The organism is Clostridium sp. AM27-28 (assembly GCF_003480955.1).
In the GTDB taxonomy this organism is placed as follows: Bacteria; Bacillota; Clostridia; order Lachnospirales; family Lachnospiraceae; genus Otoolea; species Otoolea fessa.
The window spans coordinates 1-115,343 of sequence record NZ_QUJT01000002.1 but is presented as its reverse complement, the minus strand read 5'-3'; the positions used below and the strand labels follow the sequence as shown (position 1 = coordinate 115,343).

Here is a 115,343-nt window from a genome sequence, read left to right as displayed (position 1 = left end):
GCCTACCATCGGCGGAACCAGCATAGATGCTACAGAACTGATTCGTTTAACACCACCCATAACTACAACTGCCATAGCCAGTGCGATAACCAGAGCCGTAATCCACATCGGAATACCTAAAGCGTTCTTAAATCCATCGCAGATTGTATAGGTAGCTGCTGCCGGCATGAATAATACAACGCCCAGTCCGAAGAATGCTGCATAGAAGGTACCATAAGCTTTCCAGCCAAGACCTCTCTCAGCACAGTAAGCGCCGCCGCTTCGATACTGACCATCGATACGGTTCTTATAAAGTACGGATAATGTACACTCAGTAAAGCAAACAGCAGAGTTTGTCATACCAGCGATGATCATCCAGAAGAGTGCGCCAGGTCCGCCCATGTAAAGAGCTACGGCTACACCGGCTACGTTACCGGTACCAACACGCATCGCCATGGTTGTACAGAAGGATGCGAATGAAGAAATACCGGATTCAGACTCCGACTTGTCAATGATTCGGCTCCACATATCTTTAAAATGAACAAACTGGAAAAAGCCGAGACGGATTGTAAAGTATAAACCACTACCAACAATCAGAACTAACATTCCAACGCCCCAAATGGGTCCGTTCAACATACTGACGATGTTGTTAATTGCTTCCATATAAAGTTCCCCCTTTATTTGATGTAGTGCCGCGCGCTGGCTAAGCAAGTTTTTCAATTCGCTCAAAAAACTTCTTGCTTTTGAAAAAATTATATCACTAAAGTGAAATTTGTTCAACAAAATTATTTGAATTTATTATGCAGAGTTTTCATGATATAGCATAGAATCATGAATCCCTCTGTTTTTTTCATGAAATAAATTGCACTTTTTCGAGCGTCAATTAGTATAAATGCACAAGATATCATGATATTTTGTCTACAACTGCGCCATTTTCCGTTAGACTCCCGTTCAGAATTTTGTCCATTTTCTTTCGGAGTTTCATGAATTTTGTTTACCATTTGTTTATTTTTTAACTTTTTGTGTGTTTCATTTAGATGAATTTTTTATGTTGTATTTGAGATCGTAGGCATATTTCTATCTTTTTCTCCCATTTCTTTCACGAATATGATATACTAGGGACACTTGGCAGAGCCATCGGAATGAATGTCCGCCGCACACGCACCCATGTAATCCGCCCGGATATTCCGTATGAATCAGATTCGTATTCTACATAATTCTTACAAATCTTCTCATCCTCCTTTGGTATCTGTCAGCTCTGTACATTTTATGAATCAGACCGAACGCTTATTACGAAAATGGAGGGAGTATTTTTTGGATCTCAAAGATATGCGGCTTTTTTTAGCCATTGCAGAAGAAAATAACCTGACGCGTGCCGCCCAGAAAAACGGTTACACGCAGTCGGCGGCAAGCCATATGCTGCGAAATATTGAAACAGAACTCGGGTTTTCCCTGTTTTCGCGTTCCCAGAGAGGACTTGCCCTGACGCGGAACGGCGAGGCTCTGCTTTCCCCGATCCGGCGGACGCTGGCGGCGGCGGAATATTTTGATCAGACAGCTGCCTCCATCCGGGGTGTCCAGACCGGGCACATCCGGATCGGCGCTTACTTAAGCGCTTCCGTCCAATGGCTGCCGCCCGCCCTCAAAAAGTTTCTTACCGATTACCCGGATATGACCGTTGAAGTGCTGGAGGGGTGTTCACAGGAGATTGAAGGATGGCTGGAAAATAGCTCCATCGATTTCGGCATCGTCGGCCCCCACCCGGACGGAAAGATGGACTGGCTTCCCCTGAAAAAAGAACCCTACCTGGCTGTCTGCGCGAACGATTCCCCTTATGCTGAATATGAGCGCTTTGACTTAAAGGATCTCCCCAAGGTTTCTTATATAGAAGAAAAAGGTGAAAATGACCTGCTGCGCCAGTTCCAGCAGCTCGGCATCACACCGCCAAAGCCGTCGTTTACCTCGCAGAACACCTACTCCATGCTCGCGATGGTCAGCCACAACCTGGGCGTCTGCATCCTGCCGGAGCTGGTCGTCCGTGATATTTCTAAAAATGTTGTCCGGCTGCCGCTCAATCCGCCGATGGAGCGCGTGCTCGGTGTCCGGATTCCGTCAGCCAAAAAAGCGTCCCCAGCTGCCAGCCTGCTGATCGCGCAGCTGCAGCGGACAGTGTTTGAGTTAGAAGGGCCACTTTTATAGTCAGATGCTTTTTAGAAACTTAAGATGAAAGTTTTGGGAAAAGAGGAGTCATTCGAATATGAATTTTCAATCAATGGAATATTTTGCCGCGGTTGCGAAAAACCGCAGCTTCACTAGGGCCGCCGATGCGCTGCATATTACCCAGCAGACATTAAGCGCCCATATCGCCGGAATCGAGCGGGAGCTTGGATGTCCGCTCCTAATCCGTCACATCCCGCTGGAGCTTACCTATGCGGGGGAGGTATTTCTGCGCTATGCAACGGAATTTAATACAAAATATGACTGTATGCTTCACGAATTTGGCGATATTTTAAATAACCAGACAGGAAAACTGCGGATCGGCATCGCATTCACGCGCGGACACGCCATCATGCCGGAGCTGATCGCCGCCTTTCAAAAGGAATATCCCGGCGTGGATGTGGAACTCGTCGAATCTTCCAACGATGTGCTGCAAAAATACCTGCTGGACGGCACAATTGATCTGGCGATCGCCAATTTTTCAGTTCGCATTCCCGGCATCATTCTGCGGGATTTCTATGAGGAAGAGATGGTTCTCATCGTCTCCACTGCCCTGCTGCAGAACATTTACGGCAAACAGACCGAAGCCATTATCCAGGAAGTCAGCCGCCATCACCGCTACTCCCTTCTGGCTCCATGTCCGTTTCTCCTAAACCGTGAACATGATCTAGTCGGACGCATCGGGCGGAATATCCTCGCGACAGACAACTTCGTCCCCTCGGTTCATGCCTGCTCTGACAACATCGCTACCCTGCTTGCCCTCTGCGCGATGGGAAAAGGTGCCTGCATCAGCCCAAAAAACCTCGCATTTTCTATTCTCAGCAAGGAACAGCTGGATACACTCCATGTCTTTACGCTCGGGGAAGAAGCGCGGTACCCGATCAAATTTGCGTGGCTGGAACAGAGCTATGAGTGGAATATGATTTCACGGTTTATTGAATCGTCGCTGAAATGCACTCATTAAAAACAGGGGAGACAGCCTCACACACACCGCTGTCTCCCCTGTTTATTCCCCAAATGGTCCCTGTGCGCCTCGGCGCACGCCTCTTATTCATCTACCAATGTAATCTGTACCCGTTTCCCCATCGCCGCTGCGATCTTTACCATAAAATCCAGCGACGGATTGTAGCTGCCGCTCTCGAAGCGGGTGATATTCGGCTGGGAAATCCCCGCCTTTCTGCCAAGCTCCGTCTGTGTCATGCCGTTTAACTTACGATTCTGCTTAAATCCCTCGATCGTCGCCTCCCGCGCCTCCTGCTGCCAGCGCTCCATCCACTGTCTGTATTCCGCATCCGTCTGAAACGTCTCCGGAATCCTGTTTGCGTTTTTCATTGTGCTACCTTCTCCTTTTCGAATCTGCTCTGCCGCGGCGCCACCCTCCCAAAGCCCGCCGCTGCCGTCCTCTATAGAATACCATCTTTCCACCCTATAAATCAAGGTATTTCCCTGTAACGGTTCACCGGCAGTTACTTTAGATCGCCTTTTCCCCTAAAACATACGATTCGCGCGCTCTGCCACTTGAAAGCAATGCCTCTCTTCTGGTATAATAGATGGACTTATGCAAACATCTGCCTGACCGCTTCCAATCGGCGGACTTCTAGATATTTGCGGCAAATCTTATATAATGTTTGAGGAGTTACAATTTCATGGAAAAAAGAGAATCTTTCAACAGTAAGTGGGGCTTCATCCTCGCCTGTATCGGCTCGGCGGTCGGTATGGGAAATCTCTGGATGTTTCCCACCCGCGTCTCCCTGTACGGCGGTGGCTCGTTCCTGATCCCGTACTTTATCTTCGTCGCCCTGATCGGCTCCACGGGTGTCATCGGGGAAATGTGCCTGGGACGCGGCACCCGCTCCGGTCCAATCGACGCGTTCGGCGCTGCCTGCGAGACACGCGGCAGGCGCAAACTGGGTGACGCGCTCGGTTTCATCCCGGCAGCCGGTTCCCTCGCGATGGCGATCGGCTATACCGTCGTCATGGGCTGGATCCTAAAATATGCCATCGGAGCCTTTACCGGTGCCACGCTTGCCCCGGCCGACACAGACGGTTTTGCCTCTGCTTTCGGCTCGATGGCGTCCGCATTTGGAAACAATGGCTGGCAGCTTGCCGCCCTCTTCTTCTGCATTCTGATTCTGATGTTCGGCGTCGGAAGCGGAATCGAGAACGCCAACAAGCTGATGATGCCGGTATTCTTCATCCTGTTTGTCTTTTTAGGCATCTACGTAGCATTCCAGCCGGGTGCGATGCAGGGTTACCGCTACATTTTCCGCATCGATCCTGAGATCCTCGCAGACCCAAAAACATGGATTTTCGCACTGGGGCAGGCATTTTTCTCCCTGTCCGTCGCCGGAAATGGAACCTTAATCTACGGTTCCTACCTCTCCGATGAGGAAAACATCCCGGCATCCGCCGCGCGGGTTGCCCTGTTTGATACGATCGCCGCGATTCTCGCCGCCCTCGTCATCATCCCGGCAATGGCAACCACCGGCGCAAAACTTGATCAGGGTGGTCCGGGACTTCTCTTCATCTACCTCCCGAACCTCATCCGCTCAATGCCGGGCGGTACGTTGATCGCGATTATTTTCTTCGTAGCCGTTCTCTTCGCCGGGATGACCTCCCTGCTCAATCTCTACGAAGCACCGATCGCCACCGTCCAGGAAAAACTCCACCTCGGCCGCGTCCCTGCCTGCGCAGTTATCGGTATCATCGGAGCTGCCGTCTCCCTGTTAATCCAGGGCATCGTCTCCGACTGGATGGACGTTCTCTCCATCTACATCTGCCCTCTCGGTGCCGGACTCGCCGGAATCATGTTCTTCTGGGTATTCGGAAAAGACTATGCAGAAACGCAGGTCAACAAAGGTCGCGAAAAGAAATTTTCAAAATGGTTTGTACCGGTGTGCCGCTATATTTATATTCCGGTATGTGTGCTGGTATTAATATTAGGCATCGCATTGGGCGGTATTGGATGATATGAAAAAGAATGTGCCTTGGCACATTCTCGCGGAGCGTTTTTTATTTCTTAGGACGCAATTTCCTATGAAATAAAAAAATGATTGACAAATCTCATTTCCGCGCTATAATAAGAACTATCATTTAAAACCCACAAAACAAGTAGGAAATATATTTTTATAATCGTTTATGAATTTTAAGGAAAGGAGGAAACCATCATGAGAACATCTTATTCAGTTATGTCTGCTATGTGTTGTTGTATGGAGTGTATGTGCTGCTGTTGCTGTGACACTCTTACTTTTGTTGTGCAGACAGATAACTGGATGATATCTTCATGAGGTTTTTCTCATCTTGCTTTCACTGGAAAGTGATAGATACAATCCAATTTAGGAGGTCTGGACAACCAGACCTCCTTTTTTGTACCCATTTATATTTCAGTATGCAAAATTAAATATTTATATTGCATTTAGATATATCATTCGTATAAAAAACGCGACACATACAGAAGTCATTTTTCAGGAATTATCCCTTAAAAATGTGCTTCCCCAGATAAACAAAGTTAAAGGAGACCAGAAATGATTCGATTTGAACATTTAAGTAAAACATTCCAGACGAAAGACGGTGCATTTGAAGCACTGAAGGATGTGTCCTTCGAAATCGAAAAGGGCGATATCTACGGCGTCATCGGTTATAGCGGTGCCGGAAAATCCACCCTGATCCGAATGGTAAACGCCCTGGAAAGACCGACTTCCGGAAAGATTTTCGTCGAAGATAAGGACATTGGAAGCCTGAGTGCAAAAGAGCTTCGCAGCCTCCGAAAGGGAATCGGAATGATTTTCCAGCAGTTCAACCTCCTGGAATCCAAGACAATTTACGACAACGTCGCGATTGCCCTGAAACTAAACGGCACCCCCAAAAAAGACATCGAAGCGCGTGTGAATGAGCTGCTGGAGTTCGTCGAACTTTCCGATAAGAAGTCCTACTATCCGGGACAGCTCTCCGGCGGACAGAAACAGCGCGTCGGTATCGCAAGGGCACTTGCAAATAATCCGTCGATTCTTCTCTGCGATGAGGCGACCAGCGCCCTCGACCCGAAAACGACCGATTCCATTCTCGATTTGCTAAAGAAGATTAATGAAACTCTTCATATTACAATTGTGATTATCACACATGAGATGAATGTCATCCAGAAAATCTGTAATAAAGTCGCCGTCATGGATTTCGGTAAAGTCGTAGAAACGGGCTCTGTCATTCAGGTTTTCTCAGACCCGCAGTCCGATATCGCCAAACGGTTTGTCGGCAATCTCATCCACGACGTTATTCCGGAACCGCTCGTCGAGAGCATCCGCCGAGAAACGCGGAACAGCCGCCTGCTCCGCATCAAGCTGGAAAATACAGACAGCACCGAGCCGCTTCTCTGGGATATCAATCGGCGGTTTGAGGTGGAAACCAACATTCTCTACTCCACCATCAACGTTATTCAGGGCATAGTTGTCGGCATCATGCTCGTTCTCTTCATCGGAAGCGACGAGGAAATCAAAAAAGCCGAGCGCTACATTCTCGAATCAAACGAAGAATATAAGGAGGTTGTATTACCATGATTCAGCAGTATTTAGGCATTTCGCCGGACAAACTCATCAAGGCCGGTTGGGAAACCCTGTATATGGTCGGTTTTTCCCTGATTATCGGTTCCATCGTCGGATTTTTCATCGCCATTGTCTTATGGCTGACCCGCAAAGGCGGGCTCAAGGAAAATCCATTGCTTTACACGATTTTAAACGGTTTCATCAACATCATCCGAAGCACACCGTTTATCATCCTTCTGGTATGTGTAATGCCCTTTACGAAAATCATCGTCGGCACCCGGATCGGTACCAGGGCGGCTATCGTGCCATTAGTTATCTATACCGCCCCATTTTTAGCAAGACTTCTTGAGACATCGCTTCTGGAAGTCGGCGGCGGCATCATCGAGGCAGCCCAGTCGATGGGAGCGACCACGTTCCAGATTATCGTTCATTTTGTGCTTCCAGAAGCATTTGCTTCGGTTATCCTGGCTCTGACAACCGGCACCATCGCCCTCATCGGAGCAACTGCGATGGCCGGCTACATCGGAGGCGGCGGCATCGGAAACATCGCCCTGACCTACGGCTATCAGACCTTTAACTTCCCGCTGATGTTTGCGACCGTTTTCATCCTGATTGCATTTGTCTGGATCATCCAGAGTCTGGGAAACCGGCTGTCACAGAAGAGACGGACACATCAGTAAACCAAATCATATCATAAAAGCTATTAAATTATTTTATATCCAAAATAACAAAACGAAAAAAGGAGAACCCCATTATGAAAAACGTAAAAGCCTATGTAAGAACCACCCTGACCGCCGGTCTGATCCTCGCAGCTGCTGTTCTGGGAGGCTGCTCAAAGAGTGATGCTGGAAGCTCCGCTGCTGATACTGCCGCTGCTTCTTCCGGCACCGAATCTGCTGCTTCCGCCGATGCTTCCAATTCTAATAAGAAGGAGCTCAAATACGGAAAAGCTGCCGGTCCGTACACTGTCTTATTTGAGGATGCCATCAAACCAATTCTGGAAAAAGAGGGCTATACACTCACCGAGGTTGATTTCTCTGACCTTCTCCAGAATGACCTTGCTTTAAATGACGGCGAGATCGATTTCAATGTAGAGCAGCATACCGCTTATGCCGAAAATTTCAACGAAGCCCAGAAGGGTAACCTGGTCCCGATTTCCCCGATTCCGACCGTTCCGGCTGCCATCTTTTCTGCCACCGAAACCTCTCTGGACGCCATTCAAGACGGTGCCAAAGTAGCCGTTCCGGACGATGCCGCCAACACAGCCCGCGCTTATGTACTCTTACAGAAAGCCGGATGGATCACTTTAAACCCGGATGTAGATCTCTCCACTGTCACCCAGGCAGATATCACGGAAAACCCGTACAACATCGAATTTACCGAAATGAACTCCACTAATATTCCAGCTGTTTTAGATGACTTTGATTATGCGGTTATCACCGGAAGTATTGTATACAATGCAGGAATCGATCCATCCACTGCCCTTCTTCAGGAAGACATTCTGCCGCATCTGATTCTGCAGGTCGTTGTAAAAGAGGAAAATAAAGATGCTCAGTGGGCAAAAGATATCGTTGCTGCTTACCACTCCGATGAATTCAAAGAATATTTAGACAAGAATAACAATGGTTTATGGTTTGTTCCGGAGGAACTGTTTAACTAATAGGAAACAGCATCGGAAGGCACCAGCAGGAAACAGGAGGATTTCACATGGCTCTCATTTTAGATAAAACCGAACAGAAAATTGTCGATATCATCGACGCACACCGCAACGAGATCATTGCATTCGCCAAAGATATCTACACCCATGCAGAGCTGGGTTATAAAGAATACAGAACTGCAGAAAAATTTGCTTCTTTCATGAAAAATCTGGGGCTTGAGACAACGGAAGGATTGGCTGTCACCGGTGTCAAAGCCTACTTAAATGAAGAAGAGAAAAAGAATGTAAGTCTGGCCCTCATCGGGGAACTGGATGCGCTCCGCATCCCGGAACATAAATATGCCAATCCGGAGACTCAGGGAGCTCACTGCTGCGGACATCATGCCCAGCTGGCCGGTGTCATCGGTGCAGCCCTGGCTCTGACCAATGAAGATGTTAAAAAAGAGCTGGACGGACAGGTTGTATTCTTCGCCGTACCGGCAGAGGAATATGGTGAGATTGAATTCAAGAACTCCCTGACCGCCCAGGGAAAAATCAAATATGGCGGCGGAAAATGTGAACTCATCCGCATCGGTGCTTTTGATGATATCGACCTGGATATCGTCCACCACACCGGTGACAAGGATATCAGTGTGGGTTCCCACTCCAACAATGGTTTCGTCTCCAAGGTCATTCGTTATAAAGGACTGGCTGCCCACGCAGCCGGTACCCCGCATCTGGGAGTCAATGCATTAAATGCAGCTTCCCTCGGACTTTCTGCCCTGGCTTACCAGCGCGAAACCTTCCGGGATGATGACCATGTCCGAATCCATCCCATTATCACAAAAGGCGGAAATCTCGTCAATGTAGTACCGGATGAGGTGGTAATCGAAACTCTGGTACGTGCCGCCAACAAGGATGCCATCGCCGATGCTGCTGCCAAAACAGACCGTGCCTTCAAGGCAGGTGCCATCGCCGTCGGTGCTTCCTGCGAAATCACCACTATGCCCGGATACCTTCCGGCTCTGAGTGAAAAAGCCGATGAATCAGTCCTGGCAGCCGCTGAGATTGCCGCACAAACCAGTGAAAAAGATTACCAGATCGTCCAGGAAGATACCCACGCCTACAGCGGCGGCTCCACCGATGTGGGGGATGTACAGCATCTGCAGCCGGTCCTTACCTTCAACACCGGCGGTAAGGTAAGCGGTCTCCACTCCGTTGATTTCGATATCGTAGACGATGAGCTTGCCTATGTGGTCACTGCAAAAATCTTCGCCCTCTCCGCTTACCGCCTGCTTCGGGACGGGGCTGTGAAAGCAAAAGAGATTGTAGCGAATTATCAGCCCATCTTTACCAAAGAGGAGTATATCAAATATATGGATTCCTTTATCAAGACGGAAACGTATTCATAATGGATTTCATTATTTGCTAAATTTCTAATATTTTATAGAAAAGACAGGAGATATTGTTTATTGCAACACGTCCTGTCTTTTCCTCCCTCACAAAATATCCTTTTCTTCTAGTATTTCTGGATATAAATCCAATATTTTATATGTAAATAGCAACCTTTCTACAATATCTGCCGTATAGTTTGAAATTCCTGATAAGTCATTAAATTTTCTTAATCTATATTCCATTGTATTTCGATGAATTCCCAATTTCTGTGCAGCTGCTGTTACACTAGCAAGTTCTAAAGCAATTCTTTTAGAATATGCGAATGAAGTACCATATTTGTGGTCATATCTAAATACCTCTAGTAATTCAGGCATACAAAAGTATTGGATATGTCCTTCCCTTCCAATCTTCTTTATAGCACAATACATAATATAATCTTGATAATGAATCAGGCTTTTATTAAAATGCAGACTTTTTTCAAGTCCTATAACCATTAATAGTTGATTAAGAATATATGCAAAATCTGTAATTTTATGGAATTGATTGCTGCATACTGCTAGCAAATCATATTTTTCCAGAAATGCTTCCAACACATTCAAGCATATTCCAACCTCTTTTGTATCAAAAAATAAAATCAGTTTTCTATTGACTTCAAGAATAATGGCTTCAGGGAAAATCAGCGACAAATGATTTCTATATGACATCATCATTCGTGACTCTGCCTTTCTGGTTTTATCAGAAATAGCAATTATATAGTAATGATCATGAAGCATCCACGAAAAACCTTCTGCCCGTTTTTTGAACTCTGCTTCTGAGTATTTTGCATCCTGAATTAATTCTTGCAATAGATTTTCACTTCGTGTTGTATTAGGTAAAATATTTTCTTTTTCAAGAAATAGTTGAAGTGCTCCACACAAAAAATTCATAATTTCGATATCACTATCTTTGAACGGATGATTATAAGCCACCGTTAAAAACCAGCCAAAATATCTTCGATTTACAATCAATCGGCAAATTAAACGTTCTCTTTTTTTGGGTGATTTCAAAAGAAACGTCTGCGGTGTATTTTTTATTTGCTCCAGAACGTTAGCGTAATCGTATTTTTGAAATAGTTCACTTGTCACATATCCCATTCGAAATACACTATTTAATATCTCGTCATCTGCAGCCATTACTTCATTTGCCGAATGTACCAATAATCTTGTTGTAAAATCTTGTAATAAAATAGGATTTCCAAGGATACTAGCAGCAACATCCAATAAATCCTTTATAGACGTACAATCAAACAAAGCACGACTGATCGCCAATTCTGCCTCCAAGATACGACTTTCCAAATTTAATTTCGATAAAAGTGCTGTAAACACTTCTCCCGGAGCATCACTCTGATATATTATATAATTCTCTGGTTTCTGCATATCAATAAAATCATTCAAATTTCCTAAAAGAATAAATATAGATGGGGCTTCCAGACAGCCATCTCCTACCTCTAACAATACCGGAGCTGTTACCACATAAATAATATTTTTTGTGAATGCTACAGACGTCAATGAAAGATTACAGACTTGGCAAATGTTCTGAGACTTATCTTTTATGTGAATTTCTTCTATATTCTCAGCTGATAATGCCTCTATCAAAACGGAAAGCTTCATATTTTCTCACCTACTTCTACAATTAGCAAAGAGGCACTACAAGCGCAGCACCTCTCTAGTTCCAGTTTTAATTGTCTTTATCTTAAACCATTTCTCCTGATTTGTATACCTGAATCAAGCAATCCGTATATGCTTTCAAATTAGTATATGGATTTTCTCCCAAAAGCACTAAATCAGCAATCTTACCTGGCTCAATCGTTCCAATTTCTTCTGACATCCCTAATACTTCTGCCGATGTTAACGTTGCAGAAGAAATAATCTTTTCTGGAGGCATTCCATAATCCTGCATAACTAGCATTTCCTTAAATGCAGATGGCTGTGAACCAAAACACGGAGAACCCGCATCCGTTCCTAATGCAATCTTCACCCCTTTTTCCATTGCTCTCGCAAAAGTGCTTTTCTGCTGTCTTGTTACAAGAGCAGAACGTTCCACCATAAAATCACTTAACACACCCTTGTTTTCCGATAATATTTTATAAATAGCCAATGTTGGAACCAAAGTTAGTCCTTTTTCTTTCATCATGTCTAAATACTCATCCGGAATGTCCGGTCCATGTTCAATCGTATCAATTCCTGCCTTGATACATTCAATAATTCCTTCCTGCGAAACTGCATGAACAGCAACCTTCATATGAAGACGATGTGCTTCATGAACAATAAATTTAAGCTGATCTAAATCGTACATGCTTGGTCCAACATCTTCCAGTCCAGCTGCACCACCAGTATCCATAATTTTAATCCACTGGCAACGGATTCCTTTTTTTACAAACAAAGTCTTTTTTTCCCGTATTGCATACAAAAGTTCATCTTTCGTATTTGCAATCGTTCCAATTGATGGAACATGTCCATATATACTCTGAATTGCAGAACCGCATGGAATAACTCTCGAACCTTTAATCCATCCCTTTTCAACTGCAAACGCCGTTTCAATTGATAAATCCTTAGGACTTCCTACTTCTCGTATGGTTGTAACTCCCTTTTTTAAAGAATTTTCAACATTATGTACACTTCTCAAAAAAGCTTGATATGGACCGTACATTTCATCCATATCTTCTGAAATAGCGCTTCCGTCCCATGTACTATGCACATGCATATCAATAATTCCTGGTGATAAATATTTTCCTTCACCGTCTACCACCTGATCCGCAGAACTCTTAATATCTCTTCCTATTTTCTCTATTCTTTCATTTTTGATCCAAACATCCACATCTGAAAGTATCTGCTGATTTCGAACATCAACTACATTCACATGTTTAAATAATAAAGTGCTCATAAATCCTTCACCTCCATTTTTATTCCTGTTTTATAATACCTGTTTTATACATGAATCTGGCAATAATAATTGTAAGCGCTATTCCTCCTAACAATACCCACTGAAGATCAATTTTTAATACTAGTATTCCTAATAAACAAAGAACAACTGAAACAACTGAAACCTTGAATTCTTTTAAAAGCCATAGTCCAGCTAAAGCACCAAATATTGCAGGAACGACATTACTAAATGCCGGAGCAAGAACTGCAGAATTTAACACTGGGGTCAATGGCTGCATCAAAACGATTCCCAATGCAATAATTACCGTTGTCGTGATACTGGATACTGCCACTGCCACAACTGATACAGCATTTGCTTTTTCACTTCCAGCTTCTATACCAGCTATACTCATTGCTGACAACGCACAAGGAATTTTCTGATTCTGCAGATTTCCGGTAATATAAGTCAAATAAAGGCTTCCTGGTCCTAAAATAGGTGGAAAAGCAATCATTTCACTTAAAACATACGAAGCCATCAAAATCCACATTGTTAAAACTCCTGGCCATATTATTTTAAAATCCGGCCATATTCCAGAACGTACTGAAGCAAAAAACGGAAATGCGCAGATTGCAATCAACATTGCCCATCCATATAATCTTCCATCATGATGCATTTTCTTTTCAAAATCAGTCATTAGACTTCACTCCTTTCCTAATTATGCTAAGAGCGGTGTTATAATCATTGATAATACTAATCCAAATAAAATTGTTAACGGAAAAGCATAATCTTTCAACCATTTTAGTGCTGGATTTTTCGCTGCCAAATTACATACATATGAAAACAGAAAACATCCAATAATAACCAGACTCGGAACAATTCCTTTCTTTCCACTATTAATTGCAAACGCAGCAATTACTGTAACTAATGCACAAAGACTGAAAATACCAATCCAACGGCTATCCTTTTTTCGGAAAACATCATAGGTTTTACAAACTGGTTTTAAAACCACTAAGACAATTGGCAATGCAACTGAACATCCTAATGTCATCGACCATGCAGCATTAATCCATGCCTCGATCGTCATTGTCGTCGATGTAAACTCAACTCCCATTGCTTCTGCTGCCATTGTTGCTGAAATTAATTCATTATTTGCTGAGCCTATAACAGAAGTCCTAAGCCACGGCAATGCTACACCAAGAACTGGAACCATTACGATTACGCTAAGCACAATCGGGATAGATGGAACCAAACTGATTCCAATGCAATTAATAACAATTTTTTTTAGCTCTTCCTTGCTTACTCCCAACCTTTCTGCTTCTTTCCAACCATTTTTCAAAAAAATGATACAGACAATGGTAACTAAAACCAAAACAACGGCAACAAAGATTGTAAAACTAGCATTGTTTACAAATTTCTGATAATCCATTCCCATTCCTCCTTGCTGTAAATATTTTCTTGTTGCAATTATTTTATAAAACCTTGTATTATTTTTCATTGTGCTCAGTGTACAAATCTATAATCGCATTTTTGTCTGTATGTTTAATGTATTTGTCGTTTTTAACAAGATTTTCAGTCTTTTCCGGCATCATATGACTAAAATAAGGCGAGAAGTGCTTCTCGTCACTGCACTTCTCGCCTCATTTACAATTGTATATTCAAAAACACCTTAAGCATTTTTCTATTCATTCACCGTTGATTTTTACAGCACCTTCCGTCCATTTACTGTCAGCTTAAAGGTCGTTCCCAGTATCTCCGCCGACTTCCGGCAAAGCATCATTCTTCCCAGGAAAATCTCAAAATAATCATACATGGAACATATCTTTTCATCTACCTGAAGATTCAGGGCAATAACTGAACGATCCTTTTCAATCTTAAGTTTGGACTCTGTTACCGCATAATTCACACGGTCGTGGATATCAAAAGTGGCTCTCTCTTTTTCACGAACACGGCTTCTTCGTACATCCGTCTTATCAGCGATAATCAGAGCTGCGGATATTACATCCTCCGGACTTCCGATGTGCGGCAGTCTCACCGTAGACACCGGCTCCGTGGGAACAGAAGACCGAGCCGCTTGGGTTTGCCAAATCCGCATCCGGATCATAACCGGCTGCTTCGATGACCTCTTCCTCATTATGGCAGGGTCCATATCCATCCAGGGTACAGACAAGCTGTCCTAAGCCGCTGGTATAAACCGTTACTTCTGTCTGATATCCATCCAAGGATGAAGCCGGTGCACGACCGGTAAGTATCGCCTGTCCATCCTCCAGAACCGGTCCTTCAAAAACCGCAAACCGGCGTTCCAGATCCGTCATTGCACGTCCTACCATCTTGTCCGGTATCGTCAGATGAAATGCATAAAATGGCTCCAAAAGCATCGAATGTGCCTGCATCAGGCCATGACGGATAGCCCGGTAAACCGACTGACGGAAATCCCCGCCATTCAAGATATTCACAGGCAATTTTACTACCTGTTATGATACCATGAATGGCGGGGATTGTAAAATTTTATCATCGGTTGATGAAATTCAGTACCACCACAAGCAGCAGCATATGAACCGGATAAAATGCATAACAAAGATACTGGAATGGTCTACTGTGGTAGCCCTGTCTGCCGCGGTACAGCCAGATGGGGATCAATGCCAGAAGCGCAAGCCCCTGCTGGCACAGTTCAAATTCCATGCCAAATAGCTGAACCGGATACATCAGACCGCCCAGCAGTTCCACATTCAGCCAGTATAGGGCAGCCAGCTGTCCCAAGAAGCACCACCATTTCCGCCCATGGAGGAAATAGAACACAAATACCGTCAGAACACCGACTCCGTAGTAATCCACCATGCAAAGAGTTCCCAGTACCAGACCTGCCAGCACAACCAAAACGCACACCAGCAGATACATCCAGGTTTTTCCTTTTTTCCGTACCTGTTCCATAAGCCAGATACCTAAAAGGCCCAACAGGAATGTCCAGAGGACATTCTGGTGAACCGGATAAAACCAGGTACCGCCGTACATCAAATCAAAGGGAATTTCTGAAAGCACTGCAAACAGCAGCATCCGAAGGATGTACTTTTTAAAGCTTCTGGTGTGGAAGTACCCCTCCACCGCCATAAAAGCGAAGATAGGAAATGCCACTCTTCCGGCACAGGTAAGCCACTCCCTAGCAGGAAGAAGCGTCGCCCAAAGGTGATCCATCAGCATAAGCGTCATGGCGATGATATGCAGTGCCGCCGCACTGATATCAAAACGTTTCAAGGTGGATTCATTGATTCTGTTTGTCAACACAAATTTACTCCTTTGGGTCTATTTTTATGATAAAACGATATTTCTAAGCTTATCTAAGTCATCCTTATCCGGATGTGAAAGCGCCCGTTCAAAATTTTCAATCAGAACATCCAGATTCGCCGGATACTCCGGCTGTTCCTTCAGCTTTACATAGTGATCTCTCACTGCCATCGGCATTTTACCCTGGCACATATATTCACCAATTACCGTGTTACTGGAATCTATCGACTGTTTCACATTTGTAAGGATCCTCCGGTAATAGGCCTCATCGACACCAAAACCAGCAGTTCCAAACAGGAAAATCTTTTTATTTCTCAAGGACGCAAGGAGTTTAAGGGAATCTCCGTCTGCATTTCCCTTATCGGTCCAGAAGCCAACATAAAGAACCTCCGAAGATGGTTCCTCCCCCTTCGCTTCTCCAAAATAATCACATGTTTCCGCTGGCAGCACCTCGTGAATCTGATCGGCCAGCTTTCTTGTATTTCCAGTTAAACTGCTGAATATAATTGAATATCTTTTTTCCATATCTTGTCTCCTGCCGTATGTATTTCTATTTCACCACGTTAAGGAGTTACCTTACCCTATCTTTATATCAAAACATGCCCGGCAGTTTCGCCGCCAGGAATAATCCAGCACCAAATGAGATCAGATTGGCCACAAAGGAATACAGGATATAATATGCATCCTCCTTTTTCTTTTCTGATATCCTCTTAAGAATTGTGCAATACAACACTGCCTCCAGAGCAAATACAATCAGCTCAAAAAGTACATAGAAAAATGTAAATGCAAGAGGGCCGGAATTATAATTAATCACATTGAGCAGCACATTTAAGATAATCTGCGTAATAATGTTGACAACAGCCAGAATCAACAGCTGTTTTTTCTGTCTGAAACCAAACAGCAGCGCCACCAGCATTTCGATTAAAATAGTAAGGACGATCCTTGCTCCAAGAGCCAGCATCTCCTGCCGGTAATTATACGAACGGTAGGCCTCAATCCGCTCATTGGTACTCAAATCATCATTGTATTCCACCGAACCGATATCCACACCATCCATATCCACTGTATAATACGTATCAAATGCATAACGAGCATAAATTCCACTGGATACAAAGGTTTCCGTTTCCGGATAATACAGAAGAATCTTAAAATCACCCGGCGGATAATAGGTCCATGCAAGCTCTTTGCTTTCACTTACCTTCCAGCTCCGCTGCAGAAAATAGTATCCATCCGGATCCTTGTAATTCACAAAGATCTCCCAGATACCAGGATCCATGTACTCTTTCTGGGCACTCTCCGTTCTTCCATCCCAGGCACTTGCCGGACCAGTAGATTTCTCCTTCGACAGCAAAGTTCCATAACAGAGCTCATCCCCCATATGCTCAAACTGAATCCGAACAGAGGCCTTTGGTCCCATATCGGCATTGACTGTCATCGGAAATGCTGAAACTGCCATTATCATACACAAAAGCATTATAAAAACAAGACTGTATTTTCTATTTTTCATACCAAAAGCCTCCCTTCAGATATTTTTATTCTGGTGAAGAATCTCATCGGCATTCTTGCTGCAAAATACTACATCCGATGGGAATCATCTTCCATCTTGTAAACAAACAGGCGGTTCATCCCCTCCTGCCATGGGTATTCAAATTCCAGACGATTCCCAATTCATCACATATTCTTTTTCTCTTGTGAATTCGTCCATCTCTTCACTCTGAATAGTAAATCCTTCTCGTTGATAAAAAGACATTGCCCTGACATTCTTCTGATATACCTTTAACTGTAATTTGTCTTTTTTATCCTTGATGTAATCCAACAACATTTTACCTATGCCACATGACTGCATTTCGTCAGAAACAAAAATACCTTCTATGTATTCATCACTTACTCCTATAAAGCCTTGAATCATTTTATCATCTTCATACACATAAACTTCCGCCTGTGGCAGCATTTCCTTCACGAATTCATAATTACTTATCCAGTATTGTTCAGGAATAAAAAAATGTGCTTTCAGATTAGTTTTCAACCATATATCAGCGACTCTATTTATATCTACCTTCTGCAACTTTCTAATCATAACGATTATTCTCCATCCAACCTGATTATAACACGATTAACTCATTACGATTTACCTATCTGTACTCAACAATTTCTTCGAAAGGTTTCCTTGGTCTTTTAGCCGGAGCTTCATTGGCAAATCCAATCGCAACAATTCCTGTCAATTGGCTGTCTGTTCCGATAAAATCCATCAGCTCATTATAGGCAAAACAAGTATTGGCAATCCATAAGGTACCCAATCCATATCCCGTTGCTGTCAGAATCATATTTTCAATCGCCGCACCTATGGACAGTGAATCACATATTTCAACAATTCGCTTTTCATTTTCAATGCTTGCAAATGGAGTATGCTGGTTGGTATTAAGCACTGCTATAAGGCATGGGGCCTCCTGCATGATTCTAACGGTATTCTCAGCATCCGGTATGGCAAATGCCCATTCCGGCATAAGTTCATGGGTCATTTTTTCTGAATTTATACCATGACGCATGACATCAACCAGTTTATCTTTTTCTTTCCCCTGATATACAATAAATTTCCAAGGCTGTCTGTTTTTAGCAGATGGTGCAAGGGAAGCACTGTATATGATCTCGTCAATTAACTTCCTTTCGATCTCATCTGGCTTATATTTTCTTATACTTCTTCTATTCTCAATTTCACGTATCATAGATTTCTCTCTCCTTTAGAACCTTGCCCTCAAGACTCATCTTCTCCTATGATTTCCAACCTATCCATCCCAACATGACATTTCAGGAAAAGCACCTCAACACCTGCTGCCTTTGCCTCGTGAAGTGCAGCGCCAAATTCGGGATGCGTTTCCGTATTCGGCCTGACTTCACTAATGCCTTCCATTTGAATCACAAATGCTATCAAACATTTATATCCTTGTCCGCACGCAGCTGCAAGTTCCTTTAAATGCTTAACTCCTCTTTCCGTCGGGGCATCTGGAAAATATCCAACTCCGTCTATCTCAAGGGTGCAGCCTTTGACTTCCATTAGATATTTTTGCTTTCCTTTTTCCATATAGAAATCCAGCCGGCTATTTCCAAAGGTATACTCTGGTTTAATAGAATCATACCCCTGTGTCATCAGCCATTCTTTTACCACTTTATTCGGTGCCTGAGAATCAATGTTAACCCATATCTTATTCTTCTTAACTGCAATCAAATCATAGCGAGTCTTTCGATTTGGATTCTTTTCTATGCAATCTTCCAAAATCACTTCCGCCCCCCGCAGCAGTAATTCACGACAACGTCCCGTATTCTTTACATGAACCGATTCTACCGCTTCCGAGCCATCAATCTTTACCCGCGCAATAAAACGATTGGGACGTTCTATGAAAATTGCTTTCACTATCTTATCATATTTCATGTGACGTTTCCTATTATATGTACTGAAACATTCATTTTACACGATTGGATTCACTGGCAGCGGCCTGTGCTTTGCAGTATAATAATCACAATCAATTCGAATAAAACTAAAAGCGGAGGCATCGCTTCCATGTTTGTCGGAACCTTTGCTACGATTGCCTGGGAAGTTATGGGACATCCGTTCGGTCTGGCAACCATCCTGGTTGCAGTTCCGGTTTCTTTCCTTACCCTGATCGTTGTCTCCTTACTGACCCAGAAAGAAAATCAGGCGGCTGCCTAAAAGATGGCCTTTACTGATAGAAAAGAATTTTATAGTAAAACCGATTGGTTCAGATGGGCTGCCGTGCCAATGTACGGCAGCCCATCTGGCATCATTCTATCAGCCCTTTCGCTACCTCTTTCAGTTTCTTAGCCGACTCCACCAGCTTCTCCGCCTCTTCCTCACTCAATGCAATCGGCACATGCGTCTCCACACCCCCGATTCCCACGATCGCCGGCATACTCAGAGTGATATCTTCGATGCCGTACTCCCCGTGCATCATCGCAGACACCGGCAGAATCGAGCGCTCATTGCGGACGATACACTCGCAGATGCGTTTTACCGACATTGCAATTCCGTAATACGTCGCCTGTTTTTTCGAAATAATTTCGTACGCACTGTTTTTGACCTTCTCCGCGATCGCGTCCATCGCCGCATCGTGGTTAAAATGTCCGCGCATCTCGCAGAAATCGTTCAGCGGAATGCCCGATACATTCGTACTGCTCCACGCCGCGATCTCGCTGTCCCCGTGCTCACCGATGATAAACGAATGTACACTCCGGCTGTCCACGCCCAGGTGTTCGCCCAGCGCATATTTAAGCCGTGCCGTGTCAAGCACCGTACCCGAACCGAGCACCCGGTTCTCCGGCAGCCCGCTCAGTTTCAATGCCACATACGTCAAAATATCTACCGGATTCGATACGATCAGCAGAATCCCGCCAAAATCGCGTTTTACAATCTCCGGGATGATACTCTGATAAATTGCCGTATTCTTCTGCACCAGATCAAGCCGCGTCTCCCCCGGCTTCTGGTTCGCCCCCGCTGTGATAATGATGATCGCCGCGTCCGCCGCGTCGTCATACGTGCCCGCGTAGATCTTCATCTGCCCTGCAAACGGAATCCCGTGCGCGATATCCTTCGCCTCGCCGTCCGCCTTTTCCATATTTACATCTAACAGAACCAGCTCGGAAAATAACCGGCTCTGCATCAGTGTAAATGCCGTTGCTGAACCCACAAATCCGCACCCGATGACTGCCGCTTTTCTTGGATTTACCTCTCTGCTCATACGCTCATTTCTCCTTTTTTCTCCGGCTTATACTACATGTCCATGTTTCTAGCATCCGCTCTCTGCATATGGACAAGCATACCTCTAGTCTCTCCTGCCATTCATATGTATTGTGCCGCTTACAAGAAGGAGTATACATGCTTTGGGACATTTTTTCAGTTGTTTAAACAACGAAAATAGAAACTACAACACTTTCTGATCATCCGACGACAATGTGAGCTACCAGCAAAGAGGAGTTCCCATCATGTATTTTTCCGTACAGTCCCGCTGCTTCGATCCTGCCGAAATCTATTTATGGTCCGCAAAAAGGCGCTTCCAGGGAAGATATCGTAAACATGGATCGCTGGATGCAGGCCTCCGCCCGGAAGAATCTGAGCGATACGGTGGAACAGGTGATGCGGGTGGTTCGGCGGTTTTCGTAAAAATCGGAAACAAAGAATGTGCTGATATAAGAAAAACCGGAGAGGAACTTTGATCATTCATTCTCTCCGATTTTTTTCAACTTTCCTTGTATATTAGCTATTATACATTCACTTTTTTTGAAATCATTTCCATATATTTTCGAATATGCATCCTTCTAATTTTTATTTAGAGAGCGCCTTCTCCGCCGCATCCAGCCCCTCATATCCATACGCCTTCACTTCCGCCTCCATCGTCAGAAGTGCCAGACTCTTTCCTTCCTTTTTCAGTTCATTGATAAACTGCCAGTACGTATGCAGAGTGCTGTCCGAGTAAGTCCGCAGTTCTCCAAGCAGGTACGTCTGGAAGGAAGTATCATACAGCGTATCTTCAGAACTGTAGAGAAGCCGGTTTCCAGACGCCAGCACCGGATATTTCGCCTGGTACTCTTCCATCCAGGCAAGCTGCTGTTTCACGATCGCATCACTCCACTGTTCGCCCGCCAGCGTCGGATCAATCAGAAAATGATGCAGTTTCTTAAACTGCTCCGGTGCGGTGCTCGCCATCATCCACGCATATTTCTCCATTACCAGATTGCGCCCCTGCTCATGGGCGCGGTCCATATCCGCCTGCACGCAGTCTATGAGTTCCTCTGTCCACGGTGCAAAATGGCTTCGTCGCATGATAAAAAATGTCTCCGGATCGTCCTGACAAGAAGCACGTCCGCCCTCGTTATTGACTTTCTGAAAATCTTCCCACTCCATCTGAATCAGTTTCTCTATTTTCTCCTGTTTCGTCATACGCTGTCCTCCCTTTCGCTTGCCAGATCCCTTCCAAATCAATTTCCTGCATCTTTTCTTTCAGTTACAGTCCATGCGCGTTCCCATTTTGATGTGTCTATCCGCGGCTTATCCTTCCATCACATGACATTTTTTCAGCTCCGGATCCTGAATCCGTTTCATGATCTCCCACGTATGCGCTTCCAGAAATGCATCCCGGCTGTCAGTCAGTCCCTGTTTTCGCAGTTCCTCAACCACCGCCTGACAGATTTCCTCGATCCGACCCACACGCGGATCTAACTGGTTTACATAAGGATTCCATCCCGGGGGAAACGGCGGCTTCCACATCTCGCTCGTATCTCCCATCACCGAAAGCTCCCGGATTTTTTCCGCCACCTCCGGCAGAATCTGAAAGTTTTCCATTCCCCGGAACATCCACTTATAGTAAGGCATATACGTCCGGTTTAGTAAATAGACCATCGAAATCGCCTGCCGCACAAATTCATCGAGCGCCAGCATCGCCGCAACCGTATCGCCCCGCCGCATACAGCGGCCATAATTATACTGTCCCGACTGCGCCATTTTCGCTGCCCGCGCCGCGATCTTCTTGATCCGGACATCCTCCGGATAATACTTCCGGATCGCCTCGCGGATCGCAGAAAATTCTCCCAGTCCATCCTCAAATACTGCCCCGCCCACGACTGCCGCCAGCTTATCTTCCGGCAGATGCAGCCAGCGCATCAGGCTCTTTGGCGGCTGTTCCATCCCGATAAAACGGCTGTAAAATGCCTCTATCTCAAACACACCGACACGTCCGCCGCCCCGCGCACTTGTGAGGCGTGCCGGAACACCTGCAAACTCCCCTGGCAAACGGTCATAGGCATCCTGAAGCGCATTTCCGTACTGGTTATAATCTTCCGCCGAAAACCACAGACAGAAACCCGCCCCGAAATCGTGATCCTGCGATATCGCATCGTCAAATCCCAGACATTCCGAACCTTCGCCCACCAGTCCCGCCGCCAATCGCGGCAGAAGCTCTGGAAAATCCCGCTCCAGCATCGGACGCCCGACTTCTTCATAATATCGTTTTGCCAGTTCTAGTCCCTGCATCTAATCCCCCTACCTGATTTTATGGTTTTTTCTATTTCTACGTTTTCTCTATTTTCAGTATCTTTTTTTCATGCGCGTTTCTTGCACGCTTTTTATCAAATCTTCCATCTGAAAACTTTTCAAAAAACGCTTTTTTCTTGTCCTGTCTCAGAATTTCGCATCCTTGAACTGACAGCTCGCACAGTGGCTCGGGTTTCCGCCCTTGTCTTCCTTCTTGTCTGCAGCTCCGGTAATGCCTTTTTCTTCCTTTTCTTTTTTGATCATCTCCAGATTCTGGCGGATCACCGCGCACGCATCGCTCTCGCCAAACCGGGACTGCGTTACCATCAGCGCTTTTTCCAGCAGCCCGATCGCCTGATCATAATTGCCGCGCCGCCATGCCAGCTCCCCGGCTGCTGCCAGCGCCGAACCAAAGTGTCCCGACTGCACGCCCTCCGGGGACGCATAAAAGGTCAGGCTTTCCTTTAACTCCTCGTCTGCCTCATCCAGCCGTCCCAGCGCCATCAAGGATAGCGCCCGGTTGACATGGGTCGTTGCCACCTCCGCCTCGCTGTTCTCCATCTTTTTAATTAGTTCCAGCGCCTTATCCAGCGATTCCAGCGCCTTTTCATGTTCCTCCTGTTCCTGATAAATCTGGCTGATATTATTGTAGAGACTTGCCATCTCATAGCCATCCGTTTTTCCAAGATTCTTAAAAATCGCTTCCGCCTCCCGGTACTGGGAAAGCGCTTTCTCCACATCTCCTGCCATCCGGCGCGCGGTTGCCGCATTTAAAAGTGTCGTTCCATGGTGGATCGAACCATCCAGTCCCATCCCCGCAATCAGGGACAGCGCCATATCCGCCATATCGACTGCCTGTGCAACCCGTCCGGTATTCCGGTAGAGTCCTTCCATCTCATTGCACATCATCAGGCAAAGGCTTTTGTTCCCTGAATCCAGCCCTTCCTTCATCCAGCCCATCATTTTCTCTTCCGCTTCGTCCAGTTTTCCCTGCGCATAAAGGCGATCCAGTTCCTGAAACATCTGCTGTGTATCCATTTTTATCCCTCTTTCTTTCCCTTCTTTATTCTTGTTTCTGTTATTTTTTTCATTAATGTGCCTTGGCACCTTTGACACAAAAAGAGATACCGCAAAACCTTTTTCCCATCCCTCTGCTCCCCATCTTCTTATTTCTGACAGGTCAGTGCACGGATTCTGTGGTTTTGCGGTATCCACTATCTGTTCTCAAACCTTGTAAAATCTATCTCTTTCTCAATAATGCTTTCTATGCCGCCATGCAGCACCCGCATTCGGATCGCGTTTCATTTCAACGATCCGGCTTTTACAAATCCTGTATTCATCAAACGAAGCAACTTCCGATCGCCGCATCACCCCATCGGCGAATATCCAAACGTATTTACCAGCGCATCAATCTTCTTTCCTGCCTTGCAGAGCGGGCAGTCACGGTAATCTGAATACGTATAATCCGGTAAATCCTTCTTGCCAAAGACTGACTTGATCGGCACACCATCCAGCGAATCCATCGCACTGAAAATCGCCGATGCGCCCTGTAAGATACCACCGTAATACTGGATGCTCTCAACTGCCTTATTTAAGGTACGTCCCGTCGTCACGGATGCCATCAGGATCATCACATGTTTATCGCGGATCATCGGAATCAGGTTGTCACGGAAAATGATCTGGCTGTTGTTGTTAAACTCCGGGCTGATTACATAGATAGATTTGTGCGCGTTCGTCGAGAGAAAACCGCCCTTTGCCAGCTCCTCCGCCAGAAAAGCACCGATAACTTCCGTGCCCTCCATGCAGACAATCGTGTCGATCACGGTGTCATACAGATACATGCCAACCAGCGCCTGTGCAACTTCCTCCGCCTCTTTCGTTCTCGCTTTCAGGGTCGTCACATCAATGTAATAATTGATATGTGCATGGTTTGTTGCGAAATGTCCTGGCCGAATCTTTAACGGTACTGTCGCTCCAGTTGTGTAGATCTTTGTATAACTTTTCTCCATAAAAACGCCCCCTTCTCCATCTAAATAGGTGTTCATAAATGTTTGAAACTGCTTCTAAAAGTTCCATGTTCACAGTCACTTCCATCCATGGATTGATACCCTTATTATACTAGAAAATGTGGCGTTTAACAAGATAAAATCTGTCATCATATGTATATTTTTTTATTTTTCTGTCTTTTCTCCAGGCATTTTTTTCTCACAAACAGAACACACACCCGATACTAAGACTGTGAACTACTCGGTAACTAAGTTACCAGAGCATCTGAAATCTGGCGGGATACCGCCTTTTTTCAGGGTGCGTCCATGACACCACTACTGCTTACCTTTCGGCTATACAGCTACTTTTATTATTTCTGGATTCTTTAGTCCGGTTACGGACAGTTCTTTCTGTTTTCCGGATACGGAAAGATATTTACGCAGGATATTAAATGCTCCTACTGCATCCGCATTATATCTTACTCCATCCGTTATATACATGCCACGCTCTTTTCTGTTTGATGCTTCTGCATATCTTTTTGATAGTTCTGGTGAAAACGGGCTGCACTGGCTGGTATAGCTTTCTTCCTGTTTTGTCAGTGATATTCCATACAGTTTTAGTTTATATTCCAACATGATATAAAGTTTATTATACGGCAGTCCGTGAAACTTCTGGTTTGTCTTGTGCCCTATATCTTTTCCTTTACGGATATTTCGGATATCTCCTATGATTACACAGCTTATCCTTTCTTTTTTACAGTATTCTGCAAGCCATCTGGTCACCTTATGAAGGTAATCCTTTACTGCGTTCTGTTTTTTCCGATAAATCCTTTTGATGTGTTTCGATGATCGGGGATATTTTATGCCGTTTTCCACCTGCTGTGCATACCATATTGATTGAACCCTACTGATTTCTTTGTGAAAGTATCTTTCCAGCGAAAGATATTTTCTTCCTAGAATAAAACTCCTTCCATTTCCGGAATCATAACAGGTCATCAGATTATGAATTCCAAGATCAATTGATAAATAATGACCATTCAGGGAAAGCGGTTCTGGCTCTTTGATCTCATAAATAACGATAAGGTCACATTTTCCATCTTCCGGTGGATAGATCCGCAGCTGTTTTATGTGATCCATGTTCCTGAAAATCTTATTTTCAAGATATAGAAATTTTTCATGAATCCCGTAAGTTTCTTCCATATAGCTTTTCAGATCCTTTGACAGAGACAGCCGTAATTGGTCGGAACCTTTCTCGTGCCGGATTCCCATCTGCATGTAAGTGATTGGTATATTGTCCTGTTTAAATCGCGGCGGATTTGGATCTTTGATCCCACCGGTCTTTTTAAGGGCATAAAATGATTTCCAGGCTTTATCCAGCTGCTTGCAGGTCTCCTGCGCTGTCTGGGATGGAAGCTGTCTATACCACAGATCTCCTTTATGCGCTTTCTTCTGATAATACCAGTCAGGATACTTCTCCAGCCCCAATTCTTTATATCGACGACGTTCATAGTTGCAGACATTCCAGAGCTTGGAAGCAGCGTAACACATATGCCCTATAATATTAGAATATTCCGGCCGGATATTAACCGATGTTCTGTGAGACAACAGCATTCTCCTCCCCCCTTCAGACAGCCATGCATATGAATATTTACAATTCACATTGAATTAATACGACTTGCTCTGATGTTCAATATAACGGCGAATATTTTCCTCAGATACGGATCCGATCGTTTCCACATAATAGGAATGGTTCCACAGTTCTCCCTTCCACAACTGGTTTCTTATTTCCGGAAAACGTTCGAATAATTTCCTGCCTGTGATCCCCTTCAGATACTTGATAATGGCTGTTATTGACAGCTTTGGTGGAGCTGATACAAAACAGTGAACATGATCACCTTCACCACATTCAAATAAATGAACGGTAAAACCTTTATCGTCAGCTATCTGCTGCACGAGTTCCTGTAGGTATTTCTCAACTTCTGGGGTTAATATCTTCCGTCTGTATTTCACCGACCAAACCATATGGTAGTTAATATTACACACACAAGTCCTATAATGTATAAGATTTTCTTTCATACATATAGTATATCATATCGAAATGTAATGCGCAACCATTATTCGAACGTATTTTCGTTTTTATTGTATGCCGGTTACGGCATTACTATCAAAGGATGAGAATTATTATACTATTTGCATTGTGCAGATATGCACACTACTGCGCTTTCATCTCGGTAATTGAATTGCCGAGGATTCCCGCTTATTGTCCTAAGAACTTCCGCACGCACTCCAGAAACCGTTCTCCATATTTTTCAAACTTATACGCACCCACGCCGGACACCTCCAGCATCTCCGCTTTCGTGACCGGTTTTAAAATACACATATGCGTCAGCGTCTTATCAGAAAATACGATATACGGCGGCACTTTTCCCTCGGATGCGATCTCGCGGCGCAGCGCGCGGAGTGCCTCGAAGAGCGTCTCTTCCTTCTCCGTAAATTCGTCTGCCCCGGCTGGAAGTTTCGCGCCCCGGCGGCTCTTTTTGCTGCTTCCAGCTGTCTGTTTCTCCCGCTCCTTCGCCATCTTCATCTCGATTGGTTCCGGTGCTTCCAGGAAAGCAGCACCTTTTTCCGTCAATTTGACAATCGAATACTCATCCGTCGTGACAAACAGATACTCCTCCACCTGGAGGAAGTTAAACATCTGGCGCAGATGCACGACGCTCTCCTTCGCCAGCTCCCCATAATGCGGATTCTCATCCATCCGGTAATTGCGGATCTTAACCGTATTCGCCCCGTGCACCGTGTCGAGAATCACCGTTGTTCCATAGCGCTGTCCGCACGACTGCACACAGCCTAAGAGACTCTCTGCCGCCGCCTGAATGTCGATCGTGTCAAATTGCGTCATACAATTCGAACAGTTTCCGCAGTAATTACTTCCATATTCGCCGAAATACCGCAGGATATAATCACGCAGGCACTCATTCGTAAAACAATAAAACGTCATCTTTTTCAGGCGTTCCCGGTCACGTTCCAGCACCACCTGCCGCGTATAGTCGTCAAGCTCCTGATTGTCCTGGTTCCGCTCAATAAAGAGCTGGTTCGTCACCACATCCCGCCCGCTATAATACAGGATGCACTCCGCCGGTTCGCCGTCACGCCCGGCACGTCCTGCCTCCTGATAGTAGGCTTCCAGGTTCTTCGGCATCCCGCAGTGCAGGACAAACCGTACATCCGACCGGTCGATTCCCATGCCGAACGCATTGGTCGCCACCATCACCGGAACCCGGTCATAGATAAAATCATCCTGATTCTTCTGCCGCTCTGCATCGGAAAGTCCCGCATGGTAACGCGTCACTGAAAATCCATCCCGGATCAGCTTCTCACAGATCTCCTCAACATTCCTGCGGGTCAGACAGTAAATAATCCCTCCCTGCCCCGGGTGCGCCTCCAGATATGCCCGGATCGCCGCATAGCGGTCCTTCGGCGTCTCCACTGCAAAATACAAGTTTTTCCGGTCAAATCCCGTCGTCAGCATCACCGGGTTCTGTAACTGCAAAATGTCGATGATATCGTCCCGGACCTCCTTGGTCGCGGTCGCCGTAAAAGCACTGACCACCGGACGCCTCGGCAGCTTCTCGATAAAATCAACAATCTTCAAATAACTCGGTCTGAAATCCTGTCCCCACTGGGAAATGCAGTGCGCCTCATCGATCGCCAGCATCGCAATATCCACGTGCATCGCAAAATCAAGAAATGCCTCCGTCATCAGACGCTCCGGCGCCACATAAATGATTGGATAACGCCCCTCGCGCGCATACCCAAGCGCCTTATAATACTGTGCCGTCGTCAGCGAACTGTTCAGATACGCCGCGTGGACGCCCGCCTGATTGAGTGCCGTGACTTGATCCTTCATCAGAGAAATCAGCGGTGACACCACCAGCGTGATTCCCGGAAGAATCAATGCCGGAACCTGATAACACAGTGATTTTCCGCTGCCCGTCGGCATGATTCCCAGCACATCACGCCCATCAAGAATCCCATCAATCAGCATTTCCTGTCCTTCTCGGAAACTGTCATATCCGAAATACCGCTTGAGAACTTCATATTTTTCCGATTTCTCATAATTCATATATCTTTATCCAACACCCTTTCATTCTAGTTCTGTCTCAACTATCCACAATCTTGAGCATTTCCAGTCTCAGACATCCACCAGTTCAATCTTTCCTGAAACCTCTCTCCACAGGATGTTTCTCTGAACTCCACACATCCACACAAATTTCACTCTTTATACATATATATCAAACACCAAACCATTTCTTCCTTACAAAAGCCCCAGCTCTTCCATCGCCCGGTAAATCCCATCTTCCTCCACGGTCTTCGCCGTAAACGTCGCATACGGCTCCAACCCGGCATCGTGTTTTCCCATGACAACCGCATTCGGCACATACTGGAACATCGACAGATCGTTCATGCTGTCTCCAAAGACCCACGCGTCCTCCAGCGCGATCCCATATTGCTTCAAAATCCACTCGATCGCACTCGCCTTAGAATGCCCCATCGGCACACACTCATAGAAGCCGCCGCCCCGGTCAATCACCTCAAAATCCCGAAGTGTCTCAAAAAATCCCGCCGGATCACTGTCTGCTCCGACCGCCACGCAAAATTTACTGATCGAAAAGGACGGATCCGACCAGTTCTTCGCCGAAACCGAGCCGCTCTGGTCGAGAATCGAGCGGATCGCCCGCATCGTTTCGGTCTGCACCCCATCTGGCCGGAAAAAGCAGGCGTCCACGCCCTCCATCACTGTATCCATCCGGAACCGCAGAATATCCTCTTTCAGTTTCTCCGCCCGTTCCGGCGAAATTCTCTGGTCATAGAGTGTCTTTCCATCCACGGAAATATAGGTACCACAGCCGCAGAGCAGCCCGTTTACCGGCGCTTCCTCCCGGATTTTGGACGTCTGGCACCAGGTCCGCCCCGTATTAATAAATGTCAAATTTCCCTTTTCCATTGTTTTTTTTAAGGCAAGCACCGCGCTTTGCGGTACCTGCCTTAATTTTTCACTAAACAATGTTCCATCAATATCAAAAAACAATGCTTTTTTATTTATCTTCATTTCTGAATACGATCTCCCCAGTCTCTGCATTCATGCTGTCTACGATCGCCAGTGACTCAACGCGGATGCCCTTATCACGGATGCGTTTGCCGCCGTCCTGAAAACCTTTTTCAATGACAATGCCCGCACCAACTAATTCTGCTCCCGAATCCTGAATCAAAGTGGTCAGACCGTCTAATGCCTTGCCCTTTGCCAGAAAATCATCGATAACCAGAACCTTATCGCCTTTTCCAAGGAACTCCTTGGACACAATAATATCATATACAGTGCCATGGGTAAACGATTCAACTTTCGTTGTATACACTTCTCCGGCAATATTTTTCGTCTTTGTTTTCTTGGCAAATACAACCGGAACATCAAAATATTCGGCTACGATACAGGCAATACCAATACCCGACGCCTCGATCGTCAGGATCTTGTTGATCTCCTCACCCTCAAAACGGCGTTTAAACTCCTTGCCGATCTCCTGGAACAGATGAATATCCATCTGGTGATTCAGGAAACGATCCACTTTCAATACATTTCCTGCTCTTACGATTCCATCTTTACGGATTCTGTCGTATAAAATCTGCATATGTCTATCCCCTTATCTGTATTTTTATGAGACGCTTTCTACTCCGCCTCGTCCTCGGCTGCTTCTGTATTCAGCGCCGCATTGTTCTCCTCAGTGCTGACGGTGATCTTGGCATTTTCTACCAGAAAATCAAGTGTCTTCTGCATTAGTGCCGTATCGTCCACCATCTTCTGATCGATGTTATCGTTCTGAAGCATCGTCTCCAGGCTCTCGTAGCCGTAGCGTTTCGCCAGTGCTTCCTTGTCCGAATCGTCGATCGTGATATTTTCCTGCTTCGCAATCTCATTTAAAACGAGGGACTGTTTCGCCATTTCCTTGGCTTCCTGGCGGATCTCCTGCTTGAAGCTGTCCTCGTCGCTTCCAATCATGCCCGCATAGGTCGCCAGATCGACGCCGTAGGAGGAAAGCATGTTGGTGTATGCCTTTAACTGTGTATCATATGCCTCGTCGATCGATGCAGTCGAGCATACAACTTCTGAATTGTCCACGACCGCATTCAGAATATCCGTATCTCTCTGATTGTCAATCGAGAGCTGTTTCTGCTCTAAGAGGTTCTCACGGGTGGATTCACGGTATTTCTCCACAGTTCCATCATCCGGTGATACGGAAGCAACGAACTCATCCGTCAGTTCCGGAACGGAGCGCTCCTTGACCGCATTGACCGTTACCTCAAATACAACCGCCTTACCTGCCAGATCCGGGTTTTTCGGATACGGATCCGGGAAGGTCAGGTTTAAGTCTTTCTGATCACCCTTCACAGCGCCGACCAGCCCATCCTCGAATCCATCGATAAAGCTGCCGGATCCCAGTGTCAGGTCATATCCCTCGGCGGTACCGCCCTCAAATGCCTCACCGTCTAAAAGTCCCTTATAGTCAATGTTGACCTGATCGCCCGTCTGGGCTGCCCGATCTACCTCGCGGTACTCGGCCTTTGAATTCAACACCTGCTGAATCTGGTTTTCTACTTCCTCGTCCGTCACGGATGCCTCGGTCACGGTCACAGCGATGCCTTTGTACTCGCCCAGCTTCACGCTGCTCTCTGCGACATACTCCTCTGTCTCTGCAGCCGTGCTCTCTGCTGCGGTCGTCTCAGTCCCTGTCTTTTTTCCGCATCCAGATGCCGCTGCTGCTACCGCAACCGCCAGACAGATGCCTGCTATTTTCCATTTCTTCATTTAGTCGTCCTCTATCTCTCAATTTCCTGCCTGCGCCATCCGGCACCTGGCTTTCAAACGCACATATGATATATCTGCACGTATGTCTTACCAATCATCATACCACAAACCAGCCTGTCGCAAAAGCGATTTTTCAATATTTTATATTTTCAGCAACTCTTTTTTCATAGTTCATCACTTTTCCCAATTTAAGGAAACCGGATATGAATTATTTGATAAAAAATTCCGCCAGAAAAAAACGTTTTGTCTTTCCTGACGGAATTTTCTGGCTATTTTTTAGCTGCAAAATGCTGCAAATGCCAGATATGTGTTATAGATATCCAGTTTCGATGCCAGCTCAAATGGGGCATGCATGGATAAAATCGGAACACCCATATCCACAACGTCTACATCCATGCCAGCCACAAACAGGGCAACCGTGCCGCCGCCGCCGACGTCTACTGCGCCCAGCTCGCCGATCTGCCAGTATACGCCTGCCTCATCCATGATCTGGATCACTTTCGCCATCGTCTCCGCGCTCGCGTCGTTGCTGCCGGATTTGCCACGCGCACCCGTATATTTCGTCAAAACGACACCCTTATTCAGATAGCAGGAGTTTTTTTCTTCAAATACACTCGCAAACGTCGGGTCATACGCCGCATTGACATCCGCCGACAGGCACAGAGAATGCCTCAGCACTTTGCGGACATCCACATTTCCTGCCTTGCACAGTCCCTCGATATAATGCAGGGTAAAATCGGAATTTAAGCCAGTATTTCCAACGGAACCGATCTCCTCTTTATCTGCCAGAATCGTAACAGTCGTATATTCCGGGGACTTGGCTTTCATCTCTGCGGTCAGTGCCGTGTACGCGCACACCTTGTCATCCTGTCCGTAAGCACCGACCAGGCTGCGGTCCAGACCAACATCTGTTGCCTTTACTGCCGGCACAAACTCGATCTCTGCACGCAGGAAATCCTTCTCCGTCATGCCAAAGCGCTCATTTAAGAGCGACAGCGCCAGCAGCTTGACCGGCTCCTTGATCGAGTCTTCTTCCTCGCACGGATACGGCAGGGATCCAACGATGATATTTAATTCCTCGCCCTTGATGCCGTCCTTCAGTTTCCGCTCATTCTGTTGTGCGGCAAGATGCGGAAGCAGATCGGTCACGCAGAAGACCGGATCACCCTCTTTTTCGCCGATGCAAATATCCATCGATGTGCCGTCCTTTAAAATCACAACACCGTGCATCGCCAGCGGGATCGTCGCCCACTGGTATTTGCGGATACCGCCGTAATAATGGGTCTTGAAATATGCCGCCTCTGCCTTCTCATACAGCGGGTTCGGTTTCAGATCCAGGCGCGGGGAATCGATGTGAGCCACGTTAATGCGGACGCCGTCCTCCAGCGGACGTTTTCCGAACGTGCTCATCAGAAGCGCTTTCTTGCGGTTGATCTGGTATACCTTGTCGCCCGGCTGATAGATTTTTCCTTCTTCGAACTCCTCATAACCAGCCTCTTTCAGGCGGAGCACCGCCTCGCGCACAAATTCGCGCTCGGTCTTTGCCGCATTTAAAAACTCCTTATATCCCTCGCAATACGCAAATGCCTTTTCCTCCTGCTCCGGGGCTTTCTTTCCAATATTAGGAAATTCCCAGATCAGTTTTTCTCTCTGTTCTTTCGCTACTGACATATCCTTCCTCCTTTTGCAAATCATTTCTTTTTCACTATCGTATCACTATCCAGCAGAATCGTAAATGGTCCATCGTTTAAAAGCTCGACCTTCATATCTGCCCCGAAAATACCGTGCTCGACCTTCCGCACCTGTCCGGCGCAGCGCGCCAGCGCGTGTTCGTAGAGATGGTTCGCCAGTTCCGGATTTCCCGCACCCGTAAAGCCCGGGCGGTTTCCGTGGCTGCAGTCCGCGTACAAAGTAAACTGGCTGATCAGCAGGATCTCGCCATCCACATCCGCCAGCGAACAGTTCGTCTTGCCGTTCTCATCCTCAAAAATACGCAACTTGCACATTTTATCCACCATTTTGTCGGTGATTTCCTCCGTGTCGGTGTCGCTGACGCCCATCAGCACCATATATCCACGGCCGATCGAGCCGATCAGCTCGCCGTCTACCTTTACACTCGCGTGTTTGACTCTCTGTAGTACAAATCTCATGTTTTTCTCCTGATTTTTATTTTTCCTGTAATCTTTCTTTACCGCAGCAGCGCCCTCAGCCGCGCCAGCAGATTCTCCGCATTTTCCTCGCCCAGAATGACTTCCCGCGCCAGGATCGGCCGGTCGGTGATGATGTTATCGACGCCGATCATCTTCATTCGCTCCAGTTCACTCTTTTTATTGACCGTCCAGACATGAACCTCCTTACCACAGGCATGGACGCGCTCGACCAGCTTCCGGTTCGCTGAACTGGAGATCAGGCTGATAAAATCGATCGCATCATCCTCGTAATAGCTTCCATATGCTGCCGACAGGATATAGCCCGTATAAATATCCGAATCCGCCGCCTTCACCCGCTTTAAATAAGAAAGACTCGTCGATGTCACGACGCACTGTTCCACGAAATCATTCTCCCGGATACAGTCCACGACCTTTTCCGGCAGATCGCTGGACGCGCCGGCATATTTGATCTCGATGTTCAGCATCATCCGTCCCCTGACATATTCGATAACGTCCTCCAGCTTCGGAATCCGCGTCCCGCTGTACTGCTCCGAATACCAGCCACCGGCATCTACCTGCTGCAGCTCATCCCAGGAAAGCGATCGGATCGTCCGCCGCGTCCCGTCGATCCGCTCCAGAGTGCTGTCATGGAACAATACCAGCACACCATCCCGCGTCTCCTGCACATCCAGCTCTGCAAAATCCGCCATCTGATCGACCGCTGCCTCCATCGCAGGCATCGTGTTCTCCGGTGCGCTCGTCGATGCGCCCCGATGCGCTGTGAGCTGCACTTCCCTCAGCTGATCCGCCGCCAGCACATTGCCCCGGTAAAAAGCGTCGTACATTGCTCCGGCGCTCAATGCCGTCAGAAGTGCCAGCGCCGCCATCCGATTGCGGCGGCTCATCCACGGAAGACCCGCATGTTCGCCAGCTTCAAACTTCCAGCGCTCTTTGTTCTGACGTTTCCGGTCCAGCTGCACATATAACACCGTCAATGCGCCATAATTGACCGACATCAGCGCGATGCTCATGAGCGGCATCAAAACCATCTCGATCCGGTCGCGCGCCTCTAAAACCAGAATCAATTCCAGACGCCGGTCCGCAAACCAGACAGCAAACACCGCCACAATCACAACCGCAATCAGATAGAGCACCACCGTTACCGCCGTAACTGCCAGATTGCACAAAACAAGCGTCCCAACTACCTGTACCCGATTACCGCGCAGCAGCTCCCTGCTTCGCAGAAATCCGCCCCGAAACGACCGCTGCTCCAGCATACAGCCAAAACAGATAAAAATCGTCGGAAGTGAAATCACAACCGCGCCAACAATCACGCCAACCAGTAAAAGCCGCCCCCAGTTCTCCGCCAGAAGCGCTGGAAGGATAAATTTGACCGCCTTCACATGACATAACATCCGGTAAATCAAAAATGAATGAAGCACCAGGCCGTGAACCGCCAGCACCAGAAACAACCTCAGATTCCGCTTTCGGATCTCTGATACCGTCAGACGGATGCCCGCCGCAAACATCGAAAAAGCGCTCATTTTCCGCGAGAGTGCCGCCGCCTGATATGCCGCCAGAAGTCCCGCCGCCTCGATGGAAACTCCCACCAGTAGGATCGCTGCCATCAAAACCAGAATCGCGATCGTAACCGGCCGCAGCAGGTAGGAAACCAGATTGCTGACCGTCACATAACTGTAGCCAGACGCGCGCACCGACAGCCGGAACAGCGCCGCCACTGCCTGCAAAAGAAGCGGCAGCGTGAGCAAACGGAAAGCCAGCTCAAACAGCAGAATATTCCCCCCATTTACCTGAACAATCTGCTTTGTCTCACCCATCCGCCTGCGTATCTTCATTTTCTTCGTCTCTTACTCTCCGGCTTCTTTCCGGTTCCCGGACGCAGATTCCCCGCTCCGTTTCCCGTCTTTCGGCTCCTGCTCGTTCCCCGCGGGCACATCCTCCCGCTCTGCTTTCTTCATTTCCTCCGCCACTTTCGCAGCTTCCTTCTCCTTCGCCTGTTCCTCCGCAATCTTCGTGATCGCCTGATTCAGGGAAAACATCTTATTATCCAGCATATCCGCCATATCCGCGCAGGCTTTCAGTTCCTGCTCCAGATAATCCGGCGCATTTCCTTCAAATTTATAATAAATCTTGTGTTCCAGACTTGCCCAGAAATCCATCGCTATCGTCCGTATCTGGATCTCCACCTTCGTATCCACCGGACCATCGCTTAGATAAATCGGGATCGTCACAACCATATGGTAACTCTTGTAGCCGTTCGGCTTCGGATTCTTGATATAATCCTTCACCACCAGCACTGTCACATCCGACTGACGCGCGATCATCTCCGCGATCCGGTAAATATCCGGGCTGAACGAGCAGATAATACGGATGCCCGCAATATCGCTCAGATGCTCAATCATGTTCGGGATCGTCACCTCATGTCCACCGCGTTTAAGCTTCTTGACGATACTCTCCGGTGTTTTCAGGCGCGATTTGATGTGCTCAATCGGATTGTAATTATATAAATGAATAAACTCGTTATTTAGAATTTCAATTTTCGTGTTAATCGCTTTCAGGGCAGAATTGTACAGAAACATGACTGTCGTCCACTGGTCAAGCTGATTATACGTCTCAGGGATATTCAATTTTCCCTCTCCTTTACTGCTATTTAGTCAAATTTAAAGCCCTTTAACAGCTCAGCAAACCCGGTTGTCGCCTCGCCTGACTCATGATAATTAAATACTTCCTCTTCCGGCGCTTCGTCCGGCTCTACCTCTTTCATGCTAAGGCTTAGTTTGCCATTTGCGGTAGACAGGATTTTCACCGTCACTTTCTGTCCCACCTTTACGACTGCACCCGGATTCTCCACGCGCTTTTTACTCATCTGGGAAACGTGTACCAGTCCGCTTAAGCCATTTTCCAGCAGGACAAACGCGCCGTATGGCTTGATTGTCTCGACCGTTCCTTCCATGATCGCGCCGGTCTCACAACGCGCAATCCGGCTCTTCTTCTCCGCATCCTGTTTTTCTCTCGCCAACTCTCTGCCGGACAGGACGAGACGTTTCTTCTCCTCATCCGCCTCAATCACCAGCACCGGAATCTTCTTTCCATTCCAGCTGTCCAGATCCTCGACATACGCTGCATCCAGTCTCGACGCCGGTATAAAGCCGCGCACGCCTTCCACCATCGCAACCGCACCGCCGTTTACGACCTCGGAAATAGTAACCTCAAGCGGTGTGCGCTCATCGAGCAGCTGACGGAAATGTTCCCACGTCATCCTGTCATTCGCCTCCTTGCGGGATAAAACGACATTGCCCTCGCCGTCGTCGGTCTGAATTACCGTTGCCGTGAGCAGGTCGCCCGGCTGAATCTCTTCTTTCATATTAAAATCCGGATCATTGCTCAGATTCTCACGGTCAATCACGCCCTGAGCAAAATATTTCAAATCCACCAGCACCTGGTCGTCCGTCACTGCAACAACCGTGCCAGTCACAATATCGCCCTCATGCAGACGCTTGAAAGACGCCTCCAGCTCCTCGGCATAGTCCTCCATTGTCTCTACCAACTCTTTATTCTCATCCATCCTGGTATTTCTCCTTTCCGTTCCTTCTACACTCTTTTGGGTGGCAAAACTCTATTGACTATTTAACCATATTCCACCCGATATTTCCAGAGTGAATTTGTGAAAATTATCTTAAAATCGATTCGCTACCGCCCGATTCACAGCCTCTGGTTTGCAAACATCCCACCGGAAACAAAAAACATACCTTGCTGAAACCGCCCGAAGTTTCCTATGCCACAAAAGACCGCACATGCCTGCGCCTGTGCGGTCTACGTTTACACACACTTCACATCACAGTTTACACGTTATGTAAACTGCAATGCAAATTCATTCATCCAACACCCGTCTCCGCATCTTTCTCCAATCCATGGTTCTTCTGCCAGAATGTCACACCGCCAACCAACACAAGTCCCAGAAGATCCGTCCATGCGCCCGGATCCATCATGCACAGACCGCCCACGATCAAAACCAGCCGCTCTACAACGGATAGCCATCCAAACAGAAAACCGTTAAGCGCCGCCGCAATCCCGAAGATACCGAGCAGCGAGGTGATGCAGATCTGCACAACCTGCAGTGCATTCGTGTCGATGAATACCATCGCCGGGTTAAATGCCAGAATATACGGCACGATAAAAGCGGCAACCGCCAGCCGCGTCGCATTGAGCGCCGTTTTCATCGGAGGCGCTTTCGCGATCGCGGAACCCGCATAAGCTGCCAATGCCACCGGCGGTGTGATATCCGCCACGATTCCGAAATAGAAAACAAAGAAATGCGCGCAGACCAGATTGATCCCGATCTCCGGTGCAATCAGAATCGGCGCACAGGTCGCCGCCATAATACAGTAATTTGCCGTCGTCGGAACGCCCATGCCAAGCACGATACAGCATAACATCGTCAGGAACAGCGCGATCAGCGGTTTTCCCTGGGAAACTGCCACAATTGCCGTGATCAGCTTCGATGCCAGACCGGTCGATGTGATACATCCAGCCACCAGCCCCGCCATCGCACAGGCAACCGCCACCGTGATCGTGCCGCGTCCGCCTGCCTCCAGCGCATCCACAATCTTTTTCAGCGTGATCCGGTTATTCCGGTTCAGAGCACCGACCGCAATCGCGGCAAAGATCGCTACCGACGCAGAAAACTGCATCGTAAATGTATTTGTCGATACCAGCACCACCAGCACAATCAACGGTGCCAGCAGATAGATCTGTTTCATCAGCACCCGCATCTGCGGCAGTTCCTCCCGCGGAATTCCACGAAGTCCCAGTTTCTGTGCCTCCAGATGCACTGCGATATAAATACCCGCAAAATACAGCACTGCCGGAAGAATCGCTTTCAGCGCCACTGTCGCATACGGCACGCCCATATATTCTGCCATCAGGAATGCTGCCGCGCCCATGATTGGCGGCATGATCTGCCCGCCGGTCGAAGCAGCCGCCTCCACTGCTCCGGCAAATTCCGGGCGGTAACCACATTTTTTCATCATCGGGATCGTGACCGAACCCGTTGTGACAGTATTTCCAACCGAAGATCCCGATACCATCCCGCAGAGCGCCGAGGAGATAACCGCCACCTTCGCCGGACCGCCCGCCGAGGAACCGCAGAGACAGTTCGCCAGGTCGATAAAAAAATTCGAGATCCCCGTCCGTTCCAGAAACGCCCCGAAAATGATAAAGACCACAATATATTTTGCACAGACATTGATCGGCGTATTCATAACGCCGCTCGTCGTGTAAAATAAATCATAAATAACCTTTCCAAAACGCACCGTCGCAAATGTATATACAAGCAGTGCACCGACCACACAGAGAATCGGGATTCCCACACAACGCCTGCAAAGTTCCATCAGCGAGAGCACCGCCAGAATCGCCATCAGCACCATAACCGGATTCTTCGTGACCCGCGTCGCCAGCTTAATGATCGCATGCGCGTTCGCCGCAAAATAGAAAAATGGAACCGCCCCCACTGCCATCAGAACCCAGTCGTACCACGGCATATGGTTGATGCGTCCGTCTCCCTTCTGAATCGGATAATGCAGATACCCGAGAATCAGAATCATTCCCAGAAACATCGACAACCGGATTTCCGGCAAGGCGGTACTGAAAAGCGTCACATAAATGCTGTAAACGGAAAATAATACCGACAGCCACCGGATGATCGATGCTGGTTTCCCCTGCCAGACGCGCGTGTTGGACTCGCGGTCATATTTTTTCATGACTAACTCAACATCCGCAGCTGTCCCTGTGTCCGAATCGCCCTTTTTCAGGCTTTCACGTTCCAGGTATTTTAGATCTGGTGCCCTGTTTTTCTTTTCCTTCCATTCACCCATTCGTATAACCCCCTTTCATACTTCATTTCTGGGTTTCCCCCTTATTTCACCGGCACCTCCATCCCTTTCTCTGCGAAATAATCCGCTGCTCCCGGATGATACGGAACCGCTGTGACCGAAGTGGCAAATTCAAGGTTCAGCTCCGCTCCCTTCGCATGCGCCGCCTTGATGGAATCCATATTTTCAAAGACGCCATAGCAGAAGTTATAGATATCCTCTGCCGGAACGTCATCGCGCGCCACTACTACCGCACCGACAGCCACCGTCCTGATATCCTCATCCGTTCCATACGCGGACGCTGGGATCGTGTTTTTGCTGTAATATGGCGATTCTTTAATCAGCTGATCCATATGCTCATCGTCCAGGCTGACGAGATACACATCCTTCGTCGCTGCCAGGGAGGTGATTGCGGTCGTCGGTGCACCCGCTACGACAAATGCCGCATCAATCTTGCCATCCTGCAACGCCTCTGCGCTGTCCCCAAAGGATTGATACGTCGGATTTATATCTTTTTCGATATCCAATCCATATGCTCCCAGCACATCCACCGCATTATAATAGACGCCTGACCCCGCCGCGCCGACCGAAACATTTTTGCCTTCCAGATCGGCTACCGACTGAATCGACGGATCCAGCGTAACAATCTGCACCTGCTCCATATAGAGCGCCGCCACGGTCGAGAAATCAGCAACTTTTCCATATTCTTCAAAGAGATTCGTACCATTGTAGGCATATGCCATGACATCCGACTGCACAAATCCCAAATCCGCGTCATGTGCATCCAGCGCCTCGATATTTGCCTGTGAACCGCCCGATGTGATCGCCGTCACCGAAGTGCTGGTCGATTCCCCTATCTTTCCTGCAAGCACGCCGCCAAATCCATAATATGTACCCTGATCGCCTCCCGTCGTGAAAATGAGGCTGGTTCCGCCATCCTTTCCGCCCTTTTTCGTGTCTGTCACCTGCGCAGCGCCAGCCCCACTCTGACTTTCTTCCTGTCCGCCTGCTGTGTTACCGGCAGTATTCCTCCCGGCTTCATTTTTACCTCCCGCAGATGTCTCTGCCGATACTCCTGTCGTTCCGGTACTGCCGCATCCCGTCAGCGCCAGCCCTGCCGCCATCGCCATGGAAATTGCTACTGCCATGTGTCCCTGCATTCTCATTTTTTTCGTCTTTTTTGTTCTTCTCATTCTCTCATTCTCCTCCCTGCTTGAACATTTACGTCTTAGATAGACTGTCAAAAATTACCATTACTATTTTATGTGTGGGAGGGAAGAATTATTCCTTGGCACGTTAGTGCCTTTTTGCGTAATAGGGAATTCCAAGGAATTTCCTATTACGCAAAAAAGACCGCTGATCCGGACTTCCTGTCACCAGGTTGTCCGAATCAGCAGTTCTTTTATGTAACTGCGTTATGCAATTATATTACTTATACATTCACTCCATATGGTATGGGGAACTACTGACTACCAGCAGATACCCTGAGCCATCATAGCGTCAGCAACTTTCTGGAAACCAACGATGTTAGCACCAGCTACCAGGTTGTAGCCTAAGCCGTATTTCTCAGCTGCTGCTGCGGAACCATCATGGATACCAGTCATAATCTGATGAAGTTTGGAATCAACTTCCTCTGCTGTCCAGCTGTATCTCTCGCTGTTCTGGCTCATCTCAAGACCAGATACAAGAACGCCACCTGCGTTAACAGCCTTGGACGGAGCTACTACCATGTTCTTCTGATCCATTAAGAATCTCAGAGCTTCGTTGGTAGTTGGCATGTTAGCTACCTCGATGTAGTACTTGATGCCGTTAGCAGCGATCTTCTTAGCCTCTTCCATACGAACATCGTTCTGAGTAGCAGCCGGCATAATGATGTCAGCCTTAACGCCGAACGGTTTCTCACCTGGGAAGAACTGTACGCCGAACTTGTCTGCGTAATCCTGAACTTTGTTACGTCCAGAAGCTCTCATCTCCAGCATGTAGTTGATCTTCTCTTCAGTTACAACACCATCTGGATCGTAGATGTATCCATCCGGACCAGACAGGGTAACAGCCTTAGCACCCAGCTCAGCCAGTTTCTTGCAGATACCCCAAGCAACGTTACCGAAACCAGATACAACAACGCTCTTGCCTTCGATTGTATCGTTCTCATGTTTCATAACAGCTTCTACATAGTAAACAGCGCCGTAACCAGTTGCTTCCGGACGAACCAGAGAACCACCGAAGGACATTCCCTTACCTGTGATAGTACCGTTCTCGAATGCACCGCGAAGTTTTCTGTACTGACCATACAGATAACCAATCTCACGTCCGCCTACACCAAGGTCACCAGCCGGGATATCTACGTCCGGTCCGATGTGACGATATAACTCAGTCATGAAGGACTGGCAGAATCTCATGATCTCGTTGTCGCTTCTGCCGTTCGGATCGAAGTCAGAACCACCTTTAGCGCCGCCCATCGGCAGAGTTGTTAAGCTGTTTTTGAATGTCTGCTCGAAGCCTAAGAACTTCATGATAGACAGGTTTACAGAAGGAGCGAAACGTAAGCCTCCTTTGTACGGTCCAATAGCGCCGTTGAACTGTACACGATAGCCACGGTTTACATGAACAGCACCGTTGTCATCAACCCACGGAACACGGAACTCGATTGTTCTCTCCGGCTCAACCATTCTCTCAAGAAGAGCTACCTTCTCGTACTCCGGATGTGCATCTACAACCGGACCCAGAGTAGATAATACTTCCTCTGCAGTCTGAAGGAATTCCGGCTCATGTGCGTTTTTCTCTTTGAGTTCTGCAAGAACTCTGTCAACATACTTGCTCATTAGATAATACCTCCTGATATGTATATAAGTTTGAATAGCTCACTCAACTATGGTTACCACTAATACTCGATGATATATTCATCTATCTTGTACAATTTTCCCTCTGGTTCCAAATCGTTTTTGTGAACTTTTCTGTTTCTGTAATGTATTATATATCATCTCTTCGGCAAAATCAAATAAAAATAGTCTTATAGATGTTATTATCATTTGCTTATGGAGTTATATTGTTCTTGATTATAACTCGGGGATGGACAACGAATGTGTCCTGGCACATTCGGGCGTCTCGCGCGGCCGCTTGCGACAACCTGCATCTTCGCGCGAGTACGTATCATTGGCACATTCGTTCCTTTTTGTGTGATAGAAAATTCCAAGAAATTTCCTATTACGCAAAAAAAGAGGCCTGCCCAAAAGCAGACCTCTTGAAATTCGCATCTATTAGCCCAGGAAGCTGATGAATCCTGTCAGGATAGTTGCGTTTACAAAGTCGATGAATAAGGAACCTACCAGCGGAACTACCATGAATGCAGTCGGAGCCGGACCATATACGCCGGTGATTGCCTGCATGTTTGCCATAGCGTTCGGGGTAGCACCCATACCGAATCCACAGAAACCACTGGTCATAACAGCAGCATCGTAGGATTTGCCAAGTACGTTGAATACAACGAAGTTTGCATAGAAGAACATAAGTACTGTCTGTGCAAGAAGCATAACTACCATCGGTACAGCCAGCTCAGCTAACTGCCACAGCTTCATATCGATCATAGCCAGACCCAGGAATACGGAAAGGGAAGCACCGCCCAGTGTACTGATCTCTTCCATCGGGATCTCTTTGTTCTGAACATCCATGATGTTACGGATGATAGCACCAACTAACATTGCGCCGATGTAGAACGGGAATGTCATAAACTTGCCAAGGAACATGGATACGATAGTACCAGCACCGATAGCAACGATTAAGTACAGAAGACCGTCAAGGATTCTAGCGGAATCGATTGCACCAGTCTCATCTGTCTCTACAGTCTCAGTCTTAGTAGCTGCCTCAGCAACTGCGGACAGTTTGTACTTACGGATCTTAGCAGTTGCGATAGGACCACCGATTACGCAGCCTGCAACCAGACCATAAGTAGCGGAAGCGATAGCTACAACGCTCGCATTTGCTACGCCTAATTCCTCAAGTAACGGTCCGAAGGAACCAGCAGTACCGTGACCACCTACCATCGGGATGGAACCGGTTGCCAGACCCAGACGAGGATCCAGACCAAATACGCTTGCCAGACCAGCCCCCAGAACGTTCTGAAGAATTACCATAACAGCTGACAGAGCCAGGAATACAACTGTCTGAACGCCGCCCTTCTTCAGCATACGGAAGGATGCTGTGAAACCTACGCTACAGAAGAAAGCTACCATGAATACGTTTTTAAGTGTCATGTCGCAGGAAATTTCCAGAATGCCCATGCCTCTTACGATGGTATGAACAATTGCATAAAGGAAACCACCAACTACAGGTGCCGGAATACAATACCGACGAAGAATAGAAATTTTAGCTACCAGAACACGTCCCAGTAACAGTACAAGTGCCGCAACTGCGGTTGCCTGATACATATCAAGCTCGATTGTCTTCATACAACTACCTCCAACCTATTTTTTTTTCTTGCTCGCAGGTGTATAATACTGTAGCCCCGACAAAAAACTACAAGATCCATCATAAAAACATAAAATTTTTATAACATTTTTTTAACTTATGATAAATAAATTGGAAAGTTTTGTAAATCTACCCGTTATACCTCACGATCTACCGCCAGCATCAGGCTGTCGATGAACTTTTTGATGCTGACTTTGCCGCCGTAACGGCGTTTACCGCGGATGTGATCCATCTCTGCCCGGATTTCCTCGAATGGGAACAGGGTGCTGGAGTATGCAGTAAAGGTTTCATTCATGAAATCCTCAATACCCAAATGTGCCAGGTTCGACATGCCGACCGCGATCGCACGGCGGACACGCTGCTCCATGTTCTTCGGCGCATCGCTCAAAAGCTCGCAGAGCTGACCGATGCTGACCTGGGAGATCGGGCGTCCGTTGTTGTGCAGATACTCGCAGATCCGAAGGATATCGTCGCCGCCCTTCTCGCCGGACATGCCGAGACGGTTTAAAATGTAAAGCACCTTTCTGCCGTAACCGTCATCTTTTTTCTTCTCCTTCGGCATATCCGCGATCTCTGCCATGAACATTTTCTTAATATTCGTCAGTGTTTTCTCATTCTTGATCTGCTCATCCACATTACGGATGACCGATTTTACCTCAATGATATTGATTGGCTTGCTGATGAAGAACTCAATGCCCGCATCGTATGCCTTGCCGATCAATTCTTTTGCCGCCACCTGGGAAATCATGATGCATTTTGCCTTGCAGCCTCTTTCCCGCAGTTCGCGCATGACCTGAACACCGTCCTTTTCCGGCATCAGGAAATCAATCAGAACCATATCCGGATTCTTTGCCAGGATATCATCCACATCCGCCGGCTGTCCCTCTGAAGTACCGCAGACAATTCCCAGATCATTATCTTCAATAATATCCTGCAGGACGCTGATCACTGACATATCATCTTCAACAATATAAATCTCCATTTACTCTATTTCCTCCAATTTCGCTATCGGTATCTCAATATGGAATTTCGTTCCTCTTCCCTCTTCCGAATCCACTGAAATACTACCTTCAAACTGCTCCTCTACCGCGTTTTTCACACCGCAGAGCCCGACGCCTCTATATATATTGCCGGTTTTTTCATCAAACTTCGTTGAATATCCCATATTGAAAATCCGTGGGAGATGTTTTTCTGAAATTCCCGGTCCGTCGTCCGCTACTTCAAACACATAATTACCATCTTTTTTGTACTCCCGAATCCAGATCATCCCACTTTTTTTCGTCGATTCGATCGCTTCCACCGCATTTCCTACCAAATTTTTGAGAATCGTCATAAGCTGGTAGTGTTCCTGCGTCATAAAATTGTCCCGGCAGTCAAACATCAGACGGATATCCAGCTTTTTCTCCGCCATGGTCCGGTAGGTGGATGATTCCAGAATCCGAAGAAGATCCTGCAGGCTCATCGTTTCCTCGTTCGACTCTTCCTCGATCGCCTCCTCAATGCCCTGAATGATGCGGATGTAATCTTTCTTGATCTCATGGACATCCCGCGCTATCTCAAGTCCCATCTGCTGCATTTCCCGTGGAAGATCCTTTTCCAGAATCTGCTCATAGAGCTTGTATGCATTGCTCATGACGCGCTCGATCTCCTCGGTGTTCTTATGCATCAGGTAAATCTCAGTCTTGAGTCCCGTTGTCATAAGAAATAACCGCTGATAACGGCTCTCATGATCCGCTTTCGTAAGAAGAAGCCGGTACTGCTGTTCTCCGATCAGTGCCAGTGCCACAAAAAGTGTGCGGACTGCAGCGATCATAAAAAGCTTTTGAATTATATCCGGTCCCGGCATCGCATTGTTTTTAAGAAGCGCCGCCAGGAAGTTTTCGAATATATTCGAGCATAAGTCACAGAAAAATGCCGCCGCAATCACATTTTCCAGATTCGCGATATGTTTATTCCGGATCTGCAGCTTGAACATCATGCCGTACACGATATAAAAGAATGCTCCGGGCATCGCAAGCTGTACCAGCATCTCGGATGGCATTCCCTGCAGATAATATATCACAATTCGGAACAAAAAAACAATGATCGACGTCACCGTACAGATCGTCATCGTGTGAATCTGGCTTCCGACTGTCATAATCAGCACCGGAAGCAGGATAACCGACGCTGACACACGGAAATTGTTGACAAATACGTTCCAATACAGCTGCGAAGTTATCGCTATGATAAAGCCTATCGCTAATGTTCGTCTCCAGGATTTCATTTCTGCCTTTCTCCCTCTTTAAACGGTTCGATTTCACATGGTCTTTAGCCTGAGTAAAACAGTTTTTACATATTCATATAGTATACTTAGTTTCATGAAATCTGTAAAGAATTTTATAACAGATGTGAAACTCTTGTTACTGTTCACACACGTGTGCCCAGCAACGGGATTTTGCCGATGCTACGCATTCCAAATCGGCAAAATCTGCTGCCGGAACTGTATCGTACGGAATTTTCAGTTCAAAAAATTCCTACCTGTGAACAGTTACAAACTCTCCCAGTGACGCTGCCCTGCTTATAACCCCTCTTTACCTATATAATAGCGTCTCCCGGATTCTCTCCGCAAACGCATTCATCCGATCCTCAATCCCCGGCAGCTGCATCGCTGCCCCGGCATTGTTTGCCGTCTCCATCATCGCAAACTGCCCCGGCAGATAGAAGGTTTTGTTCATATTTAACGCCGCGATAAGCTGTTCCGCCACGATATCGCTTCCGGAATAGCCCGACACAACCACCGCAAACAGCGCTTTGTCATAAAACCGCGTCGTCCGGAACAGCGAAGTCAGGCGGTTGATGAACGCAGTCAGGTTTGCCGACAGCGCATCGTTGTAGTTTGGACAGAGCATCACGATCGCATCCGCCTCGCGGACTGCCGGATAGACGTCCTCGACCATCACTCCACCGTAGAAGCAGCTTCCCTGCTCGCCAAAATGCAGGCACATCTTGTACGGGCATCCGGCGCAGTCGGAAAGCGTACCGTTTCGAAGCCCTATCTCCCGGATCTCCATCTCCGGGAGCTGTTCTTTCACCCGGTTCCAGATCGCGTAGGTGTTGGAGGTCTTGTGGCTTGACGCGTGCAATACCAATACTTTCGGACATTTTTTCCTGACGCAATCCGTTCCCAGTACTTCTTTGACCAGCCCCGCCGCGCTCTCGCGGTATGCCCCCATCAGATCGGTTCCAAGATTATTGGAAACGATCGTGTAATTGGAAAGTGTCCGCGTGCCTTCGACGAGCGGACGCCCCACGAACGCGCAGCCCGCGCAGTTAGCGGCAAACACCAGATCCTTCGCCGCCGATTTGGAATAGAGGTCATTTTCACTGTCCACCAAAAGCCCGCCGACAAAACCGTTCAGAAAATCCGGATGTTCCCGCAGAAAGCGAATCAGGCGGTAAAGCTCCAGGTTGATACCAGATGTGCCAAGCGGCACGGCAAACAGGATACGTCCCTGGACTGGATTTTTTCGATTCTGTGTCTTTTTCAGGCGCCTCCATCGGTTTACATAATCTTCAAACGTGCTGATTTCCGTCGCTGTCTCATAGACGTAGCCGTCCAGCGCATAGGATAACACCTCCGAAAGGCGCGCATCCGCACCTTTTTCCTCCTCGCGCAGATGGACGAGGAGGAGTGGCATTTCTTCTATATAAATATCTCCTTCTGAATTTGAATGAATCACTTGTTTTCGCTTCCTTCCTGCGATAAGACTCATTGATCAGACAATCCTTTTCAGATTTTCCTCCGCCGTCACAATCCGCTCATACAGCGCATCCGGCAATGGCAGAATTTCTGTTTCCAGACCATATTCGGTATAACGGTTTTTCACGCCCATGAAGATACCGCCCATGAAGACGGAACCGCAGTGCCATTCGCCGCGCATCATCAGAATCAGGGAGATTGCGCCGGAGGAATATGCCGGTGCGATAAACGGCTTGAAACCGATCGCGCGCATATGCAGGTTTGCCGTTACCGTCAGCTGGGTCAGTTCTTTTGAAAGCTCGTCGTTGTAATTCTCAATGGAATCTGCGATGACGAGATCCTGTCCATGCGGTCCGAAGGAACGCCCCTCAGTCAAAAACTGTGAAAACCGCCCGTCGCGCTTCGCATAATAAGCCGCACGCGCATTCATAACGCCCAGTCCGAAGCCCTGTACCTGTTCCGGGCGGAGTCCCTTTAAATCAAGGATGCCGTTTTCGTCCTTGTTGCTCTCCAGCCATGCCGTCTTTGCCAGCGGGTCAACCGGATCGGAGACAACGGCAAATAAGCCCTTGAAATGCTCGGCTCTCGCCTGTCTTGCATACTGCGCAACGATCTTGGAGTTATTTTCAAACTGGTACATCCGCACATCCTTGACACCGGAACCAACCGGCGGGATTCCCTTGGAAGCAACAAATACAAACACATCGCACTTAAAGAGGTCTTCCGGTTTTACCACATCGACCTCCGGCAGCGCGTCATATGCCCACGGGTACGCGATCTGGTTTTCCTCAAATTCCCAGCGTGCGGTCACTTTATCGGAAATATCACAGATGCCGATCGAACTGATGCAGTCGCCGCCCAGAAGATGAAGCCCGGTCAACAGCGTACTTCCGACGTCGCCGATCGCCAGCACATGGACTCTTTTCTTCGTTTTCTGCGGTTTTTCTGCCAAAATAGCCTCAAAATCCGGATGCAGGCGGTTGACTGCGCGCATCACGCCCTGAATGATCGCAGCTTTGACTGCCTCGTCAAGTTCGCAATTCACCTTTTCTGCCGCGCCACTCTCAGATGCACCGCTGCCTGCCGCTTTTTCCGTCGATTCTTCCAGCTTTTTCTTCATCGTCTCCGCCTGCGCTTCCAGCTTCCGGCTGCTTAACCAGGAAACATTCTCTGCCTCCTGGAATAAAAGCAGCGGCGAGTTTACCTTAAAAGAATCTCTTCCGGTTCCCGGCTCGCGTTCGAATAAGAATGTGAGCGGTGTGCCCGGGTGCGGCATTTCTGCCTTTTCGTATGATAAATTTCCATTGAAGGAACAGCAGATTTTATCTCCAATTTTATAATAGTACATATTGCATACCCCCTGCTCTTTTTTGATATCTTATATAATATTATTTTGCATTATTTGACATAATTTCTCACTTCCGCGTCCGATACAGCATCTCCAAATCATTTTCCAGATACACCGACGCTGCCAGATTCGGATCGTAGCTGACACACTCGCCTTTATCCGGGCAGAGCGGCAGGATGACCGCTTCAGACAAGCGGCTTAACGTCAGGTTTCTCGCAAACAGCGCCCGGTACTCGGATTCGAGCACCAGAAGGATGTTGCGCGCATTGCGGATGCAGCACGCAGAGAACTCAAACGCGGCTTCCGGCGTACTTCCCTGTACCGGCGGTGCGGCATACGGCAGGATCATATTGATCGACGGCGTCAGTCCCGCCACCTTCACGGTATCGCGGCGCACCGTATCTCCTCCAATGAACGGGTACAGTGTGGACTCGACAAACCAGTTCCGCAGGTTCGGAATATAATAAATACTGTCTACCGGCACGCCCTTCGTCGCCATCGTGTCGCGCCCATAGCCTGAAATCATACCTAACACCAATTTTTTGATTTCCACGCCCTCTTCACGCAGCATCGGCTCCAAGGCCTCGAAACGTCCGCCGTGATGCAGCAGATCATCCACCAGAATCACCGGGCGGTCAAAGGACTTGATAGCCTTGATCTGGCTTCGCAACGGCGAATAGTACGGGAACGCTTCGATCGACTTCTCTTTCAGCTCCGGATCGTACACTTTATCTGTATGCAGCGTCTTCGTCACCGTATTCGGAATAACTTTTCCTCGCAGGATCTTGCCGAAGGGCACGCACATCGCCCCGCCGAGGCGTCTCGGCGTCACTGGGTCACGCGGCACACCATTTAACGCCGTGATCCGTTCCACCAGACGGTGGTAAATCACGCTCGCCGACATCGAAAGAACCAGCTGTCCCGGATAGAAGCGCGTCATCGCCATCTGCAATTCCCGATGCGCCTTGTAGATCGCATCCAGAACGCGCGGATTGCTGGAAAATGGTTCTTTTAACGTTGTTTCCAGATTCTGCACTAATACAAGCGGCGCATGCATATCGACCAGATAGAGCGGCGCGTCTTCCGGGGATTCCGGCGCCTTCACAAAGCCCTGGCGGACCACCGCCGACAGCACGCGCTCCGGGCAGTAACCGTCTGCCGGGAAGAAAAGTGCATAGCCGCATTTATACTCAAAGGACCGTGCGATCGCCTCGGTTAAAAGCAGCTGTTCCGCGTCGTAGATCATCGGATCGCGCTCGACATAGATACCCGAAATCAGAAGAATCTCACCGTAGGTATGGCGGCGCACCTGATCTGCCAGACTGACCTGTCCCAGAACGGCAAACAGCTCATCCGGCGCCAGATAACGAAGCCGTGCCACTCCGACCAGCCGGTTTTCCTGCACGGTATTCCTAAGAAGCAGCAGCCGGTCGCCCGACTCCTTCATCGAATTCAACAGGTTCTCGCGATCTTCTTCGTCCCGCAGAACGAAATTCGAAATTTCCGCCAGAAGCATTTCATCCGGCATCTCCACCTCCTCATAGGAGATCGCACGCGCGCGGATATATGGTTTATATTCCGGCTCGCGCAGATACAGACCATTGTAATAGATATATTCCTGCACAGACGGGTCGATCAGGTTCGAAATATCCCGGTTCAGATCGACATTTTCACGGATTCTCGTCGAACTGATGTCCTCCAGATGCTCCGGAAGCTCCAGTTCCACGACCTTGCCGCTAATCTGATCCATCATCTGACGGTTGTATTTATTGTCCGCCTTGACATCCCCCACGCGGCGGAACGCGATGTGGTTCATCGAATGAATCGAATTTTTGACCGGTTTCTTCTTATAAGAAGAGGCATTGGCAATGACATCGCTGCCGACCACGATATACAGCTCTTTTCCGGAAAATACCTCTCTCAGGCGTTTCAGATCCGCCGGATTGGCAATATTGACCGGAATCTCATCCGGGAACAGATTCACATGGAACTCATCCGCCACCGACATACTCACGATCTGACGGCGGATCAGATGCGGCTGCGCCTTTTTTGACCAGGAAAATTCATCGACCGCCAGAAAAACCTCATAGCCGCGATCGCGAATCTCGCGGACAATCTCCTTGTGTGACAGCGTAAACGGGTCAAATGTGCCTGGGAAGAATGCCACCTGGTTCCGCTCCTTGATCTCTAAATTGCCCTCGGTCATATGATACTGCGTGATGAACCGGTAAATATTAGAAAGGGACGCCGCACGATAAAATGCCGTCAGCTCATTTCCCTTATTTTCATTGAATAAGAACAGCATCTTGCGGAAGGACAGGGCGAACAGCTCTTTTTTCTCCCGGCACTCCATCCAGGATGAGCCGAAGACGGTCTGCCCCAGCACCAGCATCGCCTCCTGGCGCACCGACTCGCGGTAATTCGCCAGACCGCTGAGCAGGATGCCAAGCAGACGTCCGCGCCGTTCCTCGCATACCTCTTTTTCCTCCGCAAAGCGCTCTGGGTAGCACGAATACCGTTCCAGCAGCACGCCGACCGTATCAAGCGCAACCGAGACTATCTGGTCGTTTGCATTTGCCATCATGCCATGCAGGTAGGAAACGATCTCCTCCAGCTGTTCCGGCGGCAGCCACAGCGCCGCCTGCCCCAGATACTGCGGAATATATTTGGAAAATTCGTACTCACCGACTTCCAGCCCCTTCATCAGCTCAACCACGATCTCATTTCTCTGATCCGGTGTCAGAAGCCCGATGATGCGAAGCAGGGCGGTTCCGGCATCATGGCGCACGATCACGTGCTCGCTGACTTTTACAAGGTTTGAGAGATGCGCTGCGATATGCAGCATATGTTCCTGTTTACCATGCGCAATCTGATCGACAAGCAGCTTGATATTGGCCGACTTGATGACCCACGGCGTCGCTGTTTTGAGGTTATCCAGGAAAATATCGGAGACAACGTCGCGGTCATACAAAAGTTCCTGTTCTCTCGCCGTGTCCTCTCCGAGGTTACTTAACACGCGGTATTTGAGGAAGGTCATCGTGATATTGTCCTCAACCTGCGCCGCCTTCACGCACACGCCGATCTCGGCACAGCACGGATGATCCGGCTGGTACGCCGTCAGAAGCTTGAAGGCGCGCCACGATGCGATCCGCACATCCGGTTCCCCACTCTGCGACTCAATCAGGGCAAATTTTGCGATTTTCCCCAGTTCCTCTTCACTCAGCTTATCAAACGGCATGAAATGCACCGTATCCAGCAAAGAAAATGCCTCGCCCGGATCCAGCTCATCCGCCCGATCATACCAAACCAGAAATGCCTCCAGAAATTCCCGCAGATCGCCCGGCGTCGCATGATCAACCACCGATGCCAACACATTTTTCAGGTGATAACGGATGCGCCGTTTCTGCTGCAGCATCAGCTTGTGATCCGGCCGGATGATCATTTCCAGATATTGCTTCCAGATCTCCATCACCCGCTCCTCGGCAATATCCGGCATACCCGCCGGGCGCTCCTTGCGGTAACCGGCGTTGAACTGCGCGATCACATGTCCGAGCAGCCTCGCCGCCTGCGCGCGGATGTCGCCCTCGCGGTGCATCAGAAGCTCATATAAAAAGCCCAGCGTCTGCTCTTTCTGCTTGTCGTTTGTATATGTAAAATATTCACGGAAAATGTTTAAGTACGCGCGGACACTCTTCCAATCCTTCTCGCTGCGCGCCGCCTCGAGGAGATTGCCAAACTGGCGTTCCGCCCCCATCTGATGCATGACGCGGATATTATGCTCAATACCCATAAAAATGAGGGACTGCACCGTCTGCTCTGCGTTCCGAAGGGAAATATCCGGCAGCACCTCCGGCTTTTTCGGGTGTCCATTCAAATCCACATCCACACCGAGAGACCGCATATAATCCTCAAAATCATGCAGTTTGGAATAAACAAAGCGGTAACGGTTTAATTTGACCTCGTCCACGTTGTCGAGTTTCGAGAGGATGACGTTGAACGCCTCATCCAGATTGGAAATGTAGGTAATCTCACGCCCGTCGTCGCCGCGGCTCTGTTTTACACGGAAATCGGCATAGATCAGCACCAGGGATTCAACCGACAGGTTTTCCGGTTCCAGATCCCAGGTCGAATGGTTCGCCGCGATATGACCGATGTATTCCATCGAATGATTGTTAAACCACTGGTTTGTATAATAGTAATGAAGATACGGAACCCGCTCATTCGGCTTGCAGCCGAATTTGCCGAGATCATGACCTGCAGCCGCGCCCGAGGTCAGCGTCAGATCGATCGGAACACCCGCCTCGTAAAGCCCGCGTGCCACCGTCATCGCGACGTAATGCACGCCCGCGATGTGTTCCAGCGTCCGAAACGGCGTCACCTCCGCATTGAGGCGCATCATCTCATAGATGTATTCCTGTGCGAAAAACTTCTTGAAACGGCTGTATTCTGCCGCGCACTCAAAGCTTGAAGCTTCCTCATCACCCAAAAATGCAAAGTCCTCCATCGGTTTGTACGGAAGCACCGCCCGCTCGCGGTCAAACACGAACTGAAGCACTGCCAGATAGAACTCCGCACCGGCGGAAAAAGCGGCATTTTCCTTCTTAAACTCCGCATCCGGGTAGAGAATATGGCACACATACTGGTAGGTAAACTTCATCCAGCCCTCTTCCGGCTCATGCCCTAAAAGGCTTAACGGTTCCTCACAGATCTCGTAGACCGCCCGGCAGGAAATCCGCTTTTTGATCGGGAAAATATGGGCAAACTGCTCCTCCCAGTGTTCCTTGTTCATGAGCATCATGACATTTTTCCGGCTCAGTCCCGACCGGTCTAAAAAGTCTTTTTCACAAAGGCGCTCGGTCAGTTCCGCAGCCGCCTGACGTACCTCTTTTTTACTCATCCACATCCCTCACATTCTCTGGATCTCTCAGAGGCTTCTTTGCTGTGCAAAAACCATCTGAGTCATTGCAAATATTCTTTTCATATCAAATTTTATAATACTTGAATTATACCACCAGGTGGGGAAGTGCGCCATACAAAATAACGGATAATTCATCGCCATACGGCACAGTAAAACCACAAAAGACGCCTGCAAAAATGCAGATAGCTCATCTATCTCCCATTTCTGCAAACGTCTTTGTTTTTACAAGTCAATCGTTTTATGGCTGCTCTTTCCGAATCTCCGGAATCTCAACCCCCAGCTGTTTCGCCATCGCATCCGCGATCACCTGATGATCGTCCCAGTGTTCCATGCCGGATACCATCACATAGGCAAAAGGACGGCTTCCATCTCTCATGAAAACCGGAATGCAACCGCCGCACACGAAGAAGTTCTCCTCGCGCACCTTCCAGGATGCTTCCAGTTCTCCGGCTCTCGATGCCGTCAGTGCCCGCAGCGAGCTCATCCCCGTGAGCCGCGATGCTGCCAGCTTGTTGGTCATCCACCAGTCTGCTTCCAGCGTCGCTCCCTCCATCTTGTAGGCAAAGACGGTCGTCTCGTCCTCCACGATGCGGACAGCGACCGAACCGTAATATTTTTTCTCCGTGACCTCTGCAATCAAAAGCCCCAGCTCAAGCGCCTGTTTCCGGGTAAATGTGTCGTAGCAAAGTACGGATTCCTGCTGTTTCAGAATCTCATTCCATTGTTCTTCGGTGTAGAAATTCTTCATGTGTTCCCCCTCCTGTGTCGGTTTGTTTTCCCCTTGTGAATCAGGTTATGATCCCCCGGGGTTCATTATATCATACGTATTCTCACCCGTCCACTCACGAACCCGCGCTATCGCGCTCCACCGCCCTGCTTCGCATGGCTGTTCGTTCGTTAATGGCGCAAGAAAAGAATATGTCTGCTTCGCAGCCGCATTCTTTTCTCCTGCGCTCATTATATTTTTTCATGAATACAGCTGTAAACACATTGGAATTTCATTTTGACTCGGCTTCATAAGGGATTTAGATAGAAGCCGCAATCAGTCAAACTTCGACCTAAATGTTCTTTTTACTGTCTGTCTTTCCCATCCCACACACCATTTTCATCTACATAGTAGCCGTCCGGTGTCAGACGTCCAACATACAGGATGCCTTTTCTTCCGTCTGAGGTCGGGTGGAAATAGCACCATTTGCCGTCAATCAAGACCCAGCCGATCTGCATGCCGTGTTCCGGATCGAGGTAGAACCAGCCGTTGTAGTCTTCGTCGCGCATCCAGCCGGTCTTGATATAGCCGCTTTCATCGAACGCCCACCAGTTGCCGTTTACCTGCTCCCATGCATATGCAATGCCCGATGTGCCGCGTTTTTCTGCCTTCGGGTAGCTGCCGTCTGCGAAGCGGAGCCACCATCCGTGTTCATCCTGCATCCAGTGGCTCTTTCCGTCATTGGCCGTACTGTTGGCAGTTCCTGTGAGAATACCTATGCTGCTGTTGATTCTTCCCTTCACCGGATCCTGCCTGGTCGCTCCGCTGCCGGAAGACTTGTCACGTCCGGAGGAAGCGCTCTGGCTGCCTGATTGGTCTGGCTTATCGGAGTTATCTGGCTTATCCTCTGTCGGTGGAGCTGCCTTGCTGATTTCAAATGTAAGGGATGCCGGAGCCGGTGTGTTGTATCTGGATTCCCACGTATCAAATTCACCAAAATCAAACTCGGCTTTGATTGTGTGGGTGCCTACAAATGATTCTCCCGGCTTCGTCCAGTTGAGTATGGCTGTTCCATCTTCCCCAACCGGAACTATATCTGCATCCGGGGTTTCATTATCATAGAAACGAACATAACCCTGCAGCTTGTCCTGGTAAACTCCCTGCACTCTGGCAATGATGTCGAAATCTTCTTTCTCTGTTCCGAGAATTCCTTTCGCAAGCTGTACTCCGGTCGTCCGGTTCACAGCTGTTAAGGTAAGAGTGGGGGTTCCTTTTTCAATGGTTATGGTTTTCTCTGCCGATGTGCTTGTACCGAGATAATTCGTTCCCTCTGCCATGGTGATGCTTACCTTTGCAGAACCGACACCTTTGATGGTCACCTGTCCCTGTGCGTCCACGGTGAGAACCTTTTCATCCGAGCTTGTATAGTTCAGAACTCCATCTCCCACTTTCTTCACACCTGTCAGTGGAAAGCTGTCGTCTCCATAGGTTTTTTCTCCGGTCCATGCTTGCCGATCGATCGAAACCGAACCCTGTATCTGATGGATCGTTCCGGTCTGGGCTGGATATATGATACGGTAATTCTGCAGATTCACTGCACTCTCGCCTGTCTCAACCTTTGCCTCTGAGGAATCAATGGTTACCGTCTTACCGGTTCCGGCATTGGCATCTTCAAAGTTTCCTTTCAGACCGCGGATGGTATAGATTGGGCCCGGAGTTCCTATCGCTACCGTCGCCGCTAATGCGATGTCGGTATTTCCGTCATAAGGCTTTTCAATAGGTGTCGTAACAACTGCGGTCAACTCTTTCGGAGATATCTCCGGAATCACACTTCTTTTCAAACTATTTCCATACTGCCCTTCCGACGCTCCATCCGGTATAAATTCTGCCTGATATGCAGTGGTTCCCGTTACCTCCGGATAAATGGAGGAAGCGGACTTTCCGCTCTGATCCGCACTGAACTTCCATGTTCCTAAAACCGGTGATCTATTATAATTAACAACCTGAAATCCTTCTGCCAGCCGTACCGGAATCTCTGAAAGTGCCTGTCCATAGGTTCCATTCGCTTCAAAGGATACGTCGCCAGCGGGACCTTTGAACTGTAAGATATCCGGCGTTGTCACAGATAAGCGATCAGCCGACTTCGATGCAAAACTGTTGTCTGTTGCTTTCACGCGAAGGGTTATATAATAGGTGTTAGCCGGCTTCGGTGACGTAAACGTCTTCTCCGTCCGCCATTGAAGCTCACCAGACTCAGATTCAGCAATTCCATACTCATACTTGGCATCAGTCGGCTCGACAATTTTGATAGAGTTGCTGGTTTTCGTTATCTTTGTTATCTTATCCGGTTTTGCCGGTCTTACCGGAATCGTTATTGCGGCTGCTTCACCTGCTGTGGAACCTGCGGCTGCCTTTCGCACATACAGGGTAATCTCTCTCGCATTCTCCGGCTGATTGTCCAGAATTTTCGTCAGAGAAGCTTCGCCTCCTGCCCGGATCTTCGTCCAAGTTGCAGAATTCTCGGATTCCGCATATTCGAGCTCATACAGAGCCGTATTTTTCAGGACTTCCCTTTGATAATCAATAGAAGTCTGTTCACGCTCCAATACATTCTCATCTTTACCTGCCTCAACCTTTCCGGTAAATTCCACACCGCCAAAGGAGGCTTTCACTGCCTCCGAAGCCGGAAGGTACATATAGAGCTTTCCGCTGGAATCTGTCCGGACATCCTTAAAGCCGTAGGAGCTTTCTTCAATACTTGCATCTCCAACCAGTGTATTATTATCATAGATACCGGTCAGATCCGCTGTGGTGTAATAAACCGGGGTACCGTTCCCATCTTTTATTGTATTATTCTTCTGCCACGTTTTGTCTACCTGCTCCCAGCCATAAATGATCGGTCGCGGTATATATCTATCCGCCTCCTTCAAACAGATCGTTCCACCCGTAATCGTCACATCAGTTTGTACCTGTGTATTACTACTTTCTCCCATCCCAATATGTGCTACTTTCCTATACCCTGTCGTTTTTTTATCCAGACATATGGTACCACCGTCAATCAGCACCTTCGACGAACTATCCAAACCACTTCCGATGCAGGCTCCCCGTTCAGAATAAGCTGTAATCATTCCGCCATGAATCTCAATCTCTGCAGTTATCGCCGGTTTACTACGGGCATATCCAATACCACTTCCAATTCCGGCACCGTTCTCCGAGCTTGCATTCACCGTTCCGCCTTCTATCACGATTTTACCGGTTCTTTTCTGGCCATTAGCACTTCCTGTTCCGATTCCGGCACCACCACTACTTTTTGCAGTTACATCTCCTCCGCTAATCTGTATTTCTTTTACACTTTTACTTGCCGAAGCACCGATAGCCGCTCCGTTAGAAGCGGAAGTTGCAATTACAGTTCCCCCCTTGATGTGAATGATTCCTGCATCCTCCCCTCCATTTCCTCCAATTGCTGCACCAGTCTTGTTTACATTTGTCTTATTGAGCACCTCTATGGAGCCCTGCCGTTCCGGTTCCTTGTCAATCGTAAGCTTTGCACCTTTCGCTACACTAATGCCGGCAGGTGAAGAAAACTTCTCTGATTTATTAATCGAAATCATGTTTTCCCCTTCCAGATAGGTGATCACCTGGGACGCTCCGTTTATCTGAATCGGTGCGATAGCCTGTGCCGGTGTAATCGTAAGGTTATTTAATACGAGCTTTAGTTCACTGGAAGCTGGTGTATTCACGGAAAGATGATAATTCTTCACATTATTCCCAGATGAAGTGATCCGATAGCATTTAGCATAGGACTGGTCTATTAACTTCTCACTAACCACCTGATCAGAATCGGCTGCTTTTTTAGAATAGGAAATCGCCAACTGACCATTATCCACGTAAAAAGATATATCTCCAAGGGAAAGATCCAATTCTCCCTCCAGCGTCTCTGCCGCATTTAATACAATAATATCCGTTCCGGCAGCCTCTGCCTTTACCGTTTTGTTGTCCAGAGTAAATCTTCCGCCGGAGCTGCCTAAACCTGCAATACCTGTATTTATCACAAACTGGTAATTTCCGGCCGGAATATATGCCAGAGCATATGCATGATTGCCTGCTGCTGCATCGATTGTCAGCTTCCCGTCAAAGGCAAACTGACCTTCATTCTGCCTTAATTCCACCAGAGCTTCTGAAGCAGCTCCAGTCAGCCGTCCGGCTGTCAGGGATACATTCTCTGCCGCCTGCACCATGGATGAGTAGAAGTGGAACCGGACAGGATACAGGGGTTCTCCAATGGTGAGAGAAAGATTCTTTTCCTCCTCTGAGTTCATCGTGAGGGTTCCTGTTACTGTAAAGCTATTACTTTCTCCTTCCCCTCCTTCTTCCTGTACCTGAACCGATACCGGAACCACTCCGGACAGAGGCGTATACCAGCTGACTTTACCAGTCTTTATCTGATAACCGGAAGCTTTTTGAGATAAATAGGTTACTACATCCGGTGCAGCGCCGCCTTCACTTGCTTCTTCCCCGATCCGAGCCGTCAGTGTATAATTCTTATCGTCCCTCAAACGACCATCATGGATGGTCAGATCCATTGTCTTCTGGTAAGCGGCTTTTCCCAGCGTGACGGAGATGGTTTCATCCTTTCCTTTGTTTAGAACAACACTTCCCTCCATCGTCTTACCTGCCCCGCCACTGGAAGACTTCAGATCTACAACCATCTGCATATTCCCGGAATAGCCCATCCACCGGATTATATCCGGTATCGTTCCCCTGAATTCTGAGACAGTCATCTGAGTGCTTGTTTTATAAACCGGAGTTGTTCTTTTTGTATCATCCTCCCGATACAGGGATATGTCAGCCTGATAGGTTCCATCAGCTAGCTGGTTATCATACGCGGTGATCCGGAATGTTTTTTTCCCGTAGATACATTCTCCCCTGGGAGCAATGGAGCTTTCAACCGGCAGCTCTAACTGCACCTCCTCGGAAATAGTGATACTGCCGCCTTCCATGCCATTTCCATTAAGAGGCCTTAACACTCCATAACCAATATTTCCTCCCGTTACCTCCACAGATCCACTTAATATCCGGATATCGCCACAGGATAATATTAAACCACTCACTCCATTCCATCCGCTGCCGATGGCAGCTCCCATGTATCCCTTCGTACTATCCTTATAAGAAGATACGGTTATATCGGGAGCTTCGCCTTTCGTCCCGCCGATCACGATCGTGTCTACCCTTCCACTCATTCCGCCTCCGATTCCGGCTCCTGTCTGCTTTCCTCCTTCTGCGGTTATCGTTCCACCCAGTATTTTAATGGTTCCGCCGATTCCATAGCGACCGGTTCCGATTCCGGCTCCTCCATAATAATCCTGCGTTTTGGGAATCTGATAAGCTCCACCTTCAGCTGTAATGCTTCCGCCCTTGATTATAATCGTTCCTGTCCTACAGTTCTTATCTGCACCTTCGTCACTTGTTGTTCCTTTTCCTCCGATACCGGCGGCCCCATAGGCACCTCCCACTGCCTTCAGTCTTCCGGTACTATTCTCCGTAATAACCAGTTTTGCTCCTTTTCCCACCTCAATTCCGGCTCCCTCATCCAGTCCCACAAGTGTATTGGTTCCTTCTAAGGTCAGATTCAGCTGGGCATTGCCTTTCAGGTAAATACCGGCCAGATTCCATCCCCTGACTCCATCAGATTGGATCGTTACATTTTTAATAGTCAGATCGACCGTAACATTATCAATTATGATGCCGCCCTTAATGTCTTGAGAATTATACGGCCGCGTGGTAGGGCAATATCTGCCGGTAATGGTTATTCCGTTAAACTTATTTTGGTTAGCACTATTAATGCGCAGCGGCTCATTATTCAGATCATACTCCCCGCCTGCCAGAGTCATCAGCTGCATCTCTCCTACGAGAACGCAGATTTCCGGAAGCTCTGCTTCCTCTCCCAGTGAATATTCCTCCGGCAGAACCGGTGTGTAGACATAGGCACAACCGTTGTAGTCCTGGTTTGCCTCATAATAGCCATTCCAAGTCTTATCGGAGGTTTCGATAGGCTCTCCGTCCTCGTCAAATTCTTCGAAATAGTCTTTTTCGGAAATGCCGCCGTGAAACTCCGGGAGGTCACTCTGCTCTTCGTCCAGTTTCCAGGTTATGCCGGAAATCTGACAGACTGCCGTTTCCGCATCTGTATCTTTCTCTGTGCCCTTATCTACTGCTTCCACCAGATGCACGTTCTGGCTGTCTTCCGCCAGCGTTTCATCCGCCTCTTCCACCTCAACCTCCAGTGTATCCGGAAGGATGATATCGCTTTCTTTGGCACCCAGAGGGAGCTTCTGCACCGCAACTGCCTCATCTAACTCCGAAAATCCGATGATTGCCGGACCTTTTTCTTCTGGAAGCACCGTCACCTCGATGCTTGGCAAAAAGCCGGTATCCAGTTCATAGCGGCTGCTTTTCAATTCCGCATCAAACACATAGATACCCGGTGTTTTTCCATCGTATGTATCTTTCTCACTAAATGTCTCATCCAGCACCCAGCGGACCTTGACTTCCTTCCAGTTTTTATCGGTTTTCGTCCCGTCCGCATCGGATGGGGATGCTTTCTGCCCAGTGTCATCCACCCCTATTTCCGATTTTTCTATAACATCTGCCTCAGATGGGGACGCTTTCCGAACTGTACCATCTGTTTCAGATGAAGAAAGTGTCTGAGACCTTTTTTCTGTTTCCACTTCACCGTCTCCGCTTTGAAGCTCCGACGGCGTAGCAATCTTTTCCGCACCGTCTTTATCTTCTGAACCATCTTCTTCATCCGATGCTTCTTCTGCCAAAACCCGCACTTTCAGCTTGCCCGGCAGCTCCAGATCCTTATATTTCGTTCCATACGGAACCTCCTGATGCAGGATTTCATCCGAAAGCTCCTTCACTTCCTCGATATACTGCACCGAACTGCCTGCCAGCACCTGCGGGTGCCAGTCACACGTATTCCATATCATTACCGCCGCCAGCGCCGCTGCCAGGGCACGCTTATATTTCTTTTTCATGCTGTTTTCCCTCCATCTATTCTGAACAAATTTGTCTATTTCAGTCTGTTTTCCACCTAAACAAAATACTCTTTCTTCCGATCCAGCAGGCTTTCGCTGCACGCCGCCAGAAGTTCTTCTAATTCTTCTTTTTTCGTCGGAAATACCTCAAATGCGGTCACATGGAGCCGCCAGGATTCAAGGGCATTGTCCCGGCCGGAAAGCCAGATTAAGGATGCCGCCGGGTTATTTTCCCGAATTTTTTCTACGATTTCCACTCCCTGTCTGCCCTGCACGGACGCCAGCATAATGAGGTAGGGATTCCCCTTTACAAAGTGCAGATATGCGTCCAGATCGCTGATATACGTGTGAATCATCGGCCATCTGCGGTTTTCAGTCAAAATTTCACACAACATTTTTTCCAGACCTTCAATGTCGGTCAGTTTTTCTCCATACATCACTACCCGTACCATATCCCACCTGCCTTTTTTGATTTGTTACTTTTCACACACAGCTACTTTGATTTTTCTGTAACGATATTTCATTTACATTTCGGGTCATAACTTTTATACTATAAACATACCAAATGAGCGATTTACTGAAAACCACATCGACGCAAACGGTCAAACCTCGACCTAAATGGTCACGGTTTTGAATAAAGGAGGCGGTTGAGCTTTGATGCATTTTGCGATTGTTGAAGATTTGAAGATAGATCAGAATCATCTGATTCATTTGATACAGGAGAACTTGGAGAAGCACGGGGAAACGGCGCACTTTGACTGCTACGAGAGCGGCGAGGCATTTCTGGAAGCGTTCCGTCCGGGACTTTTTAATGCGGTTTTTATGGATATTATGCTGGACCGGAACGGGCGCAATGGCATTGACACGGCGCTGGAGCTTCGCAAGCGCGAAAAACGTCTCCCCATCGTTTTCACCACATCGGAACGCGATTATTCGCTGCAAGGCTACCGTGCCCATCCCCTTGATTATCTCTTAAAACCGGTTGAGGAAAAGGCGCTTGCCTGGTGTCTCGATGAGATCCGGACATTTCTTGCCGCGCCTGCCTACATCGAAATTCAGGCGGCGCTCGGACGGGGACAGTCATCCACGCAGCGGATTCTGCTTGATGATTTTCTGTATGCGGAGACGCAGAACCACCGGCTGATCATCCACACCAGTTCCGGTGACACCGCCACACGGATTTCTTTTTCGGAGCTAATGTCGCTGCTCCCGAAGGGCAGACGTTTTTACATGAGCGGACGCGGGCTACTTATCAATTTTTCACAGGTTGCCTCGGTGGACGAGGACGGTTCTGTCCATCTGAAAAACGGCAGCTGCTTTTTCTGCAGCCGCCGGAAGAAAAAAGAGACAAAAGAAGCATTTGCAACCTACTTGTTTGACACATTGCGGAAGGGAGGTACTCTATGAACTGGTCTGTGTTTGGCAAGGCATTTCTCGTTGAAACCGTCTATTCCATTCCTTTTTTTATTTTATCGATTCTGCCATTTAAAAAGCAGCTTCGATTTCCGATTAAAATCCTGATTCTGTTCATTTTTATCGGTCAGCTGCTCCAGTCCTCCCTGTATACCTACCTGATCAGCCACGGTAAACCGACCCGGGTCACCGACACGGTATTTGCCTTCGTTTCCCTGGCGATCTATTTTTTATGTGTGAAGGCTAATTTCTGGAAACTTCTGTTTCTGGGAAACTTCATCCTGAATTATTTTGTCACAGTCCGGGGCATCTGTTTCTTTCTGGAAAGCCGTCTGTTCTACGATCCCAGCATTACCTATTATTCACTCCGCGATCAAAGCCTGCTGCTCATCTCGATTCTTCTGTTTCTGACGCTCCCTCTCGGGCTCAAATTTATGAAAAATGCCACGGAACGCGTTTTTCAGGTAGACAGCTCCGCATTCTGGCAGAAAGTCTGGTTTATTCCATTTTCATGTACCCTGATTATCTGCGCTTATAACTTTGATTTAAACATTGATACCGTCCGCAAGTTCCGTTTTATCCTCACGCGGCTCTGGCTCTTTGCCATGACAATTCTTATCTACTATGTCCTTTTGGAAGCGCTCAATGCAGTCCGCCAGCAGGCGCAGCTGGAAGAACGCGCGGCGCAGCAGGACACGCTCCTGGCGATGCAGTACACACAGTATCAGCAGCTTTCCCGCCACATCGAAGAGGTGCGGGAGGCGCGCCACGACCTGCGCCAGCACTTAAATCTCATCGAGCATTACCTGCAAAGCGGGAAAACGGAGGATCTGAATACCTACATCGAACAATACCGTATGACGCTTCCGCCGGACACTGCGCGGACCTGGTGTGAAAATTATGCGGTCAACACGATTATCAGCTATTACGGCGAGGAGGCGCGCAAGGCGTCAGTCGATTTTTCGGTCCGCATCCAGCTTCCGCCCTCTCTCCCGCTGGGTGAGCCACAGCTCTGCTCGATCTTCGGCAATCTTCTGGAAAATGCCCTCGACGCCTGTCGGGAATGTACAGACAGCGCGCCGTTTATCCGCATCTGCGCCCAGGAGGATGCCGGTCACATCGTGATCGCCGTTGACAACACCTGCTGCCATCCGCCGATCGAGGAAAATGGGCGGTTCCGCTCGACCAAACATGACGGGTTCGGCACGGGAACCGCCTCCATCCGTTCGATCGCCGAGCGGTACCAGGGTCTGGTGGATTTCCGGTATGAGGACGGGATCTTTTATGCATCGGTGATGTTGAAATTTGACTCTAAAATTTCTCACGGAAATCTTTGAAAAAAGATTGACTTTCATCGCGTCAGGACGCATAATATAAATAATAATCATTATCAATATTATTTAGAAGGATTGGAGTGTCGCTTATGAAAACCTTAAAATACAGCCGTCAGCGCGAATCGATCAAAGCCTGCCTGATGAGCCGGAAGGATCATCCGACCGCCGACGCCCTTTACACCAGCATCCGGGAACAGTTTCCGAATATCAGCCTTGGAACCGTTTACCGCAATTTAAACCTGTTAGTTGAGCTGGGCGAGATCCGGAAGCTGTCCTGCGGCGACGGCACGGATCATTTCGATTATGATACATCCCCACATTACCACTACGTCTGCCGCCAGTGCGGACGGGTCATGGATATTCCGATGGAAGCAACCAAGGAGCTGGAGACAGCCGCCAAAGAATTTGTGCCGGGAACGATCGACGACCATACCGTGTTTTTCTATGGGATATGCGATGAGTGTATGAAAGGGGAAAAGCACTAATATAGAAGCGGCTGATTTTGTATCGGAACAGACGGGACCAAATGAGCCGCTTCCCGATTTCTGCCATGCGCTGACCGGGTATGAATACATCACCAGTGAAAAAGTTCTGAGAATATCCAGGTTATCGATAAAAATGAAAAAAATAAGAATTATTTCTATTTTTTCATTGACAAACACAGGAATCTATGATATCTTAATATCAGTAATCATTACTGATTTCATTTAAGCCAAATAAACGATTTCGTTTTAAAAGCTCCTATGAAACAGAATGGTTGCAAGCAACTTTACTATCTATTTATTGTTTCTATAAAACACGAAATTAAAAATTTATTTTAGAAAAGGAGAATTGACTATGAAGAAATTTGTCTGTACAGTATGTGGTTACGTATACGAGGGTGAGGCTGCTCCGGAGAAATGTCCAGTATGCGGCGCTCCGGCTTCCAAGTTCAAAGAGCAGTCCGGCGAGATGACCTGGGCAGCTGAGCACGTAGTTGGTGTGGCACAGGGTGTCAGCGAGGATATTCTCGAAGATTTAAGAGCTAACTATGAAGGCGAGTGCAGAGAAGTTGGTATGTACCTGGCGATGGCACGTGTGGCTCACAGAGAGGGCTATCCGGAAATCGGTCTGTACTGGGAGAAGGCAGCTTACGAAGAGGCTGAGCACGCTGCTAAGTTTGCAGAGCTTCTGGGTGAGGTTGTAACAGATTCCACCAAGAAGAACCTGGAGATGCGTGTAGAGGCTGAGCACGGCGCAACCGAAGGCAAATTTGACCTTGCAAAACGTGCGAAAGCTGCTAACCTGGATGCAATCCATGACACCGTTCATGAGATGGCTCGTGACGAGGCTAGACATGGCAAGGCATTTGAGGGTCTGTTAAAGAGATACTTCAACTAATCTGAGTGAATGAATGGACAGCGCATTACGGCGCTGGTGAATAAAAGAGAACTGATGAGGGCGTATGAAAATGGAAAATTCCTTTTTCATACGCCCTGTTTATTTTATGCAGATTTGTTTTATGTCTCTGTTCAAAAAGACGCCAAAATCTTATCTACCGTCTCCTTCTCCATCTCCCCAATCGGAATCATCTCCGCCGGTACGTCCTCATATGGCAGCAGCGCTTTCTCATACCAGGTAACATCGTGCCATTTTCCGCTCTTATAACCGGTATTTTTGCACACGCCCATCGTCCGGAATCCGCATCCGTTATGCATCGCATCGCTCTTCACATTCGGACTTGTCACCAGACTGTAGACGGTGTGGATGCCCTGTGCCTTTAAAAGCTCTAAAAGCACCAGAAGCATCCGTTTGCCGATGCCCTTCGACGTCACCCGACTGTCCAGATATTCAGAAAGTTCCGCATTCCAACGGTACGCCGCGCGCTCAAGCTGCTTATGCCCATATGCATAGCCAATGATTCTGCCCGTTTCATCCTCGCAGACAATCCACGGATATTCTGCCGTGATCGCCCGGATGCGCCCCTCAAATTCCTCCAGGGACGGCAGCTCCGTCTCAAACGTGATCGGCGTGTCCATATATTGTGCATAAATTTCCAATATCGCAGGTGCATCGGCGATAGCAGCCAGACGCAGGCGGCAGGATGTATGGTCCATAAACTGGTTCCTCCCTATCATTTTCGGTCATTTTTCCTTTACAGGCAACTATATATGAATCTTCCCGTTTCGTCAACTATTCGCAACCAGATTCATGCCTGCCCGTGAACCCCCTCAATCCACCAGCTCATTCTGATGCCTCGATAAATGCTCATATGGCAGAATCAGCCGCCCCCGGTACAGCCCGCAGCCGTCATTGACTAGGTCATTGTTGATCGCCGAAAACATATTGACATCCACTTCAGCTAAATTGAGCGATACCAGGCGCTGACAGCGTTCATATGCTTCATCAAAATAAATACATGCACCTTCCGGTATCTCATCCCGCCTGGCCCGCTCGCCCTCCTGGCGCTTTTCATAGCTTAAATGATTGGCCACGCCGATCTCCGCGATATCGTCCATGTGCTTCGTGCGAAGCTGTACCTCCACATAGCTTCTGGAACAATTATCGTAAAACGTAATATGCAGAGACTGGTAATCATCCGAACTATTTCCGCAGACATAATCACGGTAGTACGGCCTTACCTCCTCATCCATCAACGGGGAGGTACTCTCCTTCACCCCGTAAGCCGGTTCCGCCGTAAACCCGCGTTCCTCCAGAAATCCCGGAAGTTCATTCGCAATCTGGTAGAGGTACCGGATATCTGCCTCCTGCTGCGATTCCCCCGGTTTCAGGTAACACTTCGGCAGTGAAATCACGATCCGGTACGCGATCAGGTCGCGGAAACAGCTCAATCTCCGCTTCAAATCGGAGATCGACGGAAATGCCTTATGTTCCGTATAACAGTCATAAATATATTCAACGATATATCCATTAAATTTCGCCTCCGAGCGGATCAGCGACTTGATTCTTCCCTTAAAATTAAATGCCAGAAGCGGATATTCCTTTGCCATATGAATATAAAATTCCCGGATCTTCTGTGACTGGGTCGTCAGGAAATCGTTGTGTTCTAAAAGTTCCCGGATCTGAATCAGGAAATTTGCATGTATCAGGTCTATCTCATTGTTTGTCTGTTTTGCCTCTGTTTTCAAATCCCGGCTGTAATTCTTTAAAATCTTAAACATCGTATCGCCGGAATACAGATAATCGTTTAAGGTCACCATGAGCCTCACCTCCCTGCTTCAGCAAAAAAGGGACGGTGCGTAGGATAACAATGCCCCAGATGCACCAGCCCCCTTATTTATAAAATAGAGCTATTTATTTTCCGTAAACCTTCTTGATCCGCTCCATTGCCTCTTTTGTATTCGCAGTCGTACCAAATGCAGTCAGACGGAAGAATCCTTCTCCATTCTTACCAAATCCGCTGCCCGGTGTGCCGACCACATTTGCCTTGGCAAGCAGATCGTCGAAAAACTCCCAGGATTTCATGCCGTTCGGGCACTGCATCCAGATGTACGGTGAATTTTCGCCGCCGATGTGCCAGATGCCAAGCTCTTTTAAGGTCTCGGTCATGATCTTCGCATTGGTGCGGTATACGTCCAGGTGCTCGCGGCACTGTGCCATGCCCTCCGGTGAAAGAGCTGCCTCTGCGGCGCGCTGTACCGGGTAGGAAACGCCGTTAAACTTGGTTGTCTGGCGGCGCAGCCACATCTTGCGGATGGAAGAACCACCGCGCTCTAATTCAGACGGAACCACGGTATAGCCACAGCGGGTTCCGGTAAAGCTTGCCAGCTTCGAAAGGGAGCAGAACTCGATCGCGCAGGTCTTGGCGCCCTCAATCTCAAAAATACTTCTCGGAAGCGCCGGATCTGCTACGAAGGACTCATACGCCGCATCAAATAAAAGAATCGCATCCTGCTCGTTCGCATAGTCAACCCACTCTTTTAACTGCTCACGGTTGTACACACCGCCAGTCGGGTTGTTCGGGGAGCAGAGATAAATAATATCCGCTTTCTGTCCCTTCGGAGGCATCGGAAGAAAGCCATTTTCCACATTGGCATCCATAAATACGATCTTTCTGCCTGCCATCACGTTCGTATCCATGTAAACCGGGTATACCGGATCCGGGATCAGGACCGTGTTGTCCGCATCAAAGAGATCGAGGATATTTCCGACATCACTCTTCGCGCCGTCGCTGATGAATATATCCTCCGCCGCCACCTCAACCTGAAAGGACGCATAATACTTCTGAACTGCTACGCGCAGAAAATCATATCCCTGCTCCGGACCATATCCATGGAACGTAGCCGCCTTGCCCTGCTCCATAGCTGCTTTTGCAAATGCGTCAGCTGCTTTCTGGCAGATCGGAAGGGTTACGTCACCGATACCCATTTTGATTACTTTTGCCTCTGGATGGGCTTTGGTGTATTCATCTACTTTTTTAGCAATGGTAGAAAACAGATAGCTTTCTTCCAGATTTTTATAGTTTTCGTTGATCTTCATACTTTATTTTCTCCATATTTTAAGAATTTTTTTCCTTTACCTCCAGAGCCGCTTTCACAAACTCCCTAAAGATCGGATGTGCGCGGTTCGGGCGGCTCTTGAACTCCGGATGGTACTGAACTCCCAGATAGAACGGATGTCCCGGAATCTCCATCGCCTCTACCAGCGTACCGTCCGGAGACTGTCCGGAAAAGATAGCGCCATGCTCCATATAAACTTCCCGGAACTTGTTGTTAAATTCATAACGATGGCGATGTCTCTCCTCGATCAGACCTTTTCTATACGCTTTCATCATCAGCGTATCCGGACTGATGCGGCACGGATATGCACCCAGACGCATCGTTCCGCCCATGTCAGCCAGATCCATCTGCTCTTCCATCAGGGCAATGACCGGATGCTTGCTGTCCGGCGCAAACTCGGTGGAGTTCGCATCCTCATAGCCTAACACGCCTCTGGCAAATGCGATCGCCGCGATCTGCATACCAAGGCAGATGCCAAAGTACGGGATATTGTTTCTTCTCGCATAATCCGCTGCCGCAATCATGCCCTCGATGCCTCGGATGCCGAAGCCGCCCGGCACGATGATACCGGTTGAACCGCCCAGGATTTCCGGTGCCGTCTCCGGAGTGATCGTCTCACTATCCACCCAGTTGATCTCCACCTGCGCGCCATTTTCCCATCCGGCATGGTGCAGGGATTCTACGATCGACAGATAGGAGTCGTGCAGTTTGACGTACTTGCCGACCAGGGAAATCTTGACTGTCTTGCGGCTGTTCTTGATGCGGTCCAGCATATGTTTCCACTCCGTCAGATCGCACTCCTGCGGCGCTTTCTCGATGCCCAGCTCGCGAAGCACGATCTTGGCAAGTCCTGCTTCCTCCAGCATGATCGGCGCCTCGTAGAGAACCGGAAGGGTCAGGTTCTCGATGACGCAGTCCTCTTTGACGTTGCAGAACAGTGCGATCTTGCGGAAAATAGACGGATCGTCCACCGGACGGTCACAGCGCGCCACGATGATATCCGGCATGATGCCGAAGGACTGCAGCTGTTTGACTGAATGCTGGGTCGGTTTGGATTTATGCTCGCCGGAAGATTCCAGATACGGAATCAGGGTTACATGGATGAAGAGGCAGTTGCTGCGTCCCGCCTCGCAGGACACCTGGCGGATGGCTTCCAGGAACGGCTGTGACTCAATATCGCCGGTTGTTCCGCCGATCTCTGTGATAACGATGTCCGCATCGGTCTTTTCCTGCACGGAATAGATAAATGATTTTATCTCATTTGTGATATGTGGAATTACCTGTACCGTCTCGCCCAGATATTCGCCGCGGCGCTCTTTATTTAACACATTCCAGTAGACCTTACCGGTCGTCAGATTAGAATAACGGTTTAAATCTTCATCTATAAAACGCTCATAATGTCCCAAATCCAGATCCGTCTCCGCACCGTCGTTTGTTACGAATACTTCGCCGTGCTGATACGGGCTCATGGTTCCCGGATCGACGTTGATATATGGATCCAGCTTCTGCGCTGCCACCTTAAATCCCCGTGCCTTCAAAAGACGTCCCAGAGACGCTGCTGTAATACCCTTCCCCAATCCTGATACAACACCGCCTGTCACAAAAATAAATTTTGCCATCTGCTTTTCCTCCTCTTCCTTTCTTTAAAATATTAATCCACTTTTTCCGTCATATATGATTCTGTCAAATTTTGCCTTCGCAAAAGATTTCAGCCTGCACGGATTCCGCAACCCTCAAAACGCAGAATCCATGCAGACCATCGTTCTTTTTAGTCGTTCTCATGCTCCTGAAGCACATAACCCGGAATCTGGATTTCTTCCGGTTTTTCCATCTGGCTCAGCTCTTTTCTAGCGGCTGCACCATGTGCAATGTGCGCGATATCTACCAGTTCAACGTTGTCCTCGTTGTACTGGCTTTCCAGGGTCAGCGCCAGGACAGCCGCGGTATCAAGCGATGTCAGGCACGGAATACCAAGCTCGACCGCCTTTCTTCTCAGGCGGACACTGTCGCGTCCCGGCTGGCGTCCCGTCTTGGAAGTGGAAATTACATAGCTGATCTTTCCTTCTTCCAGCAGGGAAATGGTCGTCTCCTCGCCCTCTTTGGCTTCCTTCGGCTTCTTGACTAACGTTGAAGAAATGCCAACGCTGTTTAACCGGCTTGCAGTACCGGAGGTCGCGTAGATGTGGAATCCCATCGCCACGTACTCTTTGACCAGCTCGCGCAGGTCGCTCTTATCGGTATCGCGGACACTGATTAAGACGCCGCCCTCGCGCTTCATCGTATATCCGGCTGCTACCAGGCCTTTGAACAGCGCTTCCTCCATCGTCCGGGCGATACCCAGTACCTCGCCGGTCGATTTCATTTCCGGTCCGAGCTGTGTATCTACGTTGGACAGCTTCTCAAAGGAGAAGACCGGAACCTTGACTGCGTAGTACGGAGAGCACGGATACAGACCTGTCTCGTAGCCCATGTCAGCCAGCTTCTCGCCCATCATGATGCGGGTTGCCAGATCGACCATCGGCACGCCAGTTACCTTGCTGATGTACGGCACGGTACGGGACGAACGCGGGTTGACCTCGATGATATAGATCGTATCCTCATGCAGGACATACTGGATATTGATCAGACCTTTCGTATTCATGGACAGCGCCAGACGGATGGAATAATCCACCAGACGGTCTTTCTGGCTCTCGGTCAGCATAAATGCCGGATATACCGCGATGGAGTCGCCGGAATGGACGCCCGCACGCTCGATGTGCTCCATGATACCCGGAATCAGAACCGTTTCGCCGTCGCAGATCGCGTCGACCTCCAGCTCGGTACCCATCAGGTATTTATCAATCAGGATCGCATTCTCAATCTTGTGTGAGAGAATGATCTTCATATACTCATGAATATCGGCGTCGTTGTAGGCGATAATCATGTTTTGGCCGCCTAATACATAGCTCGGACGCATCAGAACCGGATAGCCCAGATGATTTGCCGCCTGGATTGCCTCATCCTCAGTGTAAACGGTCTGACCCGCTGCCTGTTTCATATTTAATTTTTTCAGCAGGGCTGCGAAACGTCCGCGATCCTCCGCCATATCGATGCTGTCTGCCGGAGTGCCGAGAACCGGAATATTGTTCTCTACAAGGCATTTTGTCAGACGGATCGCTGTCTGTCCGCCAAAGGCCACAACTGCGCCGATCGGCTTCTCGATCCGGATAATATCCAGCACATCCTCCGGTGTCAGCGGCTCAAAATACAGACGGTCTGCTACGTTGAAGTCGGTGGAAACGGTCTCCGGGTTGTTATTTACGATGACAACCTCATAACCGGCTCTCTTTAACGACCATACGCAGTGAACAGAGGCGAAATCGAACTCGATACCCTGACCGATACGGATCGGACCGGAACCAAATACCATAACAACCGGTTTTCCGCTTGCATTCTCTTTAATAAATTCTTCTGCCTCATCTTCCTCGCCGAAGGTGCTGTAGAAGTAAGGGGTGCTTGCCGTAAACTCAGCGCTGCAGGTATCAACCATGCGGTAGCATGCCGGAACATGCTTGATTTCCGAAAGCCCGGTCATCTCCTTGATGACTGCATCCGGGAATCCGTTCTGTTTGGCTTCCATATAAAGCGCATCGCTCAGAGTCTCAGACTGCATCCGGCGTTCCAGGGACAGGATATGCATCAGTTTATTTAAGAACCACTCGTCGATCTTGGTCAGCTCATGAATCTCGGCAACGGTCACGCCGCGCTTGAAGCTCTCATAGATTGCAAACAGACGCTCGTCATCCTGCGCCAGAATTTTTTCTCTCAGCTCTTCCACACTCATCGGCGCTAGTTTCTTCATGTTCAGGCTGTTCTGGGAGATCTCTGCGCCGCGGACTGCTTTCATGAGCGCCTGCTCAAAGTTGCGGCCGATCGCCATAACCTCGCCGGTTGCCTTCATCTGGGTACCCAGCTTCCGGCGTCCGTAAACGAATTTATCAAATGGCCATTTCGGGAATTTAACCGTTACATAGTCAAGGGCCGGCTCGAAGCATGCCATCGTCTCGCCGGTTACCTCGTTCGGGATCTCGTCCAGATGATAACCGATCGCAATCTTGGTTGCCACGCGGGCAATCGGATATCCGGTTGCTTTCGAAGCAAGGGCGGAAGAACGGGATACACGCGGGTTTACCTCGATAACGGCATATTCAAAGCTCTCCGGATTCAGCGCAAACTGGCAGTTGCAGCCGCCCTCGATGCCCATCGCCTGGATAATATTCAGCGCTGCAGAACGAAGCATCTGGTATTCCTTATCCGCCAGCGTCACAGCCGGTGCGATAACAATGGAGTCGCCGGTGTGGACGCCGACCGGGTCAAAGTTTTCCATCGAGCAGACCGTAATCTCGTTGCCGATGGCATCGCGCATTACCTCAAACTCGATCTCCTTCCATCCGGAAATACATTTCTCAACCAGAATCTGATTGATCGGTGACAGGCGGATACCCGCCTCCGCGATGTTGTAAAGCTCTTCTTTATTTGCCGCAATACCGCCGCCGGTACCGCCCAGGGTAAAGGCCGGACGCACGATAACCGGGTAAGAAATAACCTCGGCAAAATCAAGCGCATCCTCAATGGTGGTGACAACCTTGGACGGAATGACCGGCTCACCGATAGCTTCCATCGTGTCTTTAAAGCACTGGCGGTCCTCCGCCTTATCGATGGTCTCCGGGGACGCGCCGAGAAGCGTTACATTGTGGCTCTTTAAGAAACCTTCTTTGGCAAGCTCCATGGACAGTGTCAGTCCGGTCTGTCCGCCCAGGGTGGACAGGATGCTGTCAGGCTTCTCTTTTTCAATGATTCTCTTGACAAATTCCAGGGTCAGCGGCTCGATGTATACGTGATCCGCAATGGCGCTGTCCGTCATGATGGTTGCCGGGTTGGAGTTTACTAAAACGACCTCCAGACCTTCCTCTTTTAAAGCCCGGCACGCCTGCGTTCCTGCATAGTCAAACTCTGCCGCCTGACCGATGACGATAGGGCCGGAACCGATTACCATAACTTTTTTCAGGGATTTATTTAACGGCATGACGCGCCCTCCTTTTCCTTATAATCTCTCATCATCTGAATGAAACGCCCAAACAGCTCTTCCGTATCCTTCGGACCTGCACACGCCTCCGGATGAAACTGGACGGTAAATGCCGGCATATCGTGGTAGGTGATGCCCTCGCAGGTGCCGTCGTTGACATTGATAAATGTCTCCTCCGCGCCCTCCGGCAGCGTATCGCGCAGTACCTCATAGCCGTGGTTCTGGCTGCTGATGTAGACGCGTCCGGTGGTCAGATCCTTGACCGGCTGGTTCGCACCTCTGTGACCGAATTTCATCTTTCCAGTCTTCGCACCCTTGGCAATCGCCAGCAGCTGGTGTCCCAGGCAGATGCCGAACATCGGTTTTCCAGCCTTCGTAATCTTTCGGATCTCCTCGATGATCTCCGGGTTGTCCTCTGGGTTGCCTGGACCGTTGGAAAGCATGATTCCGTCCGGATTCATCTTAAGAATCTCCTCCGCCGTCGTACCTGCCGGAAGGTCAGCCACGCGGCATCCGCGCCTGGTCAGCTCGCGGATGATATTTTCCTTTGCGCCGAAATCCCAGAGCACAATCTGGAACTCTTCTTTCTCATCCGCCGGTTTGATCTCACATTTCTTTGGTGTAACGGTTTCAACCGCCTTTGTAATGTGGAAGTTTTTCACTTCCTCCAGCTTTTTCGCGTCATACGGCGGCTTCACCTCGGTCAGCCAGCCGTTCATCGAACCGGATTCACGAATGGTTTTTGCCAGCTTTCTCGTATCGATTCCATAGACGCCCGGGATGTTTCTTTCTTTAAAAAAGGTGTCAAGATCCCCACTGCATCTGAAGTTGGAAGGTTCCTGACACCACTCTTTTACGATATAGGCTGATAAATATACCTCTTCATTCTCGAAGTCCTGCGGAATCACTCCGTAGTTTCCGATTAACGGAAATGTCTGAACGACAATCTGTCCAAAATAGCTGGGATCTGTGATCGTCTCAAGGTATCCTGTCATACCGGTTGTGAATACGACTTCTCCGGTCACTTCACGTAAAGGAGCGCCAAAGCTTTTTCCCTCAAAATAGTCGCCGTTTTCCAACAGAAGATATACCGGTTTCTCCATCTGGTCACCATTCCTTTCTCTCTCGTACCCCGCCTGTGAATAGCTTCATGCAGGCAGTTTACTTTTTCATTCTCAATAGCCTCACATTTGAGCAAATCTGTTTTTCCTCAGATGCGTTTTTTACATCATTAGAGACATATTTTATAAATTGTCTGATTCTGCAACAAAGGCGTCCATGAGCCTAAGCCCATGAACGCCCTTGTTCATATTCTGAAAGATTATAGCATAGGAAAGTTCTATGCGTCAAGAGATTTTTTATACATTTTTTTATGTTTTATACGTCATTTATGCATTTTTATGCATTTCTGCCTATTGTTTTTCATTTTTATTTATTATGCAAACATCAAGTATACATATGTAAGGATTTATTAAGGAATAAGTAACACGGTTGTCTATTCCATCCTGTATACTGTCTCTATTACTTAACAGGAGGTATTGATTTATGAGTCTCTTTCTTTTAGTTTTATTCCCACTAAGCTTTTTACTTGCCATTCTTGCTTTTTTTACAGGTAAAACTATGGCATACATCCTTACGCTTGGCAGTTATGCCTGCTTTGCACTCTTTCTGCTGCTTTCCCTTCATGACATCAATCTTCGCATGATGACTCAGGATATCAGCGGTATCCAGGATATCTATCCCTCTATTGAGTCTATCTGTATTCCTGCGTTTCTTGCTTTAAATGTAGTAGCTGGCTTCCGCGTTTTTAAGACTGCAAAAAAATAAGTGCTTGTTCTTATGCCTGTTTCTTTATATAATAAGGACAGGCATTTTTGATTTAGGAGGTATTTTTTTATGGATAAAATTACCAGTTTTACTATCGACCATCTGAAACTGCTCCCTGGCGTCTATGTATCCCGTAAGGATCGCGTGGGCGATCAGGTCATCACCACCTTTGATATCCGCATGACACGCCCCAACTATGAGCCAGTCATGAATACGGCGGAGGTTCACACCATCGAGCACCTGGCTGCCACCTGGCTGCGAAATAACGAGGAGTGGAAAGACCGCGTCCTCTACTTCGGACCGATGGGCTGCCGCACCGGCTTCTACCTGCTTCTCGCAGGCGACCTGACATCCGAGGAGATCGTGCCGCTGATGAAAGGGCTCTTTACTTTCATGCGCGACTACAAAGACGAGGTTCCGGGTGCTTGTGCAAAAGATTGCGGCAACTACCTCGATATGAACCTGCCGATGGCAAACTGGCTGGCTGACCGCTTTCTGCGCGAAGTCTTAGATGGAATTGGTCCGGAGAGACTGGTTTATCCGGAATAAGAGACAAGAATGGCAGGCGGTATGCTTTGAAACACCAAAACCCCCAGATGCTGCAACATCTGAGGGTTTTATTCTATTATTTTCTATTTTCCCTATTTTCTTGCATCCGCAGCCGCTGCATGTCCAGATAATCCTTCTCCATGCGCCATACGCGATACAAGCGGTGCGATCCGCGCGGATGCCTCCGGGGTCATGCTCTGGTGGGTACAGGTCTTTAAGAATGTACCAACCCAGACGCCACCGGTATAACGTGCCGCCCGAAGAGTCGGAAGTGTGTGGTTGGTTCCGGAAGCATAATCACCAAATACCTCCGCCGTATTCTGACCGATAAACAGGGAGCCGTAATTAACCAGCTTCGGAATCAGTGCATCCGGATCTTCCACGTTGATCTCCAGATGCTCCGGTGCATACTCATTCGCATACTGAACTGCCTCGTCCAGGCTGTCTACCACGCCGATCTCTCCAAACGTATCCCAGGACTGTCTCGCAATCTTTGCCGTATCCAGAATCTTCAGCTCTTCCTCTACCGCCTCAATCACGCTCTTTCCAAATGCCTCATCCGTTGTCAGAAGAATGCCTTTCGCATTGACATCATGCTCGGACTGTGCCAGCAGATCGGCAGCTACAACCTTCGCACTCGCTTTTCCGTCCGCAATTACCAGGACCTCGCTCGGTCCGGCTACAAAGTCGATGCCGACCTGCCCGTAGCACTGACGTTTCGCCTCGGTTACGAAGCGGTTACCCGGTCCTACAATAATATCCACCGGCTTGATGCTCTCAGTTCCATAGGAAAATGCTGCGATCGCCTGTGCGCCGCCCAGTGCGTAGATCTCATCCACGCCAGCCAGATCCATCGCAACCAGTGTCTTGGCGTTAATATGACCCGTTCCCCGCACTACCGGAGAGCAGGCGGTGATACGTTTTACTCCCGCTGCCTTCGCCGGAGTCGCTAACATCAGTGCCGTGGAATACAGTGGATAATTGCCGCCCGGCACATAACAGCAGCAGGACTCCACCGGAATGATGCGGTGTCCTAAAAAGACCCCCGGCTCTGGGCTGAAATTGTCAAGGGGTTTCACTGTCTGCCTCTGCGCGTTCGCAAATGCCTCAATATTGTGATGCGCCGCTTTCAGATCCGCCAGCTCCTGCTCGCCCAGCTCCTTATAAGCCGCATCAATCTCCTCCCGGCTGACCCGCAGCGATTCACGGGTACATCCGTCAAACTTCTCATTGTACTCCCTCAGAGCCGCGTCCCCGCGCCCCCGGACCTCACCAATAATCCCCGCCACGGTCTCTCGCAGATTCCGATTATCTTCCTCGCTTCGAACCTGTGCTTCTTTTATAATCTTGATCATACGTTCTGCCTCTCTGTATAAGTTTTATCATTTTTTCCAAGTATACCACAAGTCTTTTTATTTTGCGATACAAAATAAACCTATCCAGCACATCTGAAACCAGAACGTTACTGTACACGGGTAGGCACTTTTGGAACCGAAAGTGCCGTAAGAAAACGTGGTGGCAGCAGGAATTTGCCGTATTTAAATGCGAAGCCACGGCAAATTCCGTTACTGGGCACGTTTGCGTGAACAGTAACACCAGAACAGGATCACACTTTTTCTCTTAGACAACCGTCTCAATATTCTTAACCACAAATCCCTCTTTTTCAACCGCTTCCTGCAGCTTCGCATCGTCCACGCCATTCTCATAGAACACGCGGGCAATGCCTCTGTCTACGTCCGCATCTGCACGGATGACGCCGTTCTGGGCGGTCAGGGCTTTTTCAACGGATTTCTTGCAGTTTGCACAGTGCATACCCTCGATCCGCATGATCTTGGACGGGGTACCCGCTGTAACCGCTTTCTTGGAAAGATCTTCGCCGCGCGCACCAGCATTCCCATCGCTGCCGCAGGAACCGCAGCTTCCACCGGAGCATCCGCAGCATCCGCCGCCCTTTCCCGTGTAATGACGGATCGCCGAACGTAATGCCAGCAAAAGCAAAATCGCTACTACAATTAAAATTCCAATATCAATCGGTCTCATACGTTATCGTCCTCTCTTCTCTGACTTTTCGATGAATGGCTTCGGAGTATCTTTTTTATTTTATCATACACACGGCAGATAAAATATCCTACAAAATAAACTACCAGAAAACCAATCACACCATAAAACATGGAGCCGGATGAATCTCCCATCTATGCTTTCTCCTTTTCTTTTTTGAAATCGAATAAAGCTGCCTCCAAACAGCAGACTTTCATCCTGCTATCCGAGGCAGCCTTATAAAGGATTAATTTTATCACTTATGATTACAGGCACCTGCCGATGCCCGGTCAGCGGAAACGCAAAACCACCGGCCGGACGGCAGAACCTGTTTTATTTTTCATTTAGAAACTAACTTATGAAGCTGCCTCTACAGAGCTTCTTGTGTAGCTCTTCTGATCCTTGTATGGATCCGGACGGAACAGCATGAAGAGCATGAATACCAAAAGGACTGCTGCCACGATAGTCCATACGTTGAATGCAACTGCGCCAAGTACCAGACCACCTAACTGATATACAATCAGGGATACAGCGTAAGCGAAGAGATTCTGATACAGGATAGCGAACCAGAACCATTTTCTGGACTGGAGCTGCTGTGCCATCGTTGCGATAGCTGCCAGACACGGAGAGTCAAGCAGGTTGAACAGCAGGAATGTAAAGGCTGCGATGGTTGTCGGGAACCATGTCTGGATTGCTGCTGCTACGACATCGGTCTCCTCAGACAGATCCTCGGATACATTTGCCAGAACGCCCATGGTGGAAACGATAGCCTCTTTTGCTGTGAAACCAGTGATGGAAGCTGCAACCGGCTGCCACTCGCCGAAACCAAGCGGACGGAACAGGATTGCGATAGCGCCGCCCAGCATAGCCAGGATAGAATCAGCAGATTCTTCTACCAGACCAAATCCACCGTCTACAAATCCGAAGGAGGACAGGAACCACATAACAACGCAAGCCAGGAACAGGATTGTACCAGCCTTGATGATGAATCCCTTCAGACGCTCCCAAACATGAAGGAGAACGGTCTTAGCGGACGGAATGTGGTACGCCGGAAGCTCCATAACGAACGGAGCTGGTTTGCCGGAGAACGGTTTGGTCTTCTTTAACATGATCGCGGATACAAGAACCGCAGCGATACCTACAAAGTACATGATCGGAGCCATCATAGTAGCCAGATCCATGTCGCCGCTCATATAACCAGCCATAACGCCGCCCATCAGAGCGATAACCGGCAGCTTCGCACCACACGGAACGAAGGTTGCTGTCATGATGGTAAGACGTCTGTCGTTGTCCTGCTCGATGGTCTTGGACGCCATGATACCAGGAACGCCGCAGCCAGAAGAAATCAGCAGCGGGATGAAGCTCTTACCGGACAATCCGAAGTGACGGAATACACGGTCCATAACGAATGCGATACGTACCATGTAACCACAATCTTCCAGAATGGAAAGGAAGAGGAACAGGATAGCCATCTGCGGAACGAAACCAAGAACGGCACCAACACCGCCGATGATACCATCCACTACAAGGCTTACAATCAGGTCAGAAGCGCCTGCTGCTGCCAGTGCATCGCCAGCCCAGCCCTGAATTGCGCCAACAAATGTATCATTGGTCCAGTCTGTTACGAATGTACCAACGGTAGTAACGGATACATAGTAAACCGCCCACATAACAAGAACAAAGATCGGAATACCAAGTAAACGGTTGGTTACGATGCTATCGATCTTATCCGAAAGACTCATCTTCTGAGCCGGTTTCTTTACGGTCTCCTCGATAACCTTCTGGATGTATACATATCTCTGGTCAGTGATAACGGACTCAGCGTCATCATCAAACTCTTTCTCCAGCTCCTTGGTGTAACGGGAGAAACGGTTGTCTGCACTAAGACCAAGCTGCTCTACAACCTTGCTGTCATTCTCGAGAACTTTGATTGCGTACCATCTCTTCTCTGCTTCCGGAATGCTGGACGGAAGCTCTGCCTCGATTGCGCTTACTTTATCCTCTACGCTGCCCTCGAAAATAGCGCTTACAGTGCCTGTTGCATGGCTCTTTGCAACTTTGATTGCCTCTGCAATAACTTCCTTTAGACCGGTTTTCTTCAGCGCGGAAGTCTCAATGATCGGGCAGCCAAGTTTCTTGGACAGTGCCTTTACATCAATGTTGATGCCGTTCTTCTTCAGAAGATCGCACATATTTAAAGCGATAACAACCGGAATACCTGTCTCGATCAGCTGTGTGGTCAGATACAGGTTACGCTCAATGTTGGTTGCATCGACTAAGTCTACGATGACATCCGGATTCTCTTTTAAGATAAAATCACGGGTTACAACTTCCTCCAGTGTATACGGAGAAAGGGAATAAACTCCTGGAAGGTCCGTTACATTTACCTCTTCTCCCGAAGCATCTTTTAATTTACCGGTTTTCTTCTCAACTGTAACACCCGGCCAGTTACCTACATACTGGTTTGCACCCGTCAGTGCGTTAAACATGGTTGTTTTACCGCAGTTCGGGTTACCCGCCAAAGCAATATGAATTGCCATTTTTCATCCTCCTGCTTTTTTAATCAAACTTATTAAACTGTCTGAACATCTACGCACTCAGCATCGGCTTTACGAAGTGAAAGCTCATATCCACGAATCGTAACCTCTACCGGGTCGCCCAGCGGAGCTACTTTTCGAATAAAAATCTCGCTTCCCTTCGTGATGCCCATATCCATGATGCGGCGTTTGTATGCGCCTTCGCCATGAATCTTGACAACTTTGACGGTAGATCCAACCTGTGCATCTTTAAGCGTCATTCTCTGTTCCTCCTAACCATTCCAATTTTTTACTCGGGATTCCGTCTGCTTTTCTACCATACAACCTGCTCCGGAATATCCCCATTCCCTTGTCTTAGATCAGAATGTGTCTTGCCTGATCCTTATTTATAGCCACTCTGGACTCCTTTACGTGAATAATCACGTCTCCGTCCAGCTGGGTTATCAATTTTACTTCGGTTCCCTCGTTAAATCCCATGGATTTTAAATGAGAACGAACCTCTGTGTTTCCGCTGATCTTTTTGATCGTATAGGCGGTTCCTACGGTTGCCATCGAAATCGGCATTGCTCCCTGCATACGATTCTCCTTCCTCTGTTTTTCCACCTTCTGCCCGTCATGATGTCTCACTTGGCGGAAACGGCTGTTTTCATCTGCCGGTAATCTAATTGATTCGCGTACATTAATTTTCATTAGTGCCTGCTAACAGTTGTTAGAGAGAGCTAATTTTCATTAGATGAGACTAATTTTCATTAGTTTCTCCTAACCCATACATAAGGTTAGCATATGCTAACTTTATTGTCAAGTTTTTTTGCCTGACCTGGAAATAAAAAAAGGGCGTGTTTTACGCCCGAAAATTGTCAAAAATTCCCATAGGATAAAAGTCATCCCAGCCATTTTCCCACAAAATACAGCGTCAAAAGATGCGCCGGATAATAGACATAAAAGAAGGAACGAAATCTGCTCCGACCTCTGGAGCCATCATATAACATGAAGCAGACAGCCGTGAGCGCCAGCACCCAGAGGGGTTCCTGCCACGCGAACGCTCCGATGAGAACGGCAACGATTATCTTCATAAACACCCCTGCCGTTTTCTCATGAAAAAGAATGTTCCTTGGCACGTTAGTGCCTTTTTGTGTAATAGGGAATTCCAAGGAATTTCCTATTACACAAAAATAAAATGCCAGCACCATTCCCATCCCCCATGCGCCGCCGTCTGCTCCCGCCGCTTCTGTCAGCGTACAGAACACTGCCGTTAGCACCAGCTTCTCCCAGATACCGTTTCCATACCGCTCTAACAGCTCCATCGCAACCAGCGCCAGAAAAAAGGTCAGGCAGACATTCTGGTGCTGTGCATCCATCCACCGTCCGGAAAATGCCAGATCATACGGAATCTCCGACACAACCGCCGCCAAAAGCAGCCTCCGTCCATAACATCTGCGATCCCGCGTGTGAAAAAAACCTTCTACTAATAAAAAGGCGAACAATGGAAACGCCAGATCCCCAAATGTCCGGAATCCCGGAACCGGTCTGCAGATCACCGCAATGTGGTCTGCCGTCATCGCCAGGAGTGCTAAATATTTAAGGGCGGAGGCGCTGAGATGGAGGCGGGTTAAAACCACTCTTTCCATCCCCTCTGATTTCTCATTCTGCTTTTCCTTGATTCGATCTTTTATCGCACTCTCCTCCCTTCGTTTCCTGTCCATTCTATCTCTATTCCATCAAATTATACTGAACATTTCACCCGCTGTCCATCCGCACTTTTCCATTCCCTTTTTCTCCATCTCCCCTATTTTCCCATTCTCATTTTCCACTCTTTCTCCCCATCTTTTTTCTTTATTTTCTCTAATAAAAAATGTAGTTTTTTCTTATAAATAAAGGCTTTTCGGCACTTTTCCGCGTCTTTTTTACACTAATTTTACATTTTATTTGACAAACGAAAAACCGTGTTATATTCTGTAAATGGTGCTGGTGCGAGATCCTGCTGAAAAAGCAAAAATCCCGCACCGCTCTTCATTTTAAATACTAAAAAATACACGGACAAAAGAGGTAGAATCTCATGGCAGGTTTAGATATTATTTGCATTGGCGCTATCAATTATGACTATATGTTTCACTGCACCGGGCTTGATCTGGTGGAGACATCCGCCGGTGGAGGCGACGAGAACTTAAGCAACCCGATTTCCGATGTGGAAAACGATATTCAGGAGCTGGCGATAAAAGGCAAGGAATACACAACCCAGATCGGCGGTTCTGCTTTCATCACCCTGAAAGTGGCAAAGCATATTCTCCCTAACCTGCAGGTCGCTTACGTCGGCGTGTGCGGCACGCCCAGTCCATTCGATCTGCGCTTCGGCAAGACAAATGACATTGACGCCGAGCTGGCGCACCTGGATAACCGTGACTGGCTGTTTACCACGCGCGAGCGCTTCGACGATCCATATTCCAAAGCGATTGCCAAATCGATTGTCCGCCTTTATAATCACACGCGCAATTGCATCAAGATCGCGCCGTGTGCCAACAACACTCTCTTAGACCGCATCCATGAACAGGAAGCCCGGACGGGAACCACACTGGCGGAGTACCTCGCGCAGGCGCGCTGGATCCACCTGTCATCTCTGTCTGATTTCGACCAATTCGAGGCAATCATGCAATCGGTCATCCAGGCAAAACATTTAAATCCTGCCATGAAAGTCAGCATGGATCCTGGTTTTGAGTATACATCGCTGCGCCGTGAGCGCTTACAGCCACTGATCGCATATGCCGATTATGTTTTCTTAAATAAATCCGAAAAGAAAAACCTCGGCTTCAATGCCCGCAGCGCCCGTCCGCTCTACGCGAACCTCTGTGAGTATTTTTCTGCGATCAACCCGGATCCCACCCGCACCCTCATTGTCAAGCACGATGACCGCCATGAGCTGATCCATTTTAAGGACGGCGTATGTCAGATCCGCACAGTCCGCCACAAAAAGCTCTACCAGTACCAGTTAAACAACGATACCGGCGCCGGTGATTCCTTTGCCGGCGGTTTCATCAGCGGTATGCTCGATGATCGGCTCAATTCGGATATCGCTGAGCCGATCCAGCTCGGTGTTCTGGCTGCCAAGGGACGGATGCGTAGTTTTGATTATGAGAACCCGTATCTGAATATACAGAAATTGACCGATGCTTTTTTTGAAGCTCTATAATATTTTTTTAAGTACTGTTAAATAGCACAGCGTGAATTGCAGCCATCATTTCAGGAGAAAAGTACGTTACTGTTCACACACGTGTGCCCAGCAACGGGATTTTGCCGATGCTACGCATTCCAAATCGGCAAAATCTGCTGCCGAAACTGTATCGTACGGAATTTTCAGTTCAGAAAATTCCTACCTGTGAACAGTTACAAAAGTACCCGCAAAATAATAGAACGTTACTTTTCTCCTGTTTATCCTTATATAATTATATATATAATGTCTGTACACATCAAAAAACTTCTTTCATATATTAATATCAATTTGATATTGATTTTGGAGATCCCATGATCCGCCTCAGCCTATGTATGATCGTCAAAAATGAAGAAGCCGTTTTGACGCGTGTTTTAGCATCTGCCATACAATTTGCGGATGAAATCCTCGTCGCCGACACCGGTTCCACCGATCGAACTGTAGAAATCGCCCGGCAATACACCAAACATATTTATCACTATCCGTGGAACGATGATTTCGCCGCCGCGCGCAATTTCATCTGTGAAAAGGTCACAACCGAATACTGGATGTGGCTCGACGCCGACGATATCGTTCCCGCAGAATCGATTACAGCGATTTTAAAGTTGAAAGAAACTTTAAGCAAATCCCCGCAGCCCGACGTTGTCATGCTGAAATACATCGCTGGATTCCAGCCGGACGGCACACCTGCATTTACCTACGATCGCGAACGGATTCTGCGAACGGACCGGCATTTTCTCTGGAAGGGACGCGTCCACGAAGCCATCGCGCCACGCGGCAGAATTCTCTATTCTCCTATTCAGATCGAACACCGGAAGCCTGCTTCCGCTCTCACCCATTCTGACCGGAACCTGAAAATCTATGAAACAATGCTTGCAGACGGCGAACTGCTCGATCCGCGCCATCAATACTACTACGCCCGCGAACTCATCGACCACAAACAATACGAAAAAGCCCGCCCGGTTCTGGAACATTTCCTAAACGAACCGGACGGGTGGTATGAAAATAAGGCGGACGCCTGTCTGCTTCTGGCGCGCTGCCATGAAATGCTCAGAAATATAGCTGCCAGCCAGCTTTCCCTGTTCCAGAGTTTTCTCTACGACCGCCCACGTGCTAAAACCTGCTGTGAGATTGGACGGTTGAAACTTTCCCTCGGAGAAATTTCCCAGGCTGTTTTCTGGTACCAGCTTGCCCTCAAAGACCGACCAGAATATCATCCAAATGCCTTTATCGAAGCCGATTACTATGATTTCATTCCTTTAATCCAGCTCTGCGTCTGCTATGATCGGATGGGAAACTATGATAAGGCACTGTATTATCATAAGGAAACAAAAAAAATCCGCCCGGATTCTCCGGCGGTTTTGACAAATGAAGAATACTTTCAAACCATATCCTCAAACCATAAAACAAACGGATTACCTATCTTGTGACATTCTCTCCGACCTCTGCAATGGTCTGAGCGGCGGACTGGGAGTCGTTCCATCCAGCGGCATCCACACTTCCTACATTCATTCTTACCGTCTTCCACACTTATAATATTCCACAGTTCCCAGCCCTCAATTTCCCAGCCCTTTTCTGCTAATGCACATCTCTTTCATCGCACACATATACTACATCAGGATGGATGTCCTAAATCTGGAAAGGAGTTTTTTATGTTTCGTCATTCATGTAATTATCCCTACTATTTTGATGATAGTGACTATGAAAATAACGGCTATGGGCGCTGCGGACGCGATCGCGGCTGTCCCGGTTCTTTTGAACCCTACAACTGCTGTCGTCCCGGTCCCATAGGACCACGCGGCTGCCCCGGACCGATCGGACCTGTCGGTCCCACTGGTGCTGCCGGACTCGATGGACTGGACGGCGCTACGGGTCCGGCTGGGCCGACTGGTCCGACCGGGCCGACCGGCGCTACCGGCGCTGCGGGTCCGGCTGGGCCGGCTGGCGCTGACGGGGCTGCGGGCGCTACTGCTCCGTCAATATATGCACAACACGGAAATTGCCGTAACCATGCGGCTTTCCACTATCTTAAAGACAATTAAACAGCCCCTATGATTACACCTAAAACGCCGTAGCAAGGTTGGACAAGCCTTGATATGGCGTTTTTAAGTGGGTAGGATATGCCGCCGCAGCTTCAAAGAAGTTGTGGCGTTTTTTTATGCCCGCAGGAAAGGAGGCGCAGCCGGAATGTATTTCACAAAGGGCAAGCAGCGGGCGTTTGAACTGCTCATGCAGCAGAAGCCGGGATTTGACCGCTATCAATCCGGTTGTGCCGGAGATGATGAAGATTGCGGCACTTGCCGTTTCTACCGCCCCGGGTGGAAATATGAGTTTTGCGTTTTCAAAGAGTGTCCCTATTGCCCCGGCAAGAGGACGCGGAAAACGCCCGCCAGCATGGACAAATAGACGGGCAAAAGCCCTTGTGCCATGCGGCTTTGCAGACGCGAAAACGGCAAAGGGCATATTGCAATACCAAAACCGCCGAAAACGGCTTTCTAATTGTCCACGCAGACCAAGAGAGGAAGTGAGGAAATATGGCAGTTTTCAGAGTGGAGCGAAATACGGGATATACCGTTATGAGCAACCACCACTTGCGCAACAAAGAATTGTCCTTAAAGGCAAAGGGCTTGTTGTCGCAAATGCTGTCTTTGCCGGAGGATTGGGATTATACCCTTGCGGGCTTATCCCATATCAACCGGGAGAAGATCGACGCAATCCGCGAAGCGGTAAAGGAACTCGAAAAAGCCGGATATATCGTGCGCAGCCGGGAGCGCGACGAAAAGGGACGCTTGCGGGGCGCGGATTACGTCATATACGAGCAGCCGCAGCCGCGAGAGCCGGAAGCAGCTACCAGCGGCGGACAGCCGCCTATATTGGATTTACCTACATTGGAAAATCCAACATTGGATAATCCAACGTTGGAAAAACCTACGCAGGAAAAACCTACGTTGGAAAATCCAACGCAATTAAATAAAGATATATCAAGTAAAGAACAATCAATTACGGATTTATCAAGTACCCATTCCTTTCCATTCCATTCCCTAAACCCCTTGCCCTTTGAGCAGGGCGAAGCGGCTACGCCGCCGGAAAGGAAAAGAACGGAAGCGAAAAGCAATAGCGCAGTAGAGATTTACAGGGAGATTATCAAGGACAATATCGAATACGACCATCTCATTCAAAACTGCAAAATTGACGCAGACCGCCTAAATGAGATAGTTGACCTTATGCTGGAAACCGTCTGCACAGCGCGAAAGACAATCCGTATTGCCGGGGACGACTACCCCGCCGAATTAGTGAAATCAAAGTTTTTGAAGCTGAACAGCAGCCATATTGAGTTTGTTTTGGATTGCATGAGGGAGAACACAACCAAAGTGCGCAATATCAAGCAGTATTTGAAAGCGGTACTGTTCAACGCGCCGAGTACCATTGACAGCTATTATACCGCCCTTGTCAATCACGACTTTTACGGCAGCAAATGAGCATAGCCGCAGTTTACCGGGAAAGGAGTTGATACCTTGCAGGAGGAAGTAACCCAAAAAACGATTGCCCTATCCGTCAATGTGGGAAAAGGCGCGGCAAGGCTTACCGAACAGGCGTTGCAAAAAGCAATCAAGAAGTTTTTGGAGCAGAAAAGCAAAGCCCCGCATGGGAAACAGACCATGCGGCAGCTTATGAAGCAAAATGCGGGTGTTTCCAACATCGAGATCACCGACAGCAATATCAAAGCCTTTGAGAGTACCGCGAAGAAGTACAACATAGATTTTTCGCTGAAAAAGGTTAAGGGCGAACAGACCCGTTACCTTGTGTTTTTCAAAGGCAGGGACGCGGACGTTATGATCGCAGCGTTTCAAGAGTTTTCCGCAAAGAAGCTGAACAGGGATAAAAAGCCCTCTATCCGCAAAGCCCTTGCCGCAGCAAAGGACAAGGCGAAGCAGCTTAACGCCGCCCGCGACAAGGTAAAGAAAATAGACAGGGGGCGCGAGATATGAAGCAGATAAACTACAAAAAGCTGATAATCCCGAATATCCCCTATGTGTTCTTTGTCTATCTCTTTGATAAAGTAGGACAGGCGACGCGGCTTGCCCCCGGCGCGGATATTTCCGAAAAGATACTCAATATCACACAGGGATTTTCCGAAGCGTTTTCAAATGCCTTGCCGAGCGTTCACCCGTTGGATTTGCTTATCGGCATTGTCGGCGCGGTGGTTATTCGTCTGATTGTCTATGTCAAAGGGAAAAACGCAAAGAAATACCGCAAGGGCGCAGAATACGGCAGCGCACGTTGGGGCAACGCCGAAGATATAAAGCCCTACATCGACCCGGATTTTCAGAACAACATCATTTTGACGCAGACCGAACGCCTTACCATGAACAGCCGCCCGAAGCAGCCGAAATATGCGAGAAATAAAAACGTCGTGGTGATCGGCGGCAGCGGCAGCGGCAAGACAAGGTTTTTCGTAAAGCCTAATTTAATGCAGCTTCATTCTTCCTACGTCTTGACCGACCCAAAAGGCACCGTCCTAATCGAGTGCGGAAAGCTGCTGCAACGGGCAGGCTACCGCATTAAGGTACTGAACACGATAAACTTTCGGAAAAGTATGCACTATAACCCCTTTGTCTATATCCGCAGCGAAAAGGACGTGTTAAAGGTTGTCAATACCCTTATTGTCAATACCAAAGGCGAGGGAGAAAAAAGCGCGGAAGATTTTTGGGTGAAAGCCGAGAGATTATTATATTGCGCGTTGATCGGCTACATTTGGTATGAAGCCCCCGCCGAGGAAATGAGCTTTACAACGCTGCTTGAACTTATCAATGCAAGCGAAGCACGCGAGGACGACGAGGAATACCAAAGCCCCGTTGATCTGCTCTTTGCCGATTTAGAAGAACGCAGCCCCGACCATTTCGCGGTGAAGCAATATAAAAAATACAAATTGGCGGCGGGTGATATATGCTCTAAGTGACTTCTTAATCATGATTTTGTCATGGTTAGTGAAGCAATCACTTAGAGCATTTTTGTTTCAGGAGGTACAGCCATGAGAAATGAAAAAATTACCCCACTGTACGAGCGCCTGAGCCGGGACGATGAGTTACAGGGCGAGAGCAACTCCATATCCAACCAAAAACAGATGTTAGAGGATTTTGCCCGCCGGAATGGGCTGCCCAACCCTACGCACTTTACCGATGATGGTATCTCAGGCACCCGTTTTGACCGCCCCGGATTTTTGGCGATGATGGAGGAAGTGGAGGCAGGGCGTGTAGAGGCAATCGTCATCAAGGACATGAGCCGGTTAGGACGCGACTATCTGAAGGTCGGTCAAGTTATGGAGGTTTTGCGGCAGCGAGGTGTTCGTCTGATTGCCATCAACGACGGTGTGGACAGTCTGAAAGGCGATGACGATTTTACCCCGTTCCGCAACATCATGAATGAATTTTACGCCCGTGATACCAGCCGGAAAATCCGATCTGTGTTTAAGTCAAAAGGCATGAGTGGCAAGCACCTGACCGGCACTGTGATTTACGGCTACTTATGGGACGAAAAACGGGAGCATTGGCTGGTAGATGAGGAAGCTGCCGAAGTGGTACGCCGTATCTTTTCCCTCACGCTGGAGGGATATGGGCCTTACCAGATCGCCTGCAAATTATCCACAGACCGGATTGAAATTCCTGTCGTACACCTTGCCCGCTTCAACGAGGGTGTGAACCGTTCAAAGCCGGTCAAAGACCCCTATGGGTGGGGATCATCTACCATCGTGAACATTTTGAAAAAACGAGAGTATTTAGGGCATACCATCAATTTCAAGACCCGCAAGCACTTTAAGGACAAGAAAAGCCACTATGTTTCTGAGGACAAATGGACGATCTTTGAGAATACCCATGAAGCCATTATCGACCAGCAGACCTTTGATTTGGCGCAGAAAATCCGCAGCAATGTACGGCGTTATCCAAACGGCTGGGGCGAAGCGGCTCCCCTCACAGGTTTGCTCTATTGTGCCGATTGTGGCGGCAAGATGTATGTCCACCGCACCAACAATGGCAAGCGGATTTCTCAATATACCTGTTCCAATTATACCAAAGTTCCGTGTGGGACACTATGCCCTACACAACACCGTATCAATGAGAGTGCTGTCCTGACATTGGTTTCCGACACGCTCAGGGCTATCGCTGAATATTCGAGAAATGACCGGACGGAATTTATTCACACCGTTCAGGAAACGCAGGTTGCTCAACAGAGTGCCGATATATCGAAAAAGCGCAGGCGTCTGGCTGCTGCTCAAAAGAGAGCCGGAGAACTGGAAAAACTGATTTGCAAAATCTATGAGGACAACGCCCTCGGCAAGCTGCCGGATGCACGATATAAGGCGCTTGATACACAGTATGCCAAAGAGCAGGATGCACTTGAGATTGAAATTGCAGAGCTGGAAAAGGCTGTTACCGGCTACGAGCAAAGCCAGAAATCCGCAGAGAAATTTATAGCCCTGATTGATAAATACGAGAATTTTGACACGCTGACAAACACCATGTTCAACGAGTTTGTAGAGAAAATCCTTGTCCACGAACGCGCCCGAAAAGGCAGTCAGGACACCACGCAGGAAATTGAAATCTACTTCAATTTTTTAGGACGCTATATCCCACCATCCTTACAGCCGGTTCCTTTAACCCCGGAGGAACAGGAAGAATTGCGAAAAAAAGAAGAACGCAAGGACAGGCTCCATCAGAACTATTTGAAACGAAAAGCCAGCGGCGCACAGAAACGGTATGAGGACAAAATCAAGGCGCAGAAAAAAGCGGAAATGGACGCTAAGAAAGCCCTGATCCGGGCTGAGGATATGAAAAAAGGTGTTTTTTCTACTATCGGTCAGCTGCCGAAAGAAGAACCGCGCAAAGGCAGCATAGCAGCCAGCGCAGCAGTCTAATCATCACGAAGCAAAGGAGAATGAAAATGAGTAAGTTGACTTACATTCGTTGTGGAGATTATGATATACCCAACCTAAAACTTTCTGAACAGCCGGAAACTTCTATCGGCAAGTACGGCAGGATGAGAAAATCCTACCTAAAGAAACATCGCCCCATTCTCTACAACCAACTGCTGATGAGCGAGAAGCTGTATCCACACCTGTTAGAGATTGACCGGACAGCGCAGGAGCGCGTGGACACCATGTTGCCTCACATGATGGAGACTGCGGGTGTCACGGAAGAACTGAAAGCCTGTGACCCTATGCGTTGGGTGGGGCTGATGAACACATTAACGGCACAGATTGAGGAAATTTTAATCAGGGAACTGATTTGCAGCTGAATGGGAGGTGCGGGAAATGCTGACCTTTGAAAAGATTTTGAAAGTGTTTCAGGCATATCTGGATGATGATCCACTGTATGAGGTGGTTCAGACCAGCCACGGTTATACATTGATGGCATGGGAACCCCACCGGAATGACTGGTACAGCGCTGAAATACAGAAAACCCCGGAGGATTTACGGAACGCTTTGTTGGGTACATACGCCAACTTTCTGGAAGATAAGATTACTGGAAATGACCGTGACCTGACTGTGACAGAAACCGGAGAAATCCAGCAGAGGTGCCGGGAACTTTTGGAAAAGTGCAGGGAAACATGATACAGAAACGCCAGAAGGAGGCCGCGATTATGCGTCCTCCTTCTGCTTCGCAGTCTGTTCCATTTTGAGCGCCCCGTCTATGGCACCTTCGATAATCGGCAGGTATTCTTCAGGGCAAAGCTTCAGCTTGTGGCTGACCCGTTGCCGCTGTTCGCTTTCTTCTCGCATAATCTCCGGGTTAAAATACCGTTCCACGGGAAGTCCGCAGACCTTAATCAACTGGATCATCACAGGCAGGCTCGGAATCGCACCTTGATTCTCAATGTTGGCAAGATACCGCCATTCAATCCCAACCATTTCTGCCAATGTTTTTCGTGCCAGACGCTTTGCCTCTCGTGCAGCTTTGACATCTGCGCCGAAGGTTTCAAAACCGGGACAATCTTCAACTTTCGCCATATAACATCACCCAGTTACATTGTATAATTCATACTTCGCCCGTGGAATGTTGCTATATGCAGGTTGGTTGAAGTTTATAATTCACATTTCGTTCCTTGCATTGTTCGAGAAAGAGAACTATAATGTACTCTGTGGAGGTGCGAAATGGACTATATGACATTGAAAGAGGCCGCCGAAAAGTGGGGCGTGACACCTCGTAGGGTAAATTATTATTGCGCCGGAGGGCGCATTCCCGGCGCTGTAAAGATGGCTGGTGTTTGGCTGATCCCAAAGAACGCAGAAAAGCCGATTGACGGAAGGACAAAACAAGGGAAGGGGTTGCACCATGAATAAAATCCTGATTATAGATGATGATAGAGAACTGTGCGCTTTGATTAAACGTAGCGTACAAGCAGAAAACATAGAAGCTGATTTTTGTAATACCGGAAAAGAGGGCTTACAAAAATTAAGAGAGCAGGAGTATCAGCTTGTGGTGCTGGATGTGATGATGCCTGGTATGGATGGCTTTGAAACGCTGGAAGAAATCCGCAAAGAGAACAGTCTGCCGATTTTGATGTTCACATCTAAAAATGACAGCATTTCTAAAGTACGGGGCTTACGAGCCGGGGCGGACGATTATCTGACAAAACCATTTGATATGGACGAACTGATTGCCCGTATTGCGTCCCTCATTCGCCGCTACACCCGTTTTAATCATCAAGCCGGAGCTGTGCAAAAACTGGATTTTGATGGATTGCAAATTGACCTTGAAAATCGTTCTGTTACGACGGCAAACGGCACTTTTGAACTTCCGCCAAAGGAATTTGATTTGCTCCTGTACTGTGCAAAACATCAAGGGAAAATTTTGACCAAACAGCAGATTTATGAGGAAGTATGGGGCGAAGAATATTTCTATGATGACAGTAACATTATGGCGATTATCAGCCGACTTCGTAAAAAATTAGAAGTCAATCCTTCAAGCCCAAAGTACATACAAACGGTCAAAGGGATTGGCTACCGGTTTAATAAGGAGGTGTAGTCAGCATGGAAATTATCGTATTCTTGTCCATTGTGATTGCTGTTGTGGCTGTATTGACTTCTATCGTTCTCGTTCGGCGTGTAAAAAAACAAATAGCAGAAATGACCGATGTGCTGGTTGATGTGAAAAACGGAAATGGCAACCGGCGTATTCTATCTGCAACAAATGAACTGACAGCACCTCTTGCCTATGAAATCAATGAGATCGTTGTGGCCTATGAAAGCAGACTTTCAACTGTACGGCAGACAGAAGAAACCAACCGCCAGCTTATGACGAGCCTTTCCCATGATGTGCGAACGCCCCTTACTACTCTGATTGGGTATCTTGACGCTGCACACAAAGGACTGGTCACAGGAAAAGACCGGGATGATTATATTGAAACCGCCCGCCGGAAAGCCCATGATCTGAAAGAATACATTGATGTACTCTTTGACTGGTTCAAGTTAAATTCTAACGAGTTTGCTTTGGAGATCCAGAGTGTTGAGGCCGCAGAGCTGACAAGAAATATCCTCATTGACTGGATACCGATTTTTGAGGATAAACAGGTTGAGTATGACATTGATATTCCTGAACAGCCTGTCCGGGTAAGATTGGATATGGATAGCTATATGAGGATCATCAATAACCTTATTCAAAATGTAATCGCTCACAGCCATGCGGACAAAATCAAAATTTCCCTATCGAAGAAGGAAAATAACATGGAGCTGCTGCTGGCGGATAATGGAGTGGGAATTGAGAAGGAAGATTTGAAACACATTTTTGAACGGCTTTATAAGTGTGACAAAGGACGGTCTGAAAAAGGAAGCGGTCTTGGTCTTTCTATTGTCCATCAGCTTGTAGAAAAGATGGGTGGGAGTATAACAGTTGAAAGTTTGCCGGGAAAAGGAACTGAATTTATGTTGCTTTTTCCTTTGGAGAGTTAAGCGGGTTCCCGTCTTTATGGCGGGAGCCTTTGTCATTTTACTGGATTTCAAATTGCAAGGTTAATGCAAGGTTGCGGCAAGGTTAATGCAAGGTTGGCATGATAGAATACCTTACAGAACAGGAGGTTTTGAATATGGATACAAATTATATCATTGAAACAAAAAATCTGACGAAGCAATACGGCTCACAAAAGAGTGTGGCTGACTTAAATATTCATGTGAAGCGTGGGAGAATTTACGGTCTGCTGGGCAGAAACGGAGCCGGAAAAACCACTACCATGAAAATGCTGTTGGGCTTAACGAAGCCGACTTCCGGGGAGGTCAAAATCTGGGGAAAGTCTTTGCAAGGGAATGAAAAGAAGCTGTTGCCCCGTATCGGAAGCCTGATTGAGTCCCCCGGTTTTTATCCCAATCTGACCGGCACAGAGAACCTGCGTATCTTTGCTACTCTGCGGGGCGTACCAAACAATCATGCCATCAAAGATGCTCTGGATCTGGTAGGACTGCCCTACAAAGATAAAAAGCTCTTTTCACAGTATTCTCTTGGTATGAAGCAGCGGCTTGCCATCGCCCTTGCCGTTATGCACGATCCGGAGCTTTTGATTTTGGATGAGCCGATCAACGGCCTCGATCCCATCGGTATTGCAGAAGTACGTTCCTTTATTCGTGAGCTTTGTGACGCGCGAGGAAAAACCATTTTGATTTCCAGTCACATTCTTTCGGAGATTTCCTTGCTGGCTGACGATATTGGAATTATCGACCACGGCGCATTGCTGGAAGAAGAAAGCCTTGCTGAGCTGGAGCAAAAAAGCAGTAAGCATATCCGTTTTACGCTTTCGGATACTGCACAGGCGGCAAGAATTTTGGAACGCAATTTCCATGAAACCCATTTTTCCATACAAGACGACCACAATCTGCGTCTACACAATATGGAGCTACCCGTGGGGAAAATTGTAACTGCCTTTGTAGAAAACGGATTGGAGGTATCAGAAGCACATACCTGTGAAGAAAGTCTTGAAGATTACTTCAAGCGTGTGACAGGGGGCGAAGGAATTGCTTAAACTAATCAAATGCGAATTTTTGAAATTGAAACGGAAGCCATTGGTATTTATTTCCCTACTGCTTTCTGTTTTCATGCCATTGGCTTATGCTTTCTTTCTGGCAGATGTAAACACTGATGTGGATGCTGTAAATGGAGTGATGTCCAGCCTATTCCAGCTTAGTGCATATTTGCTTTTGATGCCGCTTCTTGTGATACTGGCTTCGAATCTGTTGTTTGAGGAACTTGATAATGACACACTGAAAAACCTTGTTACCGTACCGGTAAATAGAACCAAGCTGGTGCTGTCCAAGATGCTGGTTTTACTGTTGTTTGCCGTTGGCTTTATGGCAGTTGGAGGATTGGTAAATCTTGCGGTTTTGTTGTTTCAGGGTTGGAAACCGGTTGGGTTTTGGACCTTGTTTGGCGTTGGAATTGAAGAAGGGCTGATTATGTGGGTGGGCGCACTTCCCTGTATTCTGCTCGTTGTTCTTCTTAATAAAAACTATATCGTGTCTGTCGTGATTACCTTTTTCTATACGATTGCGAATTATATCCTTTCCATGAACGATATGTTTCTCACACAGCCTTTTGGTTTGAACATAGGAACCCTGTTTCCGGGACCGCTGGCCTTCCGCTGGACATTCCAATTTTATGACCAAAGCCAGACCAGTGCGGAGTTAGCAGATTTGTTGGAACGGGTCAGTCCGTATTTTCTGAATGGTGTTCAGGTATTCGGTGTGATTATTGTGGAAGCCATTGTATTTCTTGCGCTGATTGCATTTGTTTACCGGCGACAGGAAATCTAAGGGGGTGTGACTATGTGGAACTTATTAAAATCGGAATTACTGAAACTGCGCCGGTGCCAGATTCTTTTGGTAGGACTGGTGGCGCTTGCACTCTGTCCTTTGGTTCAGTATGGAAGTCAGTTGATTGTGGAGGCAGAGTACCGAAATCCAAATTATGATTTTTCTGCACTATTTGAAAATGTTGTTTGGGGAAACACTCAGATATTCCTTCCAATTTCACTGGTAATGATCGGAGGATGGCTTATAGACAGAGAATCCACTCATGATACACTGAAAAACATCATGACAATTCCTGTTTCTATGCCGAAAATGTTGGGAGCTAAGTTACTTTTAGTCGGTATGCTTGCAGTTCTGCTGGGAATATACAGCGTTGGCATTACCTTGATTACTGGATTGACGGTTGGATTATCGGGACTGACAGCGGAAGTGTTTTTTCATGGAGGTACGCAGATCGTGTTAGCGGCTCTGACGACCTATTTGGTCTGTATGCCGCTGATCCTGATTTTTGGGCAGATTCGAGGGGCATATCTGGGCGGTTCCATTCTGGCGTTCTTCCTTGGATACAGCATGTTGTTTTTCAAAAGTGGTATCCTTGCCAGCATCTATCCGTTCTCTGCTGCGCTGATTTTAGTGGGATTTGACATGAGTGAATATGCCGGAACAACCACATCCTCAACCCCTTTGTTGGCGGTCATTGGGATTGGCATCATGGTTCTCTGGGCGGTGCTGTTGTTACTGATGTCCAGTAACAAAAAAGAAATGAAATCCCGTAAACAGGCAAATGCCAAGGGAAAAGGAAAGCGTGCTGTACGCAGGAAAGGAAGGTGATAGCTGTGAAGAAAATAGTTTTATCATTATGCCTGATACTATTGGGTGCTTCTGTGCTTTCAGGTTGTACAAAAGACGAATTTCTCGATCAGTATAACAATATTGTTCAGTCTGCTGGTTCCATAGCGCTTACCGGAAATTCATCCTTACAAGGTACGAAAGAAAAAGGAATTGATGATTATACAGGGACTTATACGGCTGATTATGCGAACTTTTCAGGTACAGAGTATTTGTTCGGAGGAACTTCCATAAAGAGAGAAGCCGGTAAGGAGCTGTCCATTGATTGCACCTTGGAGATTACGGAAGGTACTGCAAAAGTATTTTGGATTTCTGGATCTGATGAAGCAGTCACGTTGATTGAAGCAACCGGAACTTATAGTGACACAATTACACTTCCTGATGGTGGAAATTATATTGGCATTGAATGTGAGAATTTCACCGGAAACATTGAATTAAATATTGAATAATACTCTGCCGGACGACGGCAAAAGAAAAAAGCCGTCGCAGAGCAGACATATTTTCACGCGCCTATGAAACGGCGGCTTTGATTTTCAGAGCCGCCGTTTCTTTGCGTTTGCACAAACCAATGACGACTTGCAGGGACACGGTAGCTGATTGGAGGTTATTTTGCCGTGTCCTTTTCTCTTTTTCGCAGTATCCATGATCTGCACCAGTTAAAAAAAGCCTGTTCCCAGCAGCGGAGCAATGCGGTCAGAAGTATGCACTATACCATGTAACTAAACAGCAAAATATACTCTATTACGCTCGTATGGCTTTATGCCGTCCGGGCGCTTTTTTGTCCCTATGGAGCCGAAACATCGGGTCAGCATGGCCCGAACTTTATCCCCGATGTCGCTCCCCGTCGCCCCATTCAGATTTACCAAAAAAATCTGAATGGAGGAAAGGCAGATGGAAGTTACCATCAATTATAACGGACAAGCTGTGGCTGTGGAGGTCACGCTGGAAGTCTATGAATTTCTTGACCGGGCCAATCACAAAACGGAGAACCTGTTCCATGAACAGCGGCGGCATTGGGATGGCCGGGAGTTTGACGAGTACATCATTACCACCGAGGGTGTAGGAGCCTACGGCGAAACGCCGGAAGAATACCTTTGCCGCATGGAAACGCTGCATGAGCTGATGGCTGTTCTGGACACCTGTACCGAGGCCCAGCGCCGCCGGTTCCTGCTCTATGCGCTTGACGGGCTGAGCCTTGCAGAGATCGGTGTGCTGTGCGGCTGCTCCAAAGTGGCTGTGTATCAAAGTGTGGAGGCGGTCAGAAAAAAATTTATAAATTTCTTTGAGAACAGGCTTAACGAATGACCTGTTTTCTGGCTACCAAGTGAAAGGGATCATTTCCCTTATCTCAGCGAGGGGCGGACAGCGGACGAGCTGCCCGCCTCTCCGATTTTCAGGAGGTAAGCCTATGAAAACAATCAATCTGCGGTGGATGTATCCCCACTACCGGCATGACGAGTTTGTGGATGTTACGGACGAGGTATGGGCAGCGATGTATCAGGCCAAGCGGGAGATGGAGAACTATGAGCGTCGGAAAGTCTACCACCGCGCCTACTACTCTCTGGACGCATACAGCTGGCTGGAAAATTACGCGCTGGAACACAGCAGATCGCCGGAAGATATTTTGCTGGAACGAGAAGAAATGACCACCCGCCTGCACCTGATTGCAGCTCTGCCGGTGGCTCTGGCTCATGCCACTCCGACACAGGCCCGCCGTGTTCACGCCTACTACATTGCTGGTATCAAGCAGCCGGAAATCTCCCGGAGAGAGGGCGTCCACAGCAGCAAGGTCAGCGTTGCCATCCGTCGGGGGCTACGGAATATGCGCCGCTGCTATGATGACTTTTTTCAAACAGAGTGAGGGCATGCCTATGCAGACCATCAATCTCAAACAATATTATCCATTTTGCAAAGAGGACATTTGTGTGGAGGTGTCCGATGAGATCGTCGAAGCGTTTCTTCTGGACAAGAGAGCCGAGGCCGCCAGAGATCGCAAGATGTTCCGGTATAAGGCGTTTTATTCCCTCGATTGTAACGATGGAATCGAAAATGCCGCCATCGGCTGGGCGCAGCCATCGCCGGAGGACTACCTGATAGAAAAAGAAGAATTAGCCGAATACGAAGAACTGATACGGCGATTGTATGAAGCCATTTCCTCCCTGCCGCCTATGCAGGCTCGCCGTGTTCACGCCCGCTATATACTGGGTATGAAAGTGAAAGATATTGCCGCAATGGAGGGTATCACGCCAGCACAGGCGGGAAAATCCATCCATGCCGCACTGCGGAGACTGCGCCGGTACTTTGCTCGACAGAAATGGACGGTCAATCTATGAGTATTTCCAAAGAAAAGAGGTGCCTGACATGAACGAAAAAATTACAGCCCACCCACAAAAGAAGAACGGGAGAAAGTCCTGAAGGAGATTCGGCAGCTTGAAAACCGAAAGAAGATTTTGGAGAACAAGCAGCGCAACGAGGAACGCAAGGCCCGTACCCGCCGCCTGATTGAACGCGGGGCCATTTTGGAGGGCGTTTTTTCTCTGGCCCCCGACCTTCCCGGCGTAGAGGTCAAGGCGTTCCTGATTGCCCTGTCCCATCTTCCGGGGGCGGCGGAACTGGCCGCAAAACTGCCGAAATCTGGGGACAAGCCGTAAGTCCCTTGTTTACAAGGGCGCACTTATACACCGTTGCCGGTGTCGTGCGCCCTGCCGGGAGCTGTTGCGTACTTCGTCCGCGATGGGGAGCTACACTCCCCAAACCCCTTGTGCGCCCCGCGCAGCTAAACACCCGCTTCGCGTCTGTTCGGCTCCACGGAGCCTGAAATATCCCCGCCGAAAGGAGGTGCCACCCATAGATTTTTGTCATATCCCCGTCAGTATCATCAAGCGCAGCGAGGGCCGTTCTGCCGTTGCCGCAGCTGCTTACCGCAGCGGAACCAAGCTGACAAATGAATGGGACGGAATGACCCACGACTACACCCGGAAAGGCGGCATTGTCCATGCGGAGATCATGCTGCCTGCCCACGCACCGCCGGAATTTGCAGACCGATCTATCCTCTGGAACAGCGTGGAGCAAATCGAGAAAGCAAGGGACAGCCAGCTTGCCCGCGAGATTGAAGCAGCCCTGCCCCGTGAACTGTCCGGCGAACAGCAGCTTGCCCTTGTGCGTGCCTATGTGAAGGACAACTTTGTAGACAAAGGAATGTGCGCCGACTTTGCTATCCATGACAAGGGAACCGGCAACCCTCATGTCCATATCATGCTGACGCTCCGGCCTCTGAAAGAAAATGGACAGTGGGGCGCAAAGTGCCGCAAGGCATACGATCTGGACGAGAATGGACAGCGTATCCCGGATGGGAAAGGCGGTTGGAAAAATCATCGTGAGGATACAACCGATTGGAACGATAAAGGAAATGTGGAGATTTGGCGGGCAGCGTGGGCAGCCTACACCAACCGGGCGCTGGAATCTGCCGGTAGACCGGAGCGCATTGACCATCGCAGCTATAAGCGGCAGGGCATTGATAAGATTCCCTCTGTCCATCTGGGGCCAGCCGCCAGCCAAATGGAAAAGCGCGGCATCCGCACCGACAAGGGCGAAGTAAACCGGCAGATCGCTGCCGACAACAAGCTGCTGAAAGAAATCAAAGCCCGCATTACCCGTCTTTATCGCTGGTCGAAAGACGAAGCGGAAAAACCACAAACACAGCAAAGCAGCTTGACCGCCTTGTGGGAGGCCCAGCAGCAGTTGAACGCTCCCCGCACCCGCACCGGCAAAATCCGGGCTTTGCAGGAAAGCGCTGCACTATTCAGCTTTTTGCAGGCAAACGGCATCCAGTCTATGCAGCAGCTTCATGAAAAAATCGCTGATATGAACAGCCGTTACTATGACCTGCGCGGAAAGATCGTCAAGGCCGAGCGCCGGATCACTACCCTTACCGAGCGCGGGGAGATGTGGAAACAGTACAACCAGTACAAGTCCATCCACAAACAGCTTGCCAAAGTAAAGCCGGAAAAACGGGAACAGTTTGAGCAGTGCCACAGCCGGGAACTGATCCTCTATGACGCAGCGGCCCGGTATCTAAAAGAACTGAAAGACAGCGGTGAGGCAATCACCCCGAAGGCATGGCAGCGGGAAATTGACCAGCTGGCCGCTGGAAAGCAGACGGACACGCTTGCCATGAAATCCATGCGGGAGGATTTAAAAGCAGTGGAACGGCTCCGCAAAACCGCCGAGCAGCTGTCCAGACAGGAACGGGACAAGCCTCACGACCGGGAGCCGGATCGGTAAAGGATACTGCATTTTGGCATACCCCTGTCAAGTGCGTCGCATTTCACGACATACTTTTGCACACAGAAAAACCGCCGTACAGGTTTCCCCATACGGCGGCAGACTGTTTATTTGCCGAACAAGTCGCTGTGTGTGCCGGTGCGGGCCAGCGTCAGCACCAGAACATCATCTTCTATGCGGTAGACAAGCAGCCAGTCCGGGAGAATGTGACATTCCCGATGGCCTGCCCAATCGCCGGACAGGTCATGGTCACGGTTCTTATCCGGCAGCGGTTCGCCCATCGCCAGCAACGCTACGACCTGCTCCAGCAGTTCGATCTTCAAGCCACGCTTGATGGCTCGTTTGTAGTCTTTTTTGAAACTGGTCGTGTACTTGACGGTATATTTGGTTTCTTTCATCTTTTCAGGTCAGCAAATAACTCGTCAAGGTCATTGTAGCCCTTTACAGACGGGTCTTTTGCAATCCTTTCCGCTTCCAGCATGGCAGCAACCGTTTCTTTGTTCGGCTGTTCCAGCCTTACTTCAAAGGGAATGCCGCCTTCACGAAGCGACTGGCGCACAAAGATGTTAAACGCCGTAGTCAGGTTCATGCCAAGTTCAGTAAACAATGCGTCCGCCTGCGCTTTCAAATCTGCGTCCATGCGGATACTGATGTTTGTGGTATTTCCAGCCATACGATCAACCCCTTTCTGCTGACAATTATAGTATATGCCATTTGCACGAAGAAAACAATACTTTGCACGAATATTTAACAATAAATTCATTTAAGGAGGTTACCGACTTTATGAAAGAAATCATTTATGAAGAACAATAAGTCTGAACCTATCCCCGTCATGGATTACCGCCAGTACCGCAGAGTGCGGAGGCTGGTGCATGAGTGCTGTAACTACATCGACGGAAACTGTATCGCCCTGGACGATGGGGAGGAATGTGTCTGTGTCCAGTCTATTTCCTACTCCCTGTTGTGCAGGTGGTTTCGGACGGCGGTATTGCCGCAGGATAAGGAACTGGAAACGGCGCTGTTCCACCGGCTGAATGCGAAGAAATGCGCCGTATGCGGGGCGCTGTTTACCCCCGGTTCTAACAGGGCCAAATACTGCCCGGAATGTTCCACTCGCATGAAGCGGATCAACGCCGCAAAGCGCAAGCGGAAACAACGGGAGAAATGTCACGCTTTAGGGGCTGAAAAACCCTTGTAAATCAAGGCTTTTTTCGAGGGTGTCAAAGGCAGGCTGATAGATTTATCCTCCGACCCCTAAAACGGCCATAAAATGCGTACAGAATCCCAAGAGAAACCCCAAGGAGGAACCCTATGTCAGACAACCGAAAATATTATTACCTGAAACTCAAAGAAAACTATTTTGACGATGATTCCATCGTGCTGCTGGAAAGTATGCAGGATGGTGTGCTGTATTCCAACATTCTGCTCAAGCTGTATCTGAAATCGCTGAAACATGGTGGACGGCTTCAACTTGACGAGGACATTCCTTACACGGCGCAGATGATCGCCACCATTACCCGCCAGCAGATCGGCACTGTGGAGAGAGCCTTGCAGATCTTTTTGAAGCTGGGCCTTGTGGAAGTGCTGGACAGCGGCACCTTCTACATGAGCAATATTGAACTGCTGATCGGCCAGTCCTCTACCGAGGCCGAGCGAAAGCGGGCTGCAAGGCTCCAAAATAAGGCTCTTTCTGCGCCCCGGACAAACGGCGGACATTTGTCCGACATTCGTCCACCAGAGATAGAGATAGAGTTAGAGAAAGAGATAGAGATAAAGAGAGAGATAGAGAAGGGACGCTCCGCCCGCGCCTATGGCCGTTACCAGAATGTTTTCCTGACGGACGAGGAACTGGCAGACTTGCAGGCCAGCTTTCCCACTGTATGGGGCCAGTACATCGAAAAGCTGTCCGAGTACATGGCTTCTACCGGCAAGCGTTATCAGAGCCATGCAGCCACCATTCGGCGCTGGGCCGGTGAGGACGCGAAAAAGGCGGCCCCGCCCACCCGCAACCGGGATTACAGCGTAAAGGAGGATGAAACTGTATGATTGAGATTACCGCAGAAATCCGGGCGCTGATCGACAAGGCAGCTGCCGGTGTGGAATTGGCCGGGGACGAGTATATAGACCCGTCAGACGGGCTCATTCACTGTAAGAAATGCGGCGGCCAGAGGCAGACCGTTGTGCCATGCTTCGGGAAATCCGGCTACTTTATGCCCCGCTGCATCTGCCAGTGCCAGCGGGAGGCTGAGGAGCAGCGCAAGGCTGCTGAAGAACGGCAGCGCTGTATGGAGCGTATCAAACGCCGAAAGGCACAGGGCTTGCAAGACCGTTATCTGTATGACTACACATTTTCCAATGATAACGGGCAAAACCCATTGATGGACAAGGCTCACGCCTATGTGGAGAACTGGAAAGAGGCATATAAGAGCAATATCGGGCTTTTGCTATTTGGAGATGTGGGAACCGGCAAGTCTTTTTTCGCCGGATGTATTGCCAATGCTTTGCTTGACCGGGATGTGCCGGTGCTGATGACGAACTTTCCCACCATTCTGAACCGCCTGACCGGGATGTTCTCTGAGGACAGGTCAGAGTTTATTGCCAGCTTTGATGAATATGACTTGCTTATCATTGACGATCTGGGAGTAGAGCGCAGTACCGAATATGCTATGGAGCAGATGTTTTTCGTCATTGACAGCCGCTATCGCAGCCGCAGACCCATGATTATCACAACAAACTTGAAACTGTCCGAGCTGAAAAACCCGCCTGATCTGGCCCACGCCCGTATCTATGACCGTATTCTGGAACGGTGTGCGCCGATTCTCTTTGACGGGAAGAATTTCCGGGAAGAAAATGCCGGTGCTACACGACAGGCAGCAAAAGACATTGTAAACAGTAAGCACGACTGATTTTTTACCGGGTGGCACAGACCCGTTCGGAGAAAGGAGCGCCATGAACAAAGAACCCCGTACTATGCAGGTGTCAGACGCCGCTACTGCGTCCAGAGCGCCGGAAAACACGCCAGCGATGGTAAAGAAAATCGGTAAGACAACCTACAAGGTTCATGTCCATTTCAGCAATACCAGCACAGAAACCATGAGCGATAAAATCAAGCGTATGCTCAAAAATGAAATTCAGCAGATGTGAAAGACTGATAAACGAAGCCGCCTTGTGCTAAACTGATGATGGTACACGCCAAAACTTTTAGCCAAGGAGGACATGAAAATGCTGTACACAGAAAAAGAGAAGCATGAAATTGAACGAGTAAAGGAGGTCTTTGCGGAACATCTGCGGCAAAGCCCTGATTTTGAACTGCTCTGGTCGGACAAGGTAGGCTATGTCTGGCTGGCGATTGGCGTCAATCCAGTCTATGTGGATACCGGTATCAGAATCGAATCAGCCGCCGATCTCTGCGGCAGGTGTTTGGATGATGTTGCTACGGATGTTTTATATATGACAGGCAACGATCATGCACTGGAAGCAGCCGATCCGCTGGAATTGGCCGAAATCAAGCGGCGCTGGGAGCCATATATCAACCAGCTGCCAGACTATGCGTATCTCTGCAAAGACCTGCTGAACGGAAAAATGTAATCTATCAAACGAGGTGTCAGGAGCCATACGGTGCTTCTGGCACCTTTTTTGTAGATTTTTGTGAATTTGATTAAAAAGTCCTTGACAATTTGTCTCCGGCAAAACGGCAAAGTCAATCCTTATTTCTTGCGGTGCGCGTCTTGCCCCTTTTGATATAGAGGAACTCCGGGAACTCATGTCCTATGATGAATTGGAACTTGATACATTGGGCGACAGGAAAACCGCGCTTTTCCTCATAATGAGCGATACCGACGACACCTTTAATTTTGTTATCGCTATTCTGCAATCGCAGCTTTTCAATTTGCTTTGTGATAAAGCGGACGACGAATACAACGGCAAATTGCCTATTCATGTCCGGTTTTTGCTTGATGAATTTGCCAACATCGGGCAGATACCCCGCTTTGATAAGTTAATTGCGACCATTCGCAGCAGGGAAATGTCCGCTTCTATCATTCTGCAATCGCAGAGCCAACTAAAAGCCATTTACAAGGACGCGGCAGAAATCATACTTGATAATGCCGACAGCACCTTGTTTTTGGGAGGACGTGGGAAAAATGCAAAGGATATTTCGGATAACTTGGGACGGGAAACAATCGACAGTTTCAATACTTCCGAAAATCGCGGCACGCAGGTTTCTCATGGACTTACTTATCAAAAATTAGGAAAGGAGCTGATGACACAGGACGAAATAGCAGTTATGGACGGTGGGAAATGTATTTTGCAGCTACGCGGTGTGCGTCCCTTTTTAAGCGACAAATACGACATCACGAAACACCCGAACTACAAATACCTTTCCGACTTCGACAAAAGAAACGCTTTTGACGTGGAACGGTATATGTCTACCCGTCCGGCAATCGTAAAGCCCGATGAAGCCTTTGACATATACGAAATAGATTTGTCCGACGAGGACGCAGCCGCCGAGGAATAACGGCGGCATTTTCATTTTCAACAACTTTTTTTGAGCCGCACAGCGGCAGAAAGCGAGGTTTATATGGAGTTTTTCAACAGCGCAGTTGGTGTATTGCAGACTTTGGTTATCGCGCTTGGCGCAGGTCTTGGCATTTGGGGTGCCATTAACCTCATGGAGGGTTACGGCAACGACAATCCGGGCGCAAAGAGCCAGGGCATGAAGCAGTTCATGGCTAATTAAAGGGAACAAAAAGAAAGGAAAAGCCAATCCAGACGGTATCAGCGGCAGGCTACAAGAATAAATTGTGATTTCACAAGATTGGTGCTATAATAAGAGAAAAGTTCCTGCCGGGGCAGCCGCTCCGGTGGTATGGATAGAAAGGCAGGAAAACAATATGCACATCAGCTATAAACCACTCTGGCACACACTGTTAGAGCGTGATATGAGAAAAGAGGATTTAAGGCTTGCCGCTGGTATGACAACAAATATGATTGCCAACATGAGCAAAGAGGGAAAGCACATCAGCATGGATACATTAGCCCGTATCTGTGAAACGCTGAATTGTGAGATTACCGATGTGATTGAGTTAGTACCAGACGAGCCTGCTTCCACAGGAGGTAAGGAACATGAGCGAATTGAAACCAAGAATAAAAGAAAACGGAATTGATTATATCCTTGTTGGAGATTACTACATCCCGGACTTGAAGTTGCCGGAGGAACACCGCCCCATCGGAAAGTACGGACGGATGCACCGGGAATATTTAAGAGAAGTCTGCCCAGCCAGATTACACACATTGACCCTGACCGGGGAATTGTGGACATATCTTGCAGACCTGAACGAACAGGCACAGAAACGGTTAGACACCATCATGGAGCAGATGAAAGCTGCCGAGGGCGTGACCGAGGAATTGAAGCGTACCCGTCAAATGGAATGGGTGCAGCGTTGCAATAACATTCACAACCGGGCAGAAGAAATTGTTTTACATGAGATGATTTATTCATAACGGTATGGTAGAATGATTATTACAAATTAGAAGTTGTAAAGGAGACTTTGTATGGGTAGAAAAGAAATAACAACAAAAGAAGATTTAATGAAAGTAATAGAATTATTCGAAAATACTGGAATTACATACTGGTTGGATGGCGGATGGGGTGTAGATATTTTAGCTGGTAAACAAACAAGAATTCATAGAGATATAGATATAAATTTTGATGCTCAACATACGGAAAAATTGTTAAATGTGCTTTTGAATCTGGGCTATAAAATTGATACAGACTGGAAACCGGTTAGAATAGAGTTATATAGTGATGAACTTGGTTACTTAGACATTCACCCGTTCGTTTTAAGTGAGGACGGAACTTCAAAACAAGCTGATTTAGAGGGTGGCTGGTATGAGTTTGAAAAAGATTACTTTGGTAGTGCTTTTTTTGAAGGAAAAACAATTCCTTGTATATCCTTAAAAGGCCAAAGAGTTTTCCATTCAGGTTATGAATTAAGAGATAAAGATAAGCATGATATTTCAATTCTTGAAAGTTTATCAAAATAACATTGCTGTAATTTCTAAGATAAATTCCACTTTATCGCTTTGAAATTTTAACTGAATAAGTATAGCACCAACCGCTGCTACATGGAAGCAAACACAACCATGCAACAGCGGTTTTTCTTTACCGTTTTTTCCTTTGACTGATAGGAGTTCCTGTTTTCTTTGATTTTTGTAGAATCCGAATGAGCCAGCGAAATTCTTCGTCTGACAGATTTTTATAGTTGATGCCGAGCTGCTTGCAGTAAAGGACAACCAGCTTTTCATCCCGACTGCCCTTGAAATTTTCAACCGCTTCCAAATTTTCTTTCAATTCATCGGCAACGGTGGTCTGGGGCGCACTCTCGCTGTCCTTTTTGTGGGCTTCCCGAATATCCCGGATAATGAGATTGAGGTCATCAAGAACCATGTGGCTGAAATATTCATCATCGCTGATATGGGCGGCTTGCAGCACTTTCAAATGCGGGTCGTCTTCGCCGGGGCGATACCGTTCAATGATTTCATGCCGGACAGTATCGACAAGGGCGTTGAGGTTTTGAATCTGCATGGTGGCAATCCCATCTACATAAATCTCAATGTCCGCAAGAAACTTGATAAAGTCCTTATGAGTGGCAAGCTCACAGAGCAGACGGTTGTTAATCCGACCGCCTTTCAGAAGTGCCACCATCTCATCATTCAAATGCAGCTCTGTTAGTGGCGTGTTGATCTGCTCCCGGTTCTCTGTCCGGCACAGCAGATAATCAACGGAAACCCCATAGAAGTCTGCCAGCGTGATAAGGTTGCCATGATTGATTTCCTTATAATCCTCTTTTTCATAACTGCCAAGAGCTGATTTGGAAATGCCCGTCAGCTCTGATAATTCTTCCAGATTTAAGCCTTTGTCCTTGCGGAGTTCCCAAAGGCGTTCCTGTATGCTTGTCGCTCCTTTCATGGGCGCACGCTCCTTTCCGGCGGTTTCATTACTGCCGCTTAACTGGATTATATCATACTTTCCGCAATCGTGGAAATTTCTGATTTTTACCCTTAATTCCTACTTTGTGGACATACGGCACAGGGCACAAAAATGTTCTATGATACAGGTAGTTCATCGATGGATTATTCCAATCGAATGACCAGCCTGTGTGGGATATGCTTCCCCGGCGATGTAGCGCCATGACTTTTGGCAGGGATGTGGAGGAACCCTGACCGAAACGAGCGTACCAAAGGGAGCGATACGCCGCTGTGAGATTCAGGGGAGGAACGACACCGGGGAGAACTGGCGAACTGATACCGAAATGATACCGAAACACGACAATCTGATAGGGGGATAGTCTACCCTATTGCTGATACTTCTGGAGATTTTAGACGGCTCTATGACCGTAATTTTGCCGAAAATCGCCCCGAAACTATACACTAAAACGGGAGGAAACGCAATATGCCGAGAATGAGCAAAAAGAGGAAGCATGAGCTTTCTTTTTACCTCAATGACCGGGGGCGTGTCACTTACAACGAATTATGCCGGAAATGCAAGCATGGGTGCAAGCAGAGCTTCCGGGCGGTTGTGGTTGACTGCCCCCGTTATTTATCCAAAAGAGCAAAGAAAAAGGAGGAACACACCGAATGAATTTTGAATTTATGACGATAGGCACACCGTTGCCGCCCTGTATGCCCTTTCCCAGAGCGTTGACAGGATTTCCAGTCAGCAGCACCGCAAAGGTCATGTACTGCCGGATGTTGGACGCTATGCTATCCAACGGACAGGAGGACGAGAACGGAATCCTGTTTATCTGCTTCCCTGTCACAGCCATTGCCGCAGTCCTGTCCCGCAGCCCCATGACGGTCAAGCGTTCTCTGAATGAACTGGAAACCGCCGGACTGATCATGCGAGTGCGTCAGGGCGTTGGAGAACCAAACAGGATTTATGTGCTGATACCGGGAAAGGAGGACGCTGCCCTTGCCTGATACCTCAAAGCTGGAAAAGCTCAACCGAGAGTTGGAAAAGAGTGAAAAGAAACTGCGGAAAGCCATCAATGATGAAAAGGCATTGCAGCACCAGCTAAAGCAGCTTACCCGAAAAGAACGGACACACCGGCTCTGTACTCGTGGCGGTATGCTGGAAAGTTTTCTGCAAGAGCCGGAACGCCTGACAGATGATGATGTCATGCTGTTGTTGACACTCATTTTTCACAGGCAGGACACGCAGGAACTATTGAAGAAACTGCTGGAACGTGAGAAGCCGGAAACCCCTTAGTTTACTAAGGGCGCAATTATACACCACCCAAAGGTTGGTGCATTGCGTTCTCCGAAGGCTCCTTGCCGGAGGGCTGTGATTTTTCGCAGTCATGGTCTGCTCCAAATCATACAGGGGACGCTACGCTTCCCCTGCGCTGGCTACCGCCAGCTACCCTTTTGTGGACTTGTCATCTGGGGACACCTTGCGTTGCAAGCTGTTCCCAGCCGACAAGTTTCATAAAATATGCTATCTTTTCGATAGGCAATAAAGTATAATAAAGTCAGCAATAAATCGGAATTTTACGGTCAGTAAGGAATGCGTAAAGTTATATGATTGTATTATAAGCGATTTGTTAAATTTTTATAACCACTTGTATTTGCCTGCGATTTATGGTATAATATTTTGAAATTTAGAAAGAGGTGGGAAGATGATTAACTTTTCTTGCAAATAAAATCAAAATATGCGGTAGTGCTATACTTTGGCATTATTGTGTCTATTGCAAGAAAGTTATATGTCTATCTTACTCAATATAGTGCTGTTGCCACTTTTGCTTAGTGGTGTTATTTTATGCTATGACGAGCTGCAAGGATAAACTTTCTTGTGGCTCTTATTTTGTTTTGGAGGTGCTTTATGAATAGTGCAGAACAGATAGTTACACATGATTCACTCCGTATAGTGTCGGTTCCTTTTGGTGAAATCTATACGTAGTAAACATTCACCGAACCGACTTTGTATCGTATGACATGCAAAGGAGGATAATATTTATGTCAATGATTAAAATTGAAAACCTTACGTTTTCATATCCGACAAGTTATGATAATGTTTTTGAAAATGTCAGTTTCCAGGTTGATACCGATTGGAAGCTTGGTTTTGTGGGCAGAAACGGACGAGGTAAAACAACCTTTCTGAATCTTCTGCTTGGGAAATATGAGTATAGTGGAAAAATCCTATCATCCGTACAGTTTGATTATTTTCCTTATCCCGTTTCAGATAAGAATCGTATTACAGAGGATATATTGCAGGAGATTTGCCCACTTGCGGAAGAATGGGAACTTATGCGAGAACTTTCTTATCTTGATGTTGATGTCGATGTGCTTTGGCGACCTTTTGAAACACTTTCCAACGGAGAGCAGACAAAGGTTTTGATTGCCGCTCTTTTTCTTAATGAAGGGCATTTCCTACTGATTGATGAACCTACCAACCATTTGGATGCCAAAGCGAGAAAAAGTGTGGCGGCATATCTGAAAAAGAAAAAGGGATTCATCTTAGTTTCTCACGATCGTCGCTTTCTTGACGATTGTGTTGACTATATTCTATCGATTAACCGAGCGAATATCGAAGTGCAAAGAGGAAACTTTTCATCATGGATGTCAAATTTTGAGCGACAGCAAGAATTTGAACTGGCTCAGAACGAACGTTTGCAAAAGGACATCAGACGATTACAGCAGTCGGCAAAACGCGCTGCAGTATGGTCTGAACGTGTAGAAGCTTCCAAAATTGGGGCAGCAGATAAAGGTTATGTCGGTCATAAAGCCGCCAAAATGATGAAGCGTTCAAAATCTATAGAAGCGAGACAACAACAGACAATCGAACAAAAATCAGCATTGCTGAAAAATATGGAAACCGCAGAAGCCCTCAAGATACAACCGCTTAATTACCATACAGATTTGCTTGCATCATTATCGAATGTAGTAGTTTATTATGATGGCATTTCAGTTTGTGAACCCGTTTCGTTTGAAATAAGACAGGGAGAACGCATTGTGCTTGATGGAAAGAACGGCAGTGGCAAAAGTAGCCTGTTAAAGTTGGTAGTCGGGCAGTCCATAGATTATACGGGTACAGTAACACTTGGCTCTGGGCTTGTAATTTCTTATGTGCCACAGGATACATCGTATTTATGTGGAACCCTTTCCGAGTTTGCAGAAGAAAACAACCTTGATGAAAGTTTGTTCAAGGCAATTCTTAGGAAAATGGACTTTGAGCGTGTACAGTTTGAAAAGGATATTAAAGACTTTTCTGGCGGGCAAAAGAAGAAAGTCCTAATTGCGAAAAGCCTTTGTGAAAAGGCACACTTGTATGTATGGGATGAACCGCTCAACTTTATTGATGTGTACTCACGTATGCAGATTGAACAACTCATAACGGAGTTTGCCCCGACCATGCTCCTGGTAGAACATGACAGTGTTTTTCGAGATACTGTGGCAAGTAAAATTGTGAATATCTAAATTGGTTCTTCCGCAATTTTACGTTTTTCGCTTTAATAAAAATGGAGAATGCTGATTTACACTGGCATTCCAGTATTGAAAAATTACAAAATACGGATAATTGCGTAAGAACCTCTAAATTAAAATAATTGTATGGGTTAATTCCAGCTTTACAGAGACTCAAATTCCAGTTTGTAGAATTAAGAAAATCGTAATTTGTGGAGGTAAAATATAGATGAATCAAGGTAGAATTATTGTAATCACAGGTGCGCCGGGGACAGGAAAAACTACAACGGCATCTGCTGTTGCAAAAGAATCAGATTTGGAAAAGTCTGTGCATATGCACACAGATGACTTTTATCATTATTTGAGTAAAGGGGCAATACCACCGCATTTGCCAGAATCAAATGAGCAAAATTTGATTGTCATTGAAGCGTTTTTAGAAGCTGCGAAGCGATATGCTCGTGGTGGATATGATGTAATTGTTGACGGTATTATCGGACCGTGGTTTTTAAAGCCGTGGCAAAGTCTTGTTCGGGAACATTATGAGGTGCATTATATTATTTTAAGGGCAAGTAAGGAAGAAACCTTGAAGCGAGCTGTTGAACGCTCAAAGTTAGACCGAAAGACAAATATCGAATTGGTAGAAACCATGTGGGAGCAATTTTGCAATCTGGGAATATATGAATCGAATGTTATAGATACGACCACTTATTCCATTCAAGAAACTGTTTCCGCAGTACAAGAAAAAATCGCAAGTAGGGCAGCGTTGTTGTCTTAGATTGTTTTGGTGCAATTCCAGTTTGTTAGCTTTACATCGGGTCAACTTGTCCCGAACTTTTACAACTAAATACCCGCCGCTCACACAGTGGCACACCGAGCAGGAAATCTGAAAAAGGTCTCCTGCTTTTTTTCTGCCCAAAATGAGGTGGTAAAACGCCACCCCATCCACCAATTAGCGAAAGGAGGGACACGAAATGCCTTGTCCACACAACGAAATCACGATTGTTCAGCGCAGCCAGCGGCAGTCTGCGGTTGCCGCCGCTGCTTACCAAAGCGGCGAAAAGCTGTTCTGTGAATACGACCAGCAAGTAAAGCACTACCCGGAAAAGCGTGGTATCGTCCACAATGAAATCCTGCTCCCGGCAAATGCTCCACAGGAATATGCAGACCGCAATACTTTATGGAATGCCGCCGAAGCGGTGGAAAAGCAATGGAACTCCCAGCTTGCAAGGCGGTGGGTGCTTACCATTCCCAGAGAGATACCGCCCGACCAGTACGCTGTCCTTGTACGGGAGTTTTGTGAACAGCAGTTTGTTTCCAAAGGCATGATTGCTGATTTTGCCATCCATGACCCCCATCCGCCGGGACACAATCCCCACGCCCATGTCCTGCTGACCATGCGGGCAATGGATGAACATGGAAAATGGCTTCCCAAGAGCCGCAAGGTTTATGACCTTGACGAGAATGGGGAACGGATAAAGCTGCCGTCCGGCAGGTGGAAAAGCCACAAGGAGGATACGGTGGACTGGAACGACCAGAAGTATTGTGAAATCTGGCGGCATGAATGGGAGGTTATCCAGAACCGCTATCTGGACGCCAATGACCGCCCGGAGCGTGTGGACTTGCGTTCCTATGCCAGACAGGGGCTTGATATAGTCCCCACTGTCCATGAGGGGACTGCTGTCCGGCAGATGGAAAAGCGAGGTATCCAGACGAATATCGGCAACCTGAACCGGGAAATCAGAGCCGCCAACCGCCTGATGAAGTCCATCCGGCAGCTTATCCAAAACCTCAAAGGCTGGATTACCGAGCTGGGAGAAAAACGGAAGGAGCTGCTTGCACAAAAAGCGGCGGAGGAAGCGACACTTCTTCCCAATCTGCTGATGAAGTATATGGAGATACGAAAGGAAGAACGGAAGGACTGGACAAGGGCTGGACAGAACCGGGGAACTTCACAGGACTTAAAGGCAGTCAGCGAAGCCCTGTCCTATCTCCGGCAAAAGGGGCTTTCCACTGTGGAGGACTTAGAAGCGTTTCTGGAATCTTCCGGGAAATCAGCCGCAGATTACCGCAATCAGATGAAGCCAAAGGAAGCCCGCAGCAAAGTGATTGACGGGATTCTTGCCAGCCGGACAGACTGCAAGGAATGTAAGGCTGTCTATGAGAAGTACCAGAAGATATTTTTTAAGAAAATAAAGGGGAAATTCAAACAGGAACACCCGGAGGTTGCCCGGTATGAGAAAGCCGCTGACTACCTTGCCAAGCACCCGGACGATAAGGATAAAACGAAAAATGAGTTGCAACAGGAGCAGGAAACGCTTCTCAGCGAAATCGCAGAGCTGAAAGTACCACTGACCGAGGTACAGGAGGATTTGAAGAAGCTGCGGGACATCCGCTACTGGGTACGGAAAGCCACACCCGGCACAGAGGAAAGCAAAGAGCCGCCCAAGAAGCAGCCCATCAAAGAAGTCTTGCAGGATAAGACTGACGAGAAAAAAGCACAAAGAACCGCCCCGGCACAGGAGAAACACAGACAACAGGATATGGAACTTTAACAGGCACTTGCCATTTTCAATTAGAGAATGTCAGGTGCTTTTCTTTTTTCAAGGAGGGATAGATTTGAATGTATTTGAAGCTGTGAAGCAGTCCGTCACAACAAGACAGGCTGCGGAGCATTATGGAATCCATGTAGGTCGGAACGGGATGGCTTGCTGCCCGTTCCATAACGATAAAACCCCAAGCATGAAGCTGGATCGGCGTTACCACTGCTTCGGCTGCGGTGCGGATGGGGATGTGATTGATTTTGCCGCCGCCCTGTATGGGCTGGGAAAGAAAGAAGCCGCCGTACAGCTGGCACAGGACTTCGGGCTTTCCTATGAGGACTGGAAACCGCCGGGAAAGGTAAAAAAGCCCAAGACCCGGCAGAAATCCCCGGAGGAACAGTTTCAGGAAGCAAAGAATCGCTGCTTCCGTATTCTTGCCGATTATCTCCATCTGCTGATGGCATGGAGAACGGACTACGCCCCGCACTCCCCGGAGGAAGCCTTTCATCCCCGGTTTGTGGAAGCCTTACAGAAGCAAGCCCAAGTGGAATATCTGCTGGATGTGCTGCTGTTCGGGGAAACAGAGGAAAAAGCGGATTTGATTACGGACTACGGAAAGGATGTGATACAGCTTGAACAGCGAATGGCAGAACTTGCAGCCGCAGACGCAGCAAGAACTAAAAAACACTATGAACGCCATGCAGCCGCCCCAGAGCGTTGAGGAAATCAAGGCGGGGCTGGAAACCACCGAGAAAGGCGGTGTCCGTCAGAGCATACGGAACTGCCTGACCGTATTCCAACGTGACCCTCTGCTTTCAGGGGCTATCGCATACAACATCCTGACTGACCGCAAGGACATCATAAAGCCCAT

At 48.0% G+C, this 115,343-nt stretch carries 109 protein-coding genes and 5 pseudogenes (1 of these 114 running past the window's edge); 55 read left to right on the top strand and 59 right to left on the bottom strand.

Annotated features, from left to right (window positions below; genetic code table 11):
• Nucleotides 1-642, bottom strand: the 5' portion of a protein-coding gene (locus tag DW720_RS03215; protein WP_118742925.1) for an alanine/glycine:cation symporter family protein. The gene continues 864 nt to the left of window position 1, outside the view; the window shows 642 of its 1,506 coding nt (coding positions 1-642); its start codon is at nucleotides 640-642; its stop codon lies beyond the left edge, outside the window.
• Between the two features lie 651 nt (nucleotides 643-1,293).
• On the opposite strand from DW720_RS03215, the gene DW720_RS03210 reads away from it, so the two are divergent.
• Both DW720_RS03210 and DW720_RS03205 read left to right on the top strand, forming a co-directional pair.
• Nucleotides 1,294-2,178 (top strand): LysR family transcriptional regulator, encoded by an 885-nt coding sequence (locus tag DW720_RS03210; RefSeq protein ID WP_181357188.1) that lies wholly within the window; start codon nucleotides 1,294-1,296, stop codon nucleotides 2,176-2,178.
• A 58-nt stretch (nucleotides 2,179-2,236) separates the two neighbouring features.
• Nucleotides 2,237-3,160, top strand: a complete 924-nt coding sequence (locus DW720_RS03205; RefSeq protein ID WP_118468310.1) for a LysR family transcriptional regulator — start codon at nucleotides 2,237-2,239, stop codon at nucleotides 3,158-3,160.
• Between the two features lie 83 nt (nucleotides 3,161-3,243).
• Here DW720_RS03205 and DW720_RS03200 read toward each other — a convergent pair whose 3' ends face one another.
• The gene (locus DW720_RS03200) at nucleotides 3,244-3,528 is read right to left on the bottom strand and encodes a helix-turn-helix transcriptional regulator (protein WP_022360005.1); all 285 of its coding nucleotides are present in this window, start codon (nucleotides 3,526-3,528) and stop codon (nucleotides 3,244-3,246) included.
• A 314-nt stretch (nucleotides 3,529-3,842) separates the two neighbouring features.
• Between DW720_RS03200 and DW720_RS03195 the strand changes: the two genes are divergently transcribed.
• The 5 genes from DW720_RS03195 to DW720_RS03175 all read left to right on the top strand — a co-directional run bounded on the left by DW720_RS03195 (nucleotide 3,843) and on the right by DW720_RS03175 (nucleotide 9,779).
• A complete protein-coding gene (locus tag DW720_RS03195) occupies nucleotides 3,843-5,165 on the top strand; it encodes a sodium-dependent transporter (protein ID WP_022360004.1) in 1,323 nt (440 codons plus the stop codon).
• A gap of 555 nt (nucleotides 5,166-5,720) precedes the next feature.
• Complete coding sequence (locus DW720_RS03190) at nucleotides 5,721-6,746, top strand: ATP-binding cassette domain-containing protein (RefSeq protein ID WP_107000613.1); 1,026 nt, start codon at nucleotides 5,721-5,723, stop codon at nucleotides 6,744-6,746.
• The gene (locus tag DW720_RS03185; protein ID WP_022360002.1) at nucleotides 6,743-7,411 is read left to right on the top strand and encodes a methionine ABC transporter permease; all 669 of its coding nucleotides are present in this window, start codon (nucleotides 6,743-6,745) and stop codon (nucleotides 7,409-7,411) included. Before DW720_RS03190 ends, DW720_RS03185 begins: the two co-directional genes overlap by 4 nt.
• A 74-nt stretch (nucleotides 7,412-7,485) precedes the next feature.
• Nucleotides 7,486-8,391 (top strand): MetQ/NlpA family ABC transporter substrate-binding protein, encoded by a 906-nt coding sequence (locus DW720_RS03180; RefSeq protein ID WP_118742926.1) that lies wholly within the window; start codon nucleotides 7,486-7,488, stop codon nucleotides 8,389-8,391.
• Nucleotides 8,392-8,438: 47 nt separating this feature from the next.
• A complete protein-coding gene (locus tag DW720_RS03175; RefSeq protein ID WP_118742927.1) occupies nucleotides 8,439-9,779 on the top strand; it encodes an amidohydrolase in 1,341 nt (446 codons plus the stop codon).
• A gap of 87 nt (nucleotides 9,780-9,866) precedes the next feature.
• On the opposite strand, the gene DW720_RS03170 is transcribed toward DW720_RS03175, so the two are convergent.
• The 12 genes from DW720_RS03170 to sfsA all read right to left on the bottom strand — a co-directional run bounded on the left by DW720_RS03170 (nucleotide 9,867) and on the right by sfsA (nucleotide 19,369).
• Entirely contained in the window at nucleotides 9,867-11,411 is a 1,545-nt protein-coding gene (locus DW720_RS03170) for a PucR family transcriptional regulator (protein WP_118742928.1), read from the bottom strand.
• Nucleotides 11,412-11,493: 82 nt separating this feature from the next.
• On the bottom strand, nucleotides 11,494-12,684 hold the full coding sequence (locus tag DW720_RS03165; RefSeq protein ID WP_118742929.1) for an amidohydrolase family protein: 1,191 nt from the start codon (nucleotides 12,682-12,684) through the stop codon (nucleotides 11,494-11,496).
• A 19-nt stretch (nucleotides 12,685-12,703) separates the two neighbouring features.
• On the bottom strand, nucleotides 12,704-13,357 hold the full coding sequence (locus DW720_RS03160; protein ID WP_107000619.1) for a hypothetical protein: 654 nt from the start codon (nucleotides 13,355-13,357) through the stop codon (nucleotides 12,704-12,706).
• Between the two features lie 21 nt (nucleotides 13,358-13,378).
• Nucleotides 13,379-14,089, bottom strand: coding sequence for a DUF5058 family protein (locus DW720_RS03155; RefSeq protein WP_181357189.1), 711 nt, complete (start codon nucleotides 14,087-14,089; stop codon nucleotides 13,379-13,381).
• Between the two features lie 273 nt (nucleotides 14,090-14,362).
• Nucleotides 14,363-14,695, bottom strand: coding sequence for a hypothetical protein (locus tag DW720_RS03150; RefSeq protein ID WP_347560696.1), 333 nt, complete (start codon nucleotides 14,693-14,695; stop codon nucleotides 14,363-14,365).
• Nucleotides 14,634-15,116, bottom strand: a complete 483-nt coding sequence (locus tag DW720_RS03145) for a hypothetical protein (RefSeq protein ID WP_347560695.1) — start codon at nucleotides 15,114-15,116, stop codon at nucleotides 14,634-14,636. Before DW720_RS03145 ends, DW720_RS03150 begins: the two co-directional genes overlap by 62 nt.
• Nucleotides 15,117-15,171: 55 nt before the next feature.
• Complete coding sequence (locus tag DW720_RS03140) at nucleotides 15,172-15,939, bottom strand: TraX family protein (RefSeq protein ID WP_243023755.1); 768 nt, start codon at nucleotides 15,937-15,939, stop codon at nucleotides 15,172-15,174.
• Nucleotides 15,940-15,966: 27 nt separating this feature from the next.
• On the bottom strand, nucleotides 15,967-16,467 hold the full coding sequence (gene bilS, locus DW720_RS03135; RefSeq protein WP_107000621.1) for a flavodoxin family protein BilS: 501 nt from the start codon (nucleotides 16,465-16,467) through the stop codon (nucleotides 15,967-15,969).
• Between the two features lie 67 nt (nucleotides 16,468-16,534).
• Nucleotides 16,535-17,449: a hypothetical protein gene (locus tag DW720_RS03130; RefSeq protein ID WP_243023756.1), complete on the bottom strand. Its 915-nt coding sequence runs from the start codon at nucleotides 17,447-17,449 to the stop codon at nucleotides 16,535-16,537.
• Nucleotides 17,450-17,587: 138 nt separating this feature from the next.
• Nucleotides 17,588-18,019 carry an N-acetyltransferase gene (locus DW720_RS03125; protein ID WP_118468320.1) on the bottom strand — a complete coding sequence of 144 codons (432 nt, stop codon included), beginning with the start codon at nucleotides 18,017-18,019 and terminating at the stop codon, nucleotides 17,588-17,590.
• 55 nt (nucleotides 18,020-18,074) lie between these two features.
• Complete coding sequence (locus tag DW720_RS03120) at nucleotides 18,075-18,665, bottom strand: nitroreductase family protein (RefSeq protein WP_107000623.1); 591 nt, start codon at nucleotides 18,663-18,665, stop codon at nucleotides 18,075-18,077.
• Between the two features lie 29 nt (nucleotides 18,666-18,694).
• The gene (sfsA, locus tag DW720_RS03115; protein WP_118629090.1) at nucleotides 18,695-19,369 is read right to left on the bottom strand and encodes a DNA/RNA nuclease SfsA; all 675 of its coding nucleotides are present in this window, start codon (nucleotides 19,367-19,369) and stop codon (nucleotides 18,695-18,697) included.
• A 129-nt stretch (nucleotides 19,370-19,498) separates the two neighbouring features.
• On the opposite strand from sfsA, the gene DW720_RS15680 reads away from it, so the two are divergent.
• Complete coding sequence (locus DW720_RS15680; RefSeq protein ID WP_182427966.1) at nucleotides 19,499-19,648, top strand: hypothetical protein; 150 nt, start codon at nucleotides 19,499-19,501, stop codon at nucleotides 19,646-19,648.
• A 91-nt stretch (nucleotides 19,649-19,739) separates the two neighbouring features.
• Here the strand turns inward: DW720_RS15680 and DW720_RS03105 are convergent, their stop codons facing one another.
• Complete coding sequence (locus DW720_RS03105; protein WP_022359991.1) at nucleotides 19,740-20,693, bottom strand: L-lactate dehydrogenase; 954 nt, start codon at nucleotides 20,691-20,693, stop codon at nucleotides 19,740-19,742.
• Nucleotides 20,694-20,937: 244 nt separating this feature from the next.
• On the opposite strand from DW720_RS03105, the gene DW720_RS03100 reads away from it, so the two are divergent.
• Complete coding sequence (locus DW720_RS03100) at nucleotides 20,938-21,168, top strand: hypothetical protein (protein ID WP_118570547.1); 231 nt, start codon at nucleotides 20,938-20,940, stop codon at nucleotides 21,166-21,168.
• Nucleotides 21,169-21,277: 109 nt separating this feature from the next.
• Here the strand turns inward: DW720_RS03100 and DW720_RS03095 are convergent, their stop codons facing one another.
• The 27 genes from DW720_RS03095 to DW720_RS02965 all read right to left on the bottom strand — a co-directional run bounded on the left by DW720_RS03095 (nucleotide 21,278) and on the right by DW720_RS02965 (nucleotide 62,536).
• Nucleotides 21,278-21,892, bottom strand: coding sequence for a DUF4125 family protein (locus DW720_RS03095; protein ID WP_118685095.1), 615 nt, complete (start codon nucleotides 21,890-21,892; stop codon nucleotides 21,278-21,280).
• A gap of 108 nt (nucleotides 21,893-22,000) precedes the next feature.
• Nucleotides 22,001-22,981, bottom strand: coding sequence for a DUF4037 domain-containing protein (locus tag DW720_RS03090; protein ID WP_118652498.1), 981 nt, complete (start codon nucleotides 22,979-22,981; stop codon nucleotides 22,001-22,003).
• 147 nt (nucleotides 22,982-23,128) lie between these two features.
• On the bottom strand, nucleotides 23,129-24,019 hold the full coding sequence (locus DW720_RS03085; RefSeq protein ID WP_022359976.1) for a tetratricopeptide repeat protein: 891 nt from the start codon (nucleotides 24,017-24,019) through the stop codon (nucleotides 23,129-23,131).
• 329 nt (nucleotides 24,020-24,348) lie between these two features.
• On the bottom strand, nucleotides 24,349-24,990 hold the full coding sequence (locus DW720_RS03080; RefSeq protein ID WP_022359975.1) for a hypothetical protein: 642 nt from the start codon (nucleotides 24,988-24,990) through the stop codon (nucleotides 24,349-24,351).
• 330 nt (nucleotides 24,991-25,320) lie between these two features.
• The gene (locus tag DW720_RS03075) at nucleotides 25,321-26,625 is read right to left on the bottom strand and encodes a transposase (protein WP_243099692.1); all 1,305 of its coding nucleotides are present in this window, start codon (nucleotides 26,623-26,625) and stop codon (nucleotides 25,321-25,323) included.
• A gap of 6 nt (nucleotides 26,626-26,631) precedes the next feature.
• Nucleotides 26,632-27,048: an IS200/IS605 family transposase gene (tnpA, locus tag DW720_RS03070; RefSeq protein WP_118556385.1), complete on the bottom strand. Its 417-nt coding sequence runs from the start codon at nucleotides 27,046-27,048 to the stop codon at nucleotides 26,632-26,634.
• Between the two features lie 175 nt (nucleotides 27,049-27,223).
• A complete protein-coding gene (recQ, locus tag DW720_RS03065) occupies nucleotides 27,224-29,092 on the bottom strand; it encodes a DNA helicase RecQ (RefSeq protein ID WP_118653392.1) in 1,869 nt (622 codons plus the stop codon).
• 192 nt (nucleotides 29,093-29,284) lie between these two features.
• Nucleotides 29,285-30,079, bottom strand: coding sequence for an HAD family hydrolase (locus DW720_RS03060; RefSeq protein ID WP_227589748.1), 795 nt, complete (start codon nucleotides 30,077-30,079; stop codon nucleotides 29,285-29,287).
• Nucleotides 30,066-30,653: a xanthine phosphoribosyltransferase gene (locus DW720_RS03055; protein ID WP_022359972.1), complete on the bottom strand. Its 588-nt coding sequence runs from the start codon at nucleotides 30,651-30,653 to the stop codon at nucleotides 30,066-30,068. The genes DW720_RS03060 and DW720_RS03055 overlap by 14 nt, the downstream gene beginning before the upstream one ends.
• 38 nt (nucleotides 30,654-30,691) lie before the next feature.
• A complete protein-coding gene (gene tig, locus DW720_RS03050) occupies nucleotides 30,692-31,828 on the bottom strand; it encodes a trigger factor (protein ID WP_118653390.1) in 1,137 nt (378 codons plus the stop codon).
• Between the two features lie 276 nt (nucleotides 31,829-32,104).
• Complete coding sequence (locus DW720_RS03045) at nucleotides 32,105-33,499, bottom strand: aminopeptidase (protein WP_118653388.1); 1,395 nt, start codon at nucleotides 33,497-33,499, stop codon at nucleotides 32,105-32,107.
• Between the two features lie 20 nt (nucleotides 33,500-33,519).
• Complete coding sequence (gene dtd, locus DW720_RS03040; RefSeq protein WP_022359969.1) at nucleotides 33,520-33,978, bottom strand: D-aminoacyl-tRNA deacylase; 459 nt, start codon at nucleotides 33,976-33,978, stop codon at nucleotides 33,520-33,522.
• Between the two features lie 38 nt (nucleotides 33,979-34,016).
• Nucleotides 34,017-35,834 (bottom strand): glycerophosphodiester phosphodiesterase family protein, encoded by a 1,818-nt coding sequence (locus DW720_RS03035; RefSeq protein WP_107000637.1) that lies wholly within the window; start codon nucleotides 35,832-35,834, stop codon nucleotides 34,017-34,019.
• 12 nt (nucleotides 35,835-35,846) lie between these two features.
• Nucleotides 35,847-36,578 carry a GTP pyrophosphokinase family protein gene (locus DW720_RS03030; protein WP_333489802.1) on the bottom strand — a complete coding sequence of 244 codons (732 nt, stop codon included), beginning with the start codon at nucleotides 36,576-36,578 and terminating at the stop codon, nucleotides 35,847-35,849.
• Nucleotides 36,579-36,649: 71 nt separating this feature from the next.
• Complete coding sequence (locus tag DW720_RS03025) at nucleotides 36,650-37,564, bottom strand: S1 RNA-binding domain-containing protein (RefSeq protein WP_107000639.1); 915 nt, start codon at nucleotides 37,562-37,564, stop codon at nucleotides 36,650-36,652.
• Between the two features lie 310 nt (nucleotides 37,565-37,874).
• Nucleotides 37,875-39,872 carry a TRAP transporter permease gene (locus DW720_RS03020; RefSeq protein WP_182426688.1) on the bottom strand — a complete coding sequence of 666 codons (1,998 nt, stop codon included), beginning with the start codon at nucleotides 39,870-39,872 and terminating at the stop codon, nucleotides 37,875-37,877.
• Between the two features lie 41 nt (nucleotides 39,873-39,913).
• Nucleotides 39,914-41,062 (bottom strand): TAXI family TRAP transporter solute-binding subunit, encoded by a 1,149-nt coding sequence (locus DW720_RS03015; RefSeq protein ID WP_243022519.1) that lies wholly within the window; start codon nucleotides 41,060-41,062, stop codon nucleotides 39,914-39,916.
• 276 nt (nucleotides 41,063-41,338) lie between these two features.
• Nucleotides 41,339-42,691 carry an NADP-specific glutamate dehydrogenase gene (gdhA, locus tag DW720_RS03010; RefSeq protein ID WP_117796258.1) on the bottom strand — a complete coding sequence of 451 codons (1,353 nt, stop codon included), beginning with the start codon at nucleotides 42,689-42,691 and terminating at the stop codon, nucleotides 41,339-41,341.
• Between the two features lie 435 nt (nucleotides 42,692-43,126).
• Nucleotides 43,127-44,314, bottom strand: coding sequence for a sodium/glutamate symporter (gltS, locus tag DW720_RS03005; RefSeq protein WP_118469477.1), 1,188 nt, complete (start codon nucleotides 44,312-44,314; stop codon nucleotides 43,127-43,129).
• A gap of 155 nt (nucleotides 44,315-44,469) precedes the next feature.
• A complete protein-coding gene (locus tag DW720_RS03000; RefSeq protein WP_022359963.1) occupies nucleotides 44,470-45,315 on the bottom strand; it encodes a DNA-binding domain-containing protein in 846 nt (281 codons plus the stop codon).
• Nucleotides 45,316-46,596 (bottom strand): ATP-binding protein, encoded by a 1,281-nt coding sequence (locus DW720_RS02995; RefSeq protein WP_107000642.1) that lies wholly within the window; start codon nucleotides 46,594-46,596, stop codon nucleotides 45,316-45,318. It lies immediately after the preceding gene.
• A gap of 307 nt (nucleotides 46,597-46,903) precedes the next feature.
• Nucleotides 46,904-48,052, bottom strand: a complete 1,149-nt coding sequence (locus DW720_RS02990; protein ID WP_243022518.1) for an NAD(P)H-dependent oxidoreductase — start codon at nucleotides 48,050-48,052, stop codon at nucleotides 46,904-46,906.
• Between the two features lie 36 nt (nucleotides 48,053-48,088).
• On the bottom strand, nucleotides 48,089-49,420 hold the full coding sequence (locus DW720_RS02985) for a lactate dehydrogenase (RefSeq protein WP_118469478.1): 1,332 nt from the start codon (nucleotides 49,418-49,420) through the stop codon (nucleotides 48,089-48,091).
• A 67-nt stretch (nucleotides 49,421-49,487) separates the two neighbouring features.
• On the bottom strand, nucleotides 49,488-54,317 hold the full coding sequence (locus DW720_RS02980; protein WP_118742848.1) for a cytidyltransferase-related domain protein: 4,830 nt from the start codon (nucleotides 54,315-54,317) through the stop codon (nucleotides 49,488-49,490).
• A gap of 259 nt (nucleotides 54,318-54,576) precedes the next feature.
• On the bottom strand, nucleotides 54,577-55,086 hold the full coding sequence (locus DW720_RS02975) for a heme-binding protein (RefSeq protein WP_118742847.1): 510 nt from the start codon (nucleotides 55,084-55,086) through the stop codon (nucleotides 54,577-54,579).
• Between the two features lie 323 nt (nucleotides 55,087-55,409).
• Nucleotides 55,410-62,084, bottom strand: a complete 6,675-nt coding sequence (locus DW720_RS02970; RefSeq protein WP_118742846.1) for a YDG domain-containing protein — start codon at nucleotides 62,082-62,084, stop codon at nucleotides 55,410-55,412.
• A gap of 56 nt (nucleotides 62,085-62,140) precedes the next feature.
• Nucleotides 62,141-62,536 (bottom strand): hypothetical protein, encoded by a 396-nt coding sequence (locus DW720_RS02965; RefSeq protein ID WP_118749250.1) that lies wholly within the window; start codon nucleotides 62,534-62,536, stop codon nucleotides 62,141-62,143.
• 205 nt (nucleotides 62,537-62,741) lie between these two features.
• Here DW720_RS02965 and DW720_RS02960 point away from each other — a divergent pair, with 205 nt between their 5' ends.
• The 4 genes from DW720_RS02960 (at nucleotide 62,742) to DW720_RS02945 (ending at nucleotide 66,211) form a co-directional block, all read left to right on the top strand.
• On the top strand, nucleotides 62,742-63,491 hold the full coding sequence (locus DW720_RS02960) for a LytTR family DNA-binding domain-containing protein (RefSeq protein WP_118523899.1): 750 nt from the start codon (nucleotides 62,742-62,744) through the stop codon (nucleotides 63,489-63,491).
• Nucleotides 63,488-64,834, top strand: coding sequence for a sensor histidine kinase (locus tag DW720_RS02955; RefSeq protein ID WP_118742844.1), 1,347 nt, complete (start codon nucleotides 63,488-63,490; stop codon nucleotides 64,832-64,834). The genes DW720_RS02960 and DW720_RS02955 overlap by 4 nt, the downstream gene beginning before the upstream one ends.
• Nucleotides 64,835-64,920: 86 nt before the next feature.
• The gene (locus DW720_RS02950) at nucleotides 64,921-65,316 is read left to right on the top strand and encodes a transcriptional repressor (protein WP_118570539.1); all 396 of its coding nucleotides are present in this window, start codon (nucleotides 64,921-64,923) and stop codon (nucleotides 65,314-65,316) included.
• 352 nt (nucleotides 65,317-65,668) lie between these two features.
• On the top strand, nucleotides 65,669-66,211 hold the full coding sequence (locus tag DW720_RS02945; RefSeq protein WP_107000650.1) for an NADH peroxidase: 543 nt from the start codon (nucleotides 65,669-65,671) through the stop codon (nucleotides 66,209-66,211).
• A 131-nt stretch (nucleotides 66,212-66,342) separates the two neighbouring features.
• Here DW720_RS02945 and DW720_RS02940 read toward each other — a convergent pair whose 3' ends face one another.
• From DW720_RS02940 to DW720_RS02915, 6 genes are all read right to left on the bottom strand, one after another.
• Nucleotides 66,343-66,927: a GNAT family N-acetyltransferase gene (locus tag DW720_RS02940; RefSeq protein WP_118570538.1), complete on the bottom strand. Its 585-nt coding sequence runs from the start codon at nucleotides 66,925-66,927 to the stop codon at nucleotides 66,343-66,345.
• Nucleotides 66,928-67,041: 114 nt separating this feature from the next.
• Nucleotides 67,042-68,031 carry a guanosine polyphosphate pyrophosphohydrolase gene (locus tag DW720_RS02935; RefSeq protein ID WP_118570537.1) on the bottom strand — a complete coding sequence of 330 codons (990 nt, stop codon included), beginning with the start codon at nucleotides 68,029-68,031 and terminating at the stop codon, nucleotides 67,042-67,044.
• Nucleotides 68,032-68,125: 94 nt separating this feature from the next.
• Nucleotides 68,126-69,310, bottom strand: coding sequence for an LL-diaminopimelate aminotransferase (locus DW720_RS02930; RefSeq protein WP_107000653.1), 1,185 nt, complete (start codon nucleotides 69,308-69,310; stop codon nucleotides 68,126-68,128).
• 19 nt (nucleotides 69,311-69,329) lie between these two features.
• The gene (locus tag DW720_RS02925; RefSeq protein ID WP_118749249.1) at nucleotides 69,330-70,949 is read right to left on the bottom strand and encodes a CTP synthase; all 1,620 of its coding nucleotides are present in this window, start codon (nucleotides 70,947-70,949) and stop codon (nucleotides 69,330-69,332) included.
• Nucleotides 70,950-71,098: 149 nt separating this feature from the next.
• Nucleotides 71,099-74,395, bottom strand: coding sequence for a carbamoyl-phosphate synthase large subunit (carB, locus tag DW720_RS02920; protein ID WP_118471382.1), 3,297 nt, complete (start codon nucleotides 74,393-74,395; stop codon nucleotides 71,099-71,101).
• Nucleotides 74,386-75,498, bottom strand: coding sequence for a carbamoyl phosphate synthase small subunit (locus DW720_RS02915; protein ID WP_118293832.1), 1,113 nt, complete (start codon nucleotides 75,496-75,498; stop codon nucleotides 74,386-74,388). Before DW720_RS02915 ends, carB begins: the two co-directional genes overlap by 10 nt.
• A 442-nt stretch (nucleotides 75,499-75,940) precedes the next feature.
• Between DW720_RS02915 and DW720_RS02910 the strand changes: the two genes are divergently transcribed.
• Nucleotides 75,941-76,222: a hypothetical protein gene (locus DW720_RS02910; RefSeq protein ID WP_118570535.1), complete on the top strand. Its 282-nt coding sequence runs from the start codon at nucleotides 75,941-75,943 to the stop codon at nucleotides 76,220-76,222.
• 69 nt (nucleotides 76,223-76,291) lie between these two features.
• On the top strand, nucleotides 76,292-76,771 hold the full coding sequence (locus tag DW720_RS02905; protein ID WP_022359008.1) for an S-ribosylhomocysteine lyase: 480 nt from the start codon (nucleotides 76,292-76,294) through the stop codon (nucleotides 76,769-76,771).
• A 92-nt stretch (nucleotides 76,772-76,863) separates the two neighbouring features.
• Here DW720_RS02905 and hisD read toward each other — a convergent pair whose 3' ends face one another.
• From hisD to DW720_RS02875, 7 genes are all read right to left on the bottom strand, one after another.
• Complete coding sequence (gene hisD, locus DW720_RS02900) at nucleotides 76,864-78,126, bottom strand: histidinol dehydrogenase (RefSeq protein ID WP_333549865.1); 1,263 nt, start codon at nucleotides 78,124-78,126, stop codon at nucleotides 76,864-76,866.
• A 265-nt stretch (nucleotides 78,127-78,391) separates the two neighbouring features.
• Nucleotides 78,392-78,811, bottom strand: coding sequence for a heavy metal-associated domain-containing protein (locus tag DW720_RS02895; RefSeq protein ID WP_107000658.1), 420 nt, complete (start codon nucleotides 78,809-78,811; stop codon nucleotides 78,392-78,394).
• Nucleotides 78,808-78,963, bottom strand: coding sequence for a hypothetical protein (locus DW720_RS15675; RefSeq protein WP_022359011.1), 156 nt, complete (start codon nucleotides 78,961-78,963; stop codon nucleotides 78,808-78,810). Before DW720_RS15675 ends, DW720_RS02895 begins: the two co-directional genes overlap by 4 nt.
• A 201-nt stretch (nucleotides 78,964-79,164) precedes the next feature.
• Entirely contained in the window at nucleotides 79,165-81,348 is a 2,184-nt protein-coding gene (gene feoB / locus DW720_RS02890) for a ferrous iron transport protein B (RefSeq protein WP_118538194.1), read from the bottom strand.
• A gap of 32 nt (nucleotides 81,349-81,380) precedes the next feature.
• Nucleotides 81,381-81,605 carry a ferrous iron transport protein A gene (locus DW720_RS02885; RefSeq protein ID WP_022359013.1) on the bottom strand — a complete coding sequence of 75 codons (225 nt, stop codon included), beginning with the start codon at nucleotides 81,603-81,605 and terminating at the stop codon, nucleotides 81,381-81,383.
• A 94-nt stretch (nucleotides 81,606-81,699) separates the two neighbouring features.
• A complete protein-coding gene (locus tag DW720_RS15905; protein WP_243022514.1) occupies nucleotides 81,700-82,035 on the bottom strand; it encodes a FeoA family protein in 336 nt (111 codons plus the stop codon).
• A gap of 191 nt (nucleotides 82,036-82,226) precedes the next feature.
• Nucleotides 82,227-83,048: a TraX family protein gene (locus DW720_RS02875; RefSeq protein ID WP_118524391.1), complete on the bottom strand. Its 822-nt coding sequence runs from the start codon at nucleotides 83,046-83,048 to the stop codon at nucleotides 82,227-82,229.
• A gap of 353 nt (nucleotides 83,049-83,401) precedes the next feature.
• Between DW720_RS02875 and DW720_RS02870 the strand changes: the two genes are divergently transcribed.
• The 10 genes and pseudogenes from DW720_RS02870 (at nucleotide 83,402) to DW720_RS02825 (ending at nucleotide 92,156) form a co-directional block, all read left to right on the top strand.
• Entirely contained in the window at nucleotides 83,402-84,529 is a 1,128-nt protein-coding gene (locus tag DW720_RS02870; protein WP_107000661.1) for a carbohydrate kinase family protein, read from the top strand.
• Nucleotides 84,530-84,861: 332 nt separating this feature from the next.
• Complete coding sequence (locus DW720_RS02865) at nucleotides 84,862-85,977, top strand: glycosyltransferase family 2 protein (protein ID WP_118742843.1); 1,116 nt, start codon at nucleotides 84,862-84,864, stop codon at nucleotides 85,975-85,977.
• A gap of 222 nt (nucleotides 85,978-86,199) precedes the next feature.
• On the top strand, nucleotides 86,200-86,589 hold the full coding sequence (locus DW720_RS16115) for a hypothetical protein (RefSeq protein WP_182436510.1): 390 nt from the start codon (nucleotides 86,200-86,202) through the stop codon (nucleotides 86,587-86,589).
• 145 nt (nucleotides 86,590-86,734) lie between these two features.
• A pseudogene (locus tag DW720_RS02850) lies at nucleotides 86,735-86,923 on the top strand (hypothetical protein); the annotation flags it as partial.
• A gap of 158 nt (nucleotides 86,924-87,081) precedes the next feature.
• Nucleotides 87,082-88,026 carry a DUF6017 domain-containing protein gene (locus tag DW720_RS02845; RefSeq protein WP_008979747.1) on the top strand — a complete coding sequence of 315 codons (945 nt, stop codon included), beginning with the start codon at nucleotides 87,082-87,084 and terminating at the stop codon, nucleotides 88,024-88,026.
• A 36-nt stretch (nucleotides 88,027-88,062) separates the two neighbouring features.
• On the top strand, nucleotides 88,063-88,536 hold the full coding sequence (locus DW720_RS02840) for a PcfB family protein (RefSeq protein WP_008979748.1): 474 nt from the start codon (nucleotides 88,063-88,065) through the stop codon (nucleotides 88,534-88,536).
• Nucleotides 88,533-89,489: pseudogene (locus DW720_RS15895) on the top strand (type IV secretory system conjugative DNA transfer family protein); the annotation flags it as partial. The gene DW720_RS02840 and the pseudogene DW720_RS15895, both read left to right, overlap by 4 nt.
• A 90-nt stretch (nucleotides 89,490-89,579) precedes the next feature.
• The gene (locus DW720_RS15890) at nucleotides 89,580-91,460 is read left to right on the top strand and encodes a recombinase family protein (RefSeq protein WP_118316726.1); all 1,881 of its coding nucleotides are present in this window, start codon (nucleotides 89,580-89,582) and stop codon (nucleotides 91,458-91,460) included.
• 26 nt (nucleotides 91,461-91,486) lie between these two features.
• Entirely contained in the window at nucleotides 91,487-91,840 is a 354-nt protein-coding gene (locus DW720_RS02830; protein WP_097784692.1) for a TnpV protein, read from the top strand.
• A gap of 16 nt (nucleotides 91,841-91,856) precedes the next feature.
• A complete protein-coding gene (locus DW720_RS02825) occupies nucleotides 91,857-92,156 on the top strand; it encodes a hypothetical protein (protein ID WP_021650276.1) in 300 nt (99 codons plus the stop codon).
• 27 nt (nucleotides 92,157-92,183) lie between these two features.
• On the opposite strand, the gene DW720_RS02820 is transcribed toward DW720_RS02825, so the two are convergent.
• Entirely contained in the window at nucleotides 92,184-92,552 is a 369-nt protein-coding gene (locus tag DW720_RS02820) for a helix-turn-helix transcriptional regulator (protein ID WP_005933665.1), read from the bottom strand.
• 144 nt (nucleotides 92,553-92,696) lie between these two features.
• On the opposite strand from DW720_RS02820, the gene DW720_RS02815 reads away from it, so the two are divergent.
• From DW720_RS02815 to mobQ (DW720_RS02760), 12 genes are all read left to right on the top strand, one after another.
• The gene (locus DW720_RS02815) at nucleotides 92,697-92,885 is read left to right on the top strand and encodes a helix-turn-helix domain-containing protein (protein ID WP_024738628.1); all 189 of its coding nucleotides are present in this window, start codon (nucleotides 92,697-92,699) and stop codon (nucleotides 92,883-92,885) included.
• On the top strand, nucleotides 92,878-93,570 hold the full coding sequence (locus DW720_RS02810) for a response regulator transcription factor (RefSeq protein ID WP_117802754.1): 693 nt from the start codon (nucleotides 92,878-92,880) through the stop codon (nucleotides 93,568-93,570). Before DW720_RS02815 ends, DW720_RS02810 begins: the two co-directional genes overlap by 8 nt.
• 5 nt (nucleotides 93,571-93,575) lie before the next feature.
• Complete coding sequence (locus tag DW720_RS02805; protein WP_118749248.1) at nucleotides 93,576-94,493, top strand: HAMP domain-containing sensor histidine kinase; 918 nt, start codon at nucleotides 93,576-93,578, stop codon at nucleotides 94,491-94,493.
• Nucleotides 94,494-94,627: 134 nt separating this feature from the next.
• Nucleotides 94,628-95,554, top strand: coding sequence for an ABC transporter ATP-binding protein (locus tag DW720_RS02800; protein ID WP_117485112.1), 927 nt, complete (start codon nucleotides 94,628-94,630; stop codon nucleotides 95,552-95,554).
• Nucleotides 95,547-96,341 (top strand): ABC transporter permease, encoded by a 795-nt coding sequence (locus DW720_RS02795; RefSeq protein ID WP_118316722.1) that lies wholly within the window; start codon nucleotides 95,547-95,549, stop codon nucleotides 96,339-96,341. Before DW720_RS02800 ends, DW720_RS02795 begins: the two co-directional genes overlap by 8 nt.
• 12 nt (nucleotides 96,342-96,353) lie before the next feature.
• Entirely contained in the window at nucleotides 96,354-97,169 is an 816-nt protein-coding gene (locus DW720_RS02790) for an ABC transporter permease (protein WP_117492179.1), read from the top strand.
• 5 nt (nucleotides 97,170-97,174) lie between these two features.
• Nucleotides 97,175-97,636 (top strand): hypothetical protein, encoded by a 462-nt coding sequence (locus DW720_RS02785; protein ID WP_118316721.1) that lies wholly within the window; start codon nucleotides 97,175-97,177, stop codon nucleotides 97,634-97,636.
• Nucleotides 97,637-98,078: 442 nt separating this feature from the next.
• Nucleotides 98,079-98,492, top strand: a complete 414-nt coding sequence (locus DW720_RS02780; protein ID WP_118316720.1) for a sigma factor-like helix-turn-helix DNA-binding protein — start codon at nucleotides 98,079-98,081, stop codon at nucleotides 98,490-98,492.
• A 103-nt stretch (nucleotides 98,493-98,595) separates the two neighbouring features.
• A complete protein-coding gene (locus DW720_RS02775) occupies nucleotides 98,596-99,048 on the top strand; it encodes an RNA polymerase subunit sigma-24 (RefSeq protein WP_118316719.1) in 453 nt (150 codons plus the stop codon).
• Nucleotides 99,049-99,058: 10 nt separating this feature from the next.
• Nucleotides 99,059-99,520 (top strand): sigma factor-like helix-turn-helix DNA-binding protein, encoded by a 462-nt coding sequence (locus DW720_RS02770; protein ID WP_118316718.1) that lies wholly within the window; start codon nucleotides 99,059-99,061, stop codon nucleotides 99,518-99,520.
• Between the two features lie 78 nt (nucleotides 99,521-99,598).
• Nucleotides 99,599-99,838, top strand: coding sequence for a DUF3847 domain-containing protein (locus DW720_RS02765; RefSeq protein WP_118316717.1), 240 nt, complete (start codon nucleotides 99,599-99,601; stop codon nucleotides 99,836-99,838).
• Between the two features lie 187 nt (nucleotides 99,839-100,025).
• A complete protein-coding gene (gene mobQ, locus DW720_RS02760; protein WP_118316716.1) occupies nucleotides 100,026-101,471 on the top strand; it encodes a MobQ family relaxase in 1,446 nt (481 codons plus the stop codon).
• 107 nt (nucleotides 101,472-101,578) lie between these two features.
• Here mobQ (DW720_RS02760) and DW720_RS02755 read toward each other — a convergent pair whose 3' ends face one another.
• Both DW720_RS02755 and DW720_RS02750 read right to left on the bottom strand, forming a co-directional pair.
• The gene (locus DW720_RS02755) at nucleotides 101,579-101,869 is read right to left on the bottom strand and encodes a type II toxin-antitoxin system YafQ family toxin (protein ID WP_002596328.1); all 291 of its coding nucleotides are present in this window, start codon (nucleotides 101,867-101,869) and stop codon (nucleotides 101,579-101,581) included.
• Nucleotides 101,866-102,144 (bottom strand): type II toxin-antitoxin system RelB/DinJ family antitoxin, encoded by a 279-nt coding sequence (locus DW720_RS02750; protein ID WP_005924829.1) that lies wholly within the window; start codon nucleotides 102,142-102,144, stop codon nucleotides 101,866-101,868. The genes DW720_RS02755 and DW720_RS02750 overlap by 4 nt, the downstream gene beginning before the upstream one ends.
• Before the next feature lie 126 nt (nucleotides 102,145-102,270).
• Here DW720_RS02750 and DW720_RS02745 point away from each other — a divergent pair, with 126 nt between their 5' ends.
• From DW720_RS02745 to DW720_RS02700, 10 genes and pseudogenes are all read left to right on the top strand, one after another.
• Complete coding sequence (locus DW720_RS02745) at nucleotides 102,271-102,669, top strand: cysteine-rich VLP domain-containing protein (RefSeq protein WP_117499034.1); 399 nt, start codon at nucleotides 102,271-102,273, stop codon at nucleotides 102,667-102,669.
• A 113-nt stretch (nucleotides 102,670-102,782) separates the two neighbouring features.
• Nucleotides 102,783-103,517: a phage replisome organizer N-terminal domain-containing protein gene (locus DW720_RS02740; protein WP_014081139.1), complete on the top strand. Its 735-nt coding sequence runs from the start codon at nucleotides 102,783-102,785 to the stop codon at nucleotides 103,515-103,517.
• Entirely contained in the window at nucleotides 103,514-104,377 is an 864-nt protein-coding gene (locus DW720_RS02735) for an ATP-binding protein (RefSeq protein WP_118316715.1), read from the top strand. The genes DW720_RS02740 and DW720_RS02735 overlap by 4 nt, the downstream gene beginning before the upstream one ends.
• Before the next feature lie 43 nt (nucleotides 104,378-104,420).
• Nucleotides 104,421-104,615: a transposon-encoded TnpW family protein gene (locus DW720_RS02730; RefSeq protein ID WP_104732841.1), complete on the top strand. Its 195-nt coding sequence runs from the start codon at nucleotides 104,421-104,423 to the stop codon at nucleotides 104,613-104,615.
• A gap of 78 nt (nucleotides 104,616-104,693) precedes the next feature.
• The gene (locus tag DW720_RS02725) at nucleotides 104,694-105,059 is read left to right on the top strand and encodes a hypothetical protein (protein WP_097771823.1); all 366 of its coding nucleotides are present in this window, start codon (nucleotides 104,694-104,696) and stop codon (nucleotides 105,057-105,059) included.
• 94 nt (nucleotides 105,060-105,153) lie between these two features.
• Nucleotides 105,154-105,987: pseudogene (locus DW720_RS02720) on the top strand (TraM recognition domain-containing protein); the annotation flags it as partial.
• A 63-nt stretch (nucleotides 105,988-106,050) separates the two neighbouring features.
• Nucleotides 106,051-106,203: pseudogene (locus tag DW720_RS02715) on the top strand (Maff2 family protein); the annotation flags it as partial.
• Between the two features lie 160 nt (nucleotides 106,204-106,363).
• Complete coding sequence (locus DW720_RS02710) at nucleotides 106,364-106,636, top strand: helix-turn-helix domain-containing protein (RefSeq protein WP_002584334.1); 273 nt, start codon at nucleotides 106,364-106,366, stop codon at nucleotides 106,634-106,636.
• Nucleotides 106,596-106,973 (top strand): TnpV protein, encoded by a 378-nt coding sequence (locus DW720_RS02705; protein ID WP_002584333.1) that lies wholly within the window; start codon nucleotides 106,596-106,598, stop codon nucleotides 106,971-106,973. Before DW720_RS02710 ends, DW720_RS02705 begins: the two co-directional genes overlap by 41 nt.
• Before the next feature lie 51 nt (nucleotides 106,974-107,024).
• Nucleotides 107,025-107,516, top strand: a complete 492-nt coding sequence (locus DW720_RS02700) for an aminoglycoside-2''-adenylyltransferase (RefSeq protein WP_002584332.1) — start codon at nucleotides 107,025-107,027, stop codon at nucleotides 107,514-107,516.
• Between the two features lie 118 nt (nucleotides 107,517-107,634).
• Here DW720_RS02700 and DW720_RS02695 read toward each other — a convergent pair whose 3' ends face one another.
• Nucleotides 107,635-108,441 (bottom strand): helix-turn-helix transcriptional regulator, encoded by an 807-nt coding sequence (locus tag DW720_RS02695; RefSeq protein WP_002584331.1) that lies wholly within the window; start codon nucleotides 108,439-108,441, stop codon nucleotides 107,635-107,637.
• Nucleotides 108,442-108,924: 483 nt separating this feature from the next.
• Between DW720_RS02695 and DW720_RS02685 the strand changes: the two genes are divergently transcribed.
• From DW720_RS02685 to DW720_RS02650, 8 genes and pseudogenes are all read left to right on the top strand, one after another.
• The gene (locus DW720_RS02685) at nucleotides 108,925-109,113 is read left to right on the top strand and encodes a hypothetical protein (RefSeq protein ID WP_002584330.1); all 189 of its coding nucleotides are present in this window, start codon (nucleotides 108,925-108,927) and stop codon (nucleotides 109,111-109,113) included.
• Nucleotides 109,110-109,451, top strand: coding sequence for a DeoR family transcriptional regulator (locus tag DW720_RS02680; protein ID WP_002584329.1), 342 nt, complete (start codon nucleotides 109,110-109,112; stop codon nucleotides 109,449-109,451). Before DW720_RS02685 ends, DW720_RS02680 begins: the two co-directional genes overlap by 4 nt.
• Nucleotides 109,444-109,740: a DUF3847 domain-containing protein gene (locus tag DW720_RS02675; protein WP_002584328.1), complete on the top strand. Its 297-nt coding sequence runs from the start codon at nucleotides 109,444-109,446 to the stop codon at nucleotides 109,738-109,740. Before DW720_RS02680 ends, DW720_RS02675 begins: the two co-directional genes overlap by 8 nt.
• 746 nt (nucleotides 109,741-110,486) lie before the next feature.
• Nucleotides 110,487-111,947: an Lsa family ABC-F type ribosomal protection protein gene (locus tag DW720_RS02670; RefSeq protein ID WP_002584327.1), complete on the top strand. Its 1,461-nt coding sequence runs from the start codon at nucleotides 110,487-110,489 to the stop codon at nucleotides 111,945-111,947.
• 214 nt (nucleotides 111,948-112,161) lie between these two features.
• A complete protein-coding gene (locus DW720_RS02665; protein WP_002584326.1) occupies nucleotides 112,162-112,707 on the top strand; it encodes an AAA family ATPase in 546 nt (181 codons plus the stop codon).
• Nucleotides 112,708-112,903: 196 nt separating this feature from the next.
• Complete coding sequence (gene mobQ, locus DW720_RS02660; protein ID WP_002584325.1) at nucleotides 112,904-114,484, top strand: MobQ family relaxase; 1,581 nt, start codon at nucleotides 112,904-112,906, stop codon at nucleotides 114,482-114,484.
• A gap of 64 nt (nucleotides 114,485-114,548) precedes the next feature.
• On the top strand, nucleotides 114,549-115,193 hold the full coding sequence (locus DW720_RS02655; protein ID WP_118749247.1) for a CHC2 zinc finger domain-containing protein: 645 nt from the start codon (nucleotides 114,549-114,551) through the stop codon (nucleotides 115,191-115,193).
• Nucleotides 115,162-115,343, top strand: a pseudogene (locus tag DW720_RS02650) (virulence-associated protein E); the annotation flags it as partial. The gene DW720_RS02655 and the pseudogene DW720_RS02650, both read left to right, overlap by 32 nt.

Bases quoted from the DNA above. Each gene is read 5' to 3' on its own strand.
- DW720_RS03105 (WP_022359991.1), bottom strand. From the start codon at position 20,693: ATGAGCAGAGAGGTAAATCCAAGAAAAGCGGCAGTCATCGGGTGCGGA.
- DW720_RS03020 (WP_182426688.1), bottom strand. From the start codon at position 39,872: ATGGGTGAATGGAAGGAAAAGAAAAACAGGGCACCAGATCTAAAATAC.
- DW720_RS02710 (WP_002584334.1), top strand. From the start codon at position 106,364: ATGCACATCAGCTATAAACCACTCTGGCACACACTGTTAGAGCGTGAT.
- DW720_RS02735 (WP_118316715.1), top strand. From the start codon at position 103,514: ATGATTGAGATTACCGCAGAAATCCGGGCGCTGATCGACAAGGCAGCT.
- DW720_RS15890 (WP_118316726.1), top strand. From the start codon at position 89,580: ATGAGAAATGAAAAAATTACCCCACTGTACGAGCGCCTGAGCCGGGAC.
- DW720_RS03095 (WP_118685095.1), bottom strand. From the start codon at position 21,892: ATGACGAAACAGGAGAAAATAGAGAAACTGATTCAGATGGAGTGGGAA.
- DW720_RS02750 (WP_005924829.1), bottom strand. From the start codon at position 102,144: ATGGCTGGAAATACCACAAACATCAGTATCCGCATGGACGCAGATTTG.
- DW720_RS02685 (WP_002584330.1), top strand. From the start codon at position 108,925: ATGCCGAGAATGAGCAAAAAGAGGAAGCATGAGCTTTCTTTTTACCTC.
- DW720_RS02915 (WP_118293832.1), bottom strand. From the start codon at position 75,498: ATGGAGAAACCGGTATATCTTCTGTTGGAAAACGGCGACTATTTTGAG.
- DW720_RS02665 (WP_002584326.1), top strand. From the start codon at position 112,162: ATGAATCAAGGTAGAATTATTGTAATCACAGGTGCGCCGGGGACAGGA.
- DW720_RS03100 (WP_118570547.1), top strand. From the start codon at position 20,938: ATGTATTTTTCCGTACAGTCCCGCTGCTTCGATCCTGCCGAAATCTAT.
- DW720_RS02895 (WP_107000658.1), bottom strand. From the start codon at position 78,811: ATGAGACCGATTGATATTGGAATTTTAATTGTAGTAGCGATTTTGCTT.
- DW720_RS03190 (WP_107000613.1), top strand. From the start codon at position 5,721: ATGATTCGATTTGAACATTTAAGTAAAACATTCCAGACGAAAGACGGT.
- DW720_RS03055 (WP_022359972.1), bottom strand. From the start codon at position 30,653: ATGCAGATTTTATACGACAGAATCCGTAAAGATGGAATCGTAAGAGCA.
- DW720_RS03030 (WP_333489802.1), bottom strand. From the start codon at position 36,578: ATGTTTCTGTACAATTCTGCCCTGAAAGCGATTAACACGAAAATTGAA.
- DW720_RS02805 (WP_118749248.1), top strand. From the start codon at position 93,576: ATGGAAATTATCGTATTCTTGTCCATTGTGATTGCTGTTGTGGCTGTA.
- DW720_RS02935 (WP_118570537.1), bottom strand. From the start codon at position 68,031: ATGGTGACCTTAAACGATTATCTGTATTCCGGCGATACGATGTTTAAG.
- sfsA (WP_118629090.1), bottom strand. From the start codon at position 19,369: ATGAAATATGATAAGATAGTGAAAGCAATTTTCATAGAACGTCCCAAT.
- DW720_RS03090 (WP_118652498.1), bottom strand. From the start codon at position 22,981: ATGCAGGGACTAGAACTGGCAAAACGATATTATGAAGAAGTCGGGCGT.
- DW720_RS02955 (WP_118742844.1), top strand. From the start codon at position 63,488: ATGAACTGGTCTGTGTTTGGCAAGGCATTTCTCGTTGAAACCGTCTAT.
- DW720_RS15905 (WP_243022514.1), bottom strand. From the start codon at position 82,035: ATGAAAATTAATGTACGCGAATCAATTAGATTACCGGCAGATGAAAAC.
- DW720_RS03045 (WP_118653388.1), bottom strand. From the start codon at position 33,499: ATGTCAGTAGCGAAAGAACAGAGAGAAAAACTGATCTGGGAATTTCCT.
- DW720_RS02885 (WP_022359013.1), bottom strand. From the start codon at position 81,605: ATGACGCTTAAAGATGCACAGGTTGGATCTACCGTCAAAGTTGTCAAG.
- DW720_RS02770 (WP_118316718.1), top strand. From the start codon at position 99,059: ATGCAGACCATCAATCTCAAACAATATTATCCATTTTGCAAAGAGGAC.
- DW720_RS03205 (WP_118468310.1), top strand. From the start codon at position 2,237: ATGAATTTTCAATCAATGGAATATTTTGCCGCGGTTGCGAAAAACCGC.
- DW720_RS15680 (WP_182427966.1), top strand. From the start codon at position 19,499: ATGTTTGTCGGAACCTTTGCTACGATTGCCTGGGAAGTTATGGGACAT.
- DW720_RS03015 (WP_243022519.1), bottom strand. From the start codon at position 41,062: ATGAGAAGAACAAAAAAGACGAAAAAAATGAGAATGCAGGGACACATG.
- DW720_RS02810 (WP_117802754.1), top strand. From the start codon at position 92,878: ATGAATAAAATCCTGATTATAGATGATGATAGAGAACTGTGCGCTTTG.
- DW720_RS03025 (WP_107000639.1), bottom strand. From the start codon at position 37,564: ATGGATGAGAATAAAGAGTTGGTAGAGACAATGGAGGACTATGCCGAG.
- DW720_RS02930 (WP_107000653.1), bottom strand. From the start codon at position 69,310: ATGAAGATCAACGAAAACTATAAAAATCTGGAAGAAAGCTATCTGTTT.
- DW720_RS02705 (WP_002584333.1), top strand. From the start codon at position 106,596: ATGAGCGAATTGAAACCAAGAATAAAAGAAAACGGAATTGATTATATC.
- DW720_RS02695 (WP_002584331.1), bottom strand. From the start codon at position 108,441: ATGAAAGGAGCGACAAGCATACAGGAACGCCTTTGGGAACTCCGCAAG.
- DW720_RS02790 (WP_117492179.1), top strand. From the start codon at position 96,354: ATGTGGAACTTATTAAAATCGGAATTACTGAAACTGCGCCGGTGCCAG.
- DW720_RS02945 (WP_107000650.1), top strand. From the start codon at position 65,669: ATGAAGAAATTTGTCTGTACAGTATGTGGTTACGTATACGAGGGTGAG.
- DW720_RS02755 (WP_002596328.1), bottom strand. From the start codon at position 101,869: ATGAAAGAAACCAAATATACCGTCAAGTACACGACCAGTTTCAAAAAA.
- DW720_RS02680 (WP_002584329.1), top strand. From the start codon at position 109,110: ATGAATTTTGAATTTATGACGATAGGCACACCGTTGCCGCCCTGTATG.
- DW720_RS03080 (WP_022359975.1), bottom strand. From the start codon at position 24,990: ATGGAGAAAAGTTATACAAAGATCTACACAACTGGAGCGACAGTACCG.
- DW720_RS02905 (WP_022359008.1), top strand. From the start codon at position 76,292: ATGGATAAAATTACCAGTTTTACTATCGACCATCTGAAACTGCTCCCT.
- DW720_RS02745 (WP_117499034.1), top strand. From the start codon at position 102,271: ATGAAGAACAATAAGTCTGAACCTATCCCCGTCATGGATTACCGCCAG.
- DW720_RS03195 (WP_022360004.1), top strand. From the start codon at position 3,843: ATGGAAAAAAGAGAATCTTTCAACAGTAAGTGGGGCTTCATCCTCGCC.
- DW720_RS02975 (WP_118742847.1), bottom strand. From the start codon at position 55,086: ATGAAGAATTTCTACACCGAAGAACAATGGAATGAGATTCTGAAACAG.
- DW720_RS02960 (WP_118523899.1), top strand. From the start codon at position 62,742: ATGCATTTTGCGATTGTTGAAGATTTGAAGATAGATCAGAATCATCTG.
- DW720_RS02700 (WP_002584332.1), top strand. From the start codon at position 107,025: ATGGGTAGAAAAGAAATAACAACAAAAGAAGATTTAATGAAAGTAATA.
- DW720_RS03155 (WP_181357189.1), bottom strand. From the start codon at position 14,089: ATGGATTATCAGAAATTTGTAAACAATGCTAGTTTTACAATCTTTGTT.
- DW720_RS02845 (WP_008979747.1), top strand. From the start codon at position 87,082: ATGGCAGTTTTCAGAGTGGAGCGAAATACGGGATATACCGTTATGAGC.
- DW720_RS02865 (WP_118742843.1), top strand. From the start codon at position 84,862: ATGATCCGCCTCAGCCTATGTATGATCGTCAAAAATGAAGAAGCCGTT.
- DW720_RS02780 (WP_118316720.1), top strand. From the start codon at position 98,079: ATGGAAGTTACCATCAATTATAACGGACAAGCTGTGGCTGTGGAGGTC.
- DW720_RS02825 (WP_021650276.1), top strand. From the start codon at position 91,857: ATGCTGACCTTTGAAAAGATTTTGAAAGTGTTTCAGGCATATCTGGAT.
- bilS (WP_107000621.1), bottom strand. From the start codon at position 16,467: ATGGAAAAAAGATATTCAATTATATTCAGCAGTTTAACTGGAAATACA.
- DW720_RS03060 (WP_227589748.1), bottom strand. From the start codon at position 30,079: ATGAAGATAAATAAAAAAGCATTGTTTTTTGATATTGATGGAACATTG.
- dtd (WP_022359969.1), bottom strand. From the start codon at position 33,978: ATGAGATTTGTACTACAGAGAGTCAAACACGCGAGTGTAAAGGTAGAC.
- hisD (WP_333549865.1), bottom strand. From the start codon at position 78,126: ATGATCAAGATTATAAAAGAAGCACAGGTTCGAAGCGAGGAAGATAAT.
- carB (WP_118471382.1), bottom strand. From the start codon at position 74,395: ATGCCGTTAAATAAATCCCTGAAAAAAGTTATGGTAATCGGTTCCGGC.
- DW720_RS02980 (WP_118742848.1), bottom strand. From the start codon at position 54,317: ATGAGTAAAAAAGAGGTACGTCAGGCGGCTGCGGAACTGACCGAGCGC.
- gdhA (WP_117796258.1), bottom strand. From the start codon at position 42,691: ATGAGCAAGTATGTTGACAGAGTTCTTGCAGAACTCAAAGAGAAAAAC.
- DW720_RS02870 (WP_107000661.1), top strand. From the start codon at position 83,402: ATGGCAGGTTTAGATATTATTTGCATTGGCGCTATCAATTATGACTAT.
- DW720_RS02970 (WP_118742846.1), bottom strand. From the start codon at position 62,084: ATGAAAAAGAAATATAAGCGTGCCCTGGCAGCGGCGCTGGCGGCGGTA.
- DW720_RS02725 (WP_097771823.1), top strand. From the start codon at position 104,694: ATGCTGTACACAGAAAAAGAGAAGCATGAAATTGAACGAGTAAAGGAG.
- DW720_RS03170 (WP_118742928.1), bottom strand. From the start codon at position 11,411: ATGAAGCTTTCCGTTTTGATAGAGGCATTATCAGCTGAGAATATAGAA.
- DW720_RS16115 (WP_182436510.1), top strand. From the start codon at position 86,200: ATGTTTCGTCATTCATGTAATTATCCCTACTATTTTGATGATAGTGAC.
- DW720_RS02730 (WP_104732841.1), top strand. From the start codon at position 104,421: ATGAACAAAGAACCCCGTACTATGCAGGTGTCAGACGCCGCTACTGCG.
- DW720_RS02910 (WP_118570535.1), top strand. From the start codon at position 75,941: ATGAGTCTCTTTCTTTTAGTTTTATTCCCACTAAGCTTTTTACTTGCC.
- DW720_RS03000 (WP_022359963.1), bottom strand. From the start codon at position 45,315: ATGGAGATTTATATTGTTGAAGATGATATGTCAGTGATCAGCGTCCTG.
- recQ (WP_118653392.1), bottom strand. From the start codon at position 29,092: ATGAATTATGAGAAATCGGAAAAATATGAAGTTCTCAAGCGGTATTTC.
- DW720_RS02940 (WP_118570538.1), bottom strand. From the start codon at position 66,927: ATGGACCATACATCCTGCCGCCTGCGTCTGGCTGCTATCGCCGATGCA.
- DW720_RS03160 (WP_107000619.1), bottom strand. From the start codon at position 13,357: ATGACTGATTTTGAAAAGAAAATGCATCATGATGGAAGATTATATGGA.
- DW720_RS03165 (WP_118742929.1), bottom strand. From the start codon at position 12,684: ATGAGCACTTTATTATTTAAACATGTGAATGTAGTTGATGTTCGAAAT.
- DW720_RS02995 (WP_107000642.1), bottom strand. From the start codon at position 46,596: ATGAAATCCTGGAGACGAACATTAGCGATAGGCTTTATCATAGCGATA.
- DW720_RS02775 (WP_118316719.1), top strand. From the start codon at position 98,596: ATGAAAACAATCAATCTGCGGTGGATGTATCCCCACTACCGGCATGAC.
- DW720_RS02875 (WP_118524391.1), bottom strand. From the start codon at position 83,048: ATGGACAGGAAACGAAGGGAGGAGAGTGCGATAAAAGATCGAATCAAG.
- feoB (WP_118538194.1), bottom strand. From the start codon at position 81,348: ATGGCAATTCATATTGCTTTGGCGGGTAACCCGAACTGCGGTAAAACA.
- mobQ (WP_002584325.1), top strand. From the start codon at position 112,904: ATGCCTTGTCCACACAACGAAATCACGATTGTTCAGCGCAGCCAGCGG.
- DW720_RS02670 (WP_002584327.1), top strand. From the start codon at position 110,487: ATGTCAATGATTAAAATTGAAAACCTTACGTTTTCATATCCGACAAGT.
- DW720_RS15675 (WP_022359011.1), bottom strand. From the start codon at position 78,963: ATGGGAGATTCATCCGGCTCCATGTTTTATGGTGTGATTGGTTTTCTG.
- DW720_RS02985 (WP_118469478.1), bottom strand. From the start codon at position 49,420: ATGTACTATTATAAAATTGGAGATAAAATCTGCTGTTCCTTCAATGGA.
- DW720_RS02925 (WP_118749249.1), bottom strand. From the start codon at position 70,949: ATGGCAAAATTTATTTTTGTGACAGGCGGTGTTGTATCAGGATTGGGG.
- DW720_RS03120 (WP_107000623.1), bottom strand. From the start codon at position 18,665: ATGATACGTGAAATTGAGAATAGAAGAAGTATAAGAAAATATAAGCCA.
- DW720_RS02820 (WP_005933665.1), bottom strand. From the start codon at position 92,552: ATGGCGAAAGTTGAAGATTGTCCCGGTTTTGAAACCTTCGGCGCAGAT.
- DW720_RS03175 (WP_118742927.1), top strand. From the start codon at position 8,439: ATGGCTCTCATTTTAGATAAAACCGAACAGAAAATTGTCGATATCATC.
- DW720_RS03180 (WP_118742926.1), top strand. From the start codon at position 7,486: ATGAAAAACGTAAAAGCCTATGTAAGAACCACCCTGACCGCCGGTCTG.
- DW720_RS03185 (WP_022360002.1), top strand. From the start codon at position 6,743: ATGATTCAGCAGTATTTAGGCATTTCGCCGGACAAACTCATCAAGGCC.
- tig (WP_118653390.1), bottom strand. From the start codon at position 31,828: ATGAAGAAATGGAAAATAGCAGGCATCTGTCTGGCGGTTGCGGTAGCA.
- DW720_RS02800 (WP_117485112.1), top strand. From the start codon at position 94,628: ATGGATACAAATTATATCATTGAAACAAAAAATCTGACGAAGCAATAC.
- DW720_RS02950 (WP_118570539.1), top strand. From the start codon at position 64,921: ATGAAAACCTTAAAATACAGCCGTCAGCGCGAATCGATCAAAGCCTGC.
- DW720_RS03125 (WP_118468320.1), bottom strand. From the start codon at position 18,019: ATGATTAGAAAGTTGCAGAAGGTAGATATAAATAGAGTCGCTGATATA.
- DW720_RS02740 (WP_014081139.1), top strand. From the start codon at position 102,783: ATGTCAGACAACCGAAAATATTATTACCTGAAACTCAAAGAAAACTAT.
- DW720_RS02815 (WP_024738628.1), top strand. From the start codon at position 92,697: ATGGACTATATGACATTGAAAGAGGCCGCCGAAAAGTGGGGCGTGACA.
- DW720_RS03200 (WP_022360005.1), bottom strand. From the start codon at position 3,528: ATGAAAAACGCAAACAGGATTCCGGAGACGTTTCAGACGGATGCGGAA.
- DW720_RS03035 (WP_107000637.1), bottom strand. From the start codon at position 35,834: ATGAAGATACGCAGGCGGATGGGTGAGACAAAGCAGATTGTTCAGGTA.
- DW720_RS02830 (WP_097784692.1), top strand. From the start codon at position 91,487: ATGAGTAAGTTGACTTACATTCGTTGTGGAGATTATGATATACCCAAC.
- gltS (WP_118469477.1), bottom strand. From the start codon at position 44,314: ATGAAGACAATCGAGCTTGATATGTATCAGGCAACCGCAGTTGCGGCA.
- DW720_RS02965 (WP_118749250.1), bottom strand. From the start codon at position 62,536: ATGGTACGGGTAGTGATGTATGGAGAAAAACTGACCGACATTGAAGGT.
- DW720_RS03130 (WP_243023756.1), bottom strand. From the start codon at position 17,449: ATGAAAAATAGAAAATACAGTCTTGTTTTTATAATGCTTTTGTGTATG.
- DW720_RS03085 (WP_022359976.1), bottom strand. From the start codon at position 24,019: ATGGATACACAGCAGATGTTTCAGGAACTGGATCGCCTTTATGCGCAG.